This window comes from Streptantibioticus rubrisoli, from assembly GCF_024436055.1.
Lineage (GTDB): Bacteria > Actinomycetota > Actinomycetes > Streptomycetales > Streptomycetaceae > Streptantibioticus_A > Streptantibioticus_A rubrisoli.
On the sequence record NZ_JANFNH010000010.1, the window covers coordinates 1 to 114,873 of the forward strand.

At 71.5% G+C, this 114,873-nt stretch carries 98 protein-coding genes and 2 tRNA genes (1 of these 100 only partly in view); 45 read left to right on the forward strand and 55 right to left on the reverse strand.

Annotated elements, in window-relative coordinates:
• Both NON19_RS12480 and NON19_RS12485 read left to right on the forward strand, forming a co-directional pair.
• A partial coding sequence (locus NON19_RS12480; protein ID WP_255927353.1) for an outer membrane protein assembly factor BamB family protein occupies positions 1-1,185 on the forward strand: 1,185 nt, incomplete at its 5' end.
• Positions 1,186-1,356: 171 nt separating this feature from the next.
• Positions 1,357-2,436, forward strand: a complete 1,080-nt coding sequence (locus tag NON19_RS12485; protein WP_255927355.1) for a C40 family peptidase — start codon at positions 1,357-1,359, stop codon at positions 2,434-2,436.
• A 26-nt stretch (positions 2,437-2,462) separates the two neighbouring features.
• On the opposite strand, the gene NON19_RS12490 is transcribed toward NON19_RS12485, so the two are convergent.
• The 5 genes from NON19_RS12490 to NON19_RS12510 are packed head-to-tail and all read right to left on the reverse strand — an operon-like array spanning position 2,463 to position 7,944.
• Positions 2,463-3,695: a styrene monooxygenase/indole monooxygenase family protein gene (locus NON19_RS12490; RefSeq protein WP_255927357.1), complete on the reverse strand. Its 1,233-nt coding sequence runs from the start codon at positions 3,693-3,695 to the stop codon at positions 2,463-2,465.
• A 53-nt stretch (positions 3,696-3,748) separates the two neighbouring features.
• Positions 3,749-4,384, reverse strand: a complete 636-nt coding sequence (locus NON19_RS12495) for a GTP-binding protein (RefSeq protein ID WP_255927359.1) — start codon at positions 4,382-4,384, stop codon at positions 3,749-3,751.
• Entirely contained in the window at positions 4,365-4,763 is a 399-nt protein-coding gene (locus tag NON19_RS12500) for a DUF742 domain-containing protein (protein ID WP_255927361.1), read from the reverse strand. The genes NON19_RS12495 and NON19_RS12500 overlap by 20 nt, the downstream gene beginning before the upstream one ends.
• Entirely contained in the window at positions 4,763-5,296 is a 534-nt protein-coding gene (locus tag NON19_RS12505) for a roadblock/LC7 domain-containing protein (RefSeq protein ID WP_255927363.1), read from the reverse strand. Before NON19_RS12505 ends, NON19_RS12500 begins: the two co-directional genes overlap by 1 nt.
• The gene (locus NON19_RS12510; RefSeq protein WP_255927365.1) at positions 5,293-7,944 is read right to left on the reverse strand and encodes a nitrate- and nitrite sensing domain-containing protein; all 2,652 of its coding nucleotides are present in this window, start codon (positions 7,942-7,944) and stop codon (positions 5,293-5,295) included. Before NON19_RS12510 ends, NON19_RS12505 begins: the two co-directional genes overlap by 4 nt.
• A gap of 452 nt (positions 7,945-8,396) precedes the next feature.
• On the opposite strand from NON19_RS12510, the gene NON19_RS12515 reads away from it, so the two are divergent.
• The gene (locus NON19_RS12515) at positions 8,397-9,242 is read left to right on the forward strand and encodes a protein phosphatase 2C domain-containing protein (protein ID WP_255927367.1); all 846 of its coding nucleotides are present in this window, start codon (positions 8,397-8,399) and stop codon (positions 9,240-9,242) included.
• A gap of 245 nt (positions 9,243-9,487) precedes the next feature.
• On the opposite strand, the gene NON19_RS12520 is transcribed toward NON19_RS12515, so the two are convergent.
• A complete protein-coding gene (locus NON19_RS12520) occupies positions 9,488-9,973 on the reverse strand; it encodes a MarR family winged helix-turn-helix transcriptional regulator (protein WP_255927369.1) in 486 nt (161 codons plus the stop codon).
• Between the two features lie 174 nt (positions 9,974-10,147).
• On the opposite strand from NON19_RS12520, the gene NON19_RS12525 reads away from it, so the two are divergent.
• Entirely contained in the window at positions 10,148-10,996 is an 849-nt protein-coding gene (locus tag NON19_RS12525) for a lysozyme (RefSeq protein ID WP_255927371.1), read from the forward strand.
• A gap of 60 nt (positions 10,997-11,056) precedes the next feature.
• Here NON19_RS12525 and lon read toward each other — a convergent pair whose 3' ends face one another.
• The gene (lon, locus tag NON19_RS12530; protein ID WP_255927373.1) at positions 11,057-13,516 is read right to left on the reverse strand and encodes an endopeptidase La; all 2,460 of its coding nucleotides are present in this window, start codon (positions 13,514-13,516) and stop codon (positions 11,057-11,059) included.
• Positions 13,517-13,652: 136 nt separating this feature from the next.
• Here lon and NON19_RS12535 point away from each other — a divergent pair, with 136 nt between their 5' ends.
• The 4 genes from NON19_RS12535 (at position 13,653) to NON19_RS12550 (ending at position 20,397) form a co-directional block, all read left to right on the forward strand.
• Positions 13,653-14,339, forward strand: a complete 687-nt coding sequence (locus NON19_RS12535) for a spermine/spermidine synthase domain-containing protein (protein ID WP_255927375.1) — start codon at positions 13,653-13,655, stop codon at positions 14,337-14,339.
• 64 nt (positions 14,340-14,403) lie between these two features.
• The gene (locus NON19_RS12540) at positions 14,404-15,150 is read left to right on the forward strand and encodes a response regulator transcription factor (protein ID WP_255927377.1); all 747 of its coding nucleotides are present in this window, start codon (positions 14,404-14,406) and stop codon (positions 15,148-15,150) included.
• Between the two features lie 82 nt (positions 15,151-15,232).
• A complete protein-coding gene (locus NON19_RS12545; protein ID WP_255927378.1) occupies positions 15,233-16,330 on the forward strand; it encodes a sensor histidine kinase in 1,098 nt (365 codons plus the stop codon).
• 260 nt (positions 16,331-16,590) lie between these two features.
• Positions 16,591-20,397, forward strand: coding sequence for a multifunctional oxoglutarate decarboxylase/oxoglutarate dehydrogenase thiamine pyrophosphate-binding subunit/dihydrolipoyllysine-residue succinyltransferase subunit (locus tag NON19_RS12550; RefSeq protein WP_255927380.1), 3,807 nt, complete (start codon positions 16,591-16,593; stop codon positions 20,395-20,397).
• Positions 20,398-20,463: 66 nt separating this feature from the next.
• On the opposite strand, the gene fxsT is transcribed toward NON19_RS12550, so the two are convergent.
• From fxsT to NON19_RS12585, 7 genes are all read right to left on the reverse strand, one after another.
• On the reverse strand, positions 20,464-23,448 hold the full coding sequence (fxsT, locus tag NON19_RS12555) for an FxSxx-COOH system tetratricopeptide repeat protein (protein WP_255927382.1): 2,985 nt from the start codon (positions 23,446-23,448) through the stop codon (positions 20,464-20,466).
• A 23-nt stretch (positions 23,449-23,471) separates the two neighbouring features.
• Positions 23,472-24,803: an FxsB family cyclophane-forming radical SAM/SPASM peptide maturase gene (locus NON19_RS12560; protein WP_255927384.1), complete on the reverse strand. Its 1,332-nt coding sequence runs from the start codon at positions 24,801-24,803 to the stop codon at positions 23,472-23,474.
• 153 nt (positions 24,804-24,956) lie between these two features.
• Positions 24,957-25,151, reverse strand: a complete 195-nt coding sequence (locus tag NON19_RS12565) for a YxD-tail cyclophane-containing RiPP peptide (protein ID WP_255927386.1) — start codon at positions 25,149-25,151, stop codon at positions 24,957-24,959.
• A complete protein-coding gene (locus tag NON19_RS12570) occupies positions 25,148-28,414 on the reverse strand; it encodes an SAV_2336 N-terminal domain-related protein (protein WP_255927388.1) in 3,267 nt (1,088 codons plus the stop codon). The genes NON19_RS12565 and NON19_RS12570 overlap by 4 nt, the downstream gene beginning before the upstream one ends.
• Positions 28,415-28,420: 6 nt before the next feature.
• The gene (locus NON19_RS12575) at positions 28,421-29,452 is read right to left on the reverse strand and encodes an AAA family ATPase (protein WP_255927390.1); all 1,032 of its coding nucleotides are present in this window, start codon (positions 29,450-29,452) and stop codon (positions 28,421-28,423) included.
• Positions 29,453-29,546: 94 nt separating this feature from the next.
• Positions 29,547-31,559 carry a VMAP-C domain-containing protein gene (locus tag NON19_RS12580; protein WP_255927392.1) on the reverse strand — a complete coding sequence of 671 codons (2,013 nt, stop codon included), beginning with the start codon at positions 31,557-31,559 and terminating at the stop codon, positions 29,547-29,549.
• Positions 31,556-32,002, reverse strand: a complete 447-nt coding sequence (locus NON19_RS12585; RefSeq protein WP_255927394.1) for a CU044_2847 family protein — start codon at positions 32,000-32,002, stop codon at positions 31,556-31,558. Before NON19_RS12585 ends, NON19_RS12580 begins: the two co-directional genes overlap by 4 nt.
• A 210-nt stretch (positions 32,003-32,212) precedes the next feature.
• On the opposite strand from NON19_RS12585, the gene NON19_RS12590 reads away from it, so the two are divergent.
• From NON19_RS12590 to NON19_RS12600, 3 genes are all read left to right on the forward strand, one after another.
• Positions 32,213-32,389 carry a DUF6104 family protein gene (locus NON19_RS12590; protein ID WP_255927396.1) on the forward strand — a complete coding sequence of 59 codons (177 nt, stop codon included), beginning with the start codon at positions 32,213-32,215 and terminating at the stop codon, positions 32,387-32,389.
• A gap of 108 nt (positions 32,390-32,497) precedes the next feature.
• Positions 32,498-33,358: a DUF4097 family beta strand repeat-containing protein gene (locus tag NON19_RS12595; RefSeq protein WP_255927398.1), complete on the forward strand. Its 861-nt coding sequence runs from the start codon at positions 32,498-32,500 to the stop codon at positions 33,356-33,358.
• Position 33,359: 1 nt separating this feature from the next.
• Positions 33,360-34,358 (forward strand): PadR family transcriptional regulator, encoded by a 999-nt coding sequence (locus NON19_RS12600; protein ID WP_255927400.1) that lies wholly within the window; start codon positions 33,360-33,362, stop codon positions 34,356-34,358.
• A gap of 143 nt (positions 34,359-34,501) precedes the next feature.
• Here the strand turns inward: NON19_RS12600 and NON19_RS12605 are convergent, their stop codons facing one another.
• Positions 34,502-35,464, reverse strand: coding sequence for a zinc-binding dehydrogenase (locus tag NON19_RS12605; RefSeq protein ID WP_255927402.1), 963 nt, complete (start codon positions 35,462-35,464; stop codon positions 34,502-34,504).
• Positions 35,465-35,997: 533 nt separating this feature from the next.
• Here NON19_RS12605 and NON19_RS12610 point away from each other — a divergent pair.
• Entirely contained in the window at positions 35,998-37,197 is a 1,200-nt protein-coding gene (locus NON19_RS12610) for an NAD(P)-dependent malic enzyme (protein ID WP_255927404.1), read from the forward strand.
• Between the two features lie 209 nt (positions 37,198-37,406).
• Here the strand turns inward: NON19_RS12610 and NON19_RS12615 are convergent, their stop codons facing one another.
• Positions 37,407-38,174, reverse strand: a complete 768-nt coding sequence (locus NON19_RS12615) for a class I SAM-dependent methyltransferase (protein ID WP_255927406.1) — start codon at positions 38,172-38,174, stop codon at positions 37,407-37,409.
• 98 nt (positions 38,175-38,272) lie between these two features.
• Between NON19_RS12615 and NON19_RS12620 the strand changes: the two genes are divergently transcribed.
• Positions 38,273-38,854, forward strand: a complete 582-nt coding sequence (locus NON19_RS12620; protein ID WP_255927408.1) for a CGNR zinc finger domain-containing protein — start codon at positions 38,273-38,275, stop codon at positions 38,852-38,854.
• Positions 38,855-38,859: 5 nt separating this feature from the next.
• On the opposite strand, the gene sodX is transcribed toward NON19_RS12620, so the two are convergent.
• Positions 38,860-39,273 carry a nickel-type superoxide dismutase maturation protease gene (gene sodX / locus NON19_RS12625; RefSeq protein WP_255927410.1) on the reverse strand — a complete coding sequence of 138 codons (414 nt, stop codon included), beginning with the start codon at positions 39,271-39,273 and terminating at the stop codon, positions 38,860-38,862.
• Positions 39,274-39,412: 139 nt separating this feature from the next.
• Here sodX and sodN point away from each other — a divergent pair, with 139 nt between their 5' ends.
• From sodN to NON19_RS12650, 5 genes are all read left to right on the forward strand, one after another.
• Positions 39,413-39,808, forward strand: coding sequence for a superoxide dismutase, Ni (gene sodN / locus NON19_RS12630; RefSeq protein WP_255927412.1), 396 nt, complete (start codon positions 39,413-39,415; stop codon positions 39,806-39,808).
• 150 nt (positions 39,809-39,958) lie between these two features.
• Complete coding sequence (locus NON19_RS12635) at positions 39,959-40,858, forward strand: 1-aminocyclopropane-1-carboxylate deaminase/D-cysteine desulfhydrase (protein ID WP_255927414.1); 900 nt, start codon at positions 39,959-39,961, stop codon at positions 40,856-40,858.
• 92 nt (positions 40,859-40,950) lie between these two features.
• Positions 40,951-41,481: a GNAT family N-acetyltransferase gene (locus NON19_RS12640; RefSeq protein WP_255927416.1), complete on the forward strand. Its 531-nt coding sequence runs from the start codon at positions 40,951-40,953 to the stop codon at positions 41,479-41,481.
• A gap of 276 nt (positions 41,482-41,757) precedes the next feature.
• Positions 41,758-42,171: an ATP-binding protein gene (locus NON19_RS12645; protein ID WP_255919192.1), complete on the forward strand. Its 414-nt coding sequence runs from the start codon at positions 41,758-41,760 to the stop codon at positions 42,169-42,171.
• A gap of 154 nt (positions 42,172-42,325) precedes the next feature.
• Positions 42,326-43,330, forward strand: coding sequence for an RNA polymerase sigma factor SigF (locus NON19_RS12650; protein ID WP_255927418.1), 1,005 nt, complete (start codon positions 42,326-42,328; stop codon positions 43,328-43,330).
• A gap of 31 nt (positions 43,331-43,361) precedes the next feature.
• On the opposite strand, the gene NON19_RS12655 is transcribed toward NON19_RS12650, so the two are convergent.
• Positions 43,362-43,799: a hypothetical protein gene (locus NON19_RS12655; protein WP_255927420.1), complete on the reverse strand. Its 438-nt coding sequence runs from the start codon at positions 43,797-43,799 to the stop codon at positions 43,362-43,364.
• A 106-nt stretch (positions 43,800-43,905) separates the two neighbouring features.
• Between NON19_RS12655 and NON19_RS12660 the strand changes: the two genes are divergently transcribed.
• Both NON19_RS12660 and NON19_RS12665 read left to right on the forward strand, forming a co-directional pair.
• Positions 43,906-44,895: a diacylglycerol/lipid kinase family protein gene (locus NON19_RS12660; protein ID WP_255927422.1), complete on the forward strand. Its 990-nt coding sequence runs from the start codon at positions 43,906-43,908 to the stop codon at positions 44,893-44,895.
• Positions 44,896-45,222: 327 nt separating this feature from the next.
• Positions 45,223-45,480, forward strand: coding sequence for a WhiB family transcriptional regulator (locus tag NON19_RS12665; protein ID WP_109452013.1), 258 nt, complete (start codon positions 45,223-45,225; stop codon positions 45,478-45,480).
• A 206-nt stretch (positions 45,481-45,686) separates the two neighbouring features.
• Here NON19_RS12665 and NON19_RS12670 read toward each other — a convergent pair whose 3' ends face one another.
• From NON19_RS12670 to NON19_RS12695, 6 genes are all read right to left on the reverse strand, one after another.
• Complete coding sequence (locus NON19_RS12670; protein WP_255927424.1) at positions 45,687-47,138, reverse strand: sensor histidine kinase; 1,452 nt, start codon at positions 47,136-47,138, stop codon at positions 45,687-45,689.
• Between the two features lie 364 nt (positions 47,139-47,502).
• The gene (locus NON19_RS12675) at positions 47,503-48,573 is read right to left on the reverse strand and encodes an SIS domain-containing protein (protein ID WP_255927426.1); all 1,071 of its coding nucleotides are present in this window, start codon (positions 48,571-48,573) and stop codon (positions 47,503-47,505) included.
• Positions 48,574-48,617: 44 nt separating this feature from the next.
• Positions 48,618-50,153 (reverse strand): glycoside hydrolase family 3 protein, encoded by a 1,536-nt coding sequence (locus tag NON19_RS12680; RefSeq protein ID WP_255927427.1) that lies wholly within the window; start codon positions 50,151-50,153, stop codon positions 48,618-48,620.
• Positions 50,150-50,977, reverse strand: coding sequence for a carbohydrate ABC transporter permease (locus tag NON19_RS12685; RefSeq protein WP_255927429.1), 828 nt, complete (start codon positions 50,975-50,977; stop codon positions 50,150-50,152). The genes NON19_RS12680 and NON19_RS12685 overlap by 4 nt, the downstream gene beginning before the upstream one ends.
• Entirely contained in the window at positions 50,974-51,960 is a 987-nt protein-coding gene (locus tag NON19_RS12690; protein ID WP_255927431.1) for a carbohydrate ABC transporter permease, read from the reverse strand. The genes NON19_RS12685 and NON19_RS12690 overlap by 4 nt, the downstream gene beginning before the upstream one ends.
• Positions 51,961-52,042: 82 nt before the next feature.
• Positions 52,043-53,329, reverse strand: a complete 1,287-nt coding sequence (locus NON19_RS12695) for an extracellular solute-binding protein (RefSeq protein WP_255927433.1) — start codon at positions 53,327-53,329, stop codon at positions 52,043-52,045.
• Between the two features lie 256 nt (positions 53,330-53,585).
• Here NON19_RS12695 and NON19_RS12700 point away from each other — a divergent pair, with 256 nt between their 5' ends.
• The 6 genes from NON19_RS12700 (at position 53,586) to NON19_RS12725 (ending at position 60,903) form a co-directional block, all read left to right on the forward strand.
• Positions 53,586-54,377, forward strand: coding sequence for a GntR family transcriptional regulator (locus NON19_RS12700; RefSeq protein WP_255927592.1), 792 nt, complete (start codon positions 53,586-53,588; stop codon positions 54,375-54,377).
• Positions 54,378-54,642: 265 nt separating this feature from the next.
• On the forward strand, positions 54,643-54,906 hold the full coding sequence (locus tag NON19_RS12705; protein WP_255927434.1) for a DUF3311 domain-containing protein: 264 nt from the start codon (positions 54,643-54,645) through the stop codon (positions 54,904-54,906).
• Positions 54,903-56,561: a monocarboxylate uptake permease MctP gene (gene mctP / locus NON19_RS12710; protein WP_255927435.1), complete on the forward strand. Its 1,659-nt coding sequence runs from the start codon at positions 54,903-54,905 to the stop codon at positions 56,559-56,561. Before NON19_RS12705 ends, mctP begins: the two co-directional genes overlap by 4 nt.
• Before the next feature lie 70 nt (positions 56,562-56,631).
• Positions 56,632-57,132, forward strand: a complete 501-nt coding sequence (locus tag NON19_RS12715) for a GNAT family N-acetyltransferase (protein ID WP_255927436.1) — start codon at positions 56,632-56,634, stop codon at positions 57,130-57,132.
• Positions 57,133-57,520: 388 nt separating this feature from the next.
• Positions 57,521-59,884 (forward strand): ribonucleoside-diphosphate reductase subunit alpha, encoded by a 2,364-nt coding sequence (locus NON19_RS12720; RefSeq protein WP_255927437.1) that lies wholly within the window; start codon positions 57,521-57,523, stop codon positions 59,882-59,884.
• Positions 59,884-60,903, forward strand: coding sequence for a ribonucleotide-diphosphate reductase subunit beta (locus NON19_RS12725; RefSeq protein WP_255927438.1), 1,020 nt, complete (start codon positions 59,884-59,886; stop codon positions 60,901-60,903). Before NON19_RS12720 ends, NON19_RS12725 begins: the two co-directional genes overlap by 1 nt.
• 26 nt (positions 60,904-60,929) lie before the next feature.
• On the opposite strand, the gene NON19_RS12730 is transcribed toward NON19_RS12725, so the two are convergent.
• From NON19_RS12730 to NON19_RS12770, 9 genes are all read right to left on the reverse strand, one after another.
• Positions 60,930-61,523, reverse strand: a complete 594-nt coding sequence (locus NON19_RS12730; RefSeq protein WP_255927439.1) for a hypothetical protein — start codon at positions 61,521-61,523, stop codon at positions 60,930-60,932.
• Positions 61,524-61,548: 25 nt separating this feature from the next.
• Positions 61,549-62,055 (reverse strand): RNA polymerase sigma factor, encoded by a 507-nt coding sequence (locus NON19_RS12735; RefSeq protein ID WP_255927440.1) that lies wholly within the window; start codon positions 62,053-62,055, stop codon positions 61,549-61,551.
• A 149-nt stretch (positions 62,056-62,204) separates the two neighbouring features.
• Positions 62,205-62,831: a peptide deformylase gene (gene def / locus NON19_RS12740; protein WP_255927441.1), complete on the reverse strand. Its 627-nt coding sequence runs from the start codon at positions 62,829-62,831 to the stop codon at positions 62,205-62,207.
• An 87-nt stretch (positions 62,832-62,918) separates the two neighbouring features.
• Positions 62,919-63,917: a tetratricopeptide repeat protein gene (locus NON19_RS12745; RefSeq protein ID WP_255927443.1), complete on the reverse strand. Its 999-nt coding sequence runs from the start codon at positions 63,915-63,917 to the stop codon at positions 62,919-62,921.
• 103 nt (positions 63,918-64,020) lie between these two features.
• On the reverse strand, positions 64,021-64,236 hold the full coding sequence (locus tag NON19_RS12750; RefSeq protein WP_255927445.1) for a biotin/lipoyl-binding carrier protein: 216 nt from the start codon (positions 64,234-64,236) through the stop codon (positions 64,021-64,023).
• A 185-nt stretch (positions 64,237-64,421) separates the two neighbouring features.
• A complete protein-coding gene (gene rsrA / locus NON19_RS12755; protein ID WP_255927447.1) occupies positions 64,422-64,769 on the reverse strand; it encodes a mycothiol system anti-sigma-R factor in 348 nt (115 codons plus the stop codon).
• Positions 64,766-65,620 carry a sigma-70 family RNA polymerase sigma factor gene (locus NON19_RS12760; RefSeq protein ID WP_255927449.1) on the reverse strand — a complete coding sequence of 285 codons (855 nt, stop codon included), beginning with the start codon at positions 65,618-65,620 and terminating at the stop codon, positions 64,766-64,768. Before NON19_RS12760 ends, rsrA begins: the two co-directional genes overlap by 4 nt.
• 116 nt (positions 65,621-65,736) lie before the next feature.
• Positions 65,737-66,378: an alpha/beta hydrolase family protein gene (locus tag NON19_RS12765; RefSeq protein WP_255927451.1), complete on the reverse strand. Its 642-nt coding sequence runs from the start codon at positions 66,376-66,378 to the stop codon at positions 65,737-65,739.
• The gene (locus tag NON19_RS12770; RefSeq protein ID WP_255927453.1) at positions 66,375-67,190 is read right to left on the reverse strand and encodes an SOS response-associated peptidase; all 816 of its coding nucleotides are present in this window, start codon (positions 67,188-67,190) and stop codon (positions 66,375-66,377) included. Before NON19_RS12770 ends, NON19_RS12765 begins: the two co-directional genes overlap by 4 nt.
• Positions 67,191-67,324: 134 nt before the next feature.
• On the opposite strand from NON19_RS12770, the gene NON19_RS12775 reads away from it, so the two are divergent.
• The 5 genes from NON19_RS12775 (at position 67,325) to NON19_RS12795 (ending at position 71,499) form a co-directional block, all read left to right on the forward strand.
• Positions 67,325-68,050 (forward strand): M50 family metallopeptidase, encoded by a 726-nt coding sequence (locus NON19_RS12775; protein WP_255927455.1) that lies wholly within the window; start codon positions 67,325-67,327, stop codon positions 68,048-68,050.
• Positions 68,051-68,179: 129 nt separating this feature from the next.
• A complete protein-coding gene (gene aroA, locus NON19_RS12780; protein ID WP_255927457.1) occupies positions 68,180-69,541 on the forward strand; it encodes a 3-phosphoshikimate 1-carboxyvinyltransferase in 1,362 nt (453 codons plus the stop codon).
• A 9-nt stretch (positions 69,542-69,550) separates the two neighbouring features.
• The gene (gene rsgA / locus NON19_RS12785) at positions 69,551-70,558 is read left to right on the forward strand and encodes a ribosome small subunit-dependent GTPase A (protein WP_255927458.1); all 1,008 of its coding nucleotides are present in this window, start codon (positions 69,551-69,553) and stop codon (positions 70,556-70,558) included.
• 114 nt (positions 70,559-70,672) lie between these two features.
• A complete protein-coding gene (locus tag NON19_RS12790) occupies positions 70,673-70,996 on the forward strand; it encodes a DMT family transporter (RefSeq protein ID WP_255927460.1) in 324 nt (107 codons plus the stop codon).
• A 50-nt stretch (positions 70,997-71,046) separates the two neighbouring features.
• Complete coding sequence (locus NON19_RS12795; protein WP_255927462.1) at positions 71,047-71,499, forward strand: GNAT family N-acetyltransferase; 453 nt, start codon at positions 71,047-71,049, stop codon at positions 71,497-71,499.
• Positions 71,500-71,548: 49 nt separating this feature from the next.
• On the opposite strand, the gene NON19_RS12800 is transcribed toward NON19_RS12795, so the two are convergent.
• Complete coding sequence (locus NON19_RS12800; protein ID WP_255927464.1) at positions 71,549-72,115, reverse strand: TetR/AcrR family transcriptional regulator; 567 nt, start codon at positions 72,113-72,115, stop codon at positions 71,549-71,551.
• A 186-nt stretch (positions 72,116-72,301) separates the two neighbouring features.
• Between NON19_RS12800 and hisN the strand changes: the two genes are divergently transcribed.
• Positions 72,302-73,111 (forward strand): histidinol-phosphatase, encoded by an 810-nt coding sequence (hisN, locus tag NON19_RS12805; protein WP_255927466.1) that lies wholly within the window; start codon positions 72,302-72,304, stop codon positions 73,109-73,111.
• Positions 73,112-73,231: 120 nt separating this feature from the next.
• Complete coding sequence (locus NON19_RS12810; protein ID WP_255927468.1) at positions 73,232-73,642, forward strand: CBS domain-containing protein; 411 nt, start codon at positions 73,232-73,234, stop codon at positions 73,640-73,642.
• Positions 73,643-73,698: 56 nt separating this feature from the next.
• Here NON19_RS12810 and NON19_RS12815 read toward each other — a convergent pair whose 3' ends face one another.
• Positions 73,699-75,159: a catalase gene (locus NON19_RS12815; protein WP_255927470.1), complete on the reverse strand. Its 1,461-nt coding sequence runs from the start codon at positions 75,157-75,159 to the stop codon at positions 73,699-73,701.
• Between the two features lie 135 nt (positions 75,160-75,294).
• Between NON19_RS12815 and NON19_RS12820 the strand changes: the two genes are divergently transcribed.
• Entirely contained in the window at positions 75,295-75,711 is a 417-nt protein-coding gene (locus NON19_RS12820; RefSeq protein ID WP_255927472.1) for a Fur family transcriptional regulator, read from the forward strand.
• A 4-nt stretch (positions 75,712-75,715) separates the two neighbouring features.
• On the opposite strand, the gene NON19_RS12825 is transcribed toward NON19_RS12820, so the two are convergent.
• On the reverse strand, positions 75,716-77,203 hold the full coding sequence (locus NON19_RS12825; RefSeq protein ID WP_255927474.1) for a hypothetical protein: 1,488 nt from the start codon (positions 77,201-77,203) through the stop codon (positions 75,716-75,718).
• Positions 77,204-77,547: 344 nt separating this feature from the next.
• Here NON19_RS12825 and NON19_RS12830 point away from each other — a divergent pair, with 344 nt between their 5' ends.
• Positions 77,548-78,405, forward strand: a complete 858-nt coding sequence (locus NON19_RS12830) for a trypsin-like serine peptidase (protein WP_255927476.1) — start codon at positions 77,548-77,550, stop codon at positions 78,403-78,405.
• A 98-nt stretch (positions 78,406-78,503) separates the two neighbouring features.
• Here NON19_RS12830 and NON19_RS12835 read toward each other — a convergent pair.
• The 4 genes from NON19_RS12835 to NON19_RS12850 all read right to left on the reverse strand — a co-directional run bounded on the left by NON19_RS12835 (position 78,504) and on the right by NON19_RS12850 (position 83,668).
• Positions 78,504-78,577 (reverse strand) — tRNA-Met (locus NON19_RS12835).
• Positions 78,578-78,708: 131 nt separating this feature from the next.
• A complete protein-coding gene (locus NON19_RS12840; protein WP_255927478.1) occupies positions 78,709-80,496 on the reverse strand; it encodes a tetratricopeptide repeat protein in 1,788 nt (595 codons plus the stop codon).
• A gap of 208 nt (positions 80,497-80,704) precedes the next feature.
• Positions 80,705-80,778, reverse strand: a tRNA-Met gene (locus NON19_RS12845).
• A gap of 43 nt (positions 80,779-80,821) precedes the next feature.
• Positions 80,822-83,668, reverse strand: a complete 2,847-nt coding sequence (locus NON19_RS12850) for a UPF0182 family membrane protein (RefSeq protein ID WP_255927480.1) — start codon at positions 83,666-83,668, stop codon at positions 80,822-80,824.
• 167 nt (positions 83,669-83,835) lie between these two features.
• Here NON19_RS12850 and NON19_RS12855 point away from each other — a divergent pair, with 167 nt between their 5' ends.
• Positions 83,836-84,399, forward strand: coding sequence for a PPA1309 family protein (locus tag NON19_RS12855; protein WP_255927482.1), 564 nt, complete (start codon positions 83,836-83,838; stop codon positions 84,397-84,399).
• A 90-nt stretch (positions 84,400-84,489) separates the two neighbouring features.
• On the opposite strand, the gene NON19_RS12860 is transcribed toward NON19_RS12855, so the two are convergent.
• The 4 genes from NON19_RS12860 to NON19_RS12875 all read right to left on the reverse strand — a co-directional run bounded on the left by NON19_RS12860 (position 84,490) and on the right by NON19_RS12875 (position 87,795).
• Positions 84,490-85,557: a YlbL family protein gene (locus NON19_RS12860; RefSeq protein ID WP_255927484.1), complete on the reverse strand. Its 1,068-nt coding sequence runs from the start codon at positions 85,555-85,557 to the stop codon at positions 84,490-84,492.
• An 88-nt stretch (positions 85,558-85,645) separates the two neighbouring features.
• Positions 85,646-85,816 (reverse strand): hypothetical protein, encoded by a 171-nt coding sequence (locus tag NON19_RS12865; RefSeq protein ID WP_255927486.1) that lies wholly within the window; start codon positions 85,814-85,816, stop codon positions 85,646-85,648.
• A 283-nt stretch (positions 85,817-86,099) separates the two neighbouring features.
• The gene (locus tag NON19_RS12870) at positions 86,100-86,564 is read right to left on the reverse strand and encodes a molybdenum cofactor biosynthesis protein MoaE (protein WP_255927488.1); all 465 of its coding nucleotides are present in this window, start codon (positions 86,562-86,564) and stop codon (positions 86,100-86,102) included.
• A 121-nt stretch (positions 86,565-86,685) separates the two neighbouring features.
• Entirely contained in the window at positions 86,686-87,795 is a 1,110-nt protein-coding gene (locus tag NON19_RS12875; RefSeq protein WP_255927490.1) for an SDR family oxidoreductase, read from the reverse strand.
• Positions 87,796-87,939: 144 nt separating this feature from the next.
• On the opposite strand from NON19_RS12875, the gene NON19_RS12880 reads away from it, so the two are divergent.
• Both NON19_RS12880 and NON19_RS12885 read left to right on the forward strand, forming a co-directional pair.
• Positions 87,940-89,373, forward strand: a complete 1,434-nt coding sequence (locus NON19_RS12880) for a zinc-dependent metalloprotease (RefSeq protein ID WP_255927492.1) — start codon at positions 87,940-87,942, stop codon at positions 89,371-89,373.
• Positions 89,370-89,903 (forward strand): NUDIX hydrolase, encoded by a 534-nt coding sequence (locus NON19_RS12885; RefSeq protein ID WP_255927494.1) that lies wholly within the window; start codon positions 89,370-89,372, stop codon positions 89,901-89,903. Before NON19_RS12880 ends, NON19_RS12885 begins: the two co-directional genes overlap by 4 nt.
• A 17-nt stretch (positions 89,904-89,920) precedes the next feature.
• Here NON19_RS12885 and NON19_RS12890 read toward each other — a convergent pair whose 3' ends face one another.
• A complete protein-coding gene (locus NON19_RS12890; protein ID WP_255927496.1) occupies positions 89,921-90,523 on the reverse strand; it encodes a M48 metallopeptidase family protein in 603 nt (200 codons plus the stop codon).
• Positions 90,524-90,749: 226 nt separating this feature from the next.
• Between NON19_RS12890 and NON19_RS12895 the strand changes: the two genes are divergently transcribed.
• Together NON19_RS12895 and NON19_RS12900 are read left to right on the forward strand one after the other, a co-directional pair.
• Positions 90,750-91,937, forward strand: coding sequence for a TOMM precursor leader peptide-binding protein (locus tag NON19_RS12895; protein ID WP_255927498.1), 1,188 nt, complete (start codon positions 90,750-90,752; stop codon positions 91,935-91,937).
• Positions 91,918-93,267: an ABC1 kinase family protein gene (locus tag NON19_RS12900; protein WP_255927500.1), complete on the forward strand. Its 1,350-nt coding sequence runs from the start codon at positions 91,918-91,920 to the stop codon at positions 93,265-93,267. Before NON19_RS12895 ends, NON19_RS12900 begins: the two co-directional genes overlap by 20 nt.
• 1 nt (position 93,268) lies before the next feature.
• Here NON19_RS12900 and NON19_RS12905 read toward each other — a convergent pair whose 3' ends face one another.
• The 5 genes from NON19_RS12905 to NON19_RS12925 all read right to left on the reverse strand — a co-directional run bounded on the left by NON19_RS12905 (position 93,269) and on the right by NON19_RS12925 (position 97,172).
• Entirely contained in the window at positions 93,269-93,478 is a 210-nt protein-coding gene (locus NON19_RS12905) for a hypothetical protein (protein ID WP_255927502.1), read from the reverse strand.
• 94 nt (positions 93,479-93,572) lie between these two features.
• Complete coding sequence (locus NON19_RS12910) at positions 93,573-93,881, reverse strand: putative WhiB-interacting protein (protein WP_255927504.1); 309 nt, start codon at positions 93,879-93,881, stop codon at positions 93,573-93,575.
• Positions 93,878-94,243, reverse strand: a complete 366-nt coding sequence (locus NON19_RS12915) for a WhiB family transcriptional regulator (RefSeq protein ID WP_255927505.1) — start codon at positions 94,241-94,243, stop codon at positions 93,878-93,880. Before NON19_RS12915 ends, NON19_RS12910 begins: the two co-directional genes overlap by 4 nt.
• Positions 94,244-94,406: 163 nt before the next feature.
• Entirely contained in the window at positions 94,407-94,748 is a 342-nt protein-coding gene (locus NON19_RS12920; protein ID WP_255927507.1) for a hypothetical protein, read from the reverse strand.
• A gap of 153 nt (positions 94,749-94,901) precedes the next feature.
• Complete coding sequence (locus NON19_RS12925) at positions 94,902-97,172, reverse strand: ATP-dependent DNA helicase UvrD2 (RefSeq protein ID WP_372514120.1); 2,271 nt, start codon at positions 97,170-97,172, stop codon at positions 94,902-94,904.
• A gap of 248 nt (positions 97,173-97,420) precedes the next feature.
• On the opposite strand from NON19_RS12925, the gene NON19_RS12930 reads away from it, so the two are divergent.
• Positions 97,421-97,663 (forward strand): mycoredoxin, encoded by a 243-nt coding sequence (locus NON19_RS12930; RefSeq protein ID WP_255927509.1) that lies wholly within the window; start codon positions 97,421-97,423, stop codon positions 97,661-97,663.
• Between the two features lie 5 nt (positions 97,664-97,668).
• On the opposite strand, the gene nudC is transcribed toward NON19_RS12930, so the two are convergent.
• From nudC to NON19_RS12955, 5 genes are all read right to left on the reverse strand, one after another.
• Positions 97,669-98,583 carry an NAD(+) diphosphatase gene (gene nudC, locus NON19_RS12935; RefSeq protein WP_255927596.1) on the reverse strand — a complete coding sequence of 305 codons (915 nt, stop codon included), beginning with the start codon at positions 98,581-98,583 and terminating at the stop codon, positions 97,669-97,671.
• 129 nt (positions 98,584-98,712) lie between these two features.
• The gene (locus NON19_RS12940; RefSeq protein ID WP_255927511.1) at positions 98,713-100,110 is read right to left on the reverse strand and encodes a dipeptidase; all 1,398 of its coding nucleotides are present in this window, start codon (positions 100,108-100,110) and stop codon (positions 98,713-98,715) included.
• A 33-nt stretch (positions 100,111-100,143) separates the two neighbouring features.
• Positions 100,144-103,641, reverse strand: coding sequence for an ATP-dependent helicase (locus tag NON19_RS12945; RefSeq protein WP_255927513.1), 3,498 nt, complete (start codon positions 103,639-103,641; stop codon positions 100,144-100,146).
• 47 nt (positions 103,642-103,688) lie between these two features.
• Positions 103,689-107,147: an ATP-dependent helicase gene (locus NON19_RS12950; protein WP_255927515.1), complete on the reverse strand. Its 3,459-nt coding sequence runs from the start codon at positions 107,145-107,147 to the stop codon at positions 103,689-103,691.
• Positions 107,148-107,432: 285 nt separating this feature from the next.
• Positions 107,433-107,831 (reverse strand): MGMT family protein, encoded by a 399-nt coding sequence (locus NON19_RS12955; protein WP_303653651.1) that lies wholly within the window; start codon positions 107,829-107,831, stop codon positions 107,433-107,435.
• A gap of 251 nt (positions 107,832-108,082) precedes the next feature.
• Here NON19_RS12955 and NON19_RS12960 point away from each other — a divergent pair, with 251 nt between their 5' ends.
• The 4 genes from NON19_RS12960 to NON19_RS12975 all read left to right on the forward strand — a co-directional run.
• The gene (locus NON19_RS12960; protein ID WP_255927519.1) at positions 108,083-110,968 is read left to right on the forward strand and encodes a lysylphosphatidylglycerol synthase transmembrane domain-containing protein; all 2,886 of its coding nucleotides are present in this window, start codon (positions 108,083-108,085) and stop codon (positions 110,966-110,968) included.
• 168 nt (positions 110,969-111,136) lie between these two features.
• On the forward strand, positions 111,137-111,925 hold the full coding sequence (gene modA / locus NON19_RS12965; protein ID WP_255927521.1) for a molybdate ABC transporter substrate-binding protein: 789 nt from the start codon (positions 111,137-111,139) through the stop codon (positions 111,923-111,925).
• On the forward strand, positions 111,922-113,883 hold the full coding sequence (locus NON19_RS12970) for an ABC transporter permease (protein ID WP_255927523.1): 1,962 nt from the start codon (positions 111,922-111,924) through the stop codon (positions 113,881-113,883). The genes modA and NON19_RS12970 overlap by 4 nt, the downstream gene beginning before the upstream one ends.
• Before the next feature lie 198 nt (positions 113,884-114,081).
• A protein-coding gene (locus NON19_RS12975; RefSeq protein ID WP_255927525.1) for a beta propeller repeat protein crosses the window boundary here: on the forward strand, positions 114,082-114,873 show its 5' end (the start). Its footprint extends 1,836 nt past the window's final position; only the first 792 of its 2,628 coding nucleotides appear in the window; the start codon lies at positions 114,082-114,084; the stop codon falls past the right edge of the window.

Sequence of the window (114,873 nt, forward strand, 5' to 3'; positions counted from 1 at the left end):
GAGCCGTCGCGCCGGGCGATGGTGCTGGCGGCGGCGGGCTCGGTGGTGGGCGCCGCGCTCGCCGGGATCGTGGCCGCGCTGGTGCGCGGACGGCCGCCGACCGCGGCCGGGGTGGGCGCCAACCCGTCAAGCCCGTTGCCGCCGCTGCCGACCGGGACCCGGCCGCCCGGTGTCCCGCCGCACCCGCTGTGGACCTACGCCAAGGGGCCGCCCGGCGACGCACCGCCGCTGCCGGTGGACCAGCGCACGGTGGTGCTGACGGGGGCGGACGGCTCGCTGGCCGGGATCGACAGCGCGAGCGGCCAACGCCGTTGGCGCACCGCCGCGTTGGCCCACGCACAGGCCACCGGGGACGGGCTGGTCGCCGGACTGGACCAGGGCACCGGACCGCCGACGCTGGCCGCGCTCGACCCGGCGCACGGGCACCGGCGTTGGGCGTTGCCGGTGCCAGCGGGGTTCACGCCCATCGGTGACGCGGTCCTCGCCTCGGACACCGAGACCTGCTACCTGGCGGCCACCCAGCACACCGCCGCCTGGCTGTTCGCCTACGACCTGGCCACCCGCGCCCAGCGCTGGCGCACCCCGCTCCCCCGCGCCGACCGCACCGCCACCCCGCAGGCCGCCGTCGACCGGGCCCGGCTCCTGGTGGTCGACGGCGGATACCTCACCACGTACGACACCCGTGACGGCCACCAGTTGACCCGGACCCGGCTGGGCGGGCGGCGGGACGGCCGGCCGGCCGCGGACGGCACCCGGGCGTACGTGGCGACCGGTGCGGACGTGCTCGCCGTCGACCTGGGCACCGGACGGATCGCGTGGCGCGCCACCGACACTTCGCGCAGCGCCGGATACGGCGATCCGGCCGTGCTCGGCGGTGTCGCGTACGCCACCGAGCGGACCACCGGCCTGCTCGCGCTCGACGCCAACTCCGGGCGGCGGCTGTGGAGTTGTACCGCCCCGGTGCCATCGCTCACCGCCGACCCTCCGGTGCTCTACCGCGACCGGGCGTACGCGGCCACCGGCGACGACCGGGTCTGGGTCAGCGCGTTCGACCTCGACCGCCGCCGGGTCGCGTGGAGTTACCGGTCGCCTCGGCCGGGTGCGGGCCGCACGCAGATCGCCTTCGTGGCCGAGCGGTTGTTCGTACGCAAGGGAGATATCCTGCAAGCCCTGCCCATGGACTGACCCCCGTCGGCCGCTGCCCCCCGGGCGTGTGACCCGGAATCAAACCGTTGAGTGATGAAGCACGTCCGATTCGCACGTACGAATTCCGCTTTCTCGACGAAGGTATGACGAGTCATGACAGGATCGGACGCGCCCGACGAAAGGTGATTCGTTCACACCGGAGGTGATGGGATGTCCGTGGTCCACCGGCCCAGCAGGTGGGCGCGATCCGCGCTGTTTTGTGCCGGGATTGCCTTCTGCGCCACGCTCGCGCTGCCCGCCGTGCCCGCGACCGCCGCCCCACCGCCCGACGGCCCGGCCCAGGACTCCGCCCAGTCCCCGTCGATCACCGATCTGCTGACCCGCCTGCAGACCCTCTACCAGCAGGCGGAGCAGGCCACGGAGACATACAACGGCACCCAGGAGCGGCTCGACAAGGAGCGGGCGACCGTCGACACGTTGAACAAGCAGCTCGCGCGGCAGCGTTCGGCGGTGCAGACGGGCCTGGACACCGCGGGCGCGCTCGCCCGCAGGCAGTACCAGGACGGGGGCGTCTCCCCGTACCTGCGGCTGCTGCTCACCGACGACCCGGCGACCGCGCTGGGCCGGGCCCATGTGCTCAGCCAGGCGCTGGGCAGCCAGGCCGCGCTGGTCGGCCGGTTGCAGGACGGGGAGCGCAAGCTGGACGACCTGACCGCCAAGGCGAAGGCCTCGCTCGACGCGGTGCACCAACTCGCCGACCAGCAGCGCAAGGAGCGCGACGACGTCAACGCGAGGCTGGGCGATGTGGAGAAGCTGATCTCCTCACTGACCGGTGCGCAGCTCGACCAGGTGCGGCAGTTGGAGCAGCAGGGGATCGACCAGGCGCAGCAGGCACTGCTCGCCTCCGGTGCGCTCGGCGCCGACAACCTGTCGGCCTCCGCGCTCGGGCGCCGGGCCGTCAGTTACGGGTACGCGCAGTTGGGCAAGCCGTATGTGTGGGGCGCGCAGGGACCGAACGCGTTCGACTGCTCCGGGCTCACCTCACAGGCGTGGGCGCACGCCGGGCGGCCGATTCCGCGCACCAGCCAGGAGCAGTGGGCGCACCTGCGCCATGTGCCCCTGAACGCGCTGCGGCCCGGGGACCTGATCGTCTACTTCTCGCACGCCACGCATGTGGCGCTGTACGTGGGCAAGGGGACGGTGATCCAGGCGCCCCATCCCGGTGGGGTGGTCAAACTGACGCCCATCGCGGCGAACCCGATCCTCGGGGCGGTCCGGCCGGACGCGTAGCGTCCGGCCGGTCGCCGTGTTCGGGGTTACCCGCTGACGCTGGCCAGGTACGCCGCGGCCAGCTCCGGGTCGAAGAACCAGTTCTCGAAGTCGGCCGGGTTGTCGAAGCCGTTGGCGAACCGGTTGGCCACCGGCGGAAGTTGGCCCGCCGCGCCGATCAGGTTCAGCACGTGCTCGGGCGGCGGTGCCAGCATCGCGTTGGTCCACTTGGTGACGTGCTGGGCGTACTCCCAGTAGCGGTCGAAGGTGGTCTGCATCCAGTCGCGGTCGAACGGCTTCTCACCGTGCTCGACGATGCTGTCCAGGTACGAGGCCGCGCACTTGGCGGCGTTGTTCGAGCCCTGCCCGGTGATCGGGTCGTTGGCCACGACCACGTCGGCGACACCCAGCACCAGCCCGCCGGACGGCAGTTCACCGATCGGGTTGCGCACCGTGGGCGCGTACCGCCCGGCCAACGTGCCGCCCGCGTCGGTGAGTTCGACACCGCGCGCCCGCTCGTACTCCCACGGCACGAAGCGCTCCATCAGCTCAAGGGTGAGCCGCAGGTGCTCCTGCGGGTCCTTGACGCCCTCGAAGACGTCCAGCGGGCCGCCGGGGATGCCCTCCCAGAACAGGATGTCGGCGGGTCCGGAGGTGGTCAGCGTCGGCATGATGAACATCTCGCCCACGCCCGGCACCAGGTTGCACCGCACCGCGTGGTAGTCCGGGTGCTCGGGGCGCGGGCCGAGACCGTTCACATAGGAGACGGCCAGCGCGCGCTGCGGCTTGTCGTAGGGGGAGCGGGAAGCGTCCCGACCGAACATCGACACCAACTCGCCCTTGCCCGCGGCCACCAGCACCAGGTCGTAGCGCCGGGCGAAGTAGTCGAGGTCGGAGACCGCCGCGCCGTGGACGACCAACTGGCCGCCGCGCTGGGCGAACGCCTCCATCCAGCCAGCCATCTTCACCCGCTGGTCGACCGACTGGGCGTAGCCCTCCAGCCGCCCCACCCAGTCGATCGGACGCGAGCCGTCCGGACCGGCGACGGAGACGCCGAGCCCCTCGATGCGCGGGGCCTGGCTCTCCCAGAAGTTCAACTCCAGGTCGCGCTCGTGCTGCAGCGCGGTGGTGAACATGCACTGGGTGGACATCACCCTTCCGCCGCGGATCTCCTCCGCGGTGCGGTTGGTCATCAACGTGACCTCGTAACCGCGGGCCTGTAGGCCGAGGGCCAGTTGCAGGCCGGACTGTCCGGCTCCGACGATGAGTATCTTGCGCATCGCGAATTCCTCGCACATTAGGGGGGTCCGGGGGGAGAGCCCCCGAATATCAACTACTCCGGCAGCACTGTCAACGCGTGGCCGCACAGCGCGACCAGCGCCTCGACCACCGAGTCGCGCACCCGCGCGTCACAGACGACCACCGGGATCTGCGCCGGTACGGACAGTGCGTCGCGGACGTCCTCCGCGTCGTACTCGGGCGATCCCTCGAAGTGGTTCACCGCGACCACGAACGGGAGTCCACAGGTCTCGAAGTAGTCCAGGGCGGGGAAGCAGTCGGCCAGCCGCCGGGTGTCGGCCAGCACGATGCCGCCGATGGCGCCGCGGGCCAGGTCGTCCCACATGAACCAGAAGCGCTGCTGGCCCGGTGTGCCGAACAGGTAGAGCACCAGCTCCTGATCGAGGGTGATCCGGCCGAAGTCCATGGCGACCGTGGTCGTGGTCTTCTCCGGCGTGCCCGCCAGGTCGTCGACGTCCTCGCTGGCCCTGGTCATCAGGGCCTCGGTGGTGAGGGGGGTGATCTCGGAGACCGACGAGACGAAGGTTGTCTTGCCCACGCCGAAACCGCCCGCGATGACGATCTTGGCGCTTGAGGGGGCCCGGCTGGTGTCCTTCTGCCAGTCCTGAATGCCCTCTTCCGCTTCCGGCAGCGGATACGGCTCGGCCGCCTCAGAGCTTGCGAAGTCCACTGAGCACCCTTTCCACCAACGCGCGGTTGGGCTGCACCGGTCCCTGTCCGGCGCCGTAGACACGGATCTTCCCCTGGTCCGCCAGATCGCTGAGCAGCACCCGGACCACGCCGAGCGGAATGCGCAGCAGCGCGGAGATCTCGGCCACCGACCGCATCCTGCGGCACAGTTCGACGATGGCCCGCAGCTCCGGCATCACCGCGGTGGCGATCCCGCCCGAGGTCAACTCCGGCCGCTCCTCGGGTCCGTCGATGGTGGCGACGAAGGTCTCCACCAGCAGGACGTGGCCGAAGCGGGTCCGTCCGCCGGTCAGTGTGTACGGGCGGACCCGGGAGGGTTTGCGGTCCGCACCGCGGATCGGTAGCGGGGACGCGGGCATCACTGCTCGCTTTCGGTCGGGGTGACCGCCGGTGCGGCGGCACGGGCCTTGCTGAGCTCGACGCGCAGCTCAGGGGTGAGGACATGTCCGGCACGGCCGACGAACAGCGCCATGTGGTACGCGACCACGCTCATGTCGCACTCGGGTGAGGCGTGCACGCCCAGCAGCGAGCCGTCACTGATCGCCATCACGAACAGGCAGCCGTTCTCCATCGCGACCACCGACTGCTTGACCTGACCGGCGTTCATCAGCCGGGCCGCGCCGTCGGTGAGCGAGGCCAGCCCGGAGACCACGGTCGCCAGGTCACCGGAGGCCTTCGCCGGTCCCGAACCGGGTTCCCGAAGCGGTGCTTCGGCGCCGACGACGGTCTCGCCGTCCGCGTCGGAGGAGCACAGCAGCAGACCGTCGGAGGAGATGACGGCGACCGAGCGGATGCCCGGCACCTCCTCGACCAGGTTGCCCAGCAGCCACTGGAGGCTGCGCGCCTCATGGCTGAGCGAACTGGTGCTGGTTCCGGTACTCGACTGGTTCACCCGCGTGCCTCCTCGGAGGGTTCCCCGTGTTGTGACTGCCGGTGCTTTTGTGACTGCCGCTGCTGCGGTTGCTGCTGGTGGTGCCGGGCGGCGGTGGGCGGCAGCGGCAGCTCCACGGTGCCGGTGGCCTCGGCCTCGGCGTCCTGCCGTCCCTGGCGCAGCCCCTGTGCGAAGCCTCCGAGGCGCCGCCGCAGAGCCTCGGCGTCGACCGGTGCGTTGCGCGGGCGGTTGGCGGGCTCACCGCTGAGTCCGCTGGCCCTGGGCACCCGCTTGGGCAGCCCCTTCTCCGTCAAACTGCCGGGTTCCGAGGCGGTTTGCTCGGTTTCCTCCGGTTGCCCGGCCTCTTCGGTACGGGAGTGCCCGGGGCGGGCGGTGGGGCCGTCCTCGGCCGCGGGGGTACGGGTGTGCTCGTCCGGCTCGGGGGCGCGGCGCGGCGCCGGGGCCGCGGCCGACACGGCCTTGGCGCTGGCGGCCGGTACCGATGCCCGGGGCCGGTCGGCGTCGGGCTTCGGCGCGACATACGCCTCCTGCGGCGGCGCCACGCTCTCCGCGGGGCGGACGATGAGCGTGCGCGGCAGCACCACGACCGCGGTGACCCCGCCCTGCTTCTGCTCGCGGAGCTGGACGCGGATGCCGTGCCGTCCGGCCAGCCGGGCCACCACGTACAGGCCGAGCCCTGCGGTGGCGTGCGACTCGTGCGGGTGCGGGTCGGCGAGGAGTTGGTTCAGCTCGGTCAGCCGGTCGTGCGGGATGCCGATACCGGCGTCCTCGATCGACAGCATCGCCTCGCCGTTCTCCAACAGCCAGCCGGTGACCTGGACATCGGCGTGCGGCGGGGAGAACGCGGTGGCGTTCTCCAGCAGTTCGGCGACCAGGTGGGCGGTGTCGTCGGCGGCGAAACCGGCGACCTGGGCGCGCGGCAGGAACGGGATCCGCACCCGCTCGTAGCGCTCCACCTCCGAGACACCGGCGCGCACCACGTCCAGCAACGGCACCGGCTTGGCCAGCGCGCCGCCGGATGTCTCGGCACCGGCCAGCACCAGCAGGCTCTCGCTGTTGCGGCGCATCCGGGTGGCCAGGTGGTCCAGCCGGAACAGGGTCTTCAGCTCGTCGGGGTCGTGCTCGCGGTCCTCAAGGCCCTCGATCAGGGCGAGCTGCCGCTCGATCAGCGCGAGGGTGCGCAGGCTGAGGTTGATGAAGGTGGCGTGCGGAACGCCGCGCAACGACTCGATCCGGTCAAGGAGTTCGTCCCGCTCGGCGAGCAACGCCCTGTGCTGTTCACGCAGTTCGACTTGGCCCCGGCGCAGCTCATCGCGCTCCGCGGCCACCTTCTGGCGTTCGCCGACCAGCCGCAGGCGTTCCTTCTCCTGCTGGGCGGTCTCGGTGCGCAGCCGCGCGGTGTCCTCGGCGAGCCGTTCCACGGCCAGCGCGACGGCGGCGAACTCGTCCCGGCTGCCGGTGGGCACCGGCGGCTGCGGGTCGCCCGCGTAGCGGCGCAGCGCGGCCAGCGGCCGGGTGACGGAACGGGTGGTACGGACGCCGATGCCGGCCGCCAGCGCCGCGCACAGGCCCACCAGGGTGGCCCGCAGCTCCAGCGCGGTCACATCGTCGTCGCGCAGCTTGGTGAGCCTGGTGGTGTCGGCGCCCGCCAGTGAGGCCTGGACGGCACGCATCCGGTCGATCCGGGCGGCCAGGGCGGAGTCCACGTCGGCCGTCCTGAGCCGGTTGTCCGACTCGCTCAGGTACGACTTGGCGGTCAGCCGCCGCAGATACGACTCGGCGGTCGCCACATCGGTGCCGGTGACGGTCTGCGCGTACTGGGTCTGGGCCGGGGTGGTCGCGGTGGCGGCGAAGGCGGCCAGCGCCGACTGCTCGCCCAGCCGCGCCTGCTGGGCCTCGGTGACCAGCGGCTGGGAGGTGCCGCCCGCGGTGAGCGCGGCGACCAGCAGGCCGTGTTCCGCCGAGGCGAGGTCGACGGCCTGGGCGAGCGCCGGTCCGGCGCTGGTGTCGGCGGCGGAGGCCCGGCCGGGCAGGGCGCGGGCCAGGGCGGCGCTCACCCCGTCGAGGGCGTCGATCAGCGGGCTGTAGGCGTCGAAGGCGTCCTTGGCGGTGCCCGGGCCGGACAGCGCGGCCTGCCGGATGTGCCCGAGGCCCGTCAGTGCGGAGCGGGCCGTCTGGACGGTACGGGCGAGGTCGGGCGAGCCGCCGCTGTCCAGGGCGGCGGCCTGCTGGGTCACGTCGGTGACCTGCCGGTCGACGCGGGCGCGCTCGTCCTCGCTGACGCCGCGGCCGAGATCGTCGCTGCCACCAGAGGCAGTGCCGCGGCGCGAAGCGCCTCCGTTGAGGGTGGTGGTGGGCGACGGGCGGGCGGTAGTGCGGCCCGCGGCCACATACGCGGTCATGTCGTCGCGCTCGTCGGCGAGCGAGTGGGCGAGGGCTACCGCCGAGGTGTTCAGCTCGGTCAGCCGCAGTAGGCGTTGCGACTCGGAGAGGTTGCCGATCGCGGTGGCCAGCCCCGGGGCTCCGGCGGCCAGCACCGCGAGGACGGAGACCAACAGGGCGCCGAGCAGCCGCTGGCGCACCCTGCGCCTTGGGGGCGCGGGGGGTGCGGTCTCGCTCTGGTCCGCGACCGCGGGTTGCGTGCGCACCGCAGCGCGCCCTCTCCTCGTTGTCCGCACCGGTTCTCGCATTCCTGTCTCGTACGTCGGTACGGCTGTGGGCACAGCCGGAGTGACGCCAAATCAGTTGGGCATCCGACGCCTGGGCCGAGCCGTATGGCCGTCCCGTGGCGTTTTCCCCCGATGCGTTGTGGTGGTCACGGCGGAGTTCGTCGCGTTCAACGCGCTCTTCACACGTCGCGTGGAGCGCGCCCCCCGGACTCGTGCCGTGCCATCCCGAAGGAGTGAACAACAACCGGAAGTTGACCTTCAACTCCTGGCGGGAGCCCACACCCGTTCTTCACGGGCGGCGGTTTGGTGAAGCCGGTGGGGTCCTGGAAAGATGCCCACCCTCAATCGCGGTGGCCCGCCGTCCGCCCTCGCCACGGTCGGCGCCGGTCCGGCTCGGCACCGTTCGAACGGCGGTCAGGCAGACTTGCGGCATGCGCGTCGAGACCGCCACGGAGCCCGGTGACCCGGAACGTCCCAACGAGGACTTCGTCGCCGTTGCCCTGCCCGCCTCCGGGCAGGGTGGAGTGCTGGTGCTGCTGGACGGCGTGACACCGCATCCGGAAGGCACCGGCTGTGTGCACGGCGTGCCGTGGTTCGTGGCACGGCTCGGTGGGGCGCTGCTCGAACTGTCCGGTTCGCAACGGGATATGACGCTGCGGGACTGCCTCGGGGAGGCGATCGCGCGTACCGCGCGGCAGCACGCGGAAGGCTGTGAGCTTTCTCACCCGCACACGCCACAGGCAACCGTCGTGGCGGTTCGGTGGAATCGGGACGTCGTCGAGCATCTGGTGCTTTCCGACTCGGTGTTGCTCATCGAGGACACAACGGGCGTGGTCCAGGCGGTCGTTGACGACCGCCTGGACCGGCTGCCTGAGCCGGTGCCCGCACTGCGGGCGGCGGTGCGGGCGCTGCCGCGTGGTTCGGCGGAGCGGGCGGGAGCACGTGCGCGGTATGTCCGGGCGGTGGAGGCGTTGCGCAACGCCGAGGGCGGTTTCTTCACCGCCGCGGCGGATCCGTCGGTCCGCGCACGCGCGGTGTGCGGCTCGACGCCCCGCGCCCGGGTACGGGCGGTGGCCGCCCTGACGGACGGGGCGAGCCGCCTGGTGGAGGTCTTCCACGACCACGACTGGTCAGGCGCTTTCGCCCTCCTGCGCAAGGAGGGTCCGCGGTCCCTCATCACCCGCGTTCGCGCCGCGGAGTCGGCGGATCCGCGGGGGGAAGCCTTCCCCCGCGGCAAGCGGCACGACGACGCGACAGCCATCCTGGCGGAGCTGTGAGCGGCTTTCGATTCGGCCGGTTCGACACCGCCGGACTCCACCGTCGTGGTCGCGGCACCGTCGCGGCGGTTTTTCTTGGGGGCCAGCCCCCAAACCCCCGCTGGCGCGCCAGGGCCGGGGGCGCCGGGGGCTTGCCCCCGGTTATTCGCCCCGCCGCGACGGCGAGCAACCACCACGGCGGAGACCGGCGGTCCAAACCATCCGCAACCCGCCGGGACAACATCACGCCACCCGCCGGGAGCACATCACCCAACCCCGCCGGGAGGGCATCGGTCCTCGGGAGCGTTGATCGCGTTGAGCGCCTCCAGGAGGCGGGCGAGTTCCGTGACATCGCGGCGGGGCCACGCCGAAAGGCGGCGCCGGTACCGTGCGCGCCGGGCGTCGCGAACCCGGGTGAACCTGCTGTGCCCCTCCTCCGTGAGCCGGACGAGGAACGCCCGGCCGTCCGCCGGATCCTGCTCCCTGCTGACCAGCCCCAACTGCTCCAGCGCCCGAAGCTGCCGACTCATCGTCGCCTTGCCGACCCCGAAGTACGCGGCGAGGTCGGTGGCCCGCTCCGGACCCGCCTCCTCAAGCCGTACCAGCAACCCGTACGCCGCGGGTTCCAGCTCCGGGTGGACCGCCCGGGCCATCTCGCCGGACGAGGCGCGGGCGCGCCGGTAGAAGACGGTGATCTCCCGCTCCAACGCCTCAAGGTCCCGATCCCCTTCGGGATACTCCTCATTCCGCACGTCAGCGCCCTCTCACCCTTCCCCGGGGGCGGAAACTCCGTTTCAGCACCCGCCATCGCCGCAGCTCCTTCAGTATTTCGCAGGATTAGACCAACGGCAGTGGCCGGCTCCCCTTCCACCCCACCGTTCTACGCGCGTACGGTCACCATGTCATGGCCATAACAGGGAGGGAACATGTCCCCTGCCGACAGCCCCCTGGTCCCCCACCCCCACGGACACCGCGCCGTCCTGACGGCGCTGACCGCCCTGCTCACCCTCCTGCTCGCGTTACCCGGCACCGCGTTCGCCGCCCCGGGCCGCGACCACATCACCCACCCCGAACTCGACTGGATGGGCTCGACCGTGCTCGCCCACGAGGGCGGCACCCCCGCCAACCGACCCGTCTTCCCCCTGGTCATACAGACCCCCGGGATGGACGTCAGCGCCTACCAGGGCGACGTCGACTGGACCGCCGCCCGCGCCGACGGCGGCCGGTTCGCCTATGTCAAGGCCACCGAGAGCACCACGTACACCAACCCCTACTTCGCCCAGCAGTACAACGGCTCGTACCACGTGGGCATGATCCGCGGGGCGTACCACTTCGCGACGCCCGACACCTCGGGCGGCGCCGCCCAGGCCGACTACTTCGTCAGCCACGGTGGCGGCTGGTCGGCCGACGGGAGGACGCTGCCGCCCGCGCTGGACATCGAGTACAACCCTTACGGCGCCAACTGCTACGGCCTGAGCCCGTCGGCGATGGCCCGGTGGATCGCCGACTTCGGCAACACCGTGCACCGCCGCACCGGCCGCTACCCGGTGATCTACACCACCGCCCAGTGGTGGAACGAGTGCACCGGCGGCAGCACCGCGTCCGCCGCGAGCGACCCGTTGTGGACCGCCCGCTACACCTCCACCCCGGGCGCGCTGCCGTCCGGCTGGAGCCACCAGACCTTCTGGCAGTACGCCGACTCCGGCGCACTGCCCGGGGACCAGGACTACTTCAACGGCGCGTACAGCCGCCTGCTGGCGCTCGCCGACGGATGAACCGCCTTGCGGCGAGGCCGCCCCACCCCGTGCGGGCGAAGCGGCCTCGCCGTCCGGGGCCTAGGCGGCGACCGGAACCGCGCGGTCCGCGGCGGGCTCCAGGGCCAGGGCGAGCACCTGGCGGACATCGGCGACCGTGTGCACGTCCAGCTTCTCCAGCACCTCGCTGGGCACGTCGTCCAGATCGGCCTCGTTCCGCTTCGGGATGATCACCGTCGTCACCCCGGCCCGGTGCGCGGCCAGCAGCTTCTGCTTGACGCCGCCGATCGGCAGCACCCGCCCGGTCAACGACACCTCACCGGTCATCGCCACGTCCTCGCGCACCCGGCGCCCGGACAGCAGCGAGGCCAGTGCCGTGGTCATCGTCACACCCGCGCTCGGCCCGTCCTTGGGCACCGCGCCCGCCGGAACGTGCAGGTGTACCCCGCGGTCCTTCAAGTCGCCGACCGGAAGCTCCAGTTCGGCGCCGTGCGAGCGCAGGAAGGACAGCGCGATCTGCGCCGACTCCTTCATCACGTCGCCGAGTTGGCCGGTGAGCGTCAGCCCGGTGCCGCCGGTCTCCGCGTCCGCCAGCGACGCCTCGACGTACAGCACGTCGCCGCCCGCGCCGGTCACCGCCAGGCCGGTGGCCACCCCGGGGACCGCGGTGCGCCGCTCGTCCGGGTCCTGCGCGGACTCCGGGACGTGGTGCGGGCGGCCGATCAGCCGCCGCAGGTCGTCGGGGCCGACGGTGACCGGGAGTTCGCTCTCGCCCAGTTCGTGCCGCGCGGCGACCTTGCGCAGGATCCGGGCGATCGCCCGCTCCAGGTTCCGCACCCCCGCCTCGCGGGTGTACTCACCCGCGAGCCTGCGCAGCGCCGCGTCCTCGACGGTGACCTCGTCGGCGGCCAGGCCCGCGCGCTCCAACTGCCGTGGCAGCAGGTGGTCGCGGCCGATGGTGACCTTCTCGTCCTCGGTGTAGCCGTCGAGTTGGACCAGCTCCATCCGGTCCAGCAGCGGCTGCGGAATGGCTTCCAGCACGTTGGCGGTGGCCAGGAACACCACGTCGGACAGGTCGAGTTCGACCTCCAGGTAATGGTCCCGGAACGTGTGGTTCTGCGCCGGGTCGAGCACTTCGAGCAGTGCGGCGGCGGGGTCGCCCCGGTAGTCGGAGCCGACCTTGTCCACCTCGTCCAGCAGCACCACCGGGTTCATCGACCCGGCCTCCTTGATGGCCCGCACGATCCGGCCGGGCAGCGCGCCGACGTAGGTGCGCCGGTGTCCGCGGATCTCCGCCTCGTCCCGCACCCCGCCGAGCGCGACCCGGACGAACTTGCGGCCCATGGCCCGCGCCACCGACTCGCCCAGCGAGGTCTTGCCGACGCCGGGCGGGCCGACCAGTGCCAGCACCGCGCCCCCGCGCCGCCCGCCGACCACACCGAGGCCCCGGTCGGCACGCCGCTTGCGCACCGCCAGGTACTCCGTGATCCGTTCCTTCACGTCCTCCAGGCCCGCGTGGTCGGCGTCCAGCACCGCGCGTGCGGAGGCGATGTCGTAGGCGTCCTGCGTGGTGGTGTTCCACGGCAGTTCCAAAACGGTGTCCAGCCAGGTGCGGATCCAACTGCCCTCGGGGGACTGGTCGGAGGAGCGCTCCAGCTTGTCGACCTCCTTCAGCGCGGCCTCGCGGACCTTGTCCGGCAGGTCGGCGGCCTCGACCCGGGCCCGATAGTCGTCCGACTCGTTGTCGGGGTCGCCGTTGAGCTGGGCGAGTTCCTTGCGCACGGCGTCCAGTTGGCGGCGCAGCAGGAACTCGCGCTGCTGCTTGTCCATGCCCTCCTGGACGTCCTTGCGGATCGTCTCGGCGACGTCTTGCTCGGCGAGGTGGTCGCGCAGCCAGCCGATCGCCAGCCGCAGCCGCTCCACCGGGTCGACGGTCTCCAGCAGCTTGATGCGTTGCTCGCCGGTGAGGAACGGTGAGTAGCCGGAGTTGTCGGCGAGTTGGGAGACGTCCTCGATCTGCTGGACGCGGTCCACGATCTGCCAGGCGCCGCGCTTGCGCAGCCAACTGGTGGCCAGCGCCTTGTACTCCCTGACCAGTTCGGCGACGGCGCCCGGTGCCTCGGTCGGCTCGGGCTCGGTGACCTCGGTGCCCTCGACCCACAGGGCCGCGCCCGGGCCGGTGGTCCCAGCGCCGATGCGCACCCGGCGCAGGCCGCGGATGACCGCGCCCGGGTCGCCGTCGGCGAGCCGTCCGACCTGCTCGACGGCGCCGAGGGTGCCCACCGCCGCGTACCGGCCGTCCACCCGCGGCACCAGCAGGACGCGGGGCTTGCGGGCGGCGGAGCCGGAGCGGATGCCGGGAACATGGGCCGCCTCGGGCCGGTTGCTCTCCACTGCCCGCGCCGCCTCCACGGCGGCTCGCACCTCGCCGTCGCTCAGGTCGAGCGGTACGACCATGCCGGGCAGCACGACCGCGTCGTCCAGCGGCAGCACGGGCAGGGTGAGCGGGGAGTATGAAGTCCCGTCAGACTCTTCAGCCATGATCTCTCCCTTGGCAGTCAAGTTGAGCTGTACCGACTCAATGCTTTTGAGGGCACCATTGTTCCCACGCTTCTCGCGGGTGTGTTCGCTGTGAGCGATCGGCGACCCACCGACCGATCATGCGAGCCTGGACGGCATGGACAACGCGACCGATGCGGCGACCGTGGTCGACCGCCGGGAGGGGCCCTACGGCGAGGTCGTACTCCGCAGGCGACTGGTCCAGCGGACCGAGCGGTACGAGATCATCGAGAACGGCTGCTTCCTGATGGACACCTCCGACGGCCGCTCCGAACGGCTGCTGGTCCAGGCGCCGCTGCGAACGCTGGACGGCACGGGGCTGTCCGTGCTCATCGGCGGCCTGGGCGTCGGCTTCTCGCTCGCCGAGGCGGCGGCCGAGCCGCGGTGGGGGGCCATCACGGTGGTGGAGCGGGAGCGGGCGGTCATCGACTGGCACCGCGACGGTCCACTCGGCCGCTTCTCGGCGCACGCGCTGGACGATCCACGGGTCACCGTCGTCGCGGGCGACCTGGTGTCCCACCTGGGTGAGGCGGACGTCACGTACGACGCGCTCTGCCTGGACATCGACAACGGCCCCGACTGGACCGTCACCGACTCCAACGACTCGCTGTACTCCCCGGCGGGCCTTGCCGGTTGCCGGGCGCGGCTGAGCCCCGGCGGGGTGCTCGCGGTGTGGTCCGCGCAACCCTCGCTGCGGTTCGAGGAGGCGTTGCGCGGCGCTGGCTTCGAACAGGTCCAGACCATTACTGTCCCGGTTGCCCGAGGTGTCCCGGATGTGGTCCACCTCGGGGTACGGCCCGCGTAGCCGCAGGCCATCCGCGCCCTTTACGCTGCTTGCCAAGCAGCGCGACCAAGTGGGGGCGGGCCCGATGGACAACACACAGACGACTACGGCGAACGGCGGGGCCGGAACATCCCTCCCTGGCACCCAGCGCCGGGTACTGGTCGTCGAGGACGACCCGACGATCGCCGAAGCGATCGCGGCCCGACTGCGCGCCGAGGGCTTCCAGGTGCACACCGCGGGCGACGGCCCGGCCGCGGTGGACACCGCCCACGCCTGGCAGCCCGACCTGCTGGTGCTCGATGTGATGCTGCCCGGGTACGACGGCCTGGAGGTCTGCCGCCGGGTCCAGGCGCAACGGCCGGTTCCGGTGCTGATGCTCACCGCTCGGGACGACGAGACCGACATGCTGGTCGGGCTCGGGGTCGGCGCCGACGACTACATGACCAAGCCGTTCTCCATGCGGGAGCTGGCCGCCCGGGTGCACGTCCTGCTCAGACGGGTGGAGCGGGCCACGGCCGCCGCGCGCAGCCCGCGCGGCGGAACGTTGCAGCTGGGCGATCTGGCCATCGACCACGCCCAGCGCCGGGTACGGGTGCGGGGGGACGACGTCCACCTCACCCCGACCGAGTTCGACCTGCTGGCCTGCCTGGCGCAGACGCCGCGCGCCGTGCTCTCCCGCGAGCAGCTACTGGCGGAGGTGTGGGACTGGGCGGACGCTTCCGGCACCCGGACCGTGGACAGTCACATCAAGGCGCTGCGGCGCAAGATCGGTGCGGAGCGGATCCGTACGGTGCACGGGGTGGGGTACGCGCTGGAGACACCTGCCCCGTGAGGGTTGTGCCCACCCGCCAGCCCGTTCCGTTGTGCCCACCCGTTCCGCCCCGCGGAACGACTGCCCACAACGAGGGGAAGTCATGACGCGTTCGCGGTGGCAGCGGATATGGGAGGCGTTGCGGCCCGTCGATCCGTTCCGGTCGATCAAGGCGGCGCTCGGCCTGTTGGTGATCAGCTCGGTCTTCCTGACCACGCTGCTGGTCTTGGTGGCCATCCACTCGGAGACCGAGCTGCGGGTGATCACCATCTTCTCCATCATCACCTCGATGCTGCTGATGCAGTTCGTCTCGCATGGCCTGACCTCGCCGCTGCGTGAGATGACCGCGGTCGCCCGTGCCATGGCCCAGGGCGACTACAGCCGCCGGGTGCGCACCGGCCGACGGGACGAACTGGGCGAGCTGGCCGTCACCTTCAACAGCATGGCCGCCGACCTGGAGGCCGCCGACCGGCACCGCAAGGAGCTGGTGGCCAACGTCTCCCACGAACTGCGCACCCCGATCTCGGGCCTGCGCGCCCTGCTGGAGAACGTGGTGGACGGCGTCTGCGAGGCCGACCCGGAGACCATGCGGGCCGCGCTCAAGCAGACCGAGCGGCTCGGCCGTCTGGTGGCCGACCTGCTGGACCTGTCCCGGCTGGACAGCGGCGTGGTGCCGCTGGACGCCCGCACGTTCGAGGTGTGGCCGTACCTTTCCGGGGTGCTGAAGGCGGCGAGCATCAAGCCGGGCGTGGCGCTGGCGTCCCCGTCGCACTCCCGCTCGCGCGGTGACGTCCATCTGCACCTCGATGTCTCCCCGCCCGAGCTGACCGCGTACGCCGACGCCGAGCGGCTGCACCAGGTGGTCTCCAACCTGATCGACAACGCCGTCCGGCACAGCCCGCCCAGCGGCCGGGTCACCGTGCGCGCCCGGCGCGGGGCCTACCCCGAGAGCCTGGAGCTGGAGGTGCTAGACGAGGGTCCCGGCATCCCGGAGTCGCAGCGCTCGAAGGTCTTCGAGCGGTTCAGCCGGGGCAGCGTCCCCGCCCCGCACGGTTCGGGCAGTGACGGCGGCACCGGACTCGGGCTGGCCATCGCGCGCTGGGCGGTGGAGCTGCACGGTGGCCGGATCCGGGTGGCCGAATCCCCTCGCGGCTGCCGCATCCACCTCACTCTTCCGGGTAAGGGTCAAGCACTGGATTGACGTACGGCCTCGAACAGGAGCAGCACGGGCGAGCAGGAAACCGCAGGCCGCAGGCTGAATCGACGCCTCCGCGCGGACACGGGCCGCACGTGGGCGCCCAAAAGAATGCCGATTTCCCGCCAAAGCCAGCCGTCAAACCAGCTTTTCGATGTGACGTACATGACGACTGCCCCTCGTAACCTGCGCGTACCCGCCCGGTAGGCGTAGCCTTTATTTCCGCTGTCCACCACCTTGTGAAGCGGAAGAGGGCGGTTGCCGCCGTGTCGTCACAGTCCCCCAACACATCGAGCGTCTCGACCGACTCTGATGGGCAGGGCAAGAACCCTGCATCCGGATTCGGTCCGAACGAGTGGCTCGTCGATGAGATCTACCAGCAGTACCTCCAGGACCCGAACTCGGTAGACCGAGCCTGGTGGGACTTCTTCGCGGACTACAAGCCGGGCACGGACACCGGCTCGGCGGTCGCCACTCCGCCGCCGACCGGCACGGCCGCCCCCGCGGCCCCCGCCCCCGCCCCGGCCGCGCCGTCGACGCCGCCCGCGCCCGCCCAGCAGGCCGCCCCGGCTCCGGCTGCCCCCGCACAGCAGCCGGCCCCGGTCGCGCCCGCCGCGAAGCCCGCGCCCGCCGCCCCGGCCGCGCCGAAGCCCGCCGCCGCGGCGCCGAAGCCCAAGGCCAAGGCGGAGACCGAGGCACCGGCCGGACCCGAGTACGTCACGCTGCGCGGCCCGTCCGCCGCCGTCGCCAAGAACATGAACGCCAGCCTTGAGCTGCCGACGGCGACCAGCGTCCGGGCGGTCCCGGTCAAGCTGCTGTTCGACAACCGCATCGTCATCAACAACCACCTCAAGCGCGCCCGCGGCGGCAAGGTGTCGTTCACCCACATCATCGGCTACGCGATGGTGCAGGCGATGAAGACGATGCCGTCCATGAACTACTCGTTCATGGAGAAGGACGGCAAGCCGACCCTGGTCAAGCCCGCGCACGTCAACCTGGGCCTGGCGATCGACCTGGTCAAGCCGAACGGCGAGCGCCAGCTGGTGGTCGCGGCGATCAAGAAGGCCGAGACGCTGAACTTCTTCGAGTTCTGGCAGGCCTACGAGGACATCGTCCGCCGCGCCCGCGCGAACAAGCTGACGATGGACGACTTCACCGGTGTCACCTGCTCGCTGACCAACCCGGGCGGCATCGGCACCGTGCACTCCGTGCCGCGGCTGATGAACGGCCAGTCCATGATCATGGGCGTCGGCTCGATGGACTACCCGGCCGAGTTCCAGGGCACCTCCCAGGAGACCCTCAACCGCCTGGGCGTCTCCAAGGTCATGACGCTGACCAGCACCTATGACCACCGGGTGATCCAGGGTGCCGCGTCCGGCGAGTTCCTGCGGGTGATGCACCAGCTGCTGCTGGGCGAGGACGAGTTCTACGACAAGATCTTCGAGTCGCTGCGCATCCCCTACGAGCCGGTCCGCTGGCGCCAGGACATCGACACCGCGCACGACGACGACGTCACCAAGGCCGCCCGGGTCTTCGAGCTGATCCACTCCTACCGGGTGCGCGGCCATGTCATGGCCGACACCGACCCGCTGGAGTACAAGCAGCGCAAGCACCCCGACCTGGACATCATCGAGCACGGCCTGACCCTGTGGGACCTGGAGCGCGAGTTCGCGGTCGGCGGTTTCGCGGGCAAGTCGATGATGAAGCTGCGCGACATCCTCGGTGTGCTGCGCGACTCGTACTGCCGCACCGTCGGCATCGAGTTCATGCACATCCAGGACCCCAAGCAGCGCAAGTGGATCCAGGACCGGGTCGAGCGTCCGCACACCAAGCCGGAGCGCGAGGAGCAGCTGCGCATCCTGCGCCGCCTCAACGCCGCCGAGGCGTTCGAGACCTTCCTGCAGACCAAGTACGTCGGCCAGAAGCGCTTCTCGCTGGAGGGCGGCGAGTCCGTCATCCCGCTGCTCGACGCCGTCCTCGACTCGGCGGCCGAGTCCCGGCTGGACGAGGTCGTCATCGGCATGGCGCACCGCGGCCGCCTCAACGTGCTGGCCAACATCGTCGGCAAGTCCTACGCGCAGATCTTCCGGGAGTTCGAGGGCAACCTCGACCCGAAGTCGATGCACGGCTCCGGCGACGTGAAGTACCACCTGGGTGCCGAGGGGGTCTTCACCGGCCTGGACGGCGAGCAGATCAAGGTCTCGCTGGCCGCCAACCCCTCGCACCTGGAGACCGTCGACCCGGTGGTCGAGGGCATCGCCCGGGCCAAGCAGGACCTGATCGGCAAGGCGGGCACCGACTTCACCGTGCTGCCGGTCCAGTTGCACGGCGACGCGGCCTTCGCGGGCCAGGGCGTGGTGGCCGAGACGCTCAACATGTCGCAGCTGCGCGGCTACCGCACCGGCGGCACCGTGCACATCGTGATCAACAACCAGGTGGGCTTCACCGCTCCCCCGGCGTCCTCGCGCTCGTCGATGTACTGCACCGACGTGGCCCGGATGATCGAGGCGCCGATCTTCCACGTCAACGGTGACGACCCGGAGGCCGTCGTCCGCGTCGCGCGGCTGGCCTTCGAGTTCCGTCAGGCGTTCAACAAGGACGTCGTCATCGACCTGGTCTGCTACCGCCGCCGGGGCCACAACGAGGCCGACAACCCCTCGTTCACCCAGCCGCAGATGTACGACCTGATCGACAAGAAGCGCTCGGTGCGCAAGCTCTACACCGAGTCGCTGATCGGCCGGGGCGACATCACCCTGGAAGAGGCCGAGCAGGCGCTGCAGGACTACCAGGGCCAGCTGGAGAAGGTCTTCACCGAGGTCCGCGAGGCCGCCGCCGCACCGGCCGCCGAGGCCGAGGTCCCGGCCGCGCTGCCGGAGTTCCCGGTCAAGCTGGACACCGCGATCTCCCAGGAGGTCGTCAAGCGGATCGCCGAGTCGCAGGTCAACCTGCCCGAGCACGTCACCGTCCACCCGCGGCTGCTGCCGCAGTTGCAGCGCCGGGCGGCCAGTGTCGAGGACGGCACGATCGACTGGGCGATGGGCGAGACCCTGGCGTTCGGTTCGCTGTTGATGGAGGGCACCCCGGTCCGCCTGGCGGGCCAGGACTCCCGGCGCGGCACCTTCGGCCAGCGGCACGCGGTGCTGGTGGACCGGGAGACCGGCGAGGACTACACCCCGCTGCTCTACCTGTCCGAGGACCAGGCGCGGTTCATGGTCTACGACTCGCTGCTGAGCGAGTACGCGGCGATGGGCTTCGAGTACGGCTACTCGCTGGCCCGGCCCAACGCGCTGGTGCTGTGGGAGGCGCAGTTCGGTGACTTCGCCAACGGCGCGCAGAACGTGGTCGACGAGTACATCTCGGCCTCCGAGCAGAAGTGGGGCCAGACCTCCGGCGTCACCCTGCTGCTGCCGCACGGCTACGAGGGCCAGGGCCCGGACCACTCCTCGGCCCGTATCGAGCGCTACCTCCAGCTGTGCGCGCAGAACAACATGACGGTCGCCATGCCGACGCTGCCGTCGAACTACTTCCACCTGCTGCGCTGGCAGGTGCACAACCCGCACCACAAGCCACTGATCGTCTTCACCCCGAAGTCGATGCTCCGGCTGAAGGCGGCCAGCTCGAAGGTGGAGGAGTTCACCACCGGCGGCTTCCGCCCGGTGATCGGCGACGACGCGGTGGACCCGGACAAGGTGCGCAAGGTCGTCTTCTGCTCCGGCAAGGTCTACTACGACCTGCTGGCCGAGCGGACCAGCCGCAAGGCGGAGGACGTCGCGCTGATCCGCATCGAGCGGCTGTACCCGCTGCCCGGTGAGGAGATCCAGGCCGCGCTGGCGCCGTTCACCAAGGCGCAGAAGTTCGTGTGGGCCCAGGAGGAGCCGGCGAACCAGGGTGCCTGGCCGTTCATCGCGCTCAACCTGATCGACCACCTGGACCTGGTGCTGGGCGCCGCCCCGGACAACGCGGACCGGCTGCGCCGGGTCTCGCGCCCGACCTCCTCCGCCCCGGCGGTCGGCTCCGCCAAGCGGCACCAGGCCGAGCAGGCTCAGCTGGTGAACGAGGTCTTCGAGATCTGACGCCTCCCGCTCGGGAGTCGAATCCCCGCCCATCCGCCCCTTTCGGGGCGGATGGGCGGGGATTTCTCAGTTCGGCTGGGGCTCGAAGTCCCAGTATGGGCGCTCTCGGCGCCGTACGGACATGGTGTGGGGGTGCTGCGCCCCCAGGGTGTCGGAGAGTTGCTGAAGCGCCTCGCCCTCCAGCTTGGCGGCCTGCTGGGTGCGCCGCAGCGCCCGCAGATCGTCCGCGAGCGCCGCCTTGCAGGACAGCGTGAGCGGATGGGTGTCCCCCAGCGCCGCCTTGGCCCGCTCCACGTTCTCCTGGCTCACCCGCAGCGCACCCTCCTCGTCCCCGGCGAGGTTGCGGGCGCCGGAGGTGTTGAGCGCACAGCCCAGCGTCCAGGGGTGGTTCTGGCCGACGGCCGCGGCCATGTCGTGCCAGGAGCGCTCCGCGTTCGCCAGCGCGTCCTCCCGTTCGCCGTACTCCCACAGCACCAGGCCGACGTTGCCCAACGTGCCGATCGCGTACGGGTGGTCCTCGCCCACCAGGCCCCGGTACCGTTCCGCCACGCCGGTGGCCAGCTCGCGGGCCTGGTCCAGATCGCCGTGCGAACGCAGCAGCGTCGCGTAGTCGGCCTGCGCGATCAGGGTGTCCGGGTGGCGCGGCCCCTGCGTCTGCTGGAAGCGCTCCACCACGCTGCGCATCAGCGCCTCGGCCGCCGGTACCGAACCGGTACGCCGCATGCACAGCGCCAGGTTGAGCTCGGCGCGCATGGTCTGCGGGTGGAACGGGTCCATCACCTGCCGGTGCAGCCGTACGTTCTGCTCCTGCCGGGACATCGCCTCCGCGTACCGGCCGAGCAGCCGCAGCATCCAGGCGTACTGCAGCCCGGAGTGCAGGGTGAGGTGGTGGCGCGGGTGCAACAGCCGTTCCCTGATGCGCAGGTTGACCGCGTGCAGGTCCAGTGCCTCCTGGTAGCGGCCGAGCAGTCCCAGCGCCAACGCCAGGTTGCCGCGGTCCTGTTGGGTGCGCGGCGCCTCCTCGCCCAGCAGCCGGGTGTAGACCTCCACCGAGGCCGCGTACAGTGCTCTGGCCTCCTCGTAGGAGCCGAGCGCCATCATGCTGCCGCCCAGGCTGTTCTGCGCCCACAGCAGCTCCGGATCACCGGGCTCGCGCACCGCGGACAGCTCGTCCACCACCGCCCGGCCCAGCGCCTCCGCCTCCCGGTAACGACCGCAGCGGCGCAGCATGTTGGCGTGCATCCGGACCAACTCCAGCAGCGCCGGGTCGTACTGCGGCAGTGCGCCGCGCCAGCGGGCGACGGTCAGCTCGCACAGCCGCAGCGCGATGCTGTTCTCACCGCGCAGCTTGAGGTAGTTGAGGCAGTTGAGGATGAGCTGGCGGACGTCGGACTCGGTGCTCTCCAGCGCGCCGGACGTCTCCAGGTGCGGGATCAGCTCGGCGTAACGCGCCCACTCCCGGGTGTCGCCGGGGCTGCGCGGGTCGGCTCCGGCGAGCACCCGGCAGGCGGTGGCGGACAGTTCGTCACGTTCGGTCTCGGACAGGTTGCTGAGCAGGAAGCCGTGGTAGAGCCGGTGCATCTGCACGGTGTCCACCACCGGGTCCTGCTCGGGGGTCTCCACGTAGTCCATCCGCACCGCGGTGGACTCCGACAGCCTGCGCAGCGCGGTGTGCCAGCGGATCTGGTCGGCGGCCAGCGCGGCGAGGTGCTCGGGCAGGTCGGAGGGGCGGGCGGTCTGGATCAGCCGTACCGGGATGGCGTCGGGGGCGAAGAACGCGAACAGTTGGAGCAGTTCGGTGGCCTCCGGGCTGCGCTCGGCGAGCGTGTTGAGCGTTATCGACCAGCTGGTCTGGAAGCCCATCGAGTAGTCGGGGGAGATCCGGATGGCGATCTGACTGGGGCTGCCCCGGCGGATCAGTTCGATGTAGTCCTTGGCGGCCATCGGGTTGGTGGACAGCCAGGCCGAGGTCTGTGCCAGCAGCAGCGGCAGGTCCTCGACGGCCTCGGCGAGTTGGTCGGCCTCCTCGACGGTGAGCCGTTCGGCGCGGCGGCGCGCGTAGGCGATGGACTCCACGCGTTCGAAGGGCCGGACCTCGATCTCGGAGACCGTTCCGGTGGCCGCCCAGTCCTGGGTGAGGGTGGTGAGCAGTACGTGTCCGTTGCCCTCCGGCAGCAGGTCCTCGATCTGCTCCATGTCGTCGGCGCTGTCGAAGACCACCAGCCACTTGCGGAACGGCCGACCGGTGCGCAGCGCTTCCTGTACGGCGCGGATGCGGTCGCCGAGTTCGGTGCCGGTCTCCAGGCCGAGCCGCGGTGCCAGCGCGGCGAACTGCTCACGGGCGGTGGCCCGGAACCCGGCGCTCACCCACCACACGATGTCGTAGTCGTTGCTGAACCGGTGCGCGTACTCGGCGGCGATCTGCGACTTGCCGACTCCGGAGATGCCGCGCAGCGAGCAGCGGGCGCCACCCCGGCCGCCCGCGGCGAACCGCTCGTGCAGCGTCTCCAGCGCGGCGTCCCGGCCGGTGAAGCGGACGTTGCGGCGCGGCAGGCTCCACACCGCGGGCGGGTCGTTGGGGAACCGCGGCGCCGCCGGGTCGGCCTCGCCGTCCTGGGCCGCCCGGTCGCCGTCCAGGCCGAGCCGCCGCATGATCCTGCGGTGCGCCTCGCGCGCGTCCAGGTCGCGCAGGTCGACGGGGCTGAGCGGGGCGGCGGTGGGCGGCAGCGCCCGGGTGGCGACACTGACCGCGGCGAACCGGTCGACGTTGGGCGGTACGACGGTGTGCAGCGCCTCGGTCCACTCGGCGTCGGTGCGCGGGCCGAGCGAGAAGTACCAGTCGTCCAGCACCAGCAGCACCCGTCCCGGTGCGGTCAGCAGGTTGCCCAGGGCCTCGGTGAGCGGCATCTCCACCGGTGGGTCCCAGCGCAGCATCGCGGTGCCGTGGCCCTGCCGTTCGAGCCGGTGCGCGATCCAGGCCGCCCACGGCCGGTTGAACCCCGCGTAGCTGATGGTGAAGTGCTGGGGGCCGCCCTGCGTGCGCTCGGCCATACGACCGTCTCCCTCTGCCGCTCTTACCGCCTCGTCCTACTGGTTCTTCCCTGGAGAGCCCCCCAGTCTTCTCCCGAGGCGGACCCAGGACCCCGCTGTGGTGACTCCCTGTCAGGAAGAGTAACCGAGTTGTGGTACGTGAGCGCCGTATCGAGCCGATGCGCGATGTGCCGGATGAGATGCTCCAGGTCGGCGCAGTACACCGACGGTTGACGGAAGCCGCTGCCCTCCAGGTACCGGTGGGTGTAGTTGCCACCGCCGCACACCCGTACCACCGGACAGCCGCGGCAGACGGCGCCGAGGGCGTCGATGCCGAGTTGCCGGGCGGCCACCCCGGGGTGGTCGAGCGCCTGGTCGAAGGTGTTGCGGAAGACGTCCAGGCCGGTCGCCGGGGCGTGTTCGTAGGCGGTCTTGAGCGAGTCGACCTGCTCGATCGCGCCGTCGGTGTCCACCACCAGCGCGGCGCTCGGTGACAGGCCGACCGACTCGGTGCGGCTCGGCAGCCCCAGCAGCAGCGCGATGATCTCGCTGAACAGCCGTACCCGCGGCCCGGGTTCGCCGTCCCACCACAGGTCGAAGACGGTGGCCAGCCACTGCCCGTACGGCACCTCACGGGCGCCGCGCGCCGCCCACGGCGCGCGGTGCGGTAACCCCGGTGGCGGAGCGGTCCAGTTGGCGTGCGGCAGCAGCAGGTCGAGGCTGGGCGGGCGCAGCGCGGCCAGCGAGTGGTAGACCAGCGCGGGGTCGGCGGCCAGGTCGATGGTGCACAGCAGCCCGGCGTAGCCGTCCGGCCGGGCGGCGAGCAGCCGGGCGGCGCGGGAGGCGGCGGGCCACGAGGGCCGCCCGGCGTGGTCGGTGCGGCGGGAGTTGAGCGCGGCCGTGCCGCCGTCCAGGCTGAGCCCGACCCGGATCCCGGCGGCGGCCAGCCGGTCCAGGGTGGCGGCGGTGAGCAGGGTGCCGTTGGTCTGCACGGTGATGTGCGCGCCGCGGCCCTCGGGCAGCTCCGCGCGCACCGCGGCGGCGTACTCCAGCACCGCTTCGGGGCCGTTCATCAGGGGTTCGCCGCCGTGCAGGTCGACCCGGACCTCTCGCAGTCCGTGCCGGTCCACGTGCTCGGCGATGCGCTGCGCGGTGCGGCGCATGGTGGCGGTCGCGGCGCGTGCCGGACGGCCTCGCCAACTGCGGTCGCGGCCCTGGTAGATGTAGCAGTAGGTGCAGGCCAGATTGCACCGGCTGTGCACCTTGAGCACGAACTGCCGCAACGGGACCGGCCTTCTGCCCGCCGCACGCAGTGCCGGGACATCGAGTGCGGTGAGGGGCCAGGGGGCGAACGCTGATCCTTCGACCTCACTCATGAAACCTGCATGGCCGCAAAGGAGTTGGCGCAAACATATTCACCGGGCAACTGACTGGTTCTTCTCACCCTCCGCCCGGTTTCCTCCCACTCCTCCGGCTGGTTTCCTCCCACCCTCCGGCTGTTCTCCTCCCACCCTCCCGCCCGGCACTGGTCAGCGGTCGGGCGAGTCCTCGTGGTACGCGACGGCGTCCGCCGCGTGCTGGGCCCTGCCGCGCAGCCCGGCCAGCACCGCGCCCAGCACCGGATGGGCGGTGCGCTCCGCCAGTTCGTCGACGTCGATCCCGGCGTAGTCGGGCAGCGGCTCCTCCGCCGCGAGCCATGGTCCCGCGTCGCGCGTACTGATCACTCCGGTTCCTCCAACGCCAGCATCCGCTCCCGGGTGGAGCGCGCCTGCGGCCCCCCGGCCGCCCCGGAACGCTGCCACAGCTCCCATGCGCTGCGGTAGGCCTCAAGTGCCCTGACCCGCCCCGCGGTACGCTCCAGCACGGTGCCGCGCTGATGGTACGCCTGGGCGGCGAGCAGCAGTTCACCCGCGCGCTGCGCGCTCTCGGCGGCGCGGCGGAAGGACTCGGCGGCCTGGTCCAGCTTCTCCTCCGCGCCGGGCCCTGCCGCGAGGTCCAGCAGCACCCCGCCGCGCTCCAGCCAGGCGCGGGCGGCCAGCGCGTCCGCGCTGCCCGGGGCGGCGCCACGGGCGGCCCGGTCCAGTATCCACTCCGCCTCGTACAGGTCGGTCTGCGCGCCGCCCGCCGCGCGCCGCTGACGCAGCGCCTGGCCGAACAGCAGGCGCCGCTCGGCGAGCAGCGGATGGCTCTCCGGGGTCTGGGCCAGCGCCTCGCGCAGTACCCGTACCGCGTCGGTGGCCACCGCCAGGCCGCCGCCGCGCGCCGCCCACTCGACCAGCACCCGGCCGCGCTCCACCAGCAGTTCGGCGCGGTCCGGATCGTCGGTGGGCACCAGGCGCTGGGCGCGGGCGAACGCCCGGTCCGCGGCGGTGAGTTCGGCGGTGTCGGCGGTGTGCGCGTAGCGCGCGGCATGGGCCCGGCCGAGCCGCCGCAGGCACTCCAGCGTCAGCTCCGGCTGGTCCGGCAGCGCGTCGGCCACCGCGAGCGCCTGGCGCAGCTCGGCCAGCGTCTCAGAGGCGCCCGGGTCGGCGGCCGCGGCGGCCCGGGCGGCGGCCAGCTCCAGCAGCACCTGGCAGTGCTGCGGCGAGGGATCGGTGGCGGTGGCGGCGACCGCCGCGAAGTCGGCGACCGCGCGCAGCGCCAGCGACCGGGCCTCGTCGGCCGAGCCGCGCCGGGCGGCGTCCTCGGACAGGGCCAGCAGCAGCCCGCCCCTGGCCACCTGGGCCTCGTGCGGCAGCGGTTCGCGGTACGGCCAGGAGCCCAGCACCTCGTCCAGCCGCACCGCCTCGGCGATCAGCAGCTGGCGGTCGCCGCTGAGGGCGTAGCGTTCCTTGGCCACCTCCACCCCGCACAGCTGTGCCTCAAGCACCGCGCGCGGCTCGCCGCGCAACAGCTGGTGGGAGCGCTCCAGGCGGTCGGCGGCCTCGGTGAGCAACTCCGCCTTGCGAGCGGGGAGTTCGGCCTGGTCGGCCTGGGCCCTGAGCACCCGGCCGAGCACCAGATGGGCGCGCCCGGTGTCGGTGGCGAGCACCCCGGCGTCCTCGGCGTACTCGGTGGCCAGCCGGGCGTTCTGCTCGGCGTCCACCAGCGTCCCGTCGTCCGGCCGGGTCTGCCACAGGCTCAGCAGGCACTCGGCGAGCAGGGTGCGCAGCGGTACGGTGCGGCGCGGGCGCCGGTCGTCGGCGGGGGCGGTGCGCAGCAGCCGGATGGCCTCCCACAGGTCGCGGATCGTGCCGTGCCGCTGGAAGCGGGCCAGCCGGTCCCGGGCGGTGTCCATCACCCGTCCCTGGTGGCCGATGAGCACTCCGGTGGCCGGCGTCAAGGTGGCCTGCGGGCCGGTGTCCCCGGGCGGCCGGGACTCCGGCCTGACCTCGACGGGCTGGAAGCGGCGCAGCACCCTGCGCGGCACCTCCGCGAACGGCTCCGGCACCGGCGCGGTGCCGAACTCCCCGGAGTCCGACGGTCCGGCGCCGCCGGAGAGGTAACCCACCACCATCGCCGGGAAGTTGCGGGCCCGTCGCCCGAACACCCGCTCCACGTACAGCGAGCAGTGCTTGAGGACCAGCGACGCCTCGCCGAGGCCGAGCCTGCGCAGCAGCACGTCCCGCACTCCGGGCACGAACTCGTACCACGGACCGGTGCTCTCCCGCTCCGCCGGTTCGCTCTGCCGGGGCTGCTCCTCCTGCCGCAGCAGCAGGCCGCTGAGCAGCACCTCGGCCAGCTCCACCGGGCCGGTCTGCGGCATCATCGCCCGCTGCACCAGTTGCATCACCGGGTAGGCGAGCGGCGCCGCCGACAGGTAGACGGCCAGGTGCTGGGCGGCCGGGGATGCGAACGCCTGGAAGTCCTGGACGAGTTCCTCCGGGGTGCGCTCGGTGAACTGCCGTGGCGGCACGGTGACTTCCTGCCGGTCGTGCACCCACGCGGCCGAGGCGTCCAGCGCCGAGGAGGCGGTTCCGGACACCGCGCGGGCCCAGGCGCCGAGCGCCGACCGGGTGGGCGAAAGCACCGGGACGGCGAGCGCTCCGGGGACGCGCGGCTGGGAGCGGCGGCGGCGCGGCACGAAGTCCAGCCGCCCGCCGGGGCCGCCAGGGCCGCGCAGCAGTCCCGGCTCGGCGGGCAGCACGGTGCGCGGCCACATCCGCTGCGGCAGCGGCTGGAGCACGGCGACCGGTCCGGTGCCCGCGAACCGGTACAGCAGCCGCTGCGCCGCGCCGCGCCGCCACAGCGCGCCGGAGCAGTCGCTGAGCAGCAGGGTGACGGTGCGCCCGGTCGGATCGCGCAACCGGTCGGCGGGGGCCAGCGGTTCACCGGGGTCACGGCCCGCCGAGACGCCCGGCCTGCCGTCCGGTCCGGCGCGCAGGTACTGGACCGAGACGTCGCGGAAGGCGCCGACCTGCTCGCACACCAGCCGAAGCTCCTGGAGCATCTGGTCCCACACCACCATGGACGGCGAGTCGTCCATGACCAGCAGCAAGGTGGCCTCCCTGCGGCGCACCTCCTCGAAGACCGGCATCAGCTGCCCGCTGCGGGCGCTGGCCTCGGCGGTGGCCCTCTCGTCCAGCTCACCGCGCACCGGCTGGACCCGTGGCCGGTAGCGCTGCAGCGGCCGCAACGCCCGCTCCAGCGGCAGCAGTCCGGGGAAGGCGGCCGCGATCGGCACCCGTATCTGGGTGAACTCCTCGGGCGACAACGGCTCTTCGGGGCGCAGCGGATGGATCGGCACCCGCTCCTCATCGCAGTCCCGCCGAGCGGGCCGGGCGCTGTCGGATTGCCCGCCCGGTGGGCCCGGCACACGGCCGCCCGGCTGTGCGGCGGTTGTGTCCGGGTCCCGACGGTCATCGTCCGCCGGGGGCGACGGGTCGGCTGGGGCGCCCATCGCGCGGGCCAGCCACAGAGCGTCGGCGAGCGCTTCGGCGTCCGGAACCAGCCCCGCGGCCCGCAGCCGGGCGACCAGCCGCGGATAGGGGTCCGACCCGGTGGCCATCGCCGATCACCTCATCCGGTTGAGCGGCTGCATCAGTTCGTCGGCGAGCCGCTCCCGGGTGCCGAGGTCCTCGTCCTTGGCCTGCTGGGTGAGGTAGATGGCGTTCAGCAGCTGGTCGGCCGATCGCTGCTCGCCCGGCCTGCGGTCGAGGAACTGCTGGATGATGGGCGCGTGGTGCTCCGCCGCCTCCGGCCCGAAGTGCGCCCGCACCATCGCCGCCAGGCGCTCCTCGTCGGGTGTGCTCAGCCGCAGGTGGATGCAGCGGCGCAGCAGGGGCGCCGGGAAGTCGCGCTCGCCGTTGCTGGTCAGTACGACGAAGGGGAAGGCGCGGCAGCGTACCCGGCCGCCGTGCACGGTGACCCGGCCGCCGTCGTCGTCCTGCACCTCCACCTCGGGGTGCCGGTCGGCGATGCGCTCCAGCTCGGGGATGGCGAACTCGCCTTCCTCCAGGGCGTTGAGCAGGTCGTTGGGCAGGTCGATGTCGCTCTTGTCGAGTTCGTCGACGAGCAGCACCCGGGGTTTGGCGGCGGGCAGCAGGGCGGTGCCCAGCGGGCCCAGCCGGATGTAGCGGCCGATGTCGTCCGCGGCCGACTCGTCGTCCGGCTGGTCGGGGTCCGGCCGCGGGGCGGTACGGGAGAGTTGTAGGTCCTGTAGCCGGGCCAGCGCGTCGTACTGGTACAGGCCGTCGCGCAGTACGGTCCGGCTGACGATGGGCCAGCGCAGTACCCGGCCCAGGCCCAGCTCGTGGGCGACCGCGTGGGCCAGGGTGCTCTTGCCGCTGCCGGGCTCGCCGGTGACCAGCAGGGGCCTGCGCAGATACAGGGCGGCGTTGATGAGTTCGAGCTCGGTGGGGCTCGGCCGGTACTGCTCGGCGAGGTCCTGCTGCAGCCCGAGCCGCCGGGTCGAGGCGGTGTCGATCGGCGCGGGCGGACTGACGAGCGGGTGGCCGTCGAAATTGCGCCACGGCGGCGGACCCGGCAACCGGTCGATGCCCTCGTGCGGGCGACCGGTTCCTCGGTAGATGAGCCACTCGTTCACTTCGCGCTCCTCCCTTAATGACACTACCCGCCAGTGCGGAGACCAACAGTGCTTTCCGGACGCGCACGGTGGCACCCCGCCGGGTCCGCCCAACTCACCGTGCGCCCCCGAAGCCGGGCAGCGGGCTGTCCGCGTCGTCGTACAGCAACACCAGGTGCTCGGCCCAGCGTTGAGCGGCGCTGGAGCCGGGGATGTCCCGCAGGTCATGGGTGCGGGCCCGAAGCACCCTGATCGCCTCGGGGAGTTCGGCGGCGCCCGTCACACGTGCCAGCAACTGCTCCGCCTCGCGCCGGAAGACGCCGCACCGCGGTCCGCAGCCGCCCGGTGGATGCGGCTCGGCGGACCACAGCGCGATGCCGTGGCCCGCGTCCAGTACGTCGTACATCGTCTGCAGCCCCTCGCCGTCGCCCACCGGGCCGCACAGCACGGGCACCGACTCGAAGGGGGCGTTGCGCAGCTTCTCATAGCCGGGGCTGCGGTCCAGCACCGGCAGCGTCAGCGGGGTCAGCCCGGTGCTGTGGGCGATGCCGTTCCACCGGCCGAGCCACTCGGCGGTGGGCGGCACCCGGTCCACATCCCGGACCACCACCGGGCGCCGGGAGCCCATCGGCCGGGCCGGGCGGTGCCGTTGCCGTCGGCCGTGCGGGGTCCACAGATGGGCGGCGGTGTCGAAGTGGTGTACGGGCAGCGCGAGTTCGACGGTGGCCGGGCGTCCGGCGCCGTCCGCCCGGTCGAGCGCCAGCGCCAGCGGCTCCTGGATCTGGGCGACCGCCTCCTCGAAGCCGACGCCGTCGCGCTCGTCGCACACCGTGGTGATCTGCCGGTCACCCGGCGCGCGGACCAGCTGGATCTCCCAGCGGAACCTGACCGGCCGGTCCTCCTCCCAGACCACCGGCGCCAGCGCCACCAGCACCGAGGCCTGCCCGCCGGGGGCCTGTGCGGTCATCGCCTCGGCCATCTCCATCAGCCGGTTGCGGTCCGGCGCGGGCAGCGAGATCGCCCGGCTCATGGCGAACTCCAGCAACTCCTGTGCGCCCGCCGGGTCCTGCGCCCTGACCTCCTCGGCGACCAGCACCAGATAGGTGACGAAGGCCAGCAACTGCTTGCCGTCCTCCGGCTCGTACAGCAGACCGTGGCCGTCCCGCCAGGCGACCGGCAGCGGGTCGTGCACCGTACCGGGCCCCAGCACCCGTTCCACCAGCCGCTGTACCACGCCTCCGCTGCGCGGCGGCGGCAGTTCGGCCAGCAGCCCCAGCGCCCTGGCCCGGTCGTACGGGGTCCACTCGCCTATCACGTCGGAGAGTTGGCCCTGTACGTCGATCCAGGTGGCGCGGGCCTGGCGGCGGGGGCGCTGCTGGCGGTAGTGCCAGCGGTCATGGCCGCGCAGCAGCTCCTGGTACGGGTCGGGTTCCAGCGCCAACTCCGGTGCCAGCGGCTGGGATTCGGCCAGTGCGCGCAGCGCGGTGAGCAGTACCGCCTTGCCGCCGTCGCGGCTGCGGCGGCGGGCCTTGACCACCCCGACCACCCGGCCGTGCGCCAGGTCGACCACCAGGCTGCCGGAGACCCCGGCCGGGATCTCGGAGTCGGGACCCAGCCGGAAGACGTCGATCCGGTCGTTGCCGGGGACGGTGCAGGTGCCGTCCCAGGGGTCGATGGCCTCCGTGGACTTCCGCCAGCCGACGGCGGCGACCCGGCCGCTGACCGGCGGGACCGCGCGGTCGCTCAGCCAGGCACAGCCGTGCTCCACCGGTTCGGTCAACCTGATCAGCGCGAGATCGGGGGCGAGTTCGTACTCGCGCTCGTCGCCGAGTTCCCAGCCGGTGAGCTCCTCGGGGCCGGGCAGCGCGTACACCGTCCGGCCGGGCACCACCCGCTCGCCGACCCGTACCCCGATCTCGCCGTCACCGGCCCACTTGCGGCGGCCCATCCGGCCGTCCCGGCGCACCAGGACGTGGGCGCAGGTCAGCACCCACTCGGGGGCGACCAGCAGGCCGCTGCCCCAGAACTCCGCCGCCTCGTCCGGGGCGGCCAGGACGGCGACGGCCACCTCGCGGGCCAGCTCGCGCAACCGGGCCTCGGCCTCGGCGGGGTGCGGTGCGGGGTTCATGGTGCGGGCGGGGTCGGCGGCAGCGGTACGGTGCCGGGCATGCCGTCCAGCGCGGACCGGGGGTGCGCGGCGGGGGGCCGGGGCGGCTCGGGCTCCCGGCCGAAGCGGTCCCGCCAAGTCAGCGTGACGGTGAGGGCGGCCCGGGACTCGCCGTCGGCCAGCACGCTGACGATCGCGCCGGACTTGACCGCCAGCTCCACCCCGAACTCGACGCTGACCTCGTCGGGCGCGGCCTGCGCCGCCGCGTCCCGTACCGAGGCGGCGACGCCGGTGATCAGCCCGCGCAGGTGCTGGACTCTCGCGACGACACCGTCGAGGGCGCCGACGTCCTCGTAGTCCCCGTAGCCCCCGTCGTCATCGCCGTCCGCGAGGACGGGCCCGGACAGCCGGGCCCACACCTCGGTACCGTCCGGCAGTTCGATGCGCTCGACACGCTCCCCCATGGCCCCCTCCACTCCCCGGCGGGGCGAGGAGCCCGCACCGTGTGCGACGTGGTGGAAGATCAGGCTAGTCGCCGGACGGCTGTGAATTAAGGGGATGGCGCGAAAGTGCCCTCGGCCCGGTGCGGGCGTCCTCGGGCCTGCGGGCGAAGGGGTGGCCGGGCGGTCTTAAGCTGGCCGAAAACGTCCCTGTTTGATGATCTGGAGCACCCCTTGTACTTCACGGACCGCGGCATCGAGGAGCTGGAGGACCGGCGCGGCGAGGAGGAGGTCACCTTCGAGTGGCTGGCCGAGCGGCTGCGTGAGTTCGTCGACCTCAACCCCGAGTTCGAGATCCCGGTCGAGCGGCTGGCCACCTGGCTGGCGCGGCTCGACGACGACGAGGACTGAGCTGGGAGTGAGGGATTCCGGGTCTCTCCTTGACTTCCCTGGTACGCGATATATCGTGTCTAGCAGAGGACGCGATATGTTGCGTCTACCCAGTCTCGGGAGGCCCGGATGTCAGCCCATGCGTGGACCGTGGCGGAACCGCAGAAGATCAGCTTCGACGGCCCCGTCACCGCTTTGCACGTCCGCATCGTCGGCGGAACGGTCAACGTGGTCGGAACGGACGAGGGTTCGGCCCGGCTGGAGGTCTCCGAGATCGAGGGGCCACCGCTGATCGTCACCCATGAAGCGGGCCAGCTCACCGTCGGCTACGAGGACGTGCCCTGGAAGAAGGGGCTACTCGGCTGGCTGGACCGCAAGAGCTGGAAGCGCCAGGCCGTGGTCTCGCTCGCGGTCCCGGCGGACACCCGGGTGGAGGTCGGCGCGATCGGCGCCACCTCCGTGATCTCCGGGGTCAGCGGCCGCACCGCGGTGCACAGCGTCGGCGGGGAGACCACCCTGGTCGGCATCTCCGGCCCGGTGGAGGCCGACAGCGTCTCCGGCAACGTCGAGGCGCAGGCCCTCTCCGGCGACCTGAAGTTCAGCACCGTCTCCGGCGACCTCACCGTGGTCGAGGGCACCGGCTCCCAGGTCAAGGCCGACTCGGTCAGCGGCAACATGGTGCTGGACCTGGACCCGTCGGCGGGCGCCGCGGTCCAGCTCAACACCGTCTCCGGCGAGATCGCCATCCGCATCCCCGAGCCCGGCGACGCCGAGGTCGACGCCAACACCGCCAGCGGCGCGGTCTCCTGCGCCTTCGACGAGCTGCGGGTCACCGACCAGTGGGGCGCCAAGCGGATCTCGGGCCGGATCGGTACCGGCGCCGCCCGGCTCAAGGCCACCACCGTCTCCGGCGCCATCGCGCTGCTGCGCAGGCCACCGCTGGAACCGGCGGAACCGGCGGACACCCCCTCGCTGCGGAAGGACATCTGAGATGGCCCCGGTCTTCGCACACGGCCGCCTTCGGCTGTACCTGCTCAAGTTGCTGGACGAGTCGCCGCGGCACGGCTACGAGGTGATCCGGCTGCTGGAGGAGCGCTTCCAGGGCCTGTACGCGCCCTCGGCCGGAACCGTCTACCCGCGGCTGGCCAAACTGGAGAAGGAGGGCCTGGTCACCCACACCACCGAGGGCGGCCGCAAGGTCTACTCGCTGACCGGCGCGGGCCGGGCCGAACTCGCCGCCAGACAGGGCGAGTTGGCCGACCTCGAACAGGAGATCCGGGACTCGGTCGCCGAACTGGCCGCCGAGATCCGCGAGGACGTCCGCGGCTCCGCCAGCGATCTGCGCCGCGAGGTCCGCGAGGCCGCCCAACAGGCCCGTAACGCTGGCGGCCGCGGTGAGTCCCGGCGGCTGCGGGACCACGATGAGTTCCTCCGGCTGCGCGAGGAGTGGCAGGAGCAGGCGCGGCGGGCGAAGGAGGAGAGCCGTAAGGCCAGGGAGGAGGCGCACACCGCGCGCCAACAGGCCAGGGACGCCCAGGCGTTCGCCCGCGAGGAGATGCAGCGGATCGTCCGCAGCGTGCAGGACGAGGTGCAGGAGCACGCCCGGCAGGGCGACTGGCAGGGCGCGATGAAGGAGGGCCTGGCCCGGTTCACCCGCGAGATGAGCCGCTTCGGCAGGCCCCCGGAGGACACCCCGCGCCCACCGGAGGGCGGCGTACCCCCGCGGGGCGCGATGGAGGACCTCCCGCACACCCCCTGGCCGTCGTCCGTCCGGCCGGAGCCCGCGCAGGAGCATGTGCCCGAGTGGGCGGCGGAGGACGACACGGCCTCCACCAACCCGTCCCGTGACCTGGAACGCCTGCTGGACCGCTTCCGCGACGACATCCGGGACGCCGCCCGCGACCACGGCATCACGGCCGCCCAACTACGCGACGTCCGGCGCCACTTGTCGACGGCGGCGGCCCACATCGGGGCGATACTGCGGAAGTGAAGAGTGCCCGCGGCCGGAGGCGGCTGGTCAATACCGCGGCACCGCCGGTCCCCGCGGCGCGGCCCGGCGGTCGCAAGCCCCCGCGGCGCGCTCCGGCGGCTGCCGAAAACGGCCTCACCCCCGTGGCGAAGCCCCGGGGGGCCTCAAACCGTGAGCACCACCTTGCCGAAAAGCTCACCGCTGGCCATCTTCGCCAGGCCCTCCCGGGCCTGGTCCAGCGGGAGCACCGAATCGATCACCGGCCGAACCCCGCTGGAAGCGCAGAAGCTGAGCAGCCCCGCCAGCTCCTCCTTGGTGCCCATCGTGGAGCCGACGACCTTCAGTTCGAGGAAGAAGATCCGGTTCAGCTCCCCGGCCTTCGGGGTGTTGCCACTGGTCGCGCCGGAGATCACCAACGTACCGCCGGGCCGCAGGGACTTCACCGAGTGCGACCAGGTGGCCGCGCCCACCGTCTCGATCACCGCGTCCACCCGGTGCGGCAACCGCGCTCCCGGCTCGAACGCCTCCTCCGCGCCCAACTCGACGGCGCGCATCCGCTTCACCGCGTCCCGGCTGGTGGCGAAGATCCGCAGCCCCGCCGCCTTGCCGAGCACGATCGCGGCGGTGGCCACACCGCCGCCCGCGCCCTGCACCAGCACCGAGTCACCGGGCCGTACGTTCGCGTTGGTGAACAGCATCCGGTACGCGGTGAGCCATGCGGTGGGCAGGCAGGCGGCCTGCTCGAAGGTGAGTTCCTTGGGCTTGGGCAGTACGTTCCACGCCGGTACCGCCACCCGCTCGGCGAACGTGCCCTGGTAGCGCTCGGTGAGGATGGAGCGCGGCTCACGCGGGCCGACCCCGTGCCCGGACTGCCCGATCACCGAGTGCACGACGACCTCGTTGCCGTCCGCGTCGACCCCGGCCGCGTCGCAGCCCAGGATCATCGGCAGGCTCTCCTCGCTCAGTCCGACGCCCTGCAGCGACCACAGGTCGTGGTGGTTGATCGAGGCGGCCTTGACGTCCACGACCGTCCACCCCGGCCGCGCGTCCGGTTCGGGGCGCTCCCCCAACTCCAGTCCGGTGAGCGGCTGATCACGGTCGAAACTAGTGGCATACGCGGCGAACATGGTCACGAAGCTAATCCCACCGGCGTTTGCTCACCAGCCCCCGCTCCGTGAAGCGACGCACATCACCCGTACCAGTGCTGCCGAAAGCTTTCGTTTCGACTGTCATGCCCGGTGTGATCCGCCGGGTGTGATCCGCACTGCTCACGATGCGCTCGCCACCCATTCGCCAGCCGGGTGTGTCAAAATCGGAAAACGGGCGATCCCCGTTGCCCCATCGGGCCGGTACACCAGGGCCGGACCACGGTGGGCACCGCTGCACGAGTCACACATCCCGCACACGACTTCCCGGCATTCAGGCAACGACGGCAATTAACCGGGCGTTTGGGGTGCGGCAAGGAAAATTTATGGACTCGTCAGTAGAAACAGTTATCCGGTAGAACGGATCTTTCCACCCCTCACCCGGGGTCCAGTGCGCGTGAGTGCGACGCGCACGGCGGCCGTACACCTCCCACCGCGGGGACGTCGGACGCCGCCCCGCCCTCCCCTAACCGGGGGGAGTACCCTCAACAAGCATTTCGACAAAGGGGTCAATTGTGGCAGCGGAGATCATCAACCCTCGTAGCGACGCCGATCAGAAGGAACTGATCGATCCGGCGTTCGCACTGCACCGTGGCGGCAAGATGGAGATCAGCGCGACGGTGCCGGTGCGCGACCGCGACGACCTGTCGCTCGCCTACACGCCGGGCGTCGCCAAGGTGTGCACCGCGATCGCGGAGCAGCCCGAACTGGTCCATGACTACACCTGGAAGTCCCAGGTGGTCGCGGTGGTCACGGACGGTACGGCGGTGCTGGGTCTCGGTGACATCGGTCCGGAGGCGTCGCTGCCGGTGATGGAGGGCAAGGCCATCTTGTTCAAGCAGTTCGGCGGGGTGGACGCGGTGCCGATCGCGCTCGCCACCACGGACGCGGACGAGATCGTGGAGACGGTGGTCCGGCTGGCGCCCTCGTTCGGTGGCGTCAACCTGGAGGACATCTCCGCGCCGCGCTGCTTCGAGATCGAGCGCAAGCTGCAGGAGCGCCTTGACATTCCGGTGTTCCACGACGACCAGCACGGTACGGCGGTCGTCACGCTCGCGGCGCTGCGCAACGCCGCGGCGCTGACCGGTCGTGCGCTGGGCGAGCTGCGGGCGGTGATCTCCGGTGCGGGCGCGGCCGGGGTGGCGATCGCCAAGATCCTGGTGGAGGCGGGCATCGGCGATGTCGCGGTCACCGACCGCAAGGGCGTGGTGCACCAGGGACGTACCGATCTGACCGACGTGAAGCGGGAGTTGGCGGGCTTCACCAACAAGGCGGGCATCACGGGCACGTTGGAGGACGCGCTGTCCGGCGCCGACGTGTTCATCGGCGTCTCCGGCGGTACGGTGCCGGAGTCGGCGGTCGCCACCATGGCCAAGGGCGCGTTCATCTTCGCCATGGCCAACCCCAACCCGGAGATCCACCCGGATGTGGCGCACAAGTACGCGGCGGTGGTCGCCACCGGCCGCAGCGACTACCCGAACCAGATCAACAACGTGCTGGCCTTCCCCGGCATCTTCGCGGGCGCCCTCCAGGTCCGGGCCTCCCGCATCACCGAGGGGATGAAGATCGCCGCCGCGGAGGCGCTGGCGGCGGTCGTCCACGACGAGCTGAGCGCGGACTGCGTCATCCCGTCCCCCTTCGACCCGCGGGTCGCTCCGGCGGTGACGAAGGCGGTCGCGGCGGCGGCCCGCGCGGAGGGCGTCGCCCGGCGGTAAGGGATCTTCGGGGGCAAGTCCCCCGAACCTCTTAAACATGTTGCTACCTGGCGGCTTGGGACGAACCCCAAGCCGCCAGGCATATTGCGCAGTTGGGGGCTTGGGGACTTGGGGACTTGCCCCCAAACGAATCCGCCGCAACGGCGAGCAACCCCCACGGCGCGGCCCGGCGGTCCGGACAAGCCGCACCCCAGACCTGCGACCTGGACCTACTTCAGGCCCAGAACCACCGCGTCCGGAACGGACCGCCACACCGCCCGCGCCTCGCTGAACCCCGCCTCCCGCAGAGTCCGCGCATGCCACTCGACGGGATGCGGCTCCCCGTCCGCGTGATCGCCGAAGATCTCGTACCGCCGGGCGACCGCGTCCGCCAACTGCTCGTCGGCGGCGGCCAGTCGCCACCACTCCCGCCAGTCGGGGACCCCGCTGCCGGCCCGCTCGCGCTCCATCCGGGCGTGCCGCAGCGCCCGCTCGGCCTCGTTGATCCGCGGAGTGCCCGGATCCGGCATGTGGTCGGCGTTCATGAACACCCCACCGTCCTTGAGCGCGCCCGCGATCTGCCCGTACACCCGAGCCAGCGACTCGGTGCGCAACCAGTGCAGCGCGGTCGAGCTGAGCACCGCGTCGTACTCGCGGTGCGGTAGCTTCCGCGGCCAGTCGGGATCCCGCAGGTCGGCGGTGACGAACTGGATCCGCGGCTCGTCCGCGAAGTACCCCTGGGCGATGGTGAGCAGCGCGGGGTCCAGGTCGAGCGCGGTGGACCGCGCGTCGGGCAGCCGCTTGAGCAGCCGGTCGGAGATGCTGCCGGTGCCGCACGCCAGGTCCAGTACGACCGGCGCCGGACCGGCCACCGCCTCCACGAGGTCGAGCATCACCCGGAACCGCTCCTCGCGGTCCGGCAGGTACCACTCTTGCTGGCGGTCCCAGCTGTGCTGCCATGCTTGCCAGTCGGCGGGAACGATGCCTGTTTCCGTCATCACGGTCACCCCCTGCTTCGTAATACCCTGGTAGCGGTTGCGCCCATTACCGCGCTGCCGCAGGCTTGACCTTAGACCGCACTGAGTAAGGACCGCAAGTGGAACTGGCTTATTACTCGGACTACGCCGTGCGGCTCGTGAACACCGAGCGCCCGGACCACGGCGAGGACACCCTCTCCTCGGTCGAGGCGGTGCGCGAACTCTTCGGCGCCAACCGCCAGGCCGCCCGCCGCGCGGGCGACGCCGACGTGACCAGGCTGCGCGCGGTGCGCACCAGGCTGCGCACGGTCTTCGAGACCGCCGCCGAGGGCGACGAGGTACGGGCGGTGGACCTGCTCAACGCGCTGATGCTGGAGTACCCGGTCAGCCCGCAGATCTCCGGCCACGGCGACCTGGACGACCAGGGCCGCCCGAAGTGGCACATGCACCTGGCCGACCACGCCAACAACGCCACGGCCGCCTACACCGCGACCGCCTGCATGGGCCTGGCCGTCCAGCTCACCGAACTCGGCGCGGACCGGCTGGGCATCTGCCAGGCCGCCTCGTGCCGCAACGCCTACATCGACACCTCGACCAACCGCTCCCGCCGCTACTGCTCGGACCGCTGCGCGACCCGGGCCAACGTGGCCGCGTACCGCGCCCGCAAACGCCAGGAGCAGCAGCAGAACGCTCAGGGGTGACCGCGCTAACGCGCCCGCGCCCGGCGGGAGATGGAACGGCCCGACCACACCGGCCGCAACGCCCCGACCGCCCAGGAGACCGCCGCCGCGGGTGACCGCCGCAGCCCGCGCGGCGGCCGGAACCGCCCCAGCACCCGGGCGAGCAGCAACTCGTCGGGGACCGTCCCGAACATCCGGCTGTCCGACTCGGCGAACGGGTTGTCCCCCAGCACCCACCAGCCGGTGTCCCGCCGCTCCACCGCCCGTTTGACGATCAGCAGGTCCTGCTGCAACGGGTGCCGCAGCACGACCACGTCACCGGCACGCACCGGCGCTCCGTACCGAACGAGCAACTGGTCCCCGTGGCGCAGTGTCGGCACCATCGAAGGCCCCGTCACCTCAGCGAGTCCGAACGGCAGCCTTGCCCCCTGCTGGCGCATGCCGAGCCTCCTGTCAGTTCCTCCACCGGCTCCAGGGTGACACCAGACTTTTGTCCTAAGCACCAGGGGGCACCCGGGAAATGAGGCCACCCAGGGAGTAATGTCCCACCTGCAAAGACGATCACAAGGAAGGACAGCCATGTTCTCTCGCCTGTTCGCGCCGAAGGTCAAGGTCAGCGCCCACTGCGACCTGCCCTGCGGCGTCTACGACCCGGCCCAGGCCCGTATCGAGGCCGAGTCCGTCAAGGCTATCCAGGAGAAGTACCAGGCCAACGAGGACGCCGACTTCCGCGCCCGCGCCCTGATCATCAAGGAGCAGCGCGCCGAACTGGCCAAGCACCACGTCTCGGTGCTGTGGAGCGACTACTTCAAGGCCCCGCACTTCGAGAAGTACCCGCAGCTGCACCAGCTGGTGAACGACACCCTCAAGGCCCTGAGCGCGGCCAAGGGCTCCAACGACCCGAAGACCGGCGAGAAGGCCCTTGAGCTGATCGCCGAGATCGACAAGATCTTCTGGGAGACCAAGAAGGCCTGACGCCTCGTCAGCTTTCTTCGGCCGTTCCGGCAGAAGCCGCGTCTGCGAAGACACCACCTTCACAGATCACCAACCGCCCCCGTCCGCACGGACCGGGGCGGTCGGCTTTTCGGTGCGCGAGCGCCCACGGGGTTCGGCGACAATGGCCGGGTGACCGTGCCCCTGTCCCTTGACACACTTGAGCCCCGGCTGCCCTCACCGGTGGTGGCCGTGGTCGACGAGCGGCTGGCGCGGTGCGGGGTCGAGCTGCTGCTGAAGCGGGACGATCTGATACATCCCCGGATTACCGGCAACAAGTGGCGCAAGTTGCGGCTCAACGTCCAGGCGGCCGTGGACGGTGGGCACGGTGTGCTGCTCACCTTCGGCGGGGCGTATTCGAACCATCTGCGGGCCACGGCGGCGGCCGGGCGGCTGCTGGGGTTGCGGACCATCGGCGTGGTGCGGGGGGCGGAGCTGGCCGGGCGGCCGTTGAACCCGTCGTTGGCACGGGCCGTCGAGGACGGGATGCGGCTGCACTTCGTGGACCGCGCGACGTACCGGCGCAAGACCGAGCCCGAGGTGATCGCCGAGCTGGAGCACCGGTTCGGGCCCTTCTACCTGGTCCCCGAAGGCGGCAGCAACGCGGCCGCCGCCACCGGATGCGCCGACCTCGGTCGTGAGCTGCGCGGCGTCGCGGACGTGGTCACCGTCGCCTGCGGCACCGGGGGCACGCTGGCCGGGCTGGCGGCGGGGCTCGACCCCGGCACGCAGCGGGCGATCGGCTTTCCGGTGCTCAAGGGCGGCGGATTCCTCGACGGCGAAATCCAGCGGCTGCAACAGGCCGCGTTCGGCGCTCGGCGCGGCGACTGGCGGCTCGACACGCGCTTCCACTTCGGCGGCTACGCGCGCATCACACCGGAACTACGGGAATTCGCCAGCGAGTTCACCGAACGGCACGGACTGGCCCCCGACCTGACGTACGTGGCGAAAATGCTCTACGGGACATACGCCCTCGCGGCCGAAGGCGTTTTCGCTCCCGGTACCAGGGTGGCGGCGGTCATCACCGGCTGATCCCGCCGTTGCGATGCCCCGCCGAACCGGTTCCATGAGATCGCCGTCCCGTCCGGGTCCGGATGTCTGACCGTCCGGTTAGCCTGGGGGGCATGATTCGAGCCGCGACCACCGCAGACATCCCGGCGATCCACGCCATGATTCGTGAACTGGCGGATTACGAGCGGTCGCTGGACGACGCGCGGGCCACCCCGGAGCAGCTCCAGGACGCGCTGTTCGGCGAGCACCCGGCCGCCTTCGCGCTGGTCGCGGAGGAGCCCACCGGGAGTGGGCTTCGGACCGTCGGTTTCGCGCTGTGGTTCCGCAACTACTCGACGTGGACCGGCACTCACGGCGTGTACCTGGAGGACCTGTACGTACGCCCCGAGGCGCGCGGCGCCGGGCACGGCAAGGCGCTGCTGGCCGAGCTGGCCCGGATCTGCGTGGAGCGGGGGTACGAACGCTTCGAGTGGTCGGTGCTTGACTGGAACGAGCCGTCGATCGGCTTCTACAAGTCGCTGGGCGCGGTGCCCATGGACGAGTGGACGGTCCACCGGTTGACCGGTGAACCACTGCGCGCCCTGGCCTCAACCGTCACTCCGGCCTCGCCGAAGCCCAACGACGCGATACCGCTTTCGAATTGAGACCGCAGACCTCTAGCCACTGTCCGTACTCATAGGCTTACCATGAGTGACAACCGGGAGGTGCTGAAACTGAGCTCCTCTAAGGGGACAGGCGTGCTTGGTCCGGGCGACACCGGGGCACAGATCGCGATACCGTCCCTGAACGGTATGCGCGAACGGTATGCGCCGAGTGCTGTTACTCGGAGTGTACCGGCCGCGTACCAGCCGTACCACCGTCATGCGCGGCGGAACGGCCGCCAGCAAGCTCAACCACCGTGTGCCACCTTGGAGGTGAGGGTGTCCCAGATCGCAGGCGAGCCCGGGTCGAAGGACTTCGTGGAGGTCCGGCTGCCCGCGGCGGGGGCCTACCTCTCGGTACTGCGAACGGCGACCGCCGGACTCGCAGCCCGCTTGGACTTCACCCTCGACGAGATCGAAGACCTGCGCATCGCCGTGGACGAGGCGTGCGCCATCCTGCTTCAGCAGGCCGTCCCCGGCAGCGTGCTCTCATGCGTCTTCCGGTTGGTGGAGGACGCGCTGTGGGTGACCGTATCGGCGCCCACCACCGACGGCCGCGCCCCGGAGCGCGACACCTTCGCCTGGACGGTGCTGTCCGCACTGGCCGGTGAGGTGGACTCCAGCGTGGCCGAGGACAACACGGTCAGCATCAGCCTGCACAAGAAGCGCGGCGCCGGCCCTGGACAGTCGTGAGGATCCCAGATGCAGGAAGTCCTCGGGTTCCGCGGGAGCCCCGGCGACCGCGCACACCGCGGCGGCCGTAGGTCCGGCCCCCCGCGTGGCCAGCGTGTCCCGGTATGCGTGCCGGGCGATTACGGTTCAACCGTGAACGGAACGGGGGATCGCCATGAGCACTGACTCTCCTCGGGAACTGACCCCGGAACGCGCCACCGAGCTGGCCGAGCAGGCCGCACGCCGTACGGGTCCCGCCGGGCGCGGCCTCGCCGTGCCCGCCCAGGCCACCCCCGCGGACCGGCTGCAGCACGCGCGGCACCACCCCGTGCCGCGCCCGGACGGAACGGACGCGATGGGGCAGGCGGAGCCCATGGACCAGGTCGAGCGGCAGGACGTCGACGGCGCGCACGAACCGCACAGTCCCCAGGACCGGTCGGGGGCGCGGGCGCTGTTCGTGGAGCTGAGCAGCCTGCCGGAGGGCTCACCGGAACGGGAGCAGCTGCGCAACCGGCTGGTGCAGATGCACCTGCCGCTGGTCGAGCACCTGGCCCGACGGTTCCGCAACCGCGGTGAGCCGCTGGACGACCTGACGCAGGTCGCCACCATCGGCCTGATCAAGTCGGTGAACCGCTTCGACCCCGACCGCGGCGTGGAGTTCTCCACGTACGCGACGCCCACGGTGGTCGGCGAGATCAAGCGCCACTTCCGGGATAAGGGCTGGGCGGTCCGGGTGCCGCGCAGGCTGCAGGAGCTGCGGCTCGCGCTGACCACGGCCACCGGAGAGCTGTCGCAGGAGCACGGCCGGGCGCCCACGGTGCACGAGCTGGCCGAGCATCTGAAGATCTCCGAGGAAGAGGTCCTGGAGGGCCTGGAGTCGGCCAACGCGTACAGCACGCTCTCGCTGGACGTGCCGGACACCGACGACGAGTCCCCGGCGGTCGCCGACACCCTCGGCGCCGAGGACGACGCGCTGGAGGGCGTGGAGTACCGGGAGTCGCTCAAGCCGCTGCTGGAGCAGCTGCCGCCGCGGGAGAAGAAGATCCTGCTGCTGCGGTTCTTCGGCAACATGACCCAGTCGCAGATCGCGCAGGAGGTCGGCATCTCCCAGATGCACGTCTCCCGCCTGCTGGCCCGCACCCTCGCCCAGCTACGGGACAGGCTGCTGGTCGAGGAGTAGAGGGGCCCTGCGGGCCTGCCCCCGCAGAGCGCTAACCCTCAGCCCGTCCCACGCCGAGCGCGGCGGTGGCCGCCGGATGCACGAGCAGCACCAGCTCCGCCACCGCCACCGCGGCGATCCCGATCGCCGCGGCCAGCAGGGCGCCGCCGTTCTGCCCCATCGTCCAGGCGATCGGCAGTGCGATCAGCTGGATGATCAGCGCGGGGCCCCGGCTCCACCGCCGGGCCCGCAGCAGTCCGTACGCGGCGGCGAGCGGCAGTACCGCCATCGCCAGCACGGTGAGCCCGCCCATCACGGCGGTCTGGGTGCTGGTGTGCCGACCGAACAGCCCCGTCGCCATCAGATAGACCCCGCCCGCGGCCAGCGCCACGCCTTCCAGACCGGCGAGCGCCGCGGCGGCGGTCAGCCGCGGCGCGCGGGGGGCGACCGGGGGCGCGGCCTGCGGAGCGGTTACATGCTTGCGACTCACCCCAGCAGGGTAGCCCGCGCCCCGCACGCGCCTTTCGCACCGTCCGGCCACCACTGTCCGGGGTCCGGCAAGATCCACCGGACAGCCGCTGGGTACCCTTCCTCTCATGCGCGCGCTTCTCGTGGTCAACCCGAAGGCCACCACCACCGGAGCGCGGACCCGTGACGTCCTCATTCACGCCCTGGCGAGCGATCTGAAGCTCGAAGTGGTGACCACGGAGTACCGCGGTCACGCCCGCGACCTCGCGCGGCGCGCGGCGGAGAGCGGTTCGGTCGAGCTGGTGGTGGCGCTCGGCGGCGACGGAACCGTCAACGAGGTCGTCAACGGACTGCTGCACAACGGCCCGGCCCCCGAGGCGCTGCCCCGTCTGGCGGTGGTACCCGGCGGCAGCACCAACGTCTTCGCGCGCGCCCTTGGTCTTCCGAACGACGCCGTCGAGGCGACCGGCGCCCTGCTGGACGCGTTGCGCGACGGCAGCGAGCGCACCATCGGCCTCGGCCTGGTCAGCGGCACGCCGGGGACGGACGACGAGGGGGTGCCGTCGCGCTGGTTCACCTTCTGCGCGGGGTTCGGCTTCGACGCGGGCGTGGTCGGCCGGGTCGAGCAGCAGCGGGTGCGCGGCAAGCGGTCGACGCACGCGCTGTACGTACGGCAGATGGTCCGTCAGTTTCTCGGTGAGCGGAACCGACGACATGGCACGCTCACTCTGAGTGAACCCGAGGGGGTCGGCCCGGAGGGCCCGGAGACGGTGCTGCGGGACCTGGTCCTGGCCATAGTCTGCAACACCTCGCCCTGGACGTTCTTCGGCAACCGCCCGGTGTACGCCACGCCGCGGGCGTCGTTCGACACCGCGCTCGACGTGCTGGCCCTGTCGAAGCTGTCCTCGACAGCGGTCGCCCGGCACGCCGGTCAGCTGCTGCGGTCAACCCCGGAGCGCGGTCCGCACGGCAAGCACGTTACGACCCTGCACGATCTGACCGACTTCACCTTGCAATCACAGGTTCCGCTGCCCTTTCAGGTGGACGGTGACCACCTGGGGCTGCGAGTGAGCGCGACCTTCACAGGCGTTCGCCGTGCACTGCGTGTGATTGTGTGAGTGCTAGGGCCTAAAGTCCTTTCACTCGAACGTTTAGCCTCACTTGCACCCCATGGAAGTACGGCTGTGACTGAGGCGACACCGAGGAATCCAAAAAAACTTCCCGGAAGGGGTTGTATCCGCAGCCCAGGTTTGCGAGTCTCTACATGGCGATCGGGACGGCGCTTCCGGGGCACCCCCTGGATCATCGTTCGTCGCCCGAATCCTCTTTCCTTCTGCGGTCCGCGCCAGGCAACTGGCTGTCGGCCCGTTGCCTGCGGGGGGATTCGTGAAAGCGTTCACATTCACAAGCAACGTGCCAGCAACACCACAGGAGTTGGAGCAGACATGGACTGGCGTCATCGCGCCATTTGCCGCGAGGAAGACCCCGAGCTGTTCTTCCCGATCGGCAACACCGGTCCTGCGCTGCTGCAGATCGAGGAAGCCAAGGCCGTCTGCCGTCGCTGCCCCGTCATGGAGCAGTGCCTGCAGTGGGCGCTGGAGTCCGGTCAGGACGCCGGTGTCTGGGGTGGCCTCAGCGAGGACGAGCGCCGCGCGATGAAGCGCCGCGCCGCTCGCAACCGGGCGCGCAACGTCAGCGCCTGACGCCCGCCGCCCGTTACGTGCTTGAGCCTGTCCGGCTTGCCGGACAGGCCTCATAGTCCCCGAAGCAGCAGCGCGGATCGCGCGCTATGCAGACAGAGCACAGGCAGTAGGCAACAACCCCCGGTCGACTACGTCGGCCGGGGGCTTGATGCTGTTTGGGGCCTTGTCTGGGGCTTCGCCCGCTGCCCCCCTTCGGCTGGGCCGCCTCACGTGCCTTCGATGGGGAGGTGCAGGACCACCCGGGTGCCGCCCTCCTTGCCGGGGAGCATGTCGAAGGTGCCGTTCAACTCCCCCACCACCAGCGTGCGGACGATCTGCAGGCCCAGGTTGCCCGCGCGTTGCGGGTCGAAGCCTTCGGGCAGGCCGCGGCCGTCGTCCTCGACGGTGATCAGCAGGCGCCCGGGGCCGCGCTGCGCGGCGACCTCCACCGTGCCGCGCTGGCCAGGACCGAAGCCGTGCTCAAGTGCGTTCTGCAACAGCTCGGTCAGCACCATCGACAGCGGGGTAGCGATCTCCGCGGTGAGGATGCCGAAGCGGCCGGTACGGGCCGCGGCGACCCGGCCGGGCGAGAGTTCCGCGACCATCGCCATCACCCGGTCCGCGATGTCGTCGAACTGCACCCGCTCGTCGAGGTTCTGCGACAACGTCTCGTGCACGATGGCGATGGAGCCGACCCGCCGTACCGCCTCCTCCAACGCACCGCGCGCCTTGGGCGAGTCCATCCGGCGGGCCTGTAGCCGCAACAGGGCGGCCACCGTCTGCAGGTTGTTCTTGACCCGGTGGTGGATCTCCCGGATGGTGGCGTCCTTGGTCATCAACTCCCGCTCGCGGCGGCGCAGTTCGGTGACATCGCGGAGCAGAACCAGTGAACCGATGCGCGTCCCCTTGGGTTTGAGCGGGATCGCGCGCAGCTGGATGATCGCCTCGTTGCCCTCGACCTCGGTCTCCCGGGGCGCCCAGCCGCTGGCCAGCTTGACCAGCGCCTCGTCCACCGGGCCGCGCGAAGGGGCCAGGTCGGCGGTGGTCTGGCCGAGGTGGAGCCCCACCAGGTCGGTGGCGAGGCCCAGCCGGTGGTACGCGGAGAGCGCGTTGGGGCTGGCGTACTGCACCACCCCGTCCGCGTCCAGCCGGATCAGCCCGTCCCCGGCACGCGGCGAGGCGTCCATGTCGACCTGCTCCGCGGGGAACGGGAAGGAGCCCGCGGCGATCATCTGCGCCAGGTCCGACGCGCTCTGCAGATAGGTCAGTTCCAGACGGCTGGGCGTCCGGACGGTGAGCAGGTTGGTGTTGCGGGCGATGACCCCGAGGACCCGGCCGGCGCGCCGTACCGGGATGGACTCCACCCGGACCGGCACCTCCTCGCGCCACTCCGGATCGCCCTCCCGTACGATCCGGCCCTCGTCGAGCGCGGCGTCCAGCATCGGCCTGCGCCCGCGCGGCACCAGGTGGCCCACCATGTCGTTCTGGTAGGAGGTCGGCCCGGTGTTGGGCCGCATCTGCGCCACGGAGACGTAGCGCGTCCCGTCCTTGGTCGGCACCCACAGCACCAGGTCGGCGAAGGAGAGGTCGGAGAGCAGTTGCCACTCGGACACCAGCAGGTGCAACCACTCGAGGTCTTCCGCCTCCAGGGCGGTGTGCTGGCGTACGAGGTCGTTCATGGAGGGCACGCTGTGGAGGGTACCCCCGGGACTTCACGGGAAGTTCATCTGGCTTCTGGCCCGTGCCTATAGACACACAGTAGTGGTCTAGTCCACAATGGGCTGGCAAAAAGCTTCCGTCCTCCCCGCACAGGAGGACGGAGCGGGGTCCCGTACGGCGTTCTCTGCCCTGACTGCGCCTGGGGAATCCCACACAAGTCGGCACCACCGGCCGCGAGGACCGCACACCCCGCGACACCGGCGCCGACGGTAGCTCCGGGCTGCGGTGCCGGAAGGGCTGAGGGTCCCTTCCCGGCGCCGCGGCCCGCGGGTGTTTTCGACAGCCTGAGAGCCCCGCCCGTTCCACGGGCGGGGCTCTCAGCGATCAGCGAGTCTCCGTCACCTTGGCGAGAGCCCTTGGCGCGTCCGGGTCCTGGCCGCGGGCGATGGTGACCTCGTAGGCCAGCATCTGGAGCGGGATGATCTCCAGGATCGGCTGGACCTCCTCGGCCACGCCGCTGGTGGGCAATACGAAACCGGCCGAGGCGGCGTCCACCTGGGCCTGGTTGCCGATCACCACCAGGTCGGCGCCGCGCCCGCGCAGCCGGTCGAGCACCGGCTGGAGCGCCTGGCCGCCCTTGCCCTCGGTCACGATGGCTATCACCGGCGAGACGTTGTCCACCATGGCCAGCGGCCCGTGCAGCAGGTCCGCGCCGGAGAAGGAGAGCGCCGGGATGTAGCTGGTCTCCATCAGCTTCAGCGCGGCCTCCTTCGCGGTCGGGTAGCCGTAACCGCGCGAGGTGAGCACCAGCCGCTCGGCGAACCGGTAGCGCGCCGCCAACTGCTTGACCTCGGCCTGCCGGTCCAGGATCTGCTGGGCCAGCTCCGGCAGCACCTCGGCGGCGGAGCCGTCGCCGCCGCGCAGCCCCTCGACGAACAGGTACAGCGCCAGCAGCTCGGCGGTGTACGTCTTGGTCGCGGGCAGCGCCTTCTCCGGCCCGGCCAGTACGTCGATGTGGAACTCGGAGACCTCGGCGAGCGGCGAGTCGGCGTTGTTGGTCACCGCCAGGGTGATCGCACCGGCATCCCGGGCGGCCTGGGTGGAGGCGACCAGGTCGGGCGAGCCGCCGGACTGGCTGACCGTGATGACCAGCACGTCGGTCAGGTCCGGCTGGGCGCCGTAGGCCGTGGTGGTGGACATGGAGGTCAGGCCCGCGGGCTTGCCCAGCAGCACCTCGATCAGGTACTTCGCGTACAGCGCCGCGTTGTCGGAGGTGCCGCGAGCGGTGAGCAGCACGAAGCGGGGGTTGCGCGCGGCGATCTGCTCGGCGATCTTCCGGATCTTCGGGGCGCCCTCGTCAAGGATGCGGCGCAGCACCGCGGGCTGCTGGGCCATTTCGCCGGACATGATCCGGCCCGGCTGGGGGTCCTGCTGGGTCGGAGTCGGGGCGGACATGCGATGAGCCTCCAGGCTGCTTGGTTTTCGTGTTCGCGGCTGCGTCAGCGCCCAGCGCCGTTGCCGACGATGACCTCCGCGGCTGCTCGCCCGCACACGCGGGCCGCACCATGGGTCGCGATGTGCAGCGCGCCGGTCGGCGGGGCCTGCGGCACGCCCATCTCGACCACCACCGAGTCCGGCCGGGCGGCCACCAGGCATGCCAGCGCGTCGGCCATCCACCGGTGGCGGTGCACGTCACGAACCACGATGACGATCCTACGGTCCGCCGCTGAGTGCAGCACATTTGCCACCAACGCGGGCAGACCGTGCGCCGCCGCGTCGGACTCGCGGTACGTACCGGTCTCGGTGCCCGGCAGCAGCCGCCGCAGCTCGGCCGCGACGCCCCACGGCGTCTCGTCACCGACCGCGATGTTGGCCACCGGGGTGAACGCCGCCGTGAACACCGCGCCTTCGGGCGCCCGGTAGGGGGCGAGCCGGGTCACCCGCAGCGCCCGCCGGGCGGCGACGAGCCCGATGCCGGGGTGCCGGTCGCCACGGTCCCGCACCGCGCCCGACCGCGTACCGACCCACTCCCCCAGCGCCCGTACCCGTGCCGCGGCGTCGGCGAGCCGTTCCTCGGGCAGTTCGCCGGAGCGCACCGCCCGTACCAGCGCGTCCCGCAGCCGCAGTACCGTCTCCTCGTCGGCGAGGTTGCCGCCCACGCAGATCGCGTCGGCGCCCGCGGCCAGCGCCAGTACCGTGCCGCGTTCGATGCCGTAGGTGGCGGTGATGGCGCGCATCTCCACCGCGTCGGTGGCGATGACCCCCTGGTAGCCGAGGCCGCCCTGGGATTCGGGCGCCCGCAGCAGTCCGGTGAGCGCGGCGGGGCTGAGCGTGGCGGGCAGCGCCCGGTCGACGGCCGGGAGCAGGATGTGCGCGCTCATCACGGCCTTGGTCCCGGCGGCCAGCGCGGCCCGGAACGGCACCAGTTCACGGGCGTACAGCGTGTTCAGGTCGGCGTCGATGCGCGGCAGGTCGTGGTGCGAGTCGACGGCGGTGTCGCCGTGGCCGGGGAAGTGCTTGGTGCAGGCGGCCACCCCGGACTGCTGCAGTCCCTCGACGTAGGCGGCGGTGTGCCGGGCCACCAGTTCGGGGTCGGCGCCGAAGGACCGTACCCCGATGACCGGGTTGTCGGGATTGGAGTTGACGTCGGCGGACGGTGCCCAGTTGAGGTTGACACCACACTCCCTCAGCCGGTGTCCCAGCTCCCGGGCGACGGCACGGGTCAGCTCCGGGTCGTCCACCGCGCCCAGGGCGTGGTTGCCGGGGAAGGAGGAGCCGGTGCGGGATTCCAGCCGGGTGACGTCGCCGCCCTCCTCGTCGGCGGCGACGATCAGCTGCGGGGAGCGGGCCGTCAACCGGGCGGTGAGCGTGGCGAGTTGCTCCGGTGACTCGATGTTCCGGGCGAACAGCGCGACCGAGCCGAGCCCCTCGTCCAGCCGCCGCAGCAGCCAGTCCGGGGCGGTGGTGCCGGTGAAACCGGGCTGGAGCACGCCGAGCGCGTCACGCGTCACGGTGTCCGTTGTCAGCATGGTCATCCCTTCACCGCCCCTGCGGTCAGTCCGCCGACGGCCTTGCGCTGGAGGATCAGGAACACGATCACCACGGGGACGGTGAAAAGGGTGGAGGCGGCCATCGTGGCGCCCCAGTCGTCACCGAAGTTGGTCTGGAACTGGGTGAGCCACAGCGGCAGGGTCTGACCGCTCTGCTTGTTGAGGATGAGCACCAGCGGGAACTCGTTCCACGCGGTGATGAAGCCGAACAGCGAGGTGGCCATCAGCCCGGGGGCGAGCAGCGGGAAGACCACGCGGCCGAACGCCTGGACGCGGGTGCAGCCGTCGACCAGGGCCGACTCCTCCAACTCCTTGGGCACCGCGGCGATGAAGCCGCGCAGCGTCCAGATGGTGAAGGGCAGCACCATCATCATGTAGAAGAGGGTCAGCGGAAGCAGGCTGTTGAGCTGGTCCTGGTCGCGGACGATCATGTAGACGGAGATCGTCATGACCTCCCAGGGCGCCATCTGCGCCACCATCACCACCAGCACGAACGCCTTGCGCCCCCGGAACCGCATGCGGGCGAGCGCGAACGACGCCAGCAGCGCGATCGCCAGGGAGAGCAGCACCGCGCCGAGCGTGACGGTGAAGCTGTTGCGCACCAGGGTCCAAAAGCCGCTGGCGTGCACCGCCTTGTCGAAGTGGGCGAGGGTGCCGTGGAGCGGGACGAAGTCCGGGGTCCTGCTGATGATGTCGATGTCCGGTTTGAAGGCCGTGGTCGCCATCCAGTAGACGGGGAAGACGAAGAACACGAACAGCAGGACGGCGACGGCGTTGGGCCACACGCGTCCCAGGAGCGAGCGCCTCACAGGTCGTCCTCCTGCTTCAGAATGATCCGGAAGTAATAGGACATCAGCGCCAGCAGGATCAGGATGGTGAGAGTGGAGATCGCCGCGCCCACGCCGTAGTGCTGGTTGCCGACCCCTTCGATGAAGGCGTAGACCGGCAGGGTCTCGGTGGAGCCCGCGGGTCCGCCCGCGTTGAGCGCGTAGACCTGGGTGAAGGCCTTGAAGACCCAGATGATCTCCAGGAAGGTCGTGCTCAGGAAGAACGGCCGCAGGATCGGGAAGGTCACCGAGCGGAAGGTGCGCCAGGCCGTCGCCCCGTCCATCCGGGCCGCCTCGAACAGCTCCGCGGAGATCGTGGTCAACCCGGCGTAGAGGTTGAGCGCGACGAACGGAACGGACTGCCAGACGATCATCACGGTGATGACGGAGAAGGTGGAGAACTGCCCACCGAACCAGTTGTACCCGGCCATCGCGTGCCAACCGAGCTTGGCCAGGCCCCAGTTGACGACTCCGTACTGCGAGTCGAACAGCCACTGGTAGACCGTCGTCCCGGCGACGAAGGGCATCGCCCAGGCGAGGATCAGCCCCAGTGACAGCAGCAGCCGCATCCGCTTGCCCAGCCGGTTCAGCAGCAGACCGACCAGTGTGCCGCCCGCCATGATCAGCGCCACGTTGGCGGCGGTGAACAGCACCGAGCGGAAGGCGGTGTGCCAGAAGGCCGAACTGGTCAGCTGGTCGGTGTAGTTGCCGAACCCGGTCCACTCGGTGGTGTGTTGGATCAGCTGGAAGGCGTTGAGGTTCTGGAACGAGATGAGCAGGTTGCGCAGCAGCGGATAGGCCAGCAGGGCGGCGGTCGCCAGCAGTGCCGGGAGGATCAGCAGGTACGGGGCGCCGCGCGCGGCCAGCCCGCCCGCGGTCCGCCCGCGGTCCGCGGGCGGTGGCGGGGTCGGCGGTGTGCTCCCGCTGGGGGGACGTGTTCGCGTCCCGGTCGACTGCGCACCCATGCTGTGGTGTTCCTCCCCGCTGCTGCCCTGGCGCCCTGGGGTACGGACGGGGCCGCCGGTGCGGCGGCCCCGCGCGTACCGCTTACTGCTTCTGGCTGAGCCGCTTGTTGATCTCGGCGTCGGCCTGCTTGGCGGCGGCCGAGGGGTCCTGGCCCTGGAGCACACCGGTCATGAAGATGGTGGAGATCGGGTTGGGCTTGTTCTCCACGTTCCCCCAGGCGGGGATCAGCGGGGTGGTGCCGCCGTTCGCCGCGGCGGTGGAGGCGGCGGTGGCGAACGGGTTGCCGGCCAGGTTGGAGTCGAGCGAGGTCTTGTTGGGGATCACTCCGCCCTCCTTGGCCAGTTCGCCCTCGAACTGGTCGGACAGCGCCAGCTTCAGGAAGTCCTTGGCCAGCTCCGGGTTCTTGCTGGCCTGTGAGACGGCCAGGTTGGAGCCGCCGAGGAAGACCCTGGCGGGCTTGTCGGCGGTCCTGCCCGGGATCGGGAAGTAGCCGATCTCGTCCTTCAGCTGCGGGTTCTTGGCGATCGCGCCAGCCGCCTCCCAGCCGAAGCCGATGAACGCCCCGACGTCGCCCTTGGCGAACACGTCGGACTGCTGCGGGGTCGCCTCGTCCTTGTCCTTGGGCGCGGTGCCGTAGGAGTTGAGCTTCTTGTAGAGGTTGACGGCCGCGGCGGCTTGTGGCGAGTCGAGGTTGGAGACATAGGAGTCGCCGTTCTTCCTCACCAGGTCCGCGCCCGCGTCCAGCAGGAACCCGTCGAAGGAGTACCAGTCCTGGCCCGGTGCGTAGAGGGCGTCCTGGGTGCCCTTGGCCTTGATGGCGTCGAGATCCTTGAAGAGGTCGTCCTGGGTCCTGGGGGTGTCCTTGATCCCGGCGTCGGCCCAGATCTTCTTGTTGTAGACGACGACCCGGTTGGAGAAGTACCAGGGGGCGGCGAACTGCTTGCCCTGGTAGACGGCGGAGGCGTTCATCGCCGGGGTCCAGTCGTTGCCGCCGAGGGCCGCCTTGTCGCCGGTGAGGTCCATCAGGCCGCCGGTGGCCGCGTAGTACGGGGTCTGGGTGTTGCCGACCTCGACGACGTCCGGCGGGGTGTCCTCGGACAGGGCGGTGGTCAGCTTCTGCTGGATGCCGTTCCACTGCTGGACCTGAACGCTGAGCTTGGCGCCGGGGTATTTCTTCTCGAAGGCGGCCGTGATGTCCTTGGTCCAACCGGGCGGGTTGGAGCCGCTCATCAACCAGACGGTGAGGGTCTTGCCCTTGAAGTCCCCCGGACCCGACGCCTTGTCACTCTTACCGGAACCGCACGCGGCGACCGACACGGCCATGACCGTGGCACCCAATACGGCTATCGCCGCCCTGCGCTTGCGCATCACGCCACCCTCCTGAAGGTGCCAGAGACTCGCCCCTGGTCTTTAATGGTTTAGACCAGTACCGGGGAGCTTGGCCTAGACCTTTAGGGGTGTCAAGGGTGTATAAGAGCGGCTGTCGAGTCCGTTACCGGACCGACACCTGACCTACGACGTCCGCTTACCGCTACGTGCACGGCGCACGCCGTGCCACGATGTGAGCCGCTATTGGACGGAGGAGCCGGTGACGGCAGCCGAGAAGGAGTCGGGAGCACAGCGCATGAAGACCGACGGGGACGCCGCGGCGACCGCCACGGATGCGTCTCAGACGCCGGAGAACGCGGCGGCGTCCGGTACACGCACGGCGCGCGTGCCGAAGTACTACCGCCTCAAGCGGCACTTGCTCGACCTCACCCAGACCATGCCGCCCGGCACCCCCGTACCGCCGGAGCGCACACTGGCCGCGGAGTTCGACACCTCACGCACCACGGTCCGCCAGGCGCTCCAGGAACTCGTCGTCGAAGGCCGTCTGGAGCGCATCCAGGGCAAGGGCACGTTCGTCGCCAAGCCCAAGGTCGCCCAGGTGCTGCAACTCACCTCGTACACCGAGGACATGCGGGCGCAGGGGCTGGAGCCCGCCTCCCAACTGCTGGACATCGGCTATGTGGCGGCCGACGACCGGCTGGCCGGGCTGCTCGACATAAAGACGGGCGGCCGGGTGCTGCGCATCGAGCGGCTGCGGCTGGCCAACGGTGAGCCGATGGCGATCGAGACCACCCATCTGTCCGCCAAGCGCTTCCCGCAGCTCCGCCGCAACCTGGCCAAACACACCTCGCTCTACACGGCGTTGGCCGAGGTCTACGACGTGCGGCTGGCGGAGGCTGAGGAGACCATCGAGACCTCGTTGGCCACCCCGCGCGAGGCGGGTCTGCTCGGCACCGACGTCGGCCTGCCGATGCTGCTGCTCTCCCGGCACTCCATCGACACCGCCGGTGAACCGGTCGAATGGGTCCGCTCCGTCTACCGCGGCGACCGCTACAAGTTCGTAGCCCGCCTCCAACGCCCCAGCTGACGCCTGGGGCAGGGATCGTTCGGGGCAAGCCCCCAACCCGCCCTGCCCCGGCAGGCGACCCCAGAGCCACAACCCCAAAGCGGGGTCCAGGGGCGCAGCCCCGGCACAGCGGGAGGCCGGGGCGCAGCCCCGGAACGCACCCCTCACCCCGCGGCGGCGAGCCGTGGCTGACTCGATATGCGGCCGGGTAGTGACTACTACCCGGCCGTGGCCTAGATTGCCTGCTCACTACCGGTAGACGCGTCGAAATCGGGGAGCCGCAGTCATGTCAGAACCGCCGCCGAAGTCCCAACCGGTCATCACCACCTCCCGGGTGGTGGCGGCGGTCTGCCTGATTCTCCCGTTCGTCGCCACGCTGTGGGTCAGCTCGTACGCCCGGCCGACCCCGGCCTTCATCGGGATCCCGTTCTTCTACTGGTACCAGATGGCCTGGGTGGTGATCTCCACCGGTCTCACATCGATCGCCTACGTGCTGATCCGGCGCGAGGAGCGCGCGCGGCGGGCCGAGGATTCGGAGGGGGCGGCATGAAGCACGGGGTCAACGGGGTGGCGCTCACCGTCTTCGTCGTCTTCTTCCTGCTGGTCACCGTGCTCGGCTTCCTCGCCGCCCGCTGGCGGCGCGCCGAGAACGCCCTGCACCTGGACGAATGGGGGCTCGGCGGACGCAGCTTCGGTACCTGGATCACCTGGTTCCTGCTGGGCGGTGACCTCTACACCGCCTACACGTTCGTCGCGGTTCCGGCGGCGGTCTATGCCGCGGGCGCCTCCGGGTTCTTCGCGGTGCCGTACACCATCCTCGTCTACCCGATGATCTTCTGCTTCCTGCCCCGGCTGTGGTCGGTCGCCAGGAGCCGCGGCTACGTGACGCCGTCGGACTTCGTCAGGGGGCGCTACGGATCGCGGGGCCTGTCGCTGGCGGTGGCGGTGACCGGCATCCTCGCCACGATGCCGTACATCGCCCTGCAACTGGTCGGCATCCAGGCGGTGTTGGACGTGATGGGAGTCGGCGGCGGCGCGTCCACCAACTGGTTCGTCAAGGATCTTCCGCTACTGATCGCCTTCGCGGTACTGGCCGCGTACACCTACTCCTCCGGGCTGCGCGCGCCCGCGCTGATCGCGTTCGTCAAGGACGCGCTGATCTACATCGTCATCGCGGTGGCCATCATCTACATCCCGATTCGACTGGGCGGTTTCCAGCACATCTTCCACTCGGCGAGCCAGGCGTACGCCAAGGTCAACCCGGCGACCGGAAAGCCGCGCGGTGAATTGGTGAGCAGCGCCAAGAACCAGTGGGCCTACGCCACGTTGGCGCTGGGCTCCGCGCTCGCGTTGTTCATGTATCCGCACTCGATCACCGCCACCCTCTCCAGCCGCAGCCGCAACGTGGTGCGCCGCAACACCACCATCCTGCCGCTGTACTCGGTGATGCTGGGGTTGCTGGCGATGCTCGGCTTCATGGCGATCGCCGACGGGGTGGGCAAGGGAGTCAAGGGCTACAACGCCCAGTTGGCCATTCCGCAGCTGTTCTCCAACATGTTCCCGTCGTGGTTCGCGGGGCTGTCCTTCGCGGCGATCGGAATCGGCGCGCTGGTTCCCGCGGCGATCATGTCCATCGCCGCCGCGAACCTTTTCACCCGCAATGTGTACAAGGATTTCCTGCGGCCGAACGCCACCCCCGAGCAGGAGACCAGGGTCTCCAAACTGGTCTCGCTGGTGGTCAAGGTCGGGGCGCTGGTCTTCGTGCTCACCATGGACAAGACGGTGGCCATCAACTTCCAGTTGCTGGGCGGCATCTGGATCCTGCAGACCTTCCCGGCGATCGTCGCGGGCCTTTACACCCGGTGGTTCCACCGCTGGGCGCTGCTGGCGGGCTGGCTGGTCGGCATGGCGTACGGGACGTGGGCGGCGTGGACGGTGGCCAGCCCGACCCAGGCGCACTTCGGGGGCAGTTCCAAGCTGATCCCGGGCATCGGGCAGATCGGCTACATCGGCTTGACCGCGTTCGTGCTGAACGTGGCGGTCGCGGTCGTGCTCACCGTCGCGTTCAAGGCCCTGGGCACACCCGACGGGGTGGATGAGACCGCCCCGTCGGACTACACGGCCGAGGGGCCGCGGCCCGCGGCACGGGAGCAACTGCCCCCGCACGGCGACGAGTTGCCACCGGTGCCCACCGGCGGACATTAGGGAGCCGGGGGGCAAAGCCCCAACTCCCCCGTCGCGGCGGATTGTCGGACCCCTGCGGCACACTGCCAGCATGGACATCATCATCCGCCCCGCCCGCCCCGAGGAACTGGACACCGTGGGCGAACTCACCGCCCGCACCTACGTTGACGAGGGCCTGCTGGCCCGAGGCGCCGACAGCCCCTACGTGGCCGTGCTGCGTGACGCCCGGCACCGGGCCGAGCACGCCGAGGTCCTGGTGGCCGTGGACGCGGTGAGCGACGAGGTGCTGGGCTCCGTGGCGTTCGCCGCACCCGGCACCGAGTACGCGGAGTTGGCGCTGCCCGGCGAGGGCGAGTTCCGGATGCTCGTGGTGGCGCCCACCGCGCGACGGCGGGGCGCCGCCGAGCAGTTGGTGCGCGCGTGCCTGGACCGGGCGCGGGAGTTGGGGCTGCGACGGGTCGTCATATCCAGCGGCCAGAAAATGACCGCCGCCCACCGGCTGTACGGCAGGCTCGGCTTCCGGCGCACCCCGGAGCGGGACTGGGAAGTGGGGCCCGGCGCCGTGCTGTGGACGTTCGCGGTGGAACTGTAGCCACTTTGGCGCCGGAACTCCAGTTCCATTTTCCTGCCTCCCGACACAACATCTAGGGGCGGCTCGGGCATGCGGCACTAGATGTATGCTCGTCACCGCTGTCGCCACAGGGGAAGCGAGGGGGTACCGCCCACGCCCTTAAGGCGTGGGGGAGTGAGTCCGGGACTGCCCCGCAACGGTGTGCGGGTGCCCAGGCGTACCCGTGAGTCCGACGACCTGCCGACGGCGCACCCTCCGGACTGCCCGGAGACGGTGCTGTGTTGTCCGGGCCTCGCGGGTTGGGCCGGCGGACGCGATACGGGGTGCCCCTGGCCGGTCTCGGTGCGGGCTGCCCGTGCGCGCCCGCGCTCCTCCCGCGTCGCCGCCGCTACGAGGGAGAGAGACCACCGTGACCATCGCGCCCGCAGACCCCGAGTCAGCCATCGCCTCTGGCTCGGAGGCCGAACCAGGCACGGAACTGCTCCGGGTCCTCACGGAGTTGACCGCCGATCTCCCGGACACCGCTCCCGGACGGGTGGCCGCCGCCGCCCTGCGCGGACGGCATGCCGGTTCCGACGAGGCGGAGCTGCGCGCGCTGGCCACCGAGGCGGCCGCCGGGCTGATCTCCGAGGACCCGCAGTACAGCCGTCTGGCGGCCCGGCTGTTGGCCCGGGCGATCACCGAGGAGGCGGCTGGCCAGGGGGTGACCACGTTCACCGAGTCGATCGCCACCGGCCACCGCGAGGGCCTGATCGCCGACGGCACCGCCGCGTTCGTCCGCGCCCACGCCGATCGCCTCGACGCGCTGGTCGACCCCGAAGGCGACGACCGCTTCGGCTACTTCGGGCTGCGCACCCTGCACAGCCGCTACCTGCTGCGGCACCCCATCACCCGGCAGGTCATCGAGACCCCGCAGCACTTCATGCTCCGCGTCGCCTGCGGTCTGGCGGAGAACGAGTCGCCAGGCGCACTGGACGAGGTCGCCTCGCTCTACCGGCTGATGAGCCGCCTGGACTACCTGCCCAGCTCACCGACGCTGTTCAACTCCGGTACCCGGCACCCCCAGATGTCGTCCTGCTACCTGCTGGACTCCCCGCTGGACGAGCTGGACTCGATCTACGAGCGCTACCACCAGGTCGCCCGGCTGTCCAAGCACGCGGGCGGCATCGGGCTGCCGTACTCCCGCATCCGCTCCCGTGGTTCGCTGATCCGCGGCACCAACGGGCACTCCAACGGCATCGTGCCGTTCCTGCGCACCCTCGACGCCTCGGTCGCCGCGGTCAACCAGGGCGGCCGTCGCAAGGGCGCGGCCTGTGTCTACCTGGAGACCTGGCACGCGGACATCGAGGAGTTCCTGGAGCTGCGGGACAACACCGGTGAGGACGCCCGCCGTACCCACAACCTCAACCTCGCGCACTGGATCCCGGACGAGTTCATGCGCCGGGTCGAGGCGGACGCCGAGTGGTCGCTGTTCTCCCCCTCCGACGTGCCCGACCTGGTCGACCTGTGGGGCGAGGAGTTCGACGCCGCGTACCGCGAGGCCGAGGCGGCGGGACGCTTCGTCAAGCGGGTACCGGCGCGCCAGCTGTACGCCCGGATGATGCGCACGCTCGCGCAGACCGGCAACGGCTGGATGACGTTCAAGGACGCCTCCAACCGCACCGCCAACCAGACCGCCGAGCCGGGCCGGGTGGTGCACTCGTCCAACCTGTGCACCGAGATCCTGGAGGTGACCGACGACGGCGAGACCGCGGTGTGCAACCTCGGCTCGGTCAACCTGGCTGCCCACCTGGGCACCGACGGCGCGATGGACTGGGAGCGGCTGGACGCCACCGTGCGGACCGCGGTGACCTTCCTGGACCGGGTGGTGGACATCAACTTCTACCCGACCGAGCAGGCCGCCGCCTCCAACCAGCGCTGGCGCCCGGTGGGGTTGGGCGTGATGGGCCTGCAGGACGTGTTCTTCGCGCTGCGGCTGCCGTTCGACTCCGCGGAGGCCAAGGAGCTGTCCACCCGGATCGCCGAGCGGATCATGCTCGCCGCCTACGAGCAGTCCTGCGCGCTGGCCGAGCGGCACGGCCCGCACCCGGCCTGGTCCGAGACCCGCGCCGCCCGCGGGGTGCTGCACCCCGACCACTACGACACCACCGAGCACTGGCCGCGGCGCTGGGCCGAGCTGCGCGCCCGGATGGCCCGCTCCGGCATGCGCAACTCGCTGCTGCTGGCCATCGCGCCGACCGCGACCATCGCCTCGATCGCGGGTGTCTACGAGTGCATCGAGCCGCAGGTCTCCAACCTGTTCAAGCGCGAGACGCTCAGCGGGGAGTTCCTCCAGGTCAACTCCTACCTGGTGGCCGACCTGAAGAAGCTCGGCGTGTGGGACGCCGCCACCCGTGAGGCGCTGCGGGAGTCCAACGGCTCGGTGCAGGAGCTCAGTTGGCTGCCCGAGGACGTACGGTCGCTGTACCGCACCGCCTGGGAGATCCCGCAGCGTGCGCTGATCGACATGGCCGCGGCGCGTACCGCGTACCTGGACCAGAGCCAGTCGCTCAACCTGTTCATGGCGTCGCCCACCATCGGCAAGCTCAGCTCGATGTACGCCTACGCCTGGAAGCAGGGCCTGAAGACCACGTACTACCTGCGCTCACGCCCGGCGACCAGGATCGCCCGCGCCGCGTCCGGCGCCGCGCAGAGCGTCCCCGCCCAGCCGACCGCCGAGGAAGCGGTCGCCTGCTCCCTGGAAAACCCCGAGTCCTGCGAGGCCTGCCAGTAATGCCTGACGAGAACAAGCCGAAGAACCTGCTCGACCCGGGCTTCGAACTCACCCTGCGCCCCATGCGCTACCCGGACTTCTACGAGCACTACCGCAACGCGATCAAGAACACCTGGCACGTGGAGGAGGTCGACCTCCACTCCGACGTGGCGGACCTGGCCAAACTCTCCCCGGGGGAGCAGCACCTGATCAGCCGCCTGGTGGCGTTCTTCGCCACCGGTGACTCGATCGTCGCCAACAACCTGGTGCTGACGCTCTACAAGCACATCAACTCCCCCGAGGCACGGCTGTACCTGTCGCGCCAGCTGTTCGAGGAGGCGGTGCACGTCCAGTTCTATCTGACCCTGCTGGACACCTACCTGCCGGACCACGACGACCGGGCGGCGGCCTTCGCAGCGGTGGAGAACATCCCGTCGATCCGCGAGAAGGCGCAGTTCTGCTTCAAGTGGATGGACTCGGTCGAGCAGATCGACCGGCTGCGCACCAAGGAGGAGCGCCGCCGCTTCCTGCTCAACCTGATCTGCTTCGCGGCCTGCATCGAGGGCCTGTTCTTCTACGGCGCCTTCGCCTACGTCTACTGGTTCCGCTCCCGCGGCCTGCTGCACGGCCTGGCGACCGGCACCAACTGGGTGTTCCGCGACGAGTCGATGCACATGGACTTCGCCTTCCAGGTGGTGGACACCGTCCGGGAGGAGGAGCCGGACCTGTTCGACGAGGACATGGGCAAGCAGGTCACCGCGATGCTGGAGGAGGCGGTGGAGGCCGAGCTGCAGTTCGCCCGCGACCTGTGTGGGGACGGTCTGCCGGGGATGAACACCGAGTCCATGCGCGAGTACCTGCAGGCCGTCGCCGACCAGCGACTGGCCCGGTTGGGCCTGCCGGTCCGCTACGGCTCGCAGAACCCGTTCTCCTTCATGGAGTTGCAGAACGTCCAGGAGCTGACGAACTTCTTCGAGCGCCGTGCCTCCGCCTACCAGATGGCGGTGGAGGGCTCGGTGTCGTTCGACGACGAGTTCTGATCCCTCGCTGCGAGGCCCGTGTCCGGTCAGCGGACGCGGGCCTCGTTCGGGGTGCAGGCGCGGATGTCGGTGGTGTTGCGGGTGCGAACTCCCGGCAGCCAGCCGCGCGTTCCCTCCGGTGTGCTCACCAGGTACCAGCGGGTGGACGTGATGCCGCTCTCGTCCTGTACCAGGGTGCCGTCGATGATCACGCAGATCGCGGCCAGCCGGTCACCGTGCCAGACCTTGCCCGCCGAGTTGGCGGCGGAGGCGTAGGGCGCGTAGGGGTCGCGGGCCAGCCGCAGCGCGCACTCCATGGTGCGCAGCGGCTCGCAGGGCGTCTCCGCGTTGTAGACGGTCAGCGTCGCCGCCGGTGCCGGTACGGCGGGCGGCGACTGTCCCGAGCGCTCCAACCACCAGGCGCCCACGGCGATCAGCGCGACGGCCGCCACGATCGCCGCCGCCGACACGGCCGCGTACCACGCCCGCCGCCGCTGCCCGGGTTGGCGGGCAGGTGCCGTGGTGGGCGGTGTACTGACCCGCTCCCACAGCCCGGCGGGCGGGACGATCTCCTGGTCCGCGGCGCGCAGGCGGTCCCGTAACGCCGCCGCGATGTCGTCGTGCGCTGTGTTGCGGCCCATGGTCCTCCCGCCCTTCCGGGGCTCACTACTGGTGGTCTGCCAGCAGGCGCCGCAGTTTGTCCAACGCCCGCGCGCGGGACCGGGAGACGGTCCCGCGGTGCAGCTTCAGCGCCTCGGCCGCCTGGTCAATGGTGTACCCGTCCAGGTCGATGAGTATGACGACGCCCGCCTGCCGAACCGACAACCGGCCCAGCAGGCGCACCGCTTCGAGCTCGGCGGCGCGCTCCTCGAACCCACCGTCCCAGCCCTCGGCGCACGGCTCCCTCGGCTCGGCCACCAGCACCTGCTTGCTGCCGCGCCGGTAGCCGTCGCGCACCACGCTCACCAGCGTGCTGAACGCGTAGGCGTACGGCTCCGGATGCGCTAGGAGCCGCTGTGGCTTGCCCACCAGCTTGAGGTACGCCTCGTGGACCGCGTCCTCGGCCGCGTGCGACCCGGTCAACAGCACCGCCCTGCGGTACAGCCGGGGCAGCAGCGCGCAGAAGACCTCGTCGAACGACGACCGTAACTCCTCGTCGGGGCAACTGGTCATGGGCTGCGCATCCCCCAGATCCGTGCGGCCATGACCGCCGCTCCTCGCGAGTCGCCTCACCGCCGCGGTCGCGAAAAAGCTAGCCGGTTCACCTGCCCCTGACGTGCGGGTGAACCACGGATCACCCCATTGGGTGGCGGCCGTACCCGTCAGTCGTTGGGCACCGTCGCGTACTTGGGGGTGCCCTCGGCCATCTGCCGCAGCACGTCCTTGCGTTCGCGCTTGGAGAGGCGGTCGATGTAGAGGTAGCCGTTGAGGTGGTCGGTCTCGTGCTGGAGGCAGCGGGCGAAGTAGCCGGAGCCCTGCACGGCGATCGGGTTGCCGTGCATGTCCTGGCCGCGCACCACCGCGTAGTCGGGGCGGGCCAGCTCCATGTAGGCGCCGGGGACGGACAGGCAGCCCTCGTTGGAGTCGTCCAACACCCGCCGCTCCGCGGGGAGTTCGTCGAGCACCGGGTTGACCACATGGCCGACGTGCCGCACACCGTCGTCGTCCGGGCAGTCGTAGACGAAGACCCGCTGGTCCACGCCGATCTGGTTGGCGGCGAGGCCGACGCCCTCGGCGGCCCGCTGGCTGGCGAACATGTCGTCGATGAGCGCGGCGAGCTTGTCGTCGAACTCGGTCACCGTCTGGCACGGCTTGTGCAGCACGGGGTTGCCGACCACGGTGATCGGCCGTACCGTGCCGCGCTCGCGGTGAGCCGCTTCCCGGGCCTCGGCGTCCGTGGTGTCGTCGATGAACTCCGACCGCTGCTCGGCCTGGTCCTGCTGGGTCATGGTCTGCGGTGCGCCTTCCTGGTCCTGACGGTTCTGCCAGTCAAGGGTACGGTCACCCGTACGGGCCGGCGGGTCCGCGCCACGTGATCAGCAGACCTCTTCCAGATCGCGCCAGTCCCGGGTGTCCGGACTGTCCGCCACCCAGCTCTCCAGCAGGCCGCGCACCAGCCCCGCCGGGGCGGCGATCCCGCACTCGCGCTCCGGCACCCACAGCGCCCCCGGGCTGCGGTGCGACAGATGGCCGGGATGGCCGGGTTCGCCCTTGTCGTGCGGGTCACGGGAGGCGTCGGAGCCGTCGTCGGTGGGCATCCTGCTCTCCGAGCAGGTGCGGCACAGCAGCCGTACCGAGGACGACCAGTCCTCCGCCGCGTACCCGGCGTCGGCGGCCAATCGTTCCAGCGCGTCCCGGTCGGCCTCGGTGGCCGCCTCCAGCAGCACCAGCCAGGTCGGCACCGGGGACGGCGCCCACAGCTCGATCTCGTCGAAGACCGGGAACGCCCCGCCGTCGGCGGCCACCCGCTCGCCGTGCGGTACGCCGTCGTGCAGCACCACCTCGCCCCAGCGCCGCCCGGAGGACGGCAGCGGGATGCTCAGCACCTCCAGCCGGGCCGGATCCAGCCTGCGGCCCCACACGACCTCCGCCTCGCCCTCCGGCGACAGCCGCACGGCGGCGCTGCCCAGCTCCATCCGCACCGGCGCCTCGGAGGACGGGGAGGACGCCGCCGAGGACTGGGCGGCGGGCATCCGCAGGCCGTAGGCCTGCCAGGCGCGGCGGGCCAGCGGCCAGTCCTGCAGGGCGGTGGCGGCGATGCCGATGTTCCACCAGTCGGGGGCACCGGAGTCACGGTCCAGCAGTGCCACGGCGCGCAGTCCGGCGGCGCGCGCCTGCTCCCAGTCGTGCCGGAACTTGTGCAGCAGGGCCAGGTTGTACCAGGACTCCGGTAGCCACGGTTCCAGGTCGGCGGCGCGGGTGAGCAACGCGCCCGCGTCCTCGTAACGCCCGTCGTCGATCAGCGTGAACGCGCGGTCGGTGGCCTGCCGCCACGTGGCGGAGGGCCGGTGCCGCACTCTGCCGAAGATCCTCACGATTCCCGCCTGCCGGTTGCTCGTCCTGCTACTCACTGGGGTTCGGTGACGCCGAAGGGGTGGGCCGTCCGCGCTCGGCGTTGACGGGGTCAGCCGTCGTGCGTCACACGATCACGGCCAGTACGTCGCCTTCCTGCACCACATCGCCTTCGGCCACCTTGACCTCGGCGACCACGCCCGCCGTCTCGGCGAGCACCGGAATCTCCATCTTCATCGACTCCAGGACCAGCACGGTGTCCCCCTCCGCCACATCGTCGCCTTCCTCAGCGACAACCTGCCATACATTCGCCACCATTTCCGCCTGGATTTCGACGGCCACCACTCCTCCTCGCCCCGCCCCTACCCTCCCCGTGAGCGCATCCAACCACGTTGCCGTGACAGGCCGCTCATTACCGGCGAGTTCATCCCAGGGCAGCGCACAACGGGCGCGGTCCGCCCTCGGCCCGGGGCACCGGGCATCGAGGGCCGACCGCGCCCGTTGCGGGGGTGCGGTGAGCCGGACGGCTATGAAGTGGTCTGCGGGCGGCCCTGATCGGGCTCGACGGCCTTCGCCGACGAGGGTGACTCCACCGGCGCCTCGGTGACCGGGCCGATCTCGCCGGAGCGGATCAACTCGATCCGGGTGAGCACCTTCGAGCGCAGGTCGCCGGGCACGTCGTCATGCCCGCAGCACCGCTTGACCAGCTTCTTCACGGCCTGCTCCAAGCCGTACTTCTCCAGGCACGGATGGCACTCTCCGAAGTGCTCCTCCAGCTTGTGCCGGTCCCCCTCGGACATCTCGCTGTCGAGGTACTCGTAGAGGTGGTCCAACACCTCGGAGCAGTCCGTCTCGTGCGGGTTGCCGCAGCTCATGTATCCGAGCCTTTCCGATCGTGCGACTCCCCCGCCACAGTGCCCGCACCGGCAGGCACGAGCCCGCGCTCGCGCGCGTAGTCCTCCAGCAGACCGCGCAGTTGGCGCCGTCCGCGGTGCAACCGGGACATCACCGTGCCGATGGGAGTACCCATGATGTGGGCGATCTCCTTGTAGGCAAAGCCCTCTACATCAGCCAGGTACACCGCGATCCGAAACTCCTCCGGGATCGACTGCAGCGCGGCCTTCACATCCGAGTCCGGCAGGTGGTCCAGTGCCTGCGACTCGGCGGAGCGCAGCCCGGTGGACATGTGCGACTCGGCACGGGCGAGCTGCCAGTCCTCGATCTCCTCCGTGGCGCTGCGCTGTGGCTCACGCTGCTTCTTGCGGTAGGAGTTGATGAAGGTGTTGGTGAGGATGCGGTAGAGCCAGGCCTTCAGATTGGTGCCCTCACGGAACTGGTGGAACGACGCGTACGCCTTGGCGTACGTCTCCTGCACCAGATCCTCGGCGTCGGCCGCGTTGCGGGTCATGCGCAGCGCGGCGGAGTACATCTGGTCGAGGAAGGCAAGCGCGTCTCGCTCGAAGCGCGCGTTGCGCTCGCCGGGCGACTCGGAAAGCGCCTGCGGCTCAGCGGAACGCGGCTGCGGCTGATCGTCCGACGTGCCGTTCTCGGTCCCTGCGACCGGACCCACCTCCTCCGCCACCGTGGCGATGCGCTGGACGGCATCGTCCGATTCGGAGAATATCTCGGACCCAACCAGGCCGCCGGACGCGCCCCCGTCGGTCGTCCACTGTGGCCAGGACAGGTACGGGGCCTCCGCGCGGGCCTGGCATACGACTGAACCCATTCGGCAGCCTTCCTCATCGACGTTCACGTCGACTCGGTCAACACGGGGGGTGCGCCCGTCATTCCCCCCTTGCCCGAATCCGGCCGTGGACCGGGGCTTCGGGGCACACCCGGAGGTCACCGGAGCCAGTTGACGACCGCCGAGGTGAGGAGCTCCAACGCCTCCTCCTGGCCGCAGGGCGCCCGCTTCGGGACCGCGAAACCGTGGTCGCCGTAAGGGACTTCGACGGGAGCGACGTCCGGCGGGAACTCCTCGGGGTGGCCGAACGGGTCGCGTCCGCCCTGGACGACCAGTACCGGAACCTTGACGGCGAGCAGCTCGTCCGCCCGGGACCGGTCGTGCCTGCCCGGCGGATGCAGCGGAAAGGACAGCGCCAGCACCGCCTTCGCCCCCAGGCCGTCCGCCGTACGGCAGGCCACCCGCGCCCCGGCACTGCGCCCGCCCGCGACCACCGGCAGGCCGGGCCGGGTCAGCGCGGGCCACAGTGCCCGCCAGGCGGTGTCCAGGGTGCCGGGCGCGGGCGCCACCTTCTTGCCCGCCACCCGCCAGGGCTGCTCCACGAGGGCGACGGTGACCCCGTGCGGTGGCAGTGCGGCGGCCAGCGCCCGCAGGTCGCGGGCCTCGATGCCGCCTCCGGCGCCGTGGCCCAGGGCCAGCACGGTGTGCGGGCGGGCGGCGGGGTGCCAGGTGACGCGGGCGTCGCCGACCGGCGTGGCGACCAGCTCACAGGTGCTCGTCGAGGTGCTCGAAACGTTCAAAACAACGTCTCCTCTTCCGGGGCGGGCAGCGGCTCCAGCAGCTCCGGTCCGTTGTTGCGGACGTTGCTGACCGCGGTGGTCACCGGATATGCCCGCATCATCCCAGGCGGCGGAGGCGCCAGCAGCTCACGCAGCACCTCCGTGTCGCTGACCGCCGGGTCGAGCCAGGCGTCCCACCGCTCCGGCGGCAGCGCCAGCGGCATCCGCGGGTGGATGTCGGCCAGCGACCTCGGTCCACCGGCGCTGACCTGCGCCAACGGCGTGGTCTCCGCCGCCGTGGTGACCACCGTGCAGGTCACCCACCACGCCCGTGGATGGTCGTCGGGCAGGGTGCGGTCCCGCCAGAACTCGTACAGCCCCGCCATCGCCAGCACCGAGCCGTCGGCCGGGGTGACGAAGTAGGGCTGCTTGCGCGGCCGCTTGCGCAGCCCCTTCTCCTCCAGCTGGCGCTCCTGGCTGCCGGTGACCCACTCGAAGTAGCCGTCCGCGGGCAGCAGACAGCGCCGGGCCGCGAAGGCGCCGCGGAACGAGGGCTTCTCGTGCACGGTCTCGGCCCGCGCGTTGATCAACTTCGCCGCGCCGTCCGGGGACTTGGCCCAAGACGGTACGAGCCCCCAGCGCAGCGCCCTGAGTTGGCGTACCGGAACCGGTGACGAGGAACCCTTCTCCGGCCGCTCCAGCACCGCGTGGACGGTGTCGGTCGGCGCGATGTTGTAGTTGGGTTCCAGCGCCTCGGTCGTCTCCCACTTGCGCACGTCGAAGATCCCCACCAGGTCTTCGGGTTTACGGCTCGCCGCGTATCGCCCGCACATGAGTGCAACACTGCCACGGATCCCACCCGTCGCCCGCCGCCACCCTCAGTCGAAGGCGCTGGGCGCCCCTATAGTCGAAGGCCCGCCGCCCGTTCCGGAACCAGCCGGGCGGCGCCGCGCGTCGCAGGGGAACGATGGACATCAAGAGCATCACCGACGTATGGGACCGGGTCATCGGCACCCAGCCCGACCCGCCGATGTGGCTGGTCTGGCTGACCGGGGTGATCGCCCTGGCCGCGGTCATACCGCACAACGTGTGGCACGTCACACGCAACGCCGTGACCATCGCGCACGAGGGCGGCCACGGCCTGGTGGCCCTGCTCATGGGCCGCCGCCTGGAGGGCATCCAGCTGCACTCGGACACCTCCGGCCTGACCGTCTCCCGTGGCAAGCCGCACGGCCTCGGCATGGTGTTCACCGCCGCCGCGGGCTACACGGCGCCTTCGCTGCTGGGGCTCGGCGGCGCCTGGCTGCTGGCGGCCGGGCACATAACGGCACTGCTGTGGGGGGCGGTGGCGCTGCTGGCGGCGATGCTGGTGATGATCAGGAACGCCTACGGGGTGCTGACGGTGCTGCTCGCCGGCGGCGCGTTCTTCCTGGTCTCCTGGCTGACCGGGGCCGCCACGCAGGCGGCGTTCGGGTATCTGGTGGTGTGGTTCCTGCTGCTGGGCGGGGTGCGGCCGGTGTTCGAACTACAGGGCAAGCGGCGGCGCGGAGGAGCGCCCGACTCCGACGCGGACCAGTTGGCCCGGCTGACCCAGGTACCGGCCGCGATGTGGCTGGTGCTGTTCCACGCGGTGGCGCTGTGCTCGCTGATCGGCGGCGGGCGCTGGCTACTGGGGATGGGATCCGGCTGGTGACCGGCGTCACCCGGTGCCGCACGCAGCGGGTCATGCTCCCGTAGGCTCATACCAAGTCTCTGTTTCACCCAGATTTCGGCCGATCTGATCAAGATCCTCCCCTTCGGGCAGCCACTAGAGTTGCTTCCCATGACCGGTATTCCCGCGGACACCGCCCACTGGCCCGCACCGACCGCATCCGGCGCAGTCGACGCGAACGTCACCGTGCCCGGATCCAAGTCGGTCACCAACCGCGCCCTGGTACTCGCCGCGCTCGCCTCCGAGCCCGGCTGGCTGCGGCGACCGCTGCGCAGCCGGGACACCCTGCTGATGGCGGAGGCACTGCGTGCCCTCGGCGTCGGCATCGAGGAGGTCGTCTCGTCCAGCGCCTCCAGCACCGCAGGGGAGGCCTGGCGGGTCATCCCGGCGGGCCTGCACGGCCCGGCCCGGGTCGACGTCGGCAACGCCGGTACGGTGATGCGCTTCCTGCCGCCGGTGGCGGCGCTGGCCGACGGGCCCGTGACGTTCGACGGCGACCCGCGCAGCCATGAGCGCCCGCTGCACGGTGTGATCGACGCGCTGCGCGCCCTCGGCGCCCGGATCGACGACGAGGGCCGCGGCGCGCTGCCGATGACCGTCCACGGCAGCGGTTCGCTGGCCGGCGGCCGGGTGAACGTGGACGCCTCCTCGTCCTCGCAGTTCATCAGCGCCCTCCTGCTGTCCGCCCCGCGCTTCAACCAGGGCGTGGAGCTGCGGCACACCGGGGCGACCCTGCCGTCGCTGCCGCACATCCGGATGACCGTCGACATGCTGCGGCTGGCCGGGGCCAAGGTGGACTCCCCCGAGGGCGGCGGCGAGCCCAACGTCTGGCGGGTGGACCCCAGCGCGCTGCTCGGCCGGGACCTGACCATCGAGCCCGACCTGTCGAACGCGGCGCCGTTCCTGGCCGCCGCGCTGGTCACCGGCGGCCGGGTGACCGTCCCCGACTGGCCGACGCACACCACCCAGCCCGGAGACGCGCTGCGCGAGATCTTCACCCGGATGGGTGGGAAGTACACCCTGGACGAGCGCGGTCTGACCTTCACCGGCACCGGCCGGATCCAGGGCATCGACGCCGATCTGCACGAGGTCGGCGAGCTGACCCCGGTGATCGCGGCCGTCGCGGCGCTGGCCGACTCCGAGTCGGTACTGCGCGGCATCGCGCACCTGCGGCTGCACGAGACGGACCGACTGGCCGCGCTGGCAAAGGAGTTGAACGAGCTGGGCGGCGACGTCACCGAGACCGAGGACGGTCTGCGGATCCGTCCGCGCACCCTGCGCGGCGGTGTCTTCCACACCTACGAGGATCACCGACTGGCCACCGCCGCGGCGGTGCTCGGCCTGGTGGTCGAGGGCGTGCTGGTGGAGAACGTGGCCACCACCGCCAAGACGCTGCCGGACTTCCCGCAGCTGTGGGCCGGAATGCTCTCGCGCGCCGCCAGCGGCGACGCGCTGGCCGAACAGGGAGCCTGACCCCCGGCCATGCGGCGCTACGGCAAGGACACCGACGAAGAGGACGTGCGGGTACGTCCCGGCAGGAAGGGCAGCCGCCCGCGCACCCGGATCCGCCCCAAGCACGAGGACGCGGCCGAGGGCTTCGTGCTCACCGTGGACCGGGGCCGGATCACCTGCCTGGTCGAGGACCGCCGGGTCACCGCGATGAAGGCCCGCGAACTGGGCCGCAAGGGCATCGCGGTGGGCGACCGGGTGGACATCGTCGGTGACCTGTCGGGCGACAAGGACACCCTGGCCCGGATTGTCCGGGTGCGGGAGCGCACCTCGGTGCTGCGCAGGACGGCGGACGACGACGACCCCTACGAGCGGGTGGTGGTGGCCAACGCCGACCAGTTGGCGATCGTCACCGCGCTCGCCGACCCCGAGCCGCGGCCCCGGCTGATCGACCGCTGCCTGGTGGCGGCCTACGACGCCGGTCTGGAACCGCTGTTGATCCTGACCAAGTCCGATCTCGCCCCGGCGGAACCGCTGTTGGAGACCTACGCGCCGCTGGGCATCCGCTATGTGGTCACCCGGCGCGACGAGTTGGAGGGCGCGGCGGCCGACGAGGTGCGCGAGCGGCTGGTCGGACAGATCACCGCCTGCGTCGGGCACAGCGGGGTCGGCAAGACCACGCTGGTCAACGCCCTGGTGCCGGAGTACGCGCGAGCCACCGGAGACGTCAACGCGGTGACCGGCCGGGGCCGCCACACCACCACCTCGGCGCTCGCGCTGCCGCTGCCCGGGGACATCGGCGGCTGGGTGATCGACACCCCGGGCGTGCGGTCCTTCGGGCTGCACCATGTCGACCCGTCCCGGGTGATCCACGCCTTCCCCGATCTGGAACCGGGCACCGCGGAGTGCCCGCGGGCGTGCAGCCATGACGAGCCGGACTGCGCCCTGGACGCCTGGGTGGCCGGCGGGCACGCGGAACCGGCCCGGCTCAACTCGCTGCGCCGGCTGCTGGCCACCCGGGAGCGCCGCGAGGGCGACTGAGCTGGTCCCAGGGCGCCGGATCGACCGAATCGACCGGCTTCGCCGCACCGTTTGTGTGATGATCGACTAGGACGGAGGTCCGGCGGCACGCGGTGCGGAACGGGAGGCGCGCTTATGGCATGGCTGCTCGTCGTGGTGGCCGGACTGCTGGAGACCGGCTTCGCCGTCTGCCTCAAGCTCTCCCACGGCTTCACGCGGCTGTGGCCCACCATCGCCTTCGCCAGCTTCGCACTGGGCAGTTTCGGCCTGTTGACGCTGTCGCTGAAGAAACTGGACGTGGGCGCGGCGTACGCGGTGTGGACCGGCATCGGCGGCGCGGGTACCGCGATCTACGGCATGGTCTTCCTCGGCGATGTGGTCAGCACCCTCAAACTGGTCTCCGTCGCCTTCGTGTTGGTGGGCGTGGTGGGCCTCCAACTGTCCGGTTCGGCGCACTGATCGCGCCCCGGGGCGTGCGCCAGCGCGCGGCGGATGATGGGATGCGCCCCATGGACGAGATCACCATTCGCCGTGCCACCGCCGACGACATTCCGGCGATCGTGGCCCTGCTCGCCGACGACGAACTCGGCGCCACCCGTGAGTCCCCGGACGACCTGCGCCCGTACCGGGCGGCGTTCGCCGAACTCGACGGTGACCCGCACCAGTTGCTGGTGGTGGCGGACCGGGCTGGAGAGGTGGTCGGCACCGCGCAGTTGACGTATCTGCCCGGACTGTCCCGCAAGGGCGCCACCCGTGCCCAGATCGAGGGGGTACGGGTCAGCGGCACCGAGCGCGGCAGCGGGCTCGGCTCCCGGCTCATCGAGTGGTGCGTGGCCCGGGCGAGGGAGCACCGCTGCGCGCTGGTGCAGCTCACTTCGGACGTCACCCGGCTCGACGCGCACCGCTTCTACGAGAAGTTGGGCTTCCAGGCCAGCCACATCGGCTTCAAGCTTCCGCTGTGAGGTCTCGCTCCCGTTCGGGGGCAAGCCCCCAAACCCCCTGAGCTCGCGGTCAGTTCGGACCGCTGGCCGCGCCCAGCCCCCGGACGAGCCGCGCCACCTGCGCACAGGCGTCCTCGTCCGAGGTCGCGGGCGCCACCACGTACGACACCGCGAGCCGCACCGCCGCCTCGTACACCCATCCGGCGCCCGTCGGCCCGCGCTGCGGGTCGAGTACCGCGGCCACCCGGTCCCGTAACGTGCGGACCAGCTCATCGGCCGGGAGCTGGACGGCGGTGGGCAGCCGGTCGGTGCGGCAGCCGGTGATGGCGGCGCGCACCAGCGGGCTGCGGCGCGCGGTGCGCAGCGTCCAGGCGGTGGCGGCGGCCAGGCAGTCGGCGGGGTCCGCGTCGTGCTGCCTGGCGGCGGCCAGCGCCTGGTCGACCCCGGCCAGGAACTCCTCGGTCTCGCGCCGGGCCAGCGCCCTGGCGAGCCCCTCCTTGGTGCCGAACTCGTTGTAGAGCGTCTGCCGGGAGACCCCGGCCGCGGCGGCCACGTCGACCATGCGGACCGAACTCCAGGCCCGTACGTCGAGCGCGGACAGCGCCGCGTTCAGTAAGGAGTCACGCGCTGTAGGCATCACGGCCTCCAAGCACCAGCGCCGGGGCCGGTGCGCGGCCGGGCGCGAGTTCATGGCACGAGCGGTGCGGTGCGGCAAGAATTGACTCGCCCAGGACGGGTGTCAAGACCGCCGTCATGGGGATGGACACGCCTCGGCCACCACACCACGTAGCCGGGGCCGGGCCCTGATCGCTACTGTTCGCACATGCCCGACTTCTACGACGACCTGCGCCTCGCCCACATTCTGGCGGACGCCGCCGACGCCGTGACCATCGAACGCTTCAAGGCGCTCGACCTGAAGGTCGAGACCAAGCCCGACATGACGCCGGTGAGCGAGGCCGACAAGGCCGCCGAGGAGCTGATCCGAAGCCAGTTGCAGCGGGCCCGGCCGCGCGACGCGGTGTTGGGCGAGGAGTACGGCACCGAGGGCGGCGGCGCCCGGCGCTGGATCATCGACCCGATCGACGGCACCAAGAACTATGTGCGCGGCGTGCCCGTGTGGGCGACCCTGATCGCCCTGTCGGTGCGCGGCGAGGGCGGGCCCGAGGGGGACGATGGGGTGGTAGGCGTGGTGTCGGCGCCCGCGCTGGGCCGCCGCTGGTGGGCGGTGAAGGGCGGCGGGGCGTACACCGGGCGCAGTCTGTCGGCGGCGACCCGACTGCGTGTCTCCGGGGTGGACCGGCTCTCCGACGCCTCGCTGTCGTACTCCTCGCTGAGCGGCTGGGAGGAGCGCGGGCGGCTGGACGGGCTGCTGGACCTGACCAGGGCCTGCTGGCGCACCCGGGCGTACGGCGACTTCTGGTCGTACATGATGGTGGCCGAGGGCTCGGTGGACATCTGCGCGGAGCCCGAGTTGAGCGTGTGGGACATGGCGGCGCCCTCGGTGATCGTCCGGGAGGCGGGCGGGCGGTTCACCGACCTGGGCGGGGTGCCGGGTCCCTACGGGCAGAACGCGGCGGCGTCCAACGGGTTGTTGCACGAGGAGTTGCTCCGCTACCTGAATCCCACGCGCTGAGCTGTGTGACCCCGCACGAGCCCCGGTAACCCCGCACGCCCCTTGTCCGTCGCTCCGGGGACATGTGAACATGAGAATCCACCAGCTTGTGAACTTGTGAATTCTCTCTGGGGGTCCCCCATGCTGGTCCGCGACGCCATGAGCTCCGTCATCCTCACCATCGGCCCCGCCCACACCCTGCGCCAGGCGGCCAGACTGATGTCCGCCCGCCGGGTCGGCTCGGCCGTGGTCCTCGATCCCGACACCTGCGGACTCGGCATCCTCACCGAGCGCGACATCCTCAACGCCATCGGCGACGGCATGAACCCCGACGAGGAGGCGGCGCACGCCCACACCACCACCGACGTGGTGTTCGCGGCCCCGGAGTGGACCCTGGAGGAGGCGGCGGCCGCGATGGTCCGCGGCGGCTTCCGCCACCTGATCGTCCTGGACGACCAGGCACCCGTGGGGGTGGTGTCGGTTCGGGACATCATCGGCTGCTGGACCCGCGGCCGGGTCCAAGTGACCGCGGAGCAGGCGGCGATCGTCTGAGCCGAAGAGGCCGCAGCCTTGCGGCTGCGGCCTCTTCACCACGGCAAGCGCCCGGATCAGCCACGTAGGGCCTGGACCGCGGCTTCCAGCCGCTTGCCGTAGTCAGCGTCCGCCTGGCGGAAGTTGCCGATCGCCCGCTCGACGATGTCATCGCGGGAGACCTTGGCGATGAAGCCCGCGAGGTTGTCGATCAGGCGGGCCTTCTCGTCCTCGGACATCAGGCGGTAGAGGTTGCCCGCCTGGACGAAGTCGTCGTCCTCGGCGTGCGCGGCGGCCGCGTGGCCGCCCGTCAGGCCGGTGACCGGGATCGGCTGCCACAGCGGGCGTCCGGTCTGGGTCGGGCCGCCGAAGCTGTTCGGCTCGTAGTTCTTCGCCCGGCCGTGCCGGCCGTCGTACAGGAAGCCGTCGCGGCTGTTGGTGCGCGCCTCGGTGGCGTGCGGCCGGTTCACCGGCAGGTGGTCGGCGTTGATGCCGACCCGGTAGCGGTGCGCGTCGCCGTAGGCGAACAGGCGGCCCTGGAGCATCTTGTCCGGGGACGGGCCTATGCCGGGCACGAAGTGTGCCGGGGAGAAGATCGACTGCTCGACCTCGGCGAAGATGTTCTCGGGGTTCCGGTTCAGCTCCAGGGTGCCGATGGTGATCGGCGGGTAGTCCTCGTGCGGCCAGACCTTGGTCAGGTCGAACGGGTTGAAGCGGTAGGTGGCCGCCTCGGCCGCGGGCATGATCTGCACCTGCACGGTCCAACTCGGGAACTCGCCGCGCTCGATGGCGGTGCGCAGGTCGCGCTGGTGGCTGTCGGGGTCCTCACCGGCCAGCTTGGCGGCCTGTTCGGCGGTCAGGTTCCTGATGCCCTGGTCGGTCTTGAAGTGGTACTTGACCCAGAAGACCTCGCCCGCCTCGTTGTTCCACTGGAACGTGTGCGAGCCGTACCCGTGCATGTGCCGGTACGAGGCCGGGATACCTCGGTCGCCGAACAGCCAGGTCACCTGGTGCGTCGACTCCGGGCTCAGGCTCCAGAAGTCCCATACGTTGTCCGCCTCCTGGGAGCCGGTGTACGGGTCGCGCTTCTGGGTGTGGATGAAGTCCGGGAACTTGATGGCGTCCTTGATGAAGAAGACCGGCGTGTTGTTGCCGACCAGGTCGTAGTTGCCGTCCTCGGTGTAGAACTTCACCGCGAAGCCGCGCGGGTCACGCACCGCGTCGGCCGAGCCCAGGTTGCCCGCGACGGTCGAAAAACGCAGGAAGACCTCGGTCCGCTTGCCGATCTCGGACAGGAACTTCGCGCGGGTGTACTGGGTGACATCCGCGGTCACCGTGAAGGTGCCGTACGCACCGGCGCCACGCGCGTGCACGATCCGCTCCGGAATGCGTTCCCGGTTGAAGTGGGCGAGCTTCTCCAGCAGCACCTGGTCCTGCACCAGCACCGGACCACCGACGCCCGCCTGCTCGCTGTTCTGGTTGTCCGCCACCGGGGCGCCGGACTCGGTGGTCAGCGGGCCCGTCTCCTGAACCGTCACTTCGTCTCCCTGGACTCGTCCTGTCCCCTCGGCTGTCGCCAGAAGCGATCCTACACTAGACAGAGTCTAAGTCAAGATAAGGATCAAGCTCATACCGATTCAGATTCCGGATCCCGCGCTGTTAAACTGGTGGGTATGAGTGACCTGCTGCAACGACTTCGCGGACGTGGCTGGCGGCTGACCGCGCAGCGCCGGGTCGTCGCCGAGGTGCTCGACGGAGATCACGTGCACCTCACCGCCGACGAGGTGCACGCGCGCGCCGCCGCCCGGTTGCCCGAGATCTCCCGTGCGACCGTCTACAACACCCTCGGCGAACTGGTCTCGATCGGCGAGGTCATAGAGGTGTCGACCGACGGCCGCGCCAAGCGCTACGACCCCAACGCCCACCGCCCGCACCAGCACCTGGTGTGCTCCCGGTGCGGCACCATCCGCGATGTGCACCCCAGCGGTGACCCGCTCGCCCACCTGCCCTCCTCCGAGCGGTTCGGCTTCACCGTCTCCGAGGTCGAGGTGACCTATCGGGGCCTGTGCCCCAACTGCGCCACGGCATAAGGGATCACGGCAGACGGCTCACCCGCGCCGCCGACCGCAGCACCCACTCGACGCCAGCCCGATCCGGCTCCGGCAGCGACGCCTGCCGCAACAGCCCGCCGATCAGCCGCAGTTGGGCCGGATCGGCGGCCCCACCCGGCCACCGGGCGTGCGTCCAGCGCCGCGACTCCGCCCGGGCCCGCTCGGCCACCGGCGGACGCGGATCGGCGGCGGCGCGCAACACGAACTCCAGCCGGTCCCAGTGCGCCAGGGTCCGTGCCGCCCGCAGCGCCGCCTTCCACACCGGTGTCTCGGGCCGCGCCAGCCCCGCCGCCAGCGCCTGCGGCGTCGCGCACTCGGCCGCGGCCAGCACGTCCAACGTCTCCCGGGCCACGCTCGGCGAGACGTCGCCCACCAGCGGGGCCAGTACCGCGACCCGCTCCGGCGGCTGCGCCAGCCGCCCCAGCGCCCGTACCGCGGCCCGACGCGCCACCGGCGCCCAGGTGGTGTCGGCCGCCAGCACCTGGAGCATCGGCAGGTCGGAGGAGTCGCCGCACTCCCCGAGACCGGCCGCGAGCCCCGCGACCAGTCGCGGCTGGGTGGCCCGGCCGCAGCGCCGCAGTTGCCTGCGGTACACGTCGACCGGCGGCTCCCCGCGCTTGTACAGCTTCCACCGGGCCTGGGCGCGCACCATCCGGGACCGGTCGGCCAGCGGCCCGACCAGCCGCGCGGAGGGCACGTCGTCCGGCAACGCGGCGACCGCCAACTCCCGTACCGCCGCCGACCGGGCCCACATCAGCCGTCCCGCCTGATCAGGGTCCAGCTCCAGCAGCCGCGCCGCGCACAGCGTCCGGCACACCTGGTCCCGGTCGTGCAGCGCGGTACGGGCCAGGTCGCCGCGGACGTACTCGCCCAGTTCCAGGGCGAGTTCCACACCGAAGCGGCGGGCGTGCGGATCGGACTCCGCGGCCAGCCTGCGCACGGTGCGGCGCCGCTCGGGCACGGACAGCGCGGCCCGGTAGCTCTCCAGCACGCCCGCGGCGCGGCGGCGCCGGTCCAGCCGGGCGAGCAGCCGGACCGCCGCGGCGGCCTCGTCGGGGGCGACGTGCCCCAGCAGCGCGGTCACCGCGCGCTCGCGCACCGCGGGCACCCAGTCGTCGGTGCGCAGTGCCAGCGCGCTGGCCACGTACCGGCCGCTGCGCCGGGCCAGCCGCTCGACGGCGGCCTGCCGGATCCGGCCGTCCCGGTCGAACGAGGCGAGCACCAGGTGCAGCGGGTCCGAGTCATCGGTCGGGTGCGCGCCGGTGACACCGTGCGGAGAGCGGGCGTACCGGTCCAGGTCCAGCCAGATCCGCGGCGCGGCGCGGACCAGTTCGTCCAGCGCGGCCTTGCGGTCCTCGACGGAACCGTGCTCGTCAACGGTGCGCAACTCGGTGAAGAGTGACCGCACGGCGGCATGGCTGCCGGTCGAGGCGGCCAGGCACAACCGCCGCCAGCGGCCGACGTCCTCCACCTCGGGCCGCGGACGCCGGCGGCGCAATACGGATCGCGCCTGCCCTCTGCGCAGCAATGCCGCCTCCGCCGCCTCTTCGCGCTGTCCAGAAGACCAGCATCACTCAGCGAGAGCGCCGCTCCAAGAGAGTTTGCTGGGCTTTGCACAGGCCATACCGCCTCTCTACCGAAGCCTGATGCACCCCACAGCCGCCCAGCAAAACCTGACGGCCCGTCAATTACGTACGCCCCGCGCAAGAGTTGCGTCCGTTTCTTGATTGTTATGAGCCCGTTCTCAGATTCTGCCCTTATCCTGGCTCATGCCGCCTCCATCAGCGGTCGGACGAAGTGACGGGAGGTAGATGGGTGCGCCGTCGCAGTCGAACGAGGGTCGCGGCACTGACAGCCGTCGGCGTCCTCGCCGCCGCCGGTCTCATCCAGTACGCGCCGGACGTGGTGGCCCTGGCCCAGGCCAAGCACCACTCCGAGCAGAACCCGCCCGACGACTGGTCGAAGCAGGGCACCTACCTCAGCGCGGCCCAGGCCAACCCCTCCGTGGTCGAGGTGCTGGGCAGTGACGGCTCCCCCTACTGCAGCGGCGCGGTGGTGCACAGCCCGGGCGCGGACATCGTGGTCACCGCGGCGCACTGTGTGTACGGCGACGGCTCCTACGCCTCCTCGCTCACCGTCGCCCCCGGCCGGACCGGCGGCAAGGCCCCGCACGGCACCTGGCAGGTGGACAAGATCTGGATCGACCCGCGCTACACCAAGGACAACGACGAGCGGTACGACTACGCCTTCATGCGGGTCTCCCGCTCCGGCGGCCCGGAGATCGAGGACGCGGTCGGCGGCAACACCCTGAAGGTCAACCAGCCGTACCACCTGCGCGGGATCACCGCCATCGGCTACCCGGACAGCAACAACCCGGGTGACGCCCAGATCAGCTGCGACCTGGAGACCTTCCAGTCCGGTGCCCACGACCAGTACCGCGAGATGCGCTGCGGCGGCTACTCGGCGGGGGTGTCCGGCGGCCCCTGGCTGGAGCTGAAGCCCGGCGCCAAGACCGGCGCGCTGGTCGGCATCATCGGCGGCTGGAACGGCGGCGGCCCGACGGACGACGACCCGCACGTCGACGCCATCTCGTACAGCCCGTACTTCACCGGTGACACGCAGGCACTGTTCAACCAGGCCGTCAACGACGACGGCGGGCAAACCGAGGACTGACAAGCCTGAACCAGAACTGATCGGGAGCTGGCCGAGAACGGTAAACGGTAAGAAAACGTAAGAGGCCAGAACCTGTCGGTTCTGGCCTCTTACTTCAGTAGCGGGGACAGGATTTGAACCTGCGACCTCTGGGTTATGAGCCCAGCGAGCTACCGAGCTGCTCCACCCCGCGTCGTTGTGTGACCACTGTAAACGACAGTCGTCGGGCAGGGCAAATCAATGATCAACCGGTCCCCCGCCAGGGCCCTGACAGCCCTGCCGGGGACCATCCGCGACCCAGCGAGCCGCTTGTGCGACGCGGTCCTACGCGGTGAGTTCCTGCCGCAGCGCATCCGCCAGCCGCGCGGCGCGCTCGGCCACCTCAGGCGGTCCGCACTCGACCGCCTGGTCGCACCACTTCCTGGCCTCGTCCAGCTCGCCACGCCGGGCGGCCAGCAGCGCCAGCCGCAGCGCGGCGCGGCCGTGACCGCCCTGGGCCGCTATCGTCCACCACAGCGCCGCCTCCGCCTCGCTGCCCTCGCGGGCCAGCAGCAGCCCGAGGTTGAAGGCTCCGTTCCGGCTGCCCGCCTCGGCGGCCAGCCGGTACCAGCGCGCGGCGCTGGCCGAGTCGCCGCGCCGGGCCGCGCACATGCCGAGCCGCACCTGGGCCCGCCGGTGGCCGAGCCGGGCGGCCCGCTCGTACCACTCCTCGCTCTCCTCGTCGCCCTCCGCCGAGCCCTGTTCCAGCACCGCGCCGAGCCGGAACGCGGCCTCCGCGCTGCCGCCGCCCGCCGCGCACCGCAGGTGCTTCTCGGCGCCGGGCAGGTCGCCCTCGCGCTGGAGCGCCATGGCCACCTGGAGCGCCGCCTCGGTGTGCCCGGCCGCCGCCGCCCGCTCGTACCAGCGGTGGGCGGCCGCGTGGTCGTCGCGTCCGGCGCAGATGATGCCCAGGTTGAACGCGGCGTCCACACTGCCCGCCTCGGCGGCCTTGGAGAACCACGGCTCGGCACCCGCCGCGTCACCGCGCTGCAACAGCAGCACGGCGAGGGCGTTGGCGGCCTCCGGGTGGCCCGCGTAGGCCGCCCTGCGGTACCACTGCTCGGCCTGCGGCTCCCGGCCCCGCGCGGCGCACAGCAGGCCGAGGTTGTACGCGCCGTTGTCGTCGCCCGCCTCCAGCGCGGCCCGGTACCAGCGCTCCGCGGTCTGCGTCTCGCCCTCCTGGGCGTGCAGCGCGCCCAGTGCGTTGGCGGCCTGGCCGTCGCCCTCCTGGGCGGCCCGCCGCCACCACTCGGCGGCGCCCTCGACATCGCCGGCGTCGCGCAGCAGGAAGCCCAGCGCGCAGGCCGCGCGGGGATCGCCGTCCTTGGCCGCGGTCAGGTACCAGCGGGTGGCCTCCTGGGTCTCACCGCGCTGCTCCAGCAGCGTGCCCAGCCGCAGCGCCGCCCGGGTGTGGCCGCGGGCCGCCGCCTGCCGGTACCACTGCTCGGCCTCCGCCTCCTCGCCGCGCTCGGCGCAGATCCTGGCCAACCGGTACGTCGCCTCGCGGTGCCCGTGCTCGGCGGCGGCCCGGTACCAGCGCTCGGCGCCCACGTCGCTGCGGTGCTCCAGCAGATCGGCCAGCGCGTACGCGCCGAGTGCGTGCCCGGTCTCGGCGGCCTGCCGCAGCCAGTACTCGGCGGCCGGTTCGTCGCCGCGCTCGCGGTAGTGGCGGCCCAGCGAGTGCGCCGCGGCCGCGCTGCCCGCGACGGCGGCGATCCGCCACCATCCGGCGGCCTCGTCCGGGTAGCCGCGCTGGTGCAGCAGCACCCCGAGGTTGTTGGCGGCGGCCCGGTCCCCGGCCGAGGTGGCCGCGCGCAGATACGGCTCGGCGCCGTCCAGGTCGCCCCTGCGCAGCAGCAGGGTGCCGATCACGCCCTGTGCGGCGGTGTCGCCGAGGTCGGCGGCGCGGCGGTAGCGGGCCTGCAGTTCGGCTTCCTCACGAGCCGTCAGTACGTCGTCGTCGAGCACCGTGGCGGCCTCAACCGGCCGCTCTGGCGCGGAGGTTGCGTCGTCCGCCTCCCGCGGAAGCGGACGCGCCTCCAGCACGCTTACACCATCCCCCATGGGATCCATCGTCGCACCACCCGAAACCGGCGTACACCTGGTATACCGCATCCCCGAGGTCACTTCAGCGTTTTGTCGACTTCACGACATCCCGACTTCCCGAAGCGCAATGTACCCAAACCACCGGTTCCGTGGACCCCTCAGACAAGTGAGAAGGCCCGGAGTCGTTGACTCCGGGCCTTCTCCCCGCGGCATCAGCCGCTGATGTTTCTTTCAGTAGCGGGGACAGGATTTGAACCTGCGACCTCTGGGTTATGAGCCCAGCGAGCTACCGAGCTGCTCCACCCCGCGTCGTTGTGTAACAACCGTACCACGACGCGCGGAGATCACCCGATCAGGGCTTCTTCGACGGTGCGCTTTCCGCCTTCTCGGCCCGCTGCAGGGCACTCTGCAGATCCTGCTGCGCCTTTCCGTAGGCCGCCCAGTCGTTGTTCTTCAGCGCCTGCTGGCCTTGGTCGTACGCGTTCTGCGCGTCCTGCAACGCCTGCTTCACCGTCTGGTTCACGGGCTGCGGGGGGTTGTCACCGCTGGGCGGCGGGGACTGCGCGGGGCCGGAACCGGGGGTGCTGAACACCTCGTCAAGCGCCGCACCCAGGGTGTCCTGGAACGCGGGCCTGCCGCCGTTCCAGCTCACCAACACCTTCTTCATCAGCGGATAGTTGGTGCCCGCGCCGCGCACATAGACCGGCTCGACGTTCAGCAGCCCGCCGTCGAGCGGAACCGTCAACAGGTTGCCGTACTCGACCTCTGAGTAGTCGCCGCTGCGCTGCCAGAGGTTGACCTGATTGGCCACTCTGGTATCGGAGAGGAACTTGCTCTGCACCTGCTTCGGCCCCGACACATTGCTGCTGGAGGGAAGTTGGAGCAGCCGGATGGTGCCGTAGCCCGGACTGTTGGCGTCCGCGTCGACCGACATGAAGGCGGCCAGGTTGTCCCGCCGGTTGGGCGTCAACGTGGTCGTCAACGAGAACGCCTGTGAGCTCTGCCCCGGCAACTTCACACTCAGGTAGTACGGCGGAACCGCACCACTGTCCCGCTTCGCCGGGTCGTTGGGCACCTGCCACACCTCGCTGCCGCTGTAGAACGTCGCCGGATCGGTGACGTGGTAACGGGTGAGCAGTTCACGCTGCACCTTGAACAGGTCCTGCGGATACCGCAGATGGGACATCAGCTGCGGGGAGATCGCGCTGCGCGGCTCCACTGTGCCGGGGTACGCCTTCATCCACGTCTTCAGCACCGGGTCCTGGGTGTCCCACTGGTACAGCTTCACCGTGCCGTCGAACGCGTCGACGGTCGCCTTCACCGAGTTGCGGATGTAGTTGACCTCGTTCTGCTGGGCGAGCACCGAACGGTTGCCGCCGGTCAGCGAGTCGGAGGTGGTGTCGCCCAGGGTGGTGCGGGACGAGTACGGATAGCCGTTGGTGGTGGTGTACGCGTCCACGATCCACTGGATGCGGCCGTTGACCACCGCCGGATACGGTTCGCCGTCGATCGTCAGCCAGGGCGCGACGGCCTCGACGCGCTCCTTGGGCGTGCGGTTGTAGAGGATCTTCGACCCCTTGCCGATCGCGCCCGAATACAGTAGCTGCGGCTCACCCAACTGCACCGCGTACGCGGCCCTGGTGATCGGGTTGTTCAGGCTGACCCCGCTGTGGCCGGTGTAGGTGTAGCTCTTCTCGCTGTTGCCGTCGGAGTAGTCGATCTCCTTGGTGGGGCCGCCGACGATCGAGTACTGCTTGGTCTGCTGGCCGTAGTAGATCCGCGGCTCATAGGCGCCCAACTCGCCCTGTGGCGGCAGCTCCTGTTCGGTGAAGTCCGGGGCGCCGCTGCCGGGGGCGACGGAGGTGCCCTTGGCCGCGACCATCCCGTAGCCGTGGGTGTACTTGAAGTGGTCGTTGATCCAGTTGCTCTCCGGGATGCCCTTGAGGTTCAGCTCCCGCAGACCGACGACGCTGTCCTGCTCCTTGCCGTCGATCTGGTAGCGGTCCACGGCCAGCGACGAGCCCATCGTGTAGAACCCGCGCAGCCCCTGGATCTGCTGGAACGACGGCGAGACCACGTTGGGGTCCAGCAGCCGCACGCTCGCGGCCGTGTCGGCGTCCGCCCGCAGCGTGGTGTTCGGCGTCGAACTCGTTCCGGGATAGCCGGTGACCTTGCTGCTGTCGATGCCGTACGCGGCGCGGGTCGCGTTGATGTTCTTCTGGATGTAGGGGGCTTCCTTGGCGGCCTCGTTGGGCTGCACCTGGAACTTCTGCACGATCGCCGGGTACAGCCCGCCGATCAGGATCGCGGAGAGCACCATCAGCCCGAGGCCGAGCATCGGCAGACTCCAGGTGCGCCGCCACAGCGTCGCGAAGAACAGCAGCGCGCAGATGATCGCGATGCAGAACAAGATGGTCTTGGCGGGCAGATACGCGTTGGCGTCCACGTACCGCAGCCCGGTCCAGCCACTGGTCGGGTGGAAGGCGCTGGACTTCACCGCCAGTCCGTACCGGTCCAGCCAGTACGCCACCGCCTTGAGCGCGACGAACAGGCCGAGCAGCACGGACAGATGACCGGTCGCGGCGGCCGTCGCCCGCGCCCCCGGGCTGCTCAGCCGCAACCCCCCGTACAGGTAGTGCACCAGGGCGGCCGCCACCAGGCAGAGCACGACCGCGGCGAAACCGAAGCTCAACAGGAAGCGGTACCAGGGCAGGTCGAAGGCGTAGAACGCGACGTCCAGCTTGAACCGCGGGTCCTTGGTGCCGAACGGGACCGCGTTGACGTACTGCAGCCAGGTGCGCCACTGGCCGGAAGCGGACGCTCCGCCGATCAACCCGACCAGCAGGCAGACCGCGAGCAACAGCCATTTGCGGAACGGCGCGATGGCCAGCCGGTAACGGTCCAGGCTCTGCTGCTCCAGCGACATGGCACCCAACTGCGGCCGGAGCCGGTGCGCCAGGTAGACGTTCGCCCCCACCGCCAACGCCATCAGCAGCCCGAAGACGGCGAACAGTGCTATCCGGGTGGACAGCGTGGTGGTGAAGACCGACGAGTAGTGGACCGACCGGTACCACAGCCAGTCCGTCCAGAAGCCGGAGAACATCACGAACGCCATGGCCAGCGCGGCCAGCGCGGCGAGCGTCATCAGCACGGTCCGGGTGCGCCGGGACGGCCGGCCCACGGTGATCCGGGGCCCCATGGGACCGCCGCCTCGCTCCGGCATCTGGAAAGCCAAGGTGCGCACCTCGAGATTTACGTCGTTACGTCGCGTCCGTACGGCGTCCGGGGGCGGACACCCATCCATGCAACTTACTCACGCTTTACGCAGTTCCCGTTCTGGGGCCTGGAACGGGCAGGATGTTGAGCATGTCCAACACTCCCACCGGCGGCGCACCCCTCGCCGCGACCCCGCTGACCCGTGCCGTGCTCGAGATCGACGAGTACGCGTCCGGGCTCGGCTGGGACCAGCCCGCCCGTCTCTTCGCCCTTGTCGACACCGAACGCCTCCGCACCGAGGAGCCGATGCTGTTCGCCCAGCTCGGCCTGGAAGAGGAAGGCGACCAGACCGCCGGGGCACTCACTCCCGTCGAGCAGGACGAGGTGCCCTCGGACACCCCGCTTGACGAGTTCCTCGCCACCATCGCCTGGCCCGAGGCGGTCGCCGGATGCGCGCTGACCGTGGAGCGGCTGATGCTCCCGCCGACCGCCGAGGCGTCCATCCCCCAGGGGCTTGGCGATGACGGCCTGGCGGCCTGGGTCGCCGAGCACCCGGAGCGCCAGGAGGTGCGGATGACGGTGGCCGTGCTGCGCGACGGGGAGCGCGAGTCGGCGATCCGGCTGCGCGAGAAGGACTCGCCGACCGAGGTGCTGACCGGCAAGGACCTCGTACCGGGGCTGGCCGAGGCGCTCACGGCGACATTCGACGAGTAGCCGCCCCGCCCCGCGCGTGCGGCGCCGCATCGGGGCGGCGCCGCATCGGGGCGGGGGCGCGGCTTCGGGCGCCGCTTGTTGGGGGCGCCGTCAGTGGGCGGTGCAGCTGGGCAGGTCGGCCGTCTTGCCGGTCCGTATGTCGGCGAGGGCGTTCAGCGCGTCGTTCAGCGAGTTGACCTTCACCAGGCGCAGCCCCTTGGGGGTGTTCTTGGCCGCGGCCGCGCAGTTGTCCTTGGGGGTCAGGAAGTACTGCGCGCCCGCGTCCCGGGCGCCGATGATCTTCATCGCGATGCCGCCGATGGGGCCGACCTGGCCGTTGTCGTCGATCGTGCCGGTACCGGCGACGAACTTACCGCCGGTGAGGTTGTCGGGCGTGAGCTTGTCGATGATGCCCAGCGAGAACATCAGGCCCGCGCTCGGACCGCCAACGTCCGCCAGCTTGATGTCGATCGGGAACGGGAAGGTGTGGCCCAGCATCGCCTGGATCCCCACGATCGCCCGGCCACCGTCCGCCTTGGCGGTCCTGATGGTGACCTGACGGGTGGGCGCGCCCGCCTTGTCCGCCTCGCCGGACGGGACCACGATGAACACCACGTCCTGGCCGGGCTTGTGCTTGGTGACCAGCTTGGCGACATCGCCGGGCTGGGAGACCCCGGTGCCGTCCACCGACTTGATCACGTCGCCCGCGTGCAGCTTGCCCTCGGCCGGGCTGCCCTTGACCACGGAGCCCACGATCACCCGCGAGCCGACCGGGATGTGCAGCTCGCTGAGCGCCGCGACCTTGGCGCTGTCCTGGGACTGGCTGAACTCCTCGGCGTTCTGCTGGTCCGCCTGCTGCGCGGTCTGGCCCTTCGGGTACAGAGTGTCGTGCGGTACAACGATGTGGTCGTCGGACAGCCAGTCGGAGACCGCCTCGACCAGGTTCATCGTGTAGTCCGCGCCCGTGACCCGAACCGTGGTCATGTTCAGGTGCCCCGTCACCGGATAGGTGCGGTGGTCCGAGATCTGGAGCACCTGCTCACCCTCGTTCTCACTGAGGGTGTTCACCGTCGGCCCCGGCCACATCGCGGAGTAGGGCACAGGGATCAGCACCCCGACGCAGAGCAGCGCTATGAGCAGCAGCGTCGAAGTGAGCATGGTCGCGGTGCGGCGTGGCATGCCATGACAGTACGGGACGGGTATGACAAGCGGCTTGCCGGGCCGGTCCGTCCGGGTATCCGGCCTGGTCGACCCACGTCAGGCCGTGTCAGGCGTCCGAGCCCGTGTGCGTCTTGGCCATGGCCTCGCGGAACCGTTCGTATCCGGCGAGTGAGTGCACGTCACCGGCCGTGCGGCGAGTACGCCCCGCCCAACCCGCCCACACAGTGGCGGCAACCGCGCCGATGACCGGAATCAGCAACCAAGCCAGAGCCGCCATACCGGCCTCCCGACCACACGCACATACCAACGCAGGACCTATGAGCAGATTAATCGCTCGCTGATCCAACGCTCAGCCCGGGTACGGAGTTACGCAAGTTGACGCGCCCAGCGATGAGGCGGAATGCGCACGATATGCGGTCTTTTGTGGATGCGACGCATCCACAAGGAGACATATCTACAAAGGCACACCGCGCGCCTCCTAAACGAGGGCGTCCGGCCACCTCTCAACGAAGGCGCTGCGCGCCCACCCGTCGCCCGACCACCACCCCTCAACGAAGGCGCTACGCGCCCACCCATTCCTCTGTGCCGTCGGCGAAGCTCTGGTGTTTCCAGATCGGGACCTCGCGCTTGAGGTCGTCGATCAGGCGGCGGCACGCCGCGAACGCCTCCCCCCGGTGCGGGCAGGAGACCGCCACCACTACCGCGATGTCGCCGACCCGCAGGTCACCGACGCGGTGCACCGCGGCCATCGCCCGTACCGGGAAGTCCGCGGCGACCTTCTCCGCGACACGGCGCAGCTCGGCCTCGGCGCTGGGGTGCGCGGAGTACGCCAGACGGGTGACCTCCGCCGAGCCGCCGTCATGGTCGCGGACGGTGCCGACGAACAGGGCGGTACCCCCGGCGGCATCGTCACCGACGACGCCGAAGACCTCGTCCACGGACAGCGGGGTGTCGCGGACCGCGAGCAGCCGGATGGGGTCCGAAAGGCCCTGTCCCTTGTCGTGCGTGGGTGCCATGTGGGCCATGGTGCCGCACGGGCGGCCATTGCGGAAAGGCGGTTCCTGTATGAATCTCCAAGTCACCGTCTGTCCGATCTGACAAAGGGATTCGGCCACCACGACGCTGGACATGGGCTCCCGGGAGCGCTTAGATTCCGCGCCGCTTGCGTGCCCGCCGTACCAGTGCCGCGGTGCCCACCAGTGCCACGGTGGCTCCGGCGGCGCCCAGCGAGGCGGCGGCGTCCTTGCGGCCGAGCCGTCGACCGGCGACCGTGTGCCGACCCGCGACCTCCTCGAGCAGTTCGGCCAGCACCTCCTCGTTGGTCCACTTCGGCCGCCAGCCCGCCTCGTGCAACCGGCTGCCGCTGACCACCCACGGATGCATGGTGTACTCCAGGTCACCGGCCGGGGACGGGGTCAGACCGAGCCGGTGCAGCCGGGCGGCGGCGCCGAGCGCCACCGACTGCGGCAGTTCCATGCGCCGGATCCCGGACAGCTCCTCGACCTCCTCCTGTTCAAGCCAGCCGTCGCAGCCGACCGCCATCTCGCCCTCGGCCTTCTCCAACGCCGCGTACTCCAGCGCGGAGACGAGATCCTCGACATGGCAGAACTGCCAGCGGGGACGGCTGCCCGCCACCACCAGCAGGCGCGGTGACTCGAAATAGCGGGTGAGCGCGGTGTCCATACCGCCGACCAGGACGGCTGGCCGCAGCACGGTGACGTTGAGTCCCGGGTGGGCGCGCGGCGCACGGCGGCCGAGCCGCTCGATCTCCAGCAGGTCCCCGACGCAGGTGGCCTCGGCGGTGGCCCGCAGCGGGGCGTCCTCGGCCAGCGGAACATCGTTGTCGGGCAGTGCCCCGTAGACCATCGCGGAGGTGACCAGGACCACTCTGCGCACCCCGGCCGCCGCCGCGGCGGTGAGCACGGTCTGGGTGCCGCGCACGTTGAACGCGGTGCGCGCCTTGGGGTCGGACTCCAGGTTCAGGTCCAGCGCGAGGTGCACCAGCACGTCCACCGGGTGTCCTTCGACCCGCAGCCGGTCGGCGATGGCCGGGTCCCGTACGTCCATCACCCGCCACAGCGCGCCGGGTACCTCGCCGCGCCGCTCGTCGATCGCCACGACCTTTCTGACCTCGTCCGAGGCGGCCAGCCGCAGGGCAAGCAGGTGCCCGACACCGGATGCCGCGCCGGTGACCGCCACGACCGGCCCCGAGGTGTGGATCCGCCCTGAGCGAACGTTTGGTGCCGGGGAACTCACCAGGTGTCTCCCACTGTTGTCTTGGTACGAGGTAGGTACGAGGTACGCAGGTCCCATCCTGCCTGAGAGGTGTCTAGGCTGGTGGTACAGCCCTGACAAGCCCGCAAGGCAAACCGTTTCGACCACACAGAGCCGAGGAAGCCCGTGAGTGACACCCCATTTGGATTCGGCGTGCCTCCGGAGGAGCCCGAGGACGGGGACGAGGGCAAGAAGAAGGGTCTGCCGGGCGGCGACCCCTTCGGCGGCGGCAACCCCTTCGGCTTCGGCGGCGGCACGACAGGCGGTGGCGACAACCCGCTGGCCGCGATGTTCGGCTCACTGAACCCCAACGACCTGGGCGCGGCCTTCCAGCAGCTCGGCCAGATGCTCTCCTACGAGGGCGGGCCGGTGAACTGGGAGATGGCGAAGGACATCGCTCGTCAGACGGTCGCCCAGGGCGCCCAGAACGGCACCAAGGACGCCAGTGTCGGTGCCAGCGAGCGCGCCGCCGTCGAGGAGGCGCTACGCCTGGCCGACCTGTGGCTCGACGGCGCCACCTCGCTGCCGTCCGGTTCCGGGGTGTCGGTGGCGTGGAGCCGGGCCGAGTGGGTCGAGGCGACGCTGCCCGCCTGGAAGGAGCTGGTCGACCCGGTCGCCGAGCGCGTCGGCGCGGCGATGGGTGGCGTACTGCCCGAGGAGATGCAGGCCATGGCGGGCCCGCTGCTCGGCATGATGCGCTCCATGGGCGGTGCCATGTTCGGCACCCAGATCGGGCAGGCTCTGGGTGTGCTGGCGGGCGAGGTCGTCGGCTCTACCGACGTGGGGCTGCCGTTGGGCCCGGCGGGCAAGGCGGCGCTGCTGCCGGTGAACATCGCGGCGTTCGGTGCCGGACTCGGCGTTCCCGAGGGTGAGGTGCGGCTCTACCTCGCCCTGCGCGAGGCGGCGCACCAGCGGCTGTTCGCCCATGTCCCGTGGCTGCGGGCGCACTTGTTCGGCGCTGTCGAAGGGTACGCGCGCGGCATCAAGGTCGACACCGCCCGCCTTGAGGATGCGGTGGGCCAGCTCGACCCGGCGAATCCGGAGGCGCTTCAAGAGGCGCTCCAGCAGGGCATGTTCCAGCCCGAGGACACTCCTGAACAGAAGGCGGCGCTGGCCCGGCTGGAGACCGCGCTGGCACTGGTCGAGGGCTGGGTGGACGCGGTGGTGCACGCCGCCGCCGCACCGCACCTGCCGTCGGCGGGCGCGCTGCGGGAGACGCTGCGGCGGCGCCGGGCGACCGGTGGCCCGGCCGAGCAGACCTTCGCCACGCTGATCGGCCTCGAACTGCGGCCCCGGCGGCTGCGGGACGCCTCCCGGCTGTGGGCGTCGCTGGGCGACGCGCGTGGCATGGACGGGCGGGACGCGCTGTGGGCGCACCCGGACATGCTGCCGACCGCCGAGGACCTCGACGACCCGGACGGCTTCGTGCACCGCGAGGAGGACATCGACTTCGACGCGCTGGCCAAGATGCTCGGCGAGGCCGCCGAGGGCCGGGCCGGCGGCGAGGGCGGAGCGAAGGACTCCGAGAAGGAAGACGGCAAGGGCGACGGCGACAAGTGAGTCTGCACGCGGACGCGGCGCGCGTCCTCAAGGAGTGGGCACCACCGGTCTCCTCACCTGATCAGGAGCAACTGCGCCTGGCCTACCTGGAACACCTCGCCCTCCATCCGGACGGAATGTGGAAGTCCTGCGGCGAGGGCCACATCACGGCCAGCGCCCTGGTGGTGGATCCGAAGAACGGCACGGTCCTGCTCACCCTGCACCGGAAGCTGCGCATGTGGCTGCAGATGGGCGGCCACTGCGAACCGGCCGATCCGGCGCTCGCGGAAGCGGCGTTGCGCGAGGCGACCGAGGAGTCCGGGATCACCGGCCTCGCCCTGCTCCCTGGCGGACCGGCGCGCCTCGACCGTCATCTGACGCCCTGTGCCTGGCACTTGGACGTGCAGTACGCGGCGCTCGCCCCGCCCGGCGCGGTCGAGGCGATCAGCGACGAGTCGCTCGACCTCCGCTGGTTCCGCTACGACGAGGTGCCGTCGGTGGCCGACGAGTCGGTGGTCCGGCTGGTCGCCGCGGTACGCGAACTGCTGTAGCGGAAGCGGTAGTTCTGCTACTGCCCGGACTCTTCGTCGCGGGCGGCGGGCAGATGGGGCAGCCGCCCGGCCGCCACGACGCCCTCAAGGTAGCCGCGTGCCCGCTCGGTGCGCGGGTAGGCGTCGAGGAGCTTCCAGAACCGCGGGCCGTGGCCGGGCACGAGCAGGTGCGCCAGCTCGTGCAGCAGCACGTAGTCGATGACGTACTCGGGCATGCCCTGGAGCCGGTGCGACAGCCGGATGCTGCCCTCGGCCGGGGTGCACGAGCCCCATCGGGTGTTCTGGTTAGTCACCCATCGCACGTTGTCGGGCACGGCACGGCCGCCGAGGTACTGCGCGGAGAGCCGCGCGGCGCGCTCGGCGAGTTCCGCGTCGCCCAGCATCCGTCTGCTCTCCTGGGCGGCGAGCTTGTCCAGCATCACCGTGATCCAACGCTGCTCCTCAGCAGCGGACATCCGGGCAGGAATCAGGACGATGGTGCGGTTTCCCTCACGGTAGGCCGAGACCGTTCTACGGCGGCGGGCACTACGGCGCACCTCCACCGCGCTCGCCCGGACACCGTGGGGCTGGCTGCCGAGCGGTTGGCTGCGGGAGACGTGATGGGCGGGGTCGGCGGACACGGGACGACGGTACCGGCTCGGGCGCGGTGAAGTCCCGTCTCCTCGACAGGTGGCCACCGCAGGCGTATCAAACGACTATTCCCCACACCCTGTGGATAACTTTCAGCGCGCGTCGGCCCCCGCGGGCAAGCTGAGTACCGACCGGGTCCGCACCGGACTCGGGCCGGGACCACAACTCCCCGCCGCGCAAGGACGGTTGGGAGCGGAAAACACCACGGGGGTAGTCATGCACACCGTTCACGCCGGACATCCGATGCTCAAGCCCGCCCTGCGTCGTAGTTGGCGGGACCCACAGACCCTCCAGTTCGGTATGGACCCCGCCCACGCCGTGGTGCTGGGCCCGTTGGACGACCCCGCCGCCCGCTTCCTCGGCCTGCTGGACGGCACCCGCGGTCCCGGTCTGCTGCGCAGCGAGGCGGCGGCGCTGGGGCTCGCCCCGGACCGCGCTGACCGGCTGCTGGGCACCCTCGCGGACGGCGGGTTGCTGGACGACGCCGACGGCGCGGTGCGACTCGGCACGGTGATGCGGCACCAGGCCGGTGCGCTGGAGCGGCTGCGGCCGGATCTGGCGTCCCTGTCCGTGGTCCACCCGGAGCCGGGCGCGGCCGCCGCCCGGCTGGCGGCCCGACAGGCGGCACGGGTGAAGGTGTGCGGCGCGGGACGGGTCGGCGCCTCGGTGGCCGCCGTGTTGTCCGCGGCCGGGGTGGGCCGGGTGGACGTGGCGGACGGCGGCGAGGTCGAGCCGTGGGACGCGGCACCGTGCGGGATCCCCGCGGCCGCGGTCGGCGAGCGCCGGGAGACGGCGGCCCGGGGCGCGGTACGACGAGCCGCACCCGATCCGCGCCGCGAGGCCCGGCCGGTCCGTCCCGAGGCGGCTTTGGCCCTCGCGGTGCTCGCGCCACGGGACGGCCTGGCGGCCTACGCACCCGATCCCGGCGGCGCCGAGCCGCTGATGACGGCGGGCATCCCGCATCTGTACGCGGGAGTGGTCGAGGGCACGGGGGTGGTGGGACCGCTGGTGATACCGGGTCGGTCAGCGTGCGCGGAGTGCCTGGAGCGCGCCCGGGCCGAGGCTGATCCCGCATGGCCGCGGATACTCGCCCAGCTGCGGTCGGGACGACCGCCCGGGGTGCTGCCCTGTGACATCGCGCTGGCGACGCTCGTCGCCGCCCTGACCGCCGCGCACGCGCTGGCGCTGCTGGACGGACGGCGGCCGCCGAGTGTGTCCGGCCGGGTGGAGTTCTCACTGGCCGGGCTGGGGATGCGGGTGGTGGACGTCGCGCCCCACCCGGAGTGTGGATGCGGTGCGGTTGACGCGTCGGCGGCGCGCGACAATGACCAGGTGACCACCCCGCGCCTATCGCGGGCCGCACGGGGATACGAAAGAGGGGCGCATGTCGGATCTTCCGCGTAAGGCAGTGACCCGGACCGCGAAGCTCGCCGCGCTACCTCTCGGCTTCGCGGGCCGAGCCACCTTGGGTCTGGGCAAGCGAATCGGGGGGCGACCGGCCGAGGTTGTGGCCAGCGAGTTGCAGCAGCGAACCGCCGAGCAGTTGTTCAAGACGCTGGGCCAGCTGAAGGGGGGCGCCATGAAGTTCGGTCAGGCGCTGTCCGTCTTCGAGGCCGCGCTTCCCGAGGAGGTCGCGGGGCCCTACCGGGCCGCGCTGACCAAGCTCCAGGACGCGGCGCCGCCGATGCCCGCCCGTACCGTGCACGATGCGCTGGCCAAGCGGCTGGGCGACGGCTGGCGGGAGATGTTCGCGCAGTTCGAGGACAAGCCCGCCGCGGCGGCGTCCATCGGCCAGGTGCACCGCGCGGTGTGGCACGACGGCCGCGAGGTCGCGGTCAAGGTGCAGTACCCGGGCGCGGGTGAGGCGCTGCTGTCCGATCTGTCGCAACTCGGCCGGGTGGCCAGGCTGTTCGGGCCGCTGATCCCGGGCATGGACATCAAGCCGCTGATCAGCGAGCTGCGCGACCGGGTCTCCGAGGAGCTGGACTACGAGTTGGAGGCGGCCGCCCAGCACGCGCACGCCGCCGAGTTCGCCGACGACCCCGACGTCGTGGTGCCCGATGTGGTCTACCAGGCGGACCAGGTGCTGGTCACCGAGTGGCTGGACGGTGTGCCGCTGGCCGAGGTGATCTCCGGCGGCAGCCAGGAGGAGCGCGACCGGGCGGGGCAGCTGCTGGCCCGCTTCCTGTTCGCCGGACCGGCCCGCACCGGGCTGCTGCACGCCGATCCGCATCCGGGCAACTTCCGGCTGCTGGTCGACGACGGCCCGGCCGACGGCTGGCGGCTCGGCGTACTGGACTTCGGCACGGTGGACCGGCTGCCGGACGGGCTGCCGCTGCCGATCGGCGCCTCGCTACGACTGGCGCTGGACGGCGACGCGGAGGCGGTGCACGCGATGCTGTGCCAGGAGGGGTTCGTCAAGCCGTCGATCCAGCTCGACCCGGACGCGGTGTTGGACTATCTGCGGCCGATCATCGAACCGGCCCGGGTGGCGGAGTTCACCTTCGGGCGCGGCTGGATGCGCCATCAGGCGGCCCGGGTCGCCGATCCGCGGTCGCCCGCCTACCAGTTGGGCAAGCAGTTGAACCTGCCGCCGTCGTATCTGCTGATCCACCGGGTGACGCTGAGCACCATCGGGGTGCTGTGCCAGTTGGACGCCACGGTGCGGCTGCGCGACGAACTGCTCGACTGGCTGCCGGGCTTCGCCGAGGAGGAGGAGTCCGAGACGGCGTGAGCTACCACCAGGCGGAGTCGAGACGGCCCTCGATCCCGCGGATGTTGGCCCGGGCGCACTCCTCGCAGAAGTAGCGGCGGACACCGCCCTCCACGGAGCAGGTCCAGGTGATCGGCAGGGGTTCGGCGGCGGTGCCGCAGCGGGCACAGGCCACGGGCTCCGATGGCGCGGAAGCGTCGTCAGAAGCGGGTTGCTGAGTCTTCTGATCCACCTACCGACGATACCTCTGCCCGCCGGACGGAACGGGACACAACGCACCGCGGGACCGGTCCCCTGAGGGAACCGGTCCCGCGGTGCGGCGTCGGCTACTGCATCACCACGAGGGCGAGTGCCCGCCGGGCCCGCAGCGAGGCCCGCTCGGCCCGCCGCTGAAGCCGCCGGGCCCGCAGCAGCCGCCGGGCGACCCGTTCGGACTCGGCCTCGTAGAGCCTTTCCTGCACATGCGCCCGGGCCAGGGCTTCTTGGATGAGATGCATCTCGTGGGTCCTGTTCTGACGCGCTGGCGCGCCTGCGAAACGGGCGGGGATATCGGTGGCGGACATGGTCATCGGAGCCTGCTTCTGGGGGTCGTGCGTCGGGGGGTTGTCGATAGTTGCGGGGGCACGGAGCTTCATGCCAGGACCTCGTTCTTGCGCGGACGGCCACGCGGCCGCTTGCGGGGCACCACGACACCCTGGACGAACAGCTCACCGCCCCAGACGCCCCACGGCTCGCGGCGCATCTTGGCGCCCGCGAGGCACGCCTCGCGCACCGGGCAGGTCTGGCACAGCGACTTGGCGTACTCGACGTCAGCCGGGGTCTCGGCGAAGAAGACCTCCGGGTCGTACGACCGGCACGGGACGGGCACGCCGAGGCGCTCGATCTCGTCGTCGAGCGCGGTGAGGGGTAGCAACGGGACCTCCGGAGATGCGGTCTGGGCGGGCGGGGGGATCGTTTCGGAAGGCGGTACGGACGGGGCGTGCGGTTCGGGGTGCACGGTCGTGTCTTCCTCGTCTGTCGGTCCGGCGGTGGCCGGACGTGGTCGGTACCGGGTCGGCTTTTCCGAGGCCCCTTCGCCTGTCTCACTCGCGCAAACAGAAGGGCCGCGGATCCCGGTTTGCGGGTTCCGCGGCCCTGGAAGGTGCCGACCTGATGTCGTATCAGGCTGGATCTCTCCAGGGTTTGAGCCCACGGAAGGCCCGCATCTTGCGGTGGTGCTGCGTCGCTACGGTCGTGCTGCCATCGGCCGCGAAGCCGCTGGCAAAGGCGGCGGAGCCGCCGAAGCCGCCATTCGCCTCAAGGAGTCCGGCACCGTTGGCCCACGACGCATAGGCGTACGCCTGTGCCGCCACTGCCACCGATGCCTGGGTCGGTCGCTCGTTGGTGACAGCGAGCAGGCCGGTGCCGCGTTCGGCGGCGGCCGGAATGACGGAGGAGCCGGGCAGGCAGGAGGCGACGGCCGGACGACCGGTCATTTTCACGGTGTTGATGAAGCTGGTCATTGGGCTCGCCTCCTCTCGGCGTCTCGTAGGGCGTATGGAACTGGGTCGTGCGAAGTCGTGCTGGTTCAGTACATCACGGCTGCCTCGGCCCCCGGAAGGGGCCTCAGTGACCGTGCTCCCGCAGGCTATGAGGATTTCCTCGGCCCACGCAAACTATTTTTCCAACGAATCCTCAACCGGCCCATCAGGAGCCCCACCAGGCGTTTTTCCGGAATCCGAAGTTCCGCACTCGTCGTTGCCCGATCCGGGCTCCTCACCCGCGCACAGCGCCAGGACATCGGCGCCGAACCGCCGCAGCTTGCGGGCTCCCACCCCGGCGATCCGGCTCAGCCCGGCCGCGTCCGACGGCACCGTCTCGGCGATCGCCAGCAGCGTCTTGTCGGTGAACACGCAGTACGGCGGCTGGCCCAACTGCCGCGCCTGCTCGCTACGCCATTCGCGCAGCCGCTCGTAGAGGCCCTCGTCCAACTCGGAGGGGCAGTCCTCGCAGCGCATCAGCTTGATCTCGCCCGCCTCGGACAGACTGCGCCCGCACACCCGGCAGTGCACCGGACCGCGCCTGCGCCGCCCGACCGCAGGCCGCTCCACACCGGACCGCGCACCGCCCCCCGGCGCCCCACCGCGCGCCGCCGTCCCCGGGCGCAGCCCGGTCAGGAAGCGCGAGGGCCGACGGCCCGCACGCCCACCGGGAGCCCGGGAGAGTGACCAGGAAAGGGCGAGGTGGCGACGGGCCCGGGTGACGCCCACATAGAGCAGTCGCCGCTCCTCCTCCACCTGCTCGTCGGTCTTGGCGTAGGTGATGGGCACCATGCCCTCGCTGAGCCCGACCAGGAACACCGCGTCCCACTCCAGGCCCTTGGCGGCGTGCAGTGAGGCGAGCGTGACGCCCTCGACGGTGGGGGCGTGCTGGGCGCCCGCCCGCTCGTCGAGTTCGGCCACCAGATCGGCGAGCGTGGCCTGCGGCCGGGCCCGTACGAAGTCCTCGGCGAGCCGGACCAGGGCGGCCAGTGACTCCCAGCGGTCGCGCACCGCACCGGAACCGGCGGGCGGCTCGGGGGTCCAGCCACGCGAGCCGAGCACCGCGCGCACCTGCGCGGGCACATCGGCCTCGTCCAGACCGGCCCCCGCCCCTCCCCCGGCGCGGGCCGCGCCACGCAGCAGCATTCCGGCCTCCCGCACCTCGGGGCGCTCGAAGAACCGCTCGGCGCCGCGCAGTTGGTACGGCACCCCGGCGTCCGCGAGGGCCTGCTCGTAGACCTCGGACTGGGCGTTGACCCGGTAGAGGACGGCGATCTCGCTGGGCCGGACCCCGCTCGCGATGAGGTCCCTGATGCGGCGGGCGGTGCCCTCCGCCTCGGCGGGCTCGTCCGCGTACTCGGTGAAGGCGGGCTCCGGTCCCGGCTCGCGCTGTGAGACCAGCTCCAGCCGGTGGGCGGCGGCCTGGCCGCGCGCCTGTGCCAGCAGGCCGTTGGCCAGGTGCACCACCTGCGGGGTGGACCGGTAGTCGCGCACCAGCTTCACCACGGTGGCGTCCGGGTAGCGGGCACGGAAGCTCAGCAGGAACTCGGGGGTGGCGCCGGTGAAGGAGTAGATGGTCTGGCTGGCGTCCCCGACCACGCACAGGTTGCCGCGGCCGCCCACCCACAGGTCGAGCAGCCGCTGCTGCAGCGGGCTGACGTCCTGGTACTCGTCGACGACGAAGTGCTGGTACTGCGAGCGGACCTGCTCCGCCACGTCGTACCGCTCCTCCAGCACGCCCACTGTGAGCAACAACACATCTTCGAAGTCGATCACCGAGCGTTCCCGCTTGAGTTGCTCATAGGCGGTGTAGACCCGGGAGATCTCGGCGGGATCGCGCGGCGCCTCGCGGCCCGCCTTGGCAACGGCGGCCGGATAGTCCTCGGGCACCGTCTGGGTGACCTTGGCCCACTCGATCTCGCCCGCCACGTCCCGCAGTTCGTTGCGGTCCAGCCGGATCCGCACACGCGCCGCGGCCTCCGCCACCAACTGGACCTTGCGCTCGACCAGTTGGGGCAGCGGGCCGCCGACCACCCTCGGCCAGAAGTACTGGAGTTGGCGCAGCGCCGCCGCGTGGAAGGTACGCGCCTGCACCCCGCCCGCGCCGAGCTGCCGCAGCCGTCCGCGCATCTCGCCCGCGGCTCGCGCGGTGAAGGTGACCGCCAGCACGCTGGCGGGCTGCACTATGCCAGCACGCACCCCGTAGGCGATCCGGTGGGTGATCGCCCTGGTCTTGCCGGTGCCCGCACCGGCGAGCACACACACCGGCCCGTGCAGCGCGGTCGCCACCGCGCGCTGCTCGGGGTCAAGGCCCTCCAGTACCGCGTCGGCCCCCTCCGGCGGTTCCGGGAACTGGGTCGACGGCGGCACGGCTGGGAACAAAGGGGAGTCCGTTGCTGCTGTCACCCCGCCATGCTGCCAGGTCCACCGGGACGCCCGGGAAAGTTATCCACAGGCGGAGTTGTCCACAGGCCCCGCCCGGACGCTCTTCCTCCGGGCTACTGTCGACCTCCGGGCTACCGTCGACCGGACGGCCGCCTGGGAATGGTCCGCGATGGTTTCGCGTTCCACCACTGCACTCACCCCACGGCCGTGGCCGAGCGGCTCACCCATGCCGAACGCGCCTGCCGAACCCGCCAAGATCAGGAGGACCGATGCCGGGGACCATCACGATGTACAGCACCACCTGGTGCGGCTACTGCCGCCGTCTGAAGAGCCAGATGGACCGCGAGGGAATCGCGTACACCGAGATCAACATCGAGCAGGACCCGGAGTCGGCGGCCTTCGTCGAGAAGGCGAACGGCGGCAACCAGACCGTGCCGACCGTCCTCTTCGCGGACGGCAGCACCCTGACCAACCCCTCCCTCGCCCAGGTGAAGGCGAAGGTAGGGGTCTGAGCCGGTCAGCCGCGCGGCAGTGGCTCGCCGAACCACAGCTCGATCAGCCGGGCGGCAATGGAGATGCCGGTCGGCGGCAGCACGTCGCCGTGCCCGATGGCCCGCCGGTACTCCTCACGGGAGAACCAGCGGGCCTCGTGGATCTCATCCCCGTCCACGCTGATCTCGGATGAGGTGGCCCTCGCCATGAAGCCGAGCATCAGGCTGGAGGGGAACGGCCAGGGCTGGCTGGCCACGTAGGACACCTCGCCGACGCGGACGCCCGCCTCCTCCAGGACCTCGCGGACCACCGCCTGCTCGATGGACTCACCCGGCTCCACGAAGCCCGCCAGCGTGGAGAACCGCCCCTCGGGCCAGTGCACCTGGCGGCCGAGCAGCGCCCGGTCCTGCTCGTCGGTGACCAGCATGATCACCGCCGGGTCGGTGCGCGGATAGTGCTCAGCGCCGCACGCCGGGCAGCGGCGCACATGGCCCGCGGCGGCGATCACCGTCCGCTGACCGCAGCGCGAGCAGAACCGGTGCAGCCGCTGCCAGTTCTCCAGCGCCACCGCGTGCACCATCAGGCCCGCGTCCCGCTCGGAGAGCAGCCCGCCGACCTCACGCAGCCCGGCCGGGCGGGCGGCGTCGTCCATCCGCCCGGGCAGCGCGTCCTTCTGCAGCGCGAAGTAGCTCACGCCCTGTTCGTCAGTGCCCAGGAAGTAGCGGTGCTTCTCGGTGGCCGGTGCGTCGAAGGAGGGCACCAGCACGAGTTCGGTGCGGCCGTCGGCGGTGTCCTCCACCAGCACCTGGCCGCCGGAGACCACCAGCACCCGGGTGGACGGGTGGCTCCAGGCGGCGGCCAACCAGGCCTCGTCCAGCCGGTGGTGGGCGGCCCGGTCGATGCCGGGGCGGGCGAGCGCGAGCGGCTTGCCGCTCACCATGCCGATGGCTGCGGGGTTCTGCGTGCCCGGGGCGAGGGGCAGGTCACTTACGGACAAGACGGCTTCCAACTCCCCGTATCGGGTGGATGGTTACTCACTCAGCGGAACCCGAGCAGATCACACGGGTGGTCAACGCTGCCAATTCTCGGCCAGTTCGCTCCACAGGTACGCGGTGGTTTCCACGCCCTTGAGGAGCAGATCGAGCTCGACCTTCTCGTTCACCGAGTGCCAACCGTCGGACGGCACGGAAATTCCCAGGAACAGCACCGGGACGCCGAGCACGTCCTGCAGATCGGCGGCAGGACCGGAGCCACCCTCACGAGTGAACCGCACGGTCTTGCCGAAGGCCCGCTCCATCGCCCGCACCGTGGACCGCAGCGCGGGGTGGTCCAGCGGCGTCAGGCAGGGGCGGGTGGTGCCCCAGAAGGTGATCTCGTGCCGGATCCCGGCGGGCAGCCGATCGGCGACCCAGTCCCGTACCGACTGTTGGATCTTGGCCGGGTCCTGGCCCGCGACCAGCCGGAACGACAGCTTCAGATGGGCGGAGGCGGGGACGATGGTCTTGCCGCCGGGCCCGGTGTAGCCGCCGTAGAAGCCGTTGACCTCGGCGGTCGGGCGGGCCCAGACGCGCTCCAGGGTGGTGTACCCGGACTCGCCCAGCACCCCGTGGGACTTGGCGGTACGCAGCCAGGAGGCCTCGTCGAAGGGCAGCTCGGCGAACAGCTGCCGCTCCCGGTCGGTGAGTTCGGTCACATCGTCGTAGAAGCCGGGGATGGTGACCCTGCGGTCCGCGTCGTGCAGCGCGGCCACCAGCCGGGCCGCCTCGGTGGCCGGGTTGGGCACCGCGCCGCCGAAGGAGCCGGAGTGGATGTCCTGGTCCGGCCCGTACAGATCGATCTGGCAGTCGGCGAGGCCGCGCATACCGGTGCACACGGTCGGGGTGTCCGCGGACCACATGCCGGTGTCGGAGACGATCACCGCGTCACAGGCGAGGCGGTCGGCGCGCTCGCGCAGCAGGGCGGCGAAGTTTGGCGAGCCGGACTCCTCCTCGCCCTCGATCAGCAGCTTGAGGTTGACGGCGGGCGCGTGCCTGCCGGTGGCGGCCAGGTGCGCGCGTACCCCCAGGGTGTGGAAGAACACCTGGCCCTTGTCGTCGGCCGCGCCGCGCGCGTACATCCGGCCGTCCCGTACCACCGGTTCGAACGGCTCGCTGTGCCAGCCGTCCTCGCGGGCGGCGGGCTGCACGTCGTGGTGCCCGTAGACCAGCACGGTCGGCGCGTCGGGGTCGCCGGACAGCCACTCCGCGTAGACCGCGGGCAGGCCCGCGGTCGGCCAGACCTCCGCGATCGGGAAGCCGGTGGCGCTGAGCTCCGCCGCGAGCCACTCGGCGCTGCGCGCCACGTCCTTGGAACGCTCCGGGTCGGCGGAGACGGAGGGGATCCGCAGCCACTCGACGAGGTCGTCGAGGAAGGCCGCGCGGTGCGCGTCGATGTACGCGCGGACGGCGTTGTCCGGTGCGGTGCTCATGCGCCCGAGCCTAACGGGGACGATCCGAACACTTCACCCCGCAGGGTCCTCGGCCAGCTCACCGCGCAGCAGCCGCTCCAGCGCGGGCCGGTCGGGCAGCGCGGCGGGGCGGACCACCTGCCCGGTGCGTACGTGGACGAAGGCCGCCGTCACCCGCTCCGGGGGCAGACCGTGCTGCTCGGCCCAGGCGAGCCGGTAGACGGCGAGCTGGAGCGGGTCGGCGGTCGGCCTGCGGCCGGTCTTCCAGTCGATCACCTCGAAGCCGTCGCCGTCCCGGTACACCGCGTCGATCCGGCCGCGCACCACCCGCCCGGCCAGCACCAGCTCGAAGGGCGCCTCGACGCGGTACGGGGTGCGCTGCGCGTACGGGGTGCGCAGATACGCCTCCTTGAGCGCCGCCAGGTCCCGCTCGTCGGCGACCTCCTGGTCGCCGTCCGGCTCCACCCCGGTCAGCTCGTCCAGGCCGATCAGCGGGAGCTCCTCGAAGCGGGACTCCACCCAGGCGTGGAACAAGGTGCCGCGCCGGGCCTCGGGACGCGGCTCGCGCGGCATGGGGCGGGCCAGCTCACGGGCGAAGTCATCGGGGTCGGCGGCGAGCCGCAGCAGCTGTGAGGCGGACAGCGACCGCGGCACCGGCACCTCCCGCACGGTCGAGCGGGCGCGGCGCAGCTCCCCGGCGAGCGCGCCGAGGTCCCGGTCCCAGGACTCGACGAGCCGCGCCTCCTCCGGCGACAGCGCGGGGCCCGCGGCCGGGCCGGACGGGGGGTGCTCTCGGGCGCCGGGGGCCGGGTCGGCGGCGGGTGCATGATCCGGGCTGTGGTCGACTTGGGCAGGTATGGGACGATTTGTCGACCAGTCGTCCCACTCGCCGTCCAGCGGATGCTCGTCCTCCGGTAGGAGGCCGTCGAACTCGTCATCCGGCGGCGAGTCCAAGAAGTCCTCGTCCGGCGGCGCAGCCTCGAAGGCGTCCTGCGGTGCGAAACCGTCGAAGTCGTCGCCCACCACCGGCGGCCACTGCGGGTCGTGCCCGCCGCCCTGGTCGGTCGGCGCGTCGAGCAGCGCCAGTACCGTCTTCGCCGCCTGGCGACGGCGCTCCAGCGCCTCGGGGTCCAGCGGCAGCGGCCAGGCGTGGTCGGTGTCTGCCTCCAGGGCCGGGTTCTCCGCGTCAGTGGCCGGTTCGTCCGCCCAGTGCTCGATCTCGCCGTGGCCCGCCTCGCAGTGCGCGCGCAGCCGCAGCAGGAAGTCCGAGGGGCCGCGCCGCTTCTTCTGCGTGGGACCCCACCAGTGCCCGGAGGCGAGCAGCAGCGAGCGCGGGCGGGTGAACGTCACATATCCCAGGCGGAGTTCCTCGGTGGAGTTGTGCTCCTTCATCGCCGACTTGAACTCGTCAAGTCCCCGCTTGGTCCACTCGCCGACATCCGGCAGCGTGGCCGCGTCGCCGCGCAGCGAGTGCGGCAGCACCTTTCCCTGCCAGGGCCACAGTTCGCGCACCTTGGTGCTGGGGAAGGCGTCGCGCACCAGGCCCGGCACCGCCACCACGTCCCACTCCAGGCCCTTGGACTTGTGCGCGGTCAGCACCTTGACCGTGTTCTCGCCGCCCGGCAGCGAGCCGTCAAGCCCCTTCTCGAACCGCTCGGCCGTGCGCAGGAAGGCGAGGAAGGCCAGAAGGGTGGCATCGCCGTCCAGTGAGGCGAAGTTGGCGGCGATGTCCAGGAAGGACCGCAGCGTCTCCCGGCGGCGGGCGGCCAACGCCTGTGGGGACGCCGACAGTTCGACCTCCAGGCCGGTGACCGCCAGCACCCGGTGCAGCACGTCCATCAGCGGTTCGGCCAGCGAGCGCCGCAGATCGCGCATCTCGGCCGCGAACCGGGCGAACCGCTCCCGGGCCTCCGGCGAGAACGGCAGCCCGTCGTCGGGCTGTTGGGCGTCCAGGAACGTCTCCAGGGCGTCGGCGAGCGAGACGACCTCGGCCGGGTCGACACCCTCGACGGCCTGCGCCAGCCGGTCCTGCTCACCGTCCGCCGACCCGTACCGTACGAGCAGCCGGGCGCGGCGGCCGAGCAGCGCCAGATCGCGCGGGCCGATCCGCCAGCGCGGGCCGGTGAGCAGCCGGACCAGGGCGGAGTTGGCCGTCGGATCGTGCAGCACCTGACAGGTGGCGACCAAGTCGGCGACCTCGGGCAGGTGCAGCAGCCCGGACAGGCCGACGACCTCCACGGGGACGTCCCGGGCCACCAGCGCGGCGTGGATGTCGGCGAACTGGCCCGTGGTGCGGCACAGCACGGCGATCTCGCCGGGCGGGGTGCCGGTGGCCACCAGATGGCGTATCGAGTCGGCGAGCCAGTCGATCTCCTCGCGCAGCGTGCCCAGCAGGGCGCAGCGCACCACACCGTCGCGCTCCGCGCCGGGCGCGGGGCGCAGCGCCGCGACGCCCGCGTGCCGACCCCGCAGTGGCGCCGCCAACTCGTTGGCGAAGTCCAGCAGTCGGCCACCACTGCGCCGGTTCTCGCTCAGCGAGTACCGGCGGGCCAAGGTGCCGTCGGCGGCCCGGAAGTGCGTGGGGAAGTCGTCCAGGTTGGCCACCGAGGCGCCGCGCCAGCCGTAGATCGCCTGGCAGGGGTCGCCGACCGCGGCGACCGGATGGCCCGTGCCGTCGCCGAACAGCCCGGCCAGCAGCAGGCGTTGGGCGACTGAGGTGTCCTGGTACTCGTCGAGCAGCACCACGGCGAACTCCTCCCGCAGCAGCGCGCCGACCTCCGGGTGGGTGAGGGCGAGCGTGGCGGACAGGGCGATCTGGTCGCCGAAGTCGATCAGACCGCGCTGACTCTTCTGCTCCCGGTACACCAGGACGAGCCCGGCCAGGTCGGCGCGGGCCCGTACGGCGGGCGCCACCTCGCGCACCCAGGCGAAGCCGCGCCGGTCCGGGTCGAGTTGGTCGAGCCGCTCGGTGAGCGCGGCGTCGTGGTCGCGCAGCCGCGGTACCGGCACCAGGTGTTCGGACAGTTCGCCATCGAGCGCCAGCAGGTCGGCGGTGAGCGCGGGCAGCCCCTTGGTGAGCGCCGGATACGGGCCGGGGGCGGCCTGGAGCACTCGGGCGGCCAGTTGGTACCGGGTGGCGTCGGCCAGCAGCCGGGCGTCGGGCTCAAGGCCGATGCGCAGTCCATGGTCTTTCAGCAGTTGTCCGGCGAAGGCGTGATACGTGGAGATTCGCGGATCTCCAGGCATCTCGTCCGGATTCGCCGGATCCGGGTCGGTAATGCCCGCCTGTACCAGTGCCTTGCGCACCCGCTCGGACAGCTCGCCCGCCGCCTTGTTGGTGAACGTCAGCCCCAGCACCTGCTCGGGCGCGACCTGCCCGGTGCCGACCAGCCAGACCACCCGCGCCGCCATCACGGTGGTCTTCCCCGACCCGGCCCCGGCCACGATGACGTTCGGGGCGAGGGGTGCGGTGATACACGCCATCTGCTCCGCGGTGAACGGGATGCCGAGGAGCTCCTTGAGCTGCTCGGGGTCGGTGATACGGGAAGACACCCCAGTGAGGCTAACGGGCACCACTGACAGTCGGCGCCGATCGCCCGTTACTCCACCACCTGCCGCCCCTCGGGCCGGGCGCTGCACGCCCGGCGGAACGAGCAGCGTTCGCAGTGCTGGCCCGGGGTGGGGGTGAAACGTTCGTCCAGGACCCGGCCCGCGGCGGTGACCAGGAGGTCGGCAGCCCAGTCGCCGTCCAGCGGTGGTTGCGCCTGCACCTTCGGCAGGGCGTCGCCGCCCTCCTTGCGTACCGCTCCCTGGCGCAGGTGCACCAGCTCCGCGCCGCCTGGCCGGGTTCCGTGGTCGCCCAACGCGCCTTCGCGGACGGCGAGTTGGTAGACGGCGAGCTGCGGGTGCCGGGCGACCTCCGCGGCGGTCGGCGGGGTTCCCTTGCCGGTCTTGAAGTCGACCACGTACAGGCTGCCTTCGGCGTCCCGTTCCACCCGGTCCATGCTGCCGCGGATCCGCACCGCGTACTGGCCCGCCTCAAGGGTGACGTCGAAGCCGTGCTCCGAGGCGACCGGTTCCCGGCCGCGCTCCATGACGTGCCAGCGCAGGAAGCGCTCCAGCGCGGCCCGCGCCTGCTCCCGTTCCTGCCGCGACTTCCAGGGCGCGTCGAAGGCGAGCGCGTCCCAGACCGAGTCCAGCCGCGCCATCAGCACGTCGAGCGCGGCCGGGCTACGCCCGGTGGCGACCTCGTCGGCGAGCACATGGACGACGTTGCCGAAGCCCTGGGCGGCGGTCGACGGGTCGTCGGCCCGCACCTCCCGGCCGAGGAACCACTGCAGCGCACAGGTGTTGACGAGCTGGTCCAGCGCGCTGCCGGACAGCGTCAGCGGCCGGTCCCGGTCACGCAGCGGGGCGGTGGCGCGGGTCGGCTCATTAAGTCCCCACCAGCGTTCCGGATGGGCGGCCGGCACCAGGGGGTACCCCTCGTCATCGCGCAGTGCCGCCAGCCGGGCCAGCCGGGTGGCGGCCGCGGCGCGCAGCGCGGGGGAGGCGGCGGGGTCGACGGTGGTGGCGCGCAGTTCGGCGACGAGCGCGGCCACCGAGAGCAGCCGGCGGGGCCGGTGCGTCACGTCAAGCGGCTCCACGCCAAGTTCCGACAGGAAGCGGGACGGCTGGTCACCGTCGTCCGCCGGGGCCTTGACCGCGGTGACGACGAGCCGCTCCTTGGCGCGGGTGCAGGCGACGTAGAACAGCCGCCGCTCCTCGGCGAGCAGGGCGCCCGGCGGAAGCGGTTCGGCGAGCCCGTCGCGGCCGATCCGGTCCGCCTCAAGCAGTGAGCCACGGCGCCGCAGGTCGGGCCACAGGCCCTCCTGTACGCCCGCCACGACCACCAGCCGCCACTCAAGTCCCTTGCTGCGGTGGGCGGTCATCAAACTGGCCGCCTCCGGGCGGACGGCCCTGCGGGACAGCACGTCCGCCGCGATGTCCTGCGCGTCCAGTTCCTCAAGGAAGTTCAGCGCGCCCCGACCGCCGGTGCGCTGCTCGGCACGGGCCACGGTCTCGAACAGCGCGCAGACCGCGTCGAGGTCCCGGTCGGCGTTACGGCCCGCCGCGCCGCCGCGCAGTGCGGCGCGCTCCAGCCGCTCCGGCCACGAGGTGCCGGACCATAGGCACCACAGCGCCGCCTCCGCGGTACCGCCACGGGCGAGGATCCCGCGCGCCTGCCGCAGCAGCCCGCCCAACTGCTGGGCGCGCCTGGCGTACCCGGGGTCATGCGCCACCAGCAGCTCCGGCCGCGCCAGCGCCTCCGTGATCAGCACGTCCGACGGCCGGGGCACCGCTCGTCCGGCGGCCCGCTCCTCCTCCCGCAACGCCCGCCCCAGGCGCCGCAGTTCGGCGGCGTCCATACCGCCGAGGGGCGAGGTGAGGAGGGTCAGGGCGTCCTCTACGGGGAGCCAGGCGGGTTCCGGCTCGGCGGTGGCGGGGGCGTCGGGCTCCGCCGTTGCCGGGACGGGGACCTCCAGGGCCGCATCGGGCGCCGCCGCTTGGGGGGCGGCGGCGTCGGGCCCCGCGTTCGCCGGAACGGCAACCTCCGGTTCGGCGGCCGCCGCAGGCGCCCACGGCGCGCCCGCCTCGCGGGGCGCGGGGACGGCCGAGGTGTCGCCGCCCTCCGCCAGCACCGCGTTCGCCGCGACCCGTAGCGCCAGCAGCAGCGGGGCCACCGCTGGTTCCTGGCGCAGCGGAAGGTCGTCACCGGTGATCACCACGGGGACGCCCGCGGTGGTCAGGGCGCGGCGCAGCGCGGGAAGGGAGCGCGCGCCCGCGCGCACCAGTACCGCCATCTCCCGCCACGGAACGCCATCTTCCAGGTGTGCCCGGCGCAGGATGTCGGCGATGTTGTCGGTCTCGGCGCCCGGCGTCGGGTACGTGACGACCGCCACGCTCCCACCGTCCCGTACCGCCGTCAGCTCGCGATGAGCGCGTACCGCCTCCGCCGGGAGGCGGGTGAGCGGCATCCGGCGGGTGATCAGGCGGGTCGCGGCCAGCAGGTCGGCGCCCGCGCGCCGGGAGACGCCGAGCACCTGGACGGGGGCCGGGCGGCCGTCCGCGCGGCGGAAGTCGGTCGGGAAGTCAAGGATGCCGCCCACGTCCGCGCCCCGGAACGCGTAGATGGACTGGTCGGGATCGCCGAACGCCACCAAGGTGCGGCCGCCGCCCGCGATCGCCCGCAGCAGCCGCAACTGCGCGGCGTCGGTGTCCTGGTACTCGTCGACGAACACCGCGTCGTACCGCCCGCTGTCCGGACCCAGCCGTTCCGCCAGCAGGGCCGCGCGGTGCACCAACTCCGCGTAGTCGATGGCCCCTTGGGCATCCAGTACATCGAGGTACTCGGCAAGGAAACCGGCCGCCGCCGCCCAGTCCGGCCGCCCGGCCCTGGCCGCGAAGGCGGTCAGCTGATCGGGTCCGAGGCCCAGCTCACGGCTGCGCGCCAGGACCGCCCGCACCTCGTCCGCGAAGCCCCGGGTGGTCAGGCAGGCGCGCAGCTCGTCCGGCCAGCGCACCGAGCCCAGGCCCGCCCGCTCCAGCTCGACCTGCCCGGCCAGCAGGTCCCGTACCGCCAGGTCCTGCTCGGGGCCGGACAGCAGGCGCAGCGGGTACGCGAACAGCTCGGGGTCCTGGTGGGCGCGGACGAACCCGTAGGCGAACGAGTGGAAGGTGGTGGCGCGGGGCGCGCCCACACCGCCGAGCCGGGCCGCGATACGGTCGCGCAGTTCGACGGCGGCCCTGCGGCTGAAGGTCAGCACCAGGATCCGCTCGGGGTCGGTGCCCTGGCGCACCCGCTGCGCCACCGCCTCCACCAGCGTCGTCGTCTTTCCGGTGCCGGGACCGGCGAGCACCAGAAGCGGTCCGTCCGCGTGGTCAACCACCGCGCCCTGCCTGGCGTCCAGAACAGGGAGCGCGGACGGTTCCGGACGGGTGCGGACCAACCGGTAGCCGCCGACGGCCGCGGTACGGGCGGGCCGGTCGGCGGTGGGACGAGTGGACGAGGAGGTCACGTGGATCGGCGGTTCCGGTTCCGTGCGGGGTGGTACTGGGCGCGTTGGCGCGGTTCGCGGACAGCCCCCGACGCTACGCGACGCGCCTTGGACGGTTCATCGCGGCTCTCCGCCTCAGCCTGCTCCCACGACCGCTCCGGCGTCCCGGAAACCCCGCGACGATCATCAGCCTCACTCGTTCGGGGGCGGCGCCGGGCGCTGACCTGGGCCGCTACTCCGTACGGGCGGCGGCTGGCATGCCGGGCGCCCGAATGGCGGAAGCTGGATGGTGTGAGCAGCCGGTCGTCAGCCGCCCCCGCCCGTCCCGCGTGCCGGGCTCTGCGCCGCGCGGCCGTCCCAGCGGGCCCGTGCCATGTCCAGCCTCGGTATGTGGCCGTCGGCGGAGCGCGCGGCGGAGCGCAGCGGGGTGCCCTCCTCGCGGTACCGCGCGAGCGCGCGCAGCTCGTGTCCGGGCAGCAGCACACCGTCCGCCCGCACCACGCGCCACCAGGGCACCGCGCCGCCGTACAGCGCCATCACCCGGCCCACCTGCCGGGGTCCTCCCTCCTCCAGCCACTCCGCGACGTCGCCGTAGGTCATCACCCTGCCGGGCGGAATCAGTTCGGCGACGCCGAGCACGCGCTCCGCGTATTCGGGGAGCTGGGCGGGCTCCTCCAGGAACCGGTTCTCGCTCATGCCGCCCATCCTCGCGCAACCCACCGACAACCCCGGAGGTTTTCCACAGGGCGGTCCGGCGGCCGAGCGGTGCGGCACGTGGACGCATACCATCCGGGGTGCGCGCCCTCGAAATGCACCCTCATGCCCCCTTACGAGGTCCGGTCATGCCACCATCTTCCGGGCGGTGACTGGTGATACGAGATCAAGAACCAACGGCCGGAGAGCTGGGCGACAAGGCGCAGGACGCACTCCGCGCCTCTTCAGGGCTGCCCGCGACCATGGCGACGGGTAGCCCCGAGGGACCCGATACCCCCGAGCGGCCCGACCCGGACCCGGCGGACGCTGACGCCGCGCCCCCGCCCCCGGAGCGGACCAGCCCGCCCCCGCCCGCGGACCGCGCAGACGACGTGGAGCGCGCAGACGACGTGGGCCGCGCAGACGACGTGGAGCGCGCCGACCATCCCCCGAATCCGGAACCGCCCGCGAGCCCCGCGACCGAGGCCGTACAGGCCGCCACCGCCCCCCAGCGGCACCCGGCGGGAGCGGCGCACCCGCCGACCGGCGCGCACCCGGTGAGCGGGCAGCCCGCCGTGGAGCACGTCGACGAGCTCGCGGGCGACGAACCGCTGCTGGCCGCCCGGGTGCACCGTCCGGTGGACCTGCTCAGGTTCCTGATGGGCATCCTCGGCGTCGGCCTGGTCCTGGCGGTCGCCGGTTTCGCGCACGCCACCACCGCCGGAGTCGCCAACGACATCGCCAACGGCGCCCGGCACGCGCCGTCCATCCTCACCAGCATCGCCGGGTTCACCGCGAGCGTCGCGGTGCTGATCGTGCCGGTCGCGTTCGCCGTGGAGCGGCTGATCAAACGGGACGGGCTACGGGTCGCCGACGGTGTGCTGGCGGCCGTGCTCGCCCATGGCGTCTCGCTCGCCGGTGACCTGTGGGTGACCAACTCCGCGCCCTCGGCGATCCGTGACGCGCTCACCAGGACCGCGCCCAGCGGCGGCATCACCGACCCGGTGCACGGCTATCTGGCGCCGGTCATCGCCTACATGACGGCGGTGGGCATGGCCCGTCGGCCGCGGTGGCGGGTGGCGCTGTGGTTCGTGCTGGTGCTGGACTCCTTCGCGGTGCTGGTCGGCGGCTACACCACACCGTTCTCGATCATCGCGACCGTGCTGATCGGCTGGACCGTCGCCTACGGCACCGTCTACGCGGTCGGCTCGCCCAACGTCCGGCCCACCGGGCGGACGCTGATGGCCGGTCTGCAGCGGCTCGGTTTCAACCCGGTCACCGCGCAGCGGCTGGACGACGGCCCGGAGGCGCCGGACTCCGAACGCGGTCGCCGCTATCTGGTGACCCTGGAGAACGCCGTTCCGCTGGACATCACCGTGGTCGACCGCGAGCAGCAGGCGCACGGCTTCTTCTACCGGGTCTGGAGACGGCTGCAACTGCGCGGCGTCAACGAGCAGCGCAACAGCCTGCAGTCGCTGCGCCAGGCACTTGAACAGGAGGCGCTGCTCGCCTACGCCGCGATCTCCGCCGGGGCGCACGCCCCGAAGCTCATCGCCACCTCCGAACTGGGCCCGGACGCGGTGATGCTGGTCTACGAGCACATCGACGGCCGCTCCCTGGACACCCTCGGCGACGAGGAGATCACGGACGCGGTGCTGGACGGCGCCTGGCGGCAGGTCAAGGCACTGCAGTCGCGTCGCATTTCGCACCGCCGACTGGTCGGCGAGTCCCTGCTGGTGGATCGTTCCGGCACGATCTACCTGACCGATCTGCGCAGTGGTGAGATCGCGGCGGGCGACATCGTGCTGCGAATGGACATCGCCCAGCTGCTGACCACCTTCGCGCTGCGGGTCGGCCCGCAGCGGTCCGTGGCCTCCGCCGTGCGGGTGCTCGGCCCGGAAGCGGTGGCGGACAGCCTGCCGCTGCTGCAACCGATCGCACTCAGCCGCTCCACCCGCGCCACCTTGCGGCAGCTCGCCAAGGAGCGGGCGGAGCGCGAGCGCGCCGCCGTCATCGAGGCCACCCGCAAGAAGACCGTGGAGCCCGTCCAGGTCTCCGGGGACCGCAAGCTCGCCAAGGCGCAGCGCAAGGCCGAGAAGGAGGCCGAGAAGCGCGCCATGGAGGAGGCGCTGGAGGCGGCCCGCGAGGAGGACCTGCTGTCGCAGATAAGGCAGCAGGTGTTGCAGATCCGGCCGCAGGCGCCCGTGCAGCCGGCCCGGCTGGAGCGCTTCAAGGCCCGCACCCTGTTCAGCTACATCGCCGGTGCGGTCGCCGGGTACTTCCTGCTCTCCCAGTTCGCCCAGCTCAAGTGGGGCGATCTGATCAGCCACGCCAACTGGGCCTGGGCGCTGGCGGTGTTGGCGCTGTCCGCGCTGACGTACATCCCGGCGGCGATGACCCTGCTGGGCTTCGTCCCGGAAAAGGTGCCGTTCGGCCGTACCGTGATGGCGCAGGTGGCGGGGAACTTCGTCAAGCTGGTGGCGCCCGCCGCGGTCGGCGGTGTGGCGCTCAACACCCGCTTCCTGCAGCGCAACGGCGTCCGCCCGGGCCTGGCGGTGGCCAGCGTCGGCGCCTCCCAACTGGCCTCGCTCAGCGGCCACATCATGCTGCTGGCGGCGTTCGGCTATCTGACCGGGACCCAGCAGACGCCGTCGCTGTCGACCTCCCGGACGGTGATCGCCGGGCTGCTGACCGCCGCCGTGCTGGTGCTGGTCGTCACGGCGGTCCCGCAGTTGCGCAAGTTCGTCTCCAGCCGACTGCGGTCGCTGTTCGCCGGTGTCGTGCCGCGCATGCTCGACCTGCTGCAGCGGCCGAAGAAGCTGGCCACCGGCGTGGCCGGTGTGCTGCTGCTGACGCTGGTGAACGTGGCGTGCCTGGACGCGGCGGTCCGCACCTTCGGCGACACCTCGCTGAGCTTCGCGAACATCGCGGTGGTCTTCCTCACCGCCAACGCCGTGGGTTCGGCGATTCCCACCCCGGGCGGTGTCGGCGCCATCGAGACGACGACCTCCACCGCTTTGATCATCTTGGGCATGCCCGGCGGGCAGGCGCTCTCCGCCGTGCTGTTGTTCAGGCTCGCCACTTTCTGGCTGCCGGTCCTGCCCGGCTGGCTCGCCTTCACCCACCTGACCCGCAAGGGCTTGCTATAGACCTTCCTACGACGGGCATGGCACCTGCCGGTCTCATCACCCGAACTTTGTTGCAGATGCGAGCGCCGCGGTTCTAACGTGCCGCATATGCGGCCCTACACCACCGGCCGGGCGGCCCGAGGGGGCCGCACCATCGACCGCACCTGACGTGCAGCCCGGAGTCCCGCCATGCCTCAGACCTTCGCCCGCCGTGTCGCCCTGCCGCCCGTCGCCGCCGCCCTGCTGCTGCCGCTGGCCGCCTGCGGCGGTGGCAAGTCCGACGCCTCCAGCTCGCCCAGTGGCAGCGGCGGCAAGACCACCATCACCGTGCTCGCCGCCGCCTCGCTGACCGACGTGTTCAAGGCCGAGCGCGCCGCGTACGAGAAGGCCCACCCCGGCATCACGGTCAAGTTCTCCTTCGCCGGCTCCCAGGACCTCGCCGCCCAGGTCAGCCAGGGCGCCCCGGCCGACGCGCTGGTCACCGCGGACACCAAGACCATGGACGGCGTGAAGAAGGACACCGGCACTCCGACGGTGATCGCCAGGAACCGGCTCACCATCGCCACCGCGCCGGGCAACCCCAAGAAGATCCACGGCCTGGGCGACCTGGCGAACCCGGGCCTGAAGGTGGTGCTCGCCGCCAAGCAGGTGCCGGTCGGCAACTACGGCGACAAGGTGCTGGCCGCCCAGCATGTGAACGTCAAGCCGGTCTCCGAGGAGGCCAGCGTGCGCGCCGTGCTGACCAAGGTGGAGCTCGGCGAGGCCGACGCGGGCATCGTCTACGTCACCGACGCGCAGTCCGCCAAGGGCAAGGTCGGCACCGTCAGCATCCCTGACGCGCAGAACGCGATCGCCTCCTACCCGGCCGCCACTCTCAACGGCTCCCAACACGCCGCCGCGGCGGCGGACTTCGTCAAGTGGCTCAGCTCCCCGCAGGCCCAGTCGATCCTGCGCTCGGCGGGCTTCCAGCAGCCATGACCAGCGACCGGCCAGCGCGGCGCCCCCGGCAGAGGACTCCGCTCGCCCTCGTCCTCCCCGCGGTGGCGGCGGTCATCTTCCTGGCGCTGCCGCTGGCCGGTGTTCTCGCCCGCGCCCCCTGGTCCGGCCTGGTCTCCCGGCTCACGGCGCCCGACGTCACCCAGGCGCTGGGACTGTCCCTCACCGTCTCCGTCTGGGCGCTGGCGCTCGCGCTGCTGGTGGGCGTACCACTGGCCTGGGTGCTGGCCCGGGTGGACTTCCCCGGCAAGACGCTGGTGCGCGCCCTGGTGATGCTGCCCATGGTGCTGCCGCCCACTGTGGGCGGCGTCGCCCTCCTGCTCGGGTTCGGCCGAAGGGGCCTGCTGGGTCCGGCACTTGAGAACCTGTTCGGGGTGACGCTGCCGTTCTCCACTCCGGGCGCGGTCGTGGCGGCGGCGTTCGTGGCGATGCCGTTCCTGGTCGTCAGCCTGGAGGGCACGCTGGTCGCGCTCCACCCGCGGTACGAGGAGACCGCCGCCTCCCTGGGGGCGCGGCCGCTGCGCGCGTTCTTCACCGTGACGCTGCCCATGACGGCCCCCGGGCTGGTCGCCGCCGCCGCGCTGTGCTGGGCGCGTGCGCTGGGCGAGTTCGGAGCGACGATCACGTTCGCCGGTAACCTGCCGGGCGTCACCCAGACCCTTCCGCTCCAGGTCTATCTGATGCTCCAGGACGACCCGGAGGGGGCGACGGCGGTGTCGCTGCTGCTGCTCGCGGTGGCGATGGTGGTGCTGATCGCGCTACGCGGCCGATGGACCGGACCGAAGCCCACCACAGTGGTGACCGCAGAGCCCCGAGCCGACGACAACCGCGCCGACGGCGCCAACGGCGGCGCCCCGCACCCCCACAGCCGCCCCGCGCCGCGCCGGGAGGCGTCCTGGTCGCTCGCCGCCGAGGTCACCGGCCTCACCCAGCTCACGCTCGCGGCGGAACCCGGCACCACGATCGCCGTCGTCGGCCCCAACGGCGCGGGCAAGACCACCTTGCTGCGGGCGCTGCTCGGCCTGACGCCGCTGGCCACCGCGCGCACGCTGGCCCTCGGCGGCGAGGACGTCGCCGCCCAGGCGCCCCACAAGCGCCATGTGGCCTGGGTGCCGCAGGACGGCGCCCTCTTCCCCCACCTGACCGCCCTGGGCAACACCGCGTACGGCCTACGGGCCCAGGGCGTCTCCCGGCGCGCCGCCCGCGCCGAGGCGCGGTCCTGGCTGGACCGGCTGGCGGTCGGTGACCTGGCGTCCCGCAGGCCGGGGCGGCTGAGCGGCGGCCAGGCCCAACGCGTGGCGCTCGCCCGGGCGTTGGCCGCCCGGCCCCGGCTGCTGCTGCTCGACGAGCCGTTGGCAGCACTTGATCAGACGACGCGCGCCCATGTGCGGCACACGCTGCGCGAGCACCTGGCGGACTTTCCCGGTGTATGCCTGATCGTCACGCACGATCCCGTCGAGGCGGTCTCGCTCGCCGATCAGGTGCTCGTACTGGAAGGCGGCCGTCCGGTGCAGTACGCCCCGCCCGCCGAGGTGTCCCGGCATCCGCGCTCGCCATGGGTGGCCCGGATGCTCGGGCGCAACGCCTGGTCGGGCCGGGTCCGGAACTCGGTGCTCGAACTGCCCGGCGGCGCCCGGCTGATGGCGGCGGAGCCGCTGCCCGACGGCACCGCGGACGGCGCGGGCGCGCTGGCGGTGGCCGGGCCCGAGGCGGTCTCGCTGCACCGCGAGCGCCCCACCGGCAGCCCGCGCAACGTCTGGCGCGGCAGGGTACGCGAGTTGACGGCGCTCGGTGCGCGGATCCGCGTCCTGGTCACGGCGGACGGGCTGGACGCGATCGCCGAGATCACCACCGCCGCCGCGGCCGAACTCGCCCTGTCCGAGGGCGAGGAGGTCTGGGTCAGCGTCAAGGCCACCGAGATCACTTTGATCGCGCTGTAGGCCGTGGCGCCGGTTGGCGCGTCTCAGGCCGCCAAACCTCCGAACCCTGACTGACCTCTGTCAAATTTTTGGTCAAGTTAACGCTGCCCGCTCCCGCGCGGCGCACCTCCTGTGATCGGGTCTGCCCTGCATCGACACCACGCGCTGTGGTGACAGCCGTTGTGGCGTCCTTACCAACGCCTGTTCGGGGAGGTTTTGTTGAGAGCACCAACCCGCAGACACCGCACCAGACGGTGGCTCACCATCTGCGCCGCGGCCGCCAGTGCGGCCCTCGTCGCCGTACCCGCGACAGCGGCCTCGGGACCGGGCGCGGCCCTTGGCCCGTACGGCAACCCGTACCGCGCCCACACCATGAAGCCGCTGGACGACGGCGGCGACAAGGGCGGTGAGGCCGACGAGATCGCCGAGGGCGCCGCCCAGTACGCGGAGGCCCGCACCTCACCCGGCACCCTCACCCCCGGCGCGTACGGTGCCGCTTGGAACGCCCTGAACAGGTTGCCCTCCACCGGCGGTGCCTGGCGGCATGTCACCGGGCTCACCTACAACTCGGACGATCCCCGCTACCGCGACACCGACTCCAACTCCAGTGGCGGCTACGGCGATGTCACCGGCCGTACCGCCGCGCTGGCCGCTGACCGCGACGGCTACGTCTACGCGGGCAGCGCGGGGGGCGGCGTATGGCGGTCGCGCACCGGCGGCGGCCACTGGCAGCCGATCAGCGACGCGCTGCCCTCCCAGTCCACCGGCGCGCTCGCCCTGGACCACGGCCATCTGTGGCTGGGCACCGGTGAGGCGACCACCAACTCGGACGCGTTCTTGGGCAGCGGCGTCTATGTGCTGAGCGATCCACGGCACGGCACGTTCACCGCCAGGGACCGGGTCGGCGGCACCGAGTTGGACAGCACCACGGTGCACCAGCTGCGGTTCGGCGGCGGAAGGGTGTGGGCGGCCACCAGCCGTGGGGTGTGGTCGCACTCCTCGACCGACCTG

Coding starts and splice junctions, on each gene's coding strand:
- NON19_RS12485 (WP_255927355.1), top strand. CDS start 1,357: ATGTCCGTGGTCCACCGGCCCAGCAGGTGGGCGCGATCCGCGCTGTTT.
- NON19_RS12490 (WP_255927357.1), bottom strand. CDS start 3,695: ATGCGCAAGATACTCATCGTCGGAGCCGGACAGTCCGGCCTGCAACTG.
- NON19_RS12500 (WP_255927361.1), bottom strand. CDS start 4,763: ATGCCCGCGTCCCCGCTACCGATCCGCGGTGCGGACCGCAAACCCTCC.
- NON19_RS12515 (WP_255927367.1), top strand. CDS start 8,397: ATGCGCGTCGAGACCGCCACGGAGCCCGGTGACCCGGAACGTCCCAAC.
- NON19_RS12525 (WP_255927371.1), top strand. CDS start 10,148: ATGTCCCCTGCCGACAGCCCCCTGGTCCCCCACCCCCACGGACACCGC.
- lon (WP_255927373.1), bottom strand. CDS start 13,516: ATGGCTGAAGAGTCTGACGGGACTTCATACTCCCCGCTCACCCTGCCC.
- NON19_RS12535 (WP_255927375.1), top strand. CDS start 13,653: ATGGACAACGCGACCGATGCGGCGACCGTGGTCGACCGCCGGGAGGGG.
- NON19_RS12540 (WP_255927377.1), top strand. CDS start 14,404: ATGGACAACACACAGACGACTACGGCGAACGGCGGGGCCGGAACATCC.
- NON19_RS12545 (WP_255927378.1), top strand. CDS start 15,233: ATGACGCGTTCGCGGTGGCAGCGGATATGGGAGGCGTTGCGGCCCGTC.
- fxsT (WP_255927382.1), bottom strand. CDS start 23,448: ATGGCCGAGCGCACGCAGGGCGGCCCCCAGCACTTCACCATCAGCTAC.
- NON19_RS12560 (WP_255927384.1), bottom strand. CDS start 24,803: ATGAGTGAGGTCGAAGGATCAGCGTTCGCCCCCTGGCCCCTCACCGCA.
- NON19_RS12570 (WP_255927388.1), bottom strand. CDS start 28,414: ATGGCCACCGGGTCGGACCCCTATCCGCGGCTGGTCGCCCGGCTGCGG.
- NON19_RS12580 (WP_255927392.1), bottom strand. CDS start 31,559: ATGAACCCCGCACCGCACCCCGCCGAGGCCGAGGCCCGGTTGCGCGAG.
- NON19_RS12585 (WP_255927394.1), bottom strand. CDS start 32,002: ATGGGGGAGCGTGTCGAGCGCATCGAACTGCCGGACGGTACCGAGGTG.
- NON19_RS12595 (WP_255927398.1), top strand. CDS start 32,498: ATGTCAGCCCATGCGTGGACCGTGGCGGAACCGCAGAAGATCAGCTTC.
- NON19_RS12600 (WP_255927400.1), top strand. CDS start 33,360: ATGGCCCCGGTCTTCGCACACGGCCGCCTTCGGCTGTACCTGCTCAAG.
- NON19_RS12605 (WP_255927402.1), bottom strand. CDS start 35,464: ATGTTCGCCGCGTATGCCACTAGTTTCGACCGTGATCAGCCGCTCACC.
- NON19_RS12615 (WP_255927406.1), bottom strand. CDS start 38,174: ATGACGGAAACAGGCATCGTTCCCGCCGACTGGCAAGCATGGCAGCAC.
- sodX (WP_255927410.1), bottom strand. CDS start 39,273: ATGCGCCAGCAGGGGGCAAGGCTGCCGTTCGGACTCGCTGAGGTGACG.
- sodN (WP_255927412.1), top strand. CDS start 39,413: ATGTTCTCTCGCCTGTTCGCGCCGAAGGTCAAGGTCAGCGCCCACTGC.
- NON19_RS12640 (WP_255927416.1), top strand. CDS start 40,951: ATGATTCGAGCCGCGACCACCGCAGACATCCCGGCGATCCACGCCATG.
- NON19_RS12650 (WP_255927418.1), top strand. CDS start 42,326: ATGAGCACTGACTCTCCTCGGGAACTGACCCCGGAACGCGCCACCGAG.
- NON19_RS12660 (WP_255927422.1), top strand. CDS start 43,906: ATGCGCGCGCTTCTCGTGGTCAACCCGAAGGCCACCACCACCGGAGCG.
- NON19_RS12665 (WP_109452013.1), top strand. CDS start 45,223: ATGGACTGGCGTCATCGCGCCATTTGCCGCGAGGAAGACCCCGAGCTG.
- NON19_RS12670 (WP_255927424.1), bottom strand. CDS start 47,138: ATGAACGACCTCGTACGCCAGCACACCGCCCTGGAGGCGGAAGACCTC.
- NON19_RS12675 (WP_255927426.1), bottom strand. CDS start 48,573: ATGTCCGCCCCGACTCCGACCCAGCAGGACCCCCAGCCGGGCCGGATC.
- NON19_RS12680 (WP_255927427.1), bottom strand. CDS start 50,153: ATGACCATGCTGACAACGGACACCGTGACGCGTGACGCGCTCGGCGTG.
- NON19_RS12690 (WP_255927431.1), bottom strand. CDS start 51,960: ATGGGTGCGCAGTCGACCGGGACGCGAACACGTCCCCCCAGCGGGAGC.
- NON19_RS12695 (WP_255927433.1), bottom strand. CDS start 53,329: ATGCGCAAGCGCAGGGCGGCGATAGCCGTATTGGGTGCCACGGTCATG.
- NON19_RS12700 (WP_255927592.1), top strand. CDS start 53,586: ATGAAGACCGACGGGGACGCCGCGGCGACCGCCACGGATGCGTCTCAG.
- NON19_RS12705 (WP_255927434.1), top strand. CDS start 54,643: ATGTCAGAACCGCCGCCGAAGTCCCAACCGGTCATCACCACCTCCCGG.
- mctP (WP_255927435.1), top strand. CDS start 54,903: ATGAAGCACGGGGTCAACGGGGTGGCGCTCACCGTCTTCGTCGTCTTC.
- NON19_RS12715 (WP_255927436.1), top strand. CDS start 56,632: ATGGACATCATCATCCGCCCCGCCCGCCCCGAGGAACTGGACACCGTG.
- NON19_RS12725 (WP_255927438.1), top strand. CDS start 59,884: ATGCCTGACGAGAACAAGCCGAAGAACCTGCTCGACCCGGGCTTCGAA.
- NON19_RS12730 (WP_255927439.1), bottom strand. CDS start 61,523: ATGGGCCGCAACACAGCGCACGACGACATCGCGGCGGCGTTACGGGAC.
- NON19_RS12735 (WP_255927440.1), bottom strand. CDS start 62,055: ATGACCAGTTGCCCCGACGAGGAGTTACGGTCGTCGTTCGACGAGGTC.
- def (WP_255927441.1), bottom strand. CDS start 62,831: ATGACCCAGCAGGACCAGGCCGAGCAGCGGTCGGAGTTCATCGACGAC.
- rsrA (WP_255927447.1), bottom strand. CDS start 64,769: ATGAGCTGCGGCAACCCGCACGAGACGGACTGCTCCGAGGTGTTGGAC.
- NON19_RS12760 (WP_255927449.1), bottom strand. CDS start 65,620: ATGGGTTCAGTCGTATGCCAGGCCCGCGCGGAGGCCCCGTACCTGTCC.
- NON19_RS12770 (WP_255927453.1), bottom strand. CDS start 67,190: ATGTGCGGGCGATACGCGGCGAGCCGTAAACCCGAAGACCTGGTGGGG.
- NON19_RS12775 (WP_255927455.1), top strand. CDS start 67,325: ATGGACATCAAGAGCATCACCGACGTATGGGACCGGGTCATCGGCACC.
- aroA (WP_255927457.1), top strand. CDS start 68,180: ATGACCGGTATTCCCGCGGACACCGCCCACTGGCCCGCACCGACCGCA.
- rsgA (WP_255927458.1), top strand. CDS start 69,551: ATGCGGCGCTACGGCAAGGACACCGACGAAGAGGACGTGCGGGTACGT.
- NON19_RS12790 (WP_255927460.1), top strand. CDS start 70,673: ATGGCATGGCTGCTCGTCGTGGTGGCCGGACTGCTGGAGACCGGCTTC.
- NON19_RS12795 (WP_255927462.1), top strand. CDS start 71,047: ATGGACGAGATCACCATTCGCCGTGCCACCGCCGACGACATTCCGGCG.
- NON19_RS12800 (WP_255927464.1), bottom strand. CDS start 72,115: ATGCCTACAGCGCGTGACTCCTTACTGAACGCGGCGCTGTCCGCGCTC.
- hisN (WP_255927466.1), top strand. CDS start 72,302: ATGCCCGACTTCTACGACGACCTGCGCCTCGCCCACATTCTGGCGGAC.
- NON19_RS12810 (WP_255927468.1), top strand. CDS start 73,232: ATGCTGGTCCGCGACGCCATGAGCTCCGTCATCCTCACCATCGGCCCC.
- NON19_RS12820 (WP_255927472.1), top strand. CDS start 75,295: ATGAGTGACCTGCTGCAACGACTTCGCGGACGTGGCTGGCGGCTGACC.
- NON19_RS12840 (WP_255927478.1), bottom strand. CDS start 80,496: ATGGATCCCATGGGGGATGGTGTAAGCGTGCTGGAGGCGCGTCCGCTT.
- NON19_RS12850 (WP_255927480.1), bottom strand. CDS start 83,668: ATGGGGCCCCGGATCACCGTGGGCCGGCCGTCCCGGCGCACCCGGACC.
- NON19_RS12855 (WP_255927482.1), top strand. CDS start 83,836: ATGTCCAACACTCCCACCGGCGGCGCACCCCTCGCCGCGACCCCGCTG.
- NON19_RS12860 (WP_255927484.1), bottom strand. CDS start 85,557: ATGCCACGCCGCACCGCGACCATGCTCACTTCGACGCTGCTGCTCATA.
- NON19_RS12865 (WP_255927486.1), bottom strand. CDS start 85,816: ATGGCGGCTCTGGCTTGGTTGCTGATTCCGGTCATCGGCGCGGTTGCC.
- NON19_RS12870 (WP_255927488.1), bottom strand. CDS start 86,564: ATGGCCCACATGGCACCCACGCACGACAAGGGACAGGGCCTTTCGGAC.
- NON19_RS12895 (WP_255927498.1), top strand. CDS start 90,750: ATGCACACCGTTCACGCCGGACATCCGATGCTCAAGCCCGCCCTGCGT.
- NON19_RS12900 (WP_255927500.1), top strand. CDS start 91,918: ATGTCGGATCTTCCGCGTAAGGCAGTGACCCGGACCGCGAAGCTCGCC.
- NON19_RS12910 (WP_255927504.1), bottom strand. CDS start 93,881: ATGAAGCTCCGTGCCCCCGCAACTATCGACAACCCCCCGACGCACGAC.
- NON19_RS12920 (WP_255927507.1), bottom strand. CDS start 94,748: ATGACCAGCTTCATCAACACCGTGAAAATGACCGGTCGTCCGGCCGTC.
- NON19_RS12930 (WP_255927509.1), top strand. CDS start 97,421: ATGCCGGGGACCATCACGATGTACAGCACCACCTGGTGCGGCTACTGC.
- nudC (WP_255927596.1), bottom strand. CDS start 98,583: ATGGTGAGCGGCAAGCCGCTCGCGCTCGCCCGCCCCGGCATCGACCGG.
- NON19_RS12940 (WP_255927511.1), bottom strand. CDS start 100,110: ATGAGCACCGCACCGGACAACGCCGTCCGCGCGTACATCGACGCGCAC.
- NON19_RS12955 (WP_303653651.1), bottom strand. CDS start 107,831: ATGGGCGGCATGAGCGAGAACCGGTTCCTGGAGGAGCCCGCCCAGCTC.
- NON19_RS12960 (WP_255927519.1), top strand. CDS start 108,083: ATGGCGACGGGTAGCCCCGAGGGACCCGATACCCCCGAGCGGCCCGAC.
- modA (WP_255927521.1), top strand. CDS start 111,137: ATGCCTCAGACCTTCGCCCGCCGTGTCGCCCTGCCGCCCGTCGCCGCC.
- NON19_RS12970 (WP_255927523.1), top strand. CDS start 111,922: ATGACCAGCGACCGGCCAGCGCGGCGCCCCCGGCAGAGGACTCCGCTC.